The sequence below is a fragment of the Planococcus sp. 11815 genome (assembly GCF_051096385.1).
GTDB classification, from domain to species: Bacteria; Bacillota; Bacilli; order Bacillales_A; family Planococcaceae; genus Planococcus; species Planococcus citreus.
Window position 1 is genome coordinate 542,878 of sequence record NZ_CP096991.1, and the last position, 114,901, is coordinate 657,778.

At 48.9% G+C, this 114,901-nt stretch carries 106 protein-coding genes, 9 tRNA genes, 3 rRNA genes, 1 pseudogene and 4 riboswitches (2 of these 123 running past the window's edge); of the genes and pseudogenes, 95 read left to right on the forward strand and 24 right to left on the reverse strand.

The window, feature by feature from the left end:
• The 5 genes from M1Q06_RS02850 to M1Q06_RS02870 all read left to right on the forward strand — a co-directional run.
• Positions 1-872, forward strand: partial view of a UDP-N-acetylmuramoyl-tripeptide--D-alanyl-D-alanine ligase gene (locus tag M1Q06_RS02850; RefSeq protein ID WP_404336371.1) — the 3' portion only. It extends 487 nt beyond the left edge of the window; 872 of the gene's 1,359 nt are visible here — the last part of the coding sequence; its start codon lies beyond the left edge, outside the window; the stop codon is at positions 870-872.
• Complete coding sequence (locus tag M1Q06_RS02855; protein ID WP_434401460.1) at positions 869-1,564, forward strand: alpha/beta hydrolase; 696 nt, start codon at positions 869-871, stop codon at positions 1,562-1,564. Before M1Q06_RS02850 ends, M1Q06_RS02855 begins: the two co-directional genes overlap by 4 nt.
• 336 nt (positions 1,565-1,900) lie before the next feature.
• Positions 1,901-3,403, forward strand: a complete 1,503-nt coding sequence (locus M1Q06_RS02860; RefSeq protein WP_121300968.1) for a DEAD/DEAH box helicase — start codon at positions 1,901-1,903, stop codon at positions 3,401-3,403.
• 152 nt (positions 3,404-3,555) lie between these two features.
• Entirely contained in the window at positions 3,556-4,035 is a 480-nt protein-coding gene (locus M1Q06_RS02865) for a PH domain-containing protein (RefSeq protein WP_121300969.1), read from the forward strand.
• Positions 4,028-5,590: a PH domain-containing protein gene (locus M1Q06_RS02870; RefSeq protein WP_434402799.1), complete on the forward strand. Its 1,563-nt coding sequence runs from the start codon at positions 4,028-4,030 to the stop codon at positions 5,588-5,590. The genes M1Q06_RS02865 and M1Q06_RS02870 overlap by 8 nt, the downstream gene beginning before the upstream one ends.
• 17 nt (positions 5,591-5,607) lie before the next feature.
• On the opposite strand, the gene M1Q06_RS02875 is transcribed toward M1Q06_RS02870, so the two are convergent.
• A complete protein-coding gene (locus M1Q06_RS02875) occupies positions 5,608-6,222 on the reverse strand; it encodes a rhomboid family intramembrane serine protease (RefSeq protein WP_216969114.1) in 615 nt (204 codons plus the stop codon).
• A gap of 68 nt (positions 6,223-6,290) precedes the next feature.
• On the opposite strand from M1Q06_RS02875, the gene acpS reads away from it, so the two are divergent.
• The 30 genes from acpS (at position 6,291) to tsaD (ending at position 25,302) form a co-directional block, all read left to right on the forward strand.
• Complete coding sequence (gene acpS / locus M1Q06_RS02880) at positions 6,291-6,644, forward strand: holo-ACP synthase (protein WP_434401463.1); 354 nt, start codon at positions 6,291-6,293, stop codon at positions 6,642-6,644.
• A 16-nt stretch (positions 6,645-6,660) separates the two neighbouring features.
• Complete coding sequence (gene alr / locus M1Q06_RS02885; RefSeq protein ID WP_434401465.1) at positions 6,661-7,809, forward strand: alanine racemase; 1,149 nt, start codon at positions 6,661-6,663, stop codon at positions 7,807-7,809.
• A gap of 44 nt (positions 7,810-7,853) precedes the next feature.
• Entirely contained in the window at positions 7,854-8,138 is a 285-nt protein-coding gene (locus tag M1Q06_RS02890; RefSeq protein WP_058381777.1) for a hypothetical protein, read from the forward strand.
• 4 nt (positions 8,139-8,142) lie between these two features.
• The gene (locus M1Q06_RS02895; RefSeq protein ID WP_058381776.1) at positions 8,143-8,493 is read left to right on the forward strand and encodes a type II toxin-antitoxin system PemK/MazF family toxin; all 351 of its coding nucleotides are present in this window, start codon (positions 8,143-8,145) and stop codon (positions 8,491-8,493) included.
• Positions 8,494-8,671: 178 nt separating this feature from the next.
• Complete coding sequence (locus tag M1Q06_RS02900; RefSeq protein ID WP_434402801.1) at positions 8,672-9,502, forward strand: RsbT co-antagonist protein RsbRA; 831 nt, start codon at positions 8,672-8,674, stop codon at positions 9,500-9,502.
• Positions 9,499-9,861 (forward strand): STAS domain-containing protein, encoded by a 363-nt coding sequence (locus M1Q06_RS02905; RefSeq protein ID WP_058381774.1) that lies wholly within the window; start codon positions 9,499-9,501, stop codon positions 9,859-9,861. Before M1Q06_RS02900 ends, M1Q06_RS02905 begins: the two co-directional genes overlap by 4 nt.
• 2 nt (positions 9,862-9,863) lie before the next feature.
• A complete protein-coding gene (locus M1Q06_RS02910; protein WP_058381773.1) occupies positions 9,864-10,265 on the forward strand; it encodes an anti-sigma regulatory factor in 402 nt (133 codons plus the stop codon).
• Between the two features lie 12 nt (positions 10,266-10,277).
• Positions 10,278-11,279: a PP2C family protein-serine/threonine phosphatase gene (locus M1Q06_RS02915; protein WP_121300974.1), complete on the forward strand. Its 1,002-nt coding sequence runs from the start codon at positions 10,278-10,280 to the stop codon at positions 11,277-11,279.
• Positions 11,280-11,374: 95 nt separating this feature from the next.
• A complete protein-coding gene (locus M1Q06_RS02920) occupies positions 11,375-11,707 on the forward strand; it encodes an anti-sigma factor antagonist (protein WP_058381771.1) in 333 nt (110 codons plus the stop codon).
• Between the two features lie 2 nt (positions 11,708-11,709).
• Positions 11,710-12,180 carry an anti-sigma B factor RsbW gene (gene rsbW / locus M1Q06_RS02925; RefSeq protein ID WP_058381770.1) on the forward strand — a complete coding sequence of 157 codons (471 nt, stop codon included), beginning with the start codon at positions 11,710-11,712 and terminating at the stop codon, positions 12,178-12,180.
• A complete protein-coding gene (gene sigB / locus M1Q06_RS02930; protein WP_058381769.1) occupies positions 12,158-12,940 on the forward strand; it encodes an RNA polymerase sigma factor SigB in 783 nt (260 codons plus the stop codon). Before rsbW ends, sigB begins: the two co-directional genes overlap by 23 nt.
• Complete coding sequence (locus tag M1Q06_RS02935; protein ID WP_121300975.1) at positions 12,940-13,539, forward strand: PP2C family serine/threonine-protein phosphatase; 600 nt, start codon at positions 12,940-12,942, stop codon at positions 13,537-13,539. Before sigB ends, M1Q06_RS02935 begins: the two co-directional genes overlap by 1 nt.
• A gap of 100 nt (positions 13,540-13,639) precedes the next feature.
• A complete protein-coding gene (locus tag M1Q06_RS02940) occupies positions 13,640-15,820 on the forward strand; it encodes a Tex family protein (RefSeq protein WP_434401470.1) in 2,181 nt (726 codons plus the stop codon).
• A gap of 1 nt (position 15,821) precedes the next feature.
• Positions 15,822-16,286, forward strand: coding sequence for a SprT family protein (locus M1Q06_RS02945; RefSeq protein WP_121300977.1), 465 nt, complete (start codon positions 15,822-15,824; stop codon positions 16,284-16,286).
• 363 nt (positions 16,287-16,649) lie between these two features.
• Positions 16,650-16,724: transfer RNA gene (locus tag M1Q06_RS02950), tRNA-Asn, on the forward strand.
• A 7-nt stretch (positions 16,725-16,731) separates the two neighbouring features.
• Positions 16,732-16,806, forward strand: a tRNA-Glu gene (locus M1Q06_RS02955).
• A gap of 68 nt (positions 16,807-16,874) precedes the next feature.
• A tRNA-Met gene (locus M1Q06_RS02960) sits at positions 16,875-16,951 on the forward strand.
• A gap of 3 nt (positions 16,952-16,954) precedes the next feature.
• Positions 16,955-17,030 (forward strand) — tRNA-Asp (locus M1Q06_RS02965).
• 9 nt (positions 17,031-17,039) lie between these two features.
• Positions 17,040-17,114 (forward strand) — tRNA-Gln (locus M1Q06_RS02970).
• A 101-nt stretch (positions 17,115-17,215) separates the two neighbouring features.
• A tRNA-Leu gene (locus M1Q06_RS02975) sits at positions 17,216-17,301 on the forward strand.
• Between the two features lie 17 nt (positions 17,302-17,318).
• Positions 17,319-17,395 (forward strand) — tRNA-Arg (locus M1Q06_RS02980).
• 19 nt (positions 17,396-17,414) lie between these two features.
• Positions 17,415-17,488, forward strand: a tRNA-Gly gene (locus M1Q06_RS02985).
• Positions 17,489-17,644: 156 nt separating this feature from the next.
• Positions 17,645-19,195 (forward strand): 16S ribosomal RNA (locus M1Q06_RS02990).
• Between the two features lie 187 nt (positions 19,196-19,382).
• Positions 19,383-22,315 (forward strand): 23S ribosomal RNA (locus M1Q06_RS02995).
• 64 nt (positions 22,316-22,379) lie between these two features.
• A 5S ribosomal RNA gene (gene rrf, locus M1Q06_RS03000) occupies positions 22,380-22,495 on the forward strand.
• Together the 16S, 23S and 5S rRNA genes with 9 tRNA genes alongside form the textbook arrangement of a ribosomal RNA operon.
• Before the next feature lie 9 nt (positions 22,496-22,504).
• Positions 22,505-22,577 (forward strand) — tRNA-Asp (locus tag M1Q06_RS03005).
• A 119-nt stretch (positions 22,578-22,696) separates the two neighbouring features.
• On the forward strand, positions 22,697-23,149 hold the full coding sequence (tsaE, locus tag M1Q06_RS03010) for a tRNA (adenosine(37)-N6)-threonylcarbamoyltransferase complex ATPase subunit type 1 TsaE (RefSeq protein ID WP_121300298.1): 453 nt from the start codon (positions 22,697-22,699) through the stop codon (positions 23,147-23,149).
• Complete coding sequence (gene tsaB / locus M1Q06_RS03015; protein ID WP_434401473.1) at positions 23,146-23,838, forward strand: tRNA (adenosine(37)-N6)-threonylcarbamoyltransferase complex dimerization subunit type 1 TsaB; 693 nt, start codon at positions 23,146-23,148, stop codon at positions 23,836-23,838. Before tsaE ends, tsaB begins: the two co-directional genes overlap by 4 nt.
• Positions 23,835-24,290 (forward strand): ribosomal protein S18-alanine N-acetyltransferase, encoded by a 456-nt coding sequence (rimI, locus tag M1Q06_RS03020; RefSeq protein ID WP_121300300.1) that lies wholly within the window; start codon positions 23,835-23,837, stop codon positions 24,288-24,290. The genes tsaB and rimI overlap by 4 nt, the downstream gene beginning before the upstream one ends.
• Positions 24,283-25,302, forward strand: coding sequence for a tRNA (adenosine(37)-N6)-threonylcarbamoyltransferase complex transferase subunit TsaD (gene tsaD, locus M1Q06_RS03025; protein ID WP_434401475.1), 1,020 nt, complete (start codon positions 24,283-24,285; stop codon positions 25,300-25,302). Before rimI ends, tsaD begins: the two co-directional genes overlap by 8 nt.
• Positions 25,303-25,665: 363 nt before the next feature.
• Here the strand turns inward: tsaD and M1Q06_RS03030 are convergent, their stop codons facing one another.
• Positions 25,666-27,609, reverse strand: a complete 1,944-nt coding sequence (locus M1Q06_RS03030) for an ABC-F family ATP-binding cassette domain-containing protein (RefSeq protein WP_434401477.1) — start codon at positions 27,607-27,609, stop codon at positions 25,666-25,668.
• A 131-nt stretch (positions 27,610-27,740) separates the two neighbouring features.
• Between M1Q06_RS03030 and M1Q06_RS03035 the strand changes: the two genes are divergently transcribed.
• From M1Q06_RS03035 to tatC, 3 genes are all read left to right on the forward strand, one after another.
• Positions 27,741-28,373 (forward strand): redox-sensing transcriptional repressor Rex, encoded by a 633-nt coding sequence (locus tag M1Q06_RS03035; protein ID WP_121300303.1) that lies wholly within the window; start codon positions 27,741-27,743, stop codon positions 28,371-28,373.
• Positions 28,374-28,463: 90 nt separating this feature from the next.
• The gene (locus M1Q06_RS03040) at positions 28,464-28,676 is read left to right on the forward strand and encodes a twin-arginine translocase TatA/TatE family subunit (protein WP_121300304.1); all 213 of its coding nucleotides are present in this window, start codon (positions 28,464-28,466) and stop codon (positions 28,674-28,676) included.
• A 20-nt stretch (positions 28,677-28,696) separates the two neighbouring features.
• A complete protein-coding gene (gene tatC / locus M1Q06_RS03045) occupies positions 28,697-29,470 on the forward strand; it encodes a twin-arginine translocase subunit TatC (protein WP_121300305.1) in 774 nt (257 codons plus the stop codon).
• 431 nt (positions 29,471-29,901) lie between these two features.
• On the opposite strand, the gene M1Q06_RS03050 is transcribed toward tatC, so the two are convergent.
• Entirely contained in the window at positions 29,902-30,672 is a 771-nt protein-coding gene (locus tag M1Q06_RS03050; protein WP_434401480.1) for a lysostaphin resistance A-like protein, read from the reverse strand.
• A 196-nt stretch (positions 30,673-30,868) separates the two neighbouring features.
• On the opposite strand from M1Q06_RS03050, the gene groES reads away from it, so the two are divergent.
• From groES to M1Q06_RS03070, 4 genes are all read left to right on the forward strand, one after another.
• The gene (gene groES, locus M1Q06_RS03055) at positions 30,869-31,153 is read left to right on the forward strand and encodes a co-chaperone GroES (RefSeq protein ID WP_058381756.1); all 285 of its coding nucleotides are present in this window, start codon (positions 30,869-30,871) and stop codon (positions 31,151-31,153) included.
• 37 nt (positions 31,154-31,190) lie between these two features.
• Complete coding sequence (gene groL, locus M1Q06_RS03060) at positions 31,191-32,822, forward strand: chaperonin GroEL (protein WP_434401482.1); 1,632 nt, start codon at positions 31,191-31,193, stop codon at positions 32,820-32,822.
• Between the two features lie 604 nt (positions 32,823-33,426).
• On the forward strand, positions 33,427-35,730 hold the full coding sequence (locus M1Q06_RS03065) for a P-loop NTPase fold protein (RefSeq protein ID WP_434401484.1): 2,304 nt from the start codon (positions 33,427-33,429) through the stop codon (positions 35,728-35,730).
• Positions 35,731-36,503: 773 nt separating this feature from the next.
• The gene (locus M1Q06_RS03070) at positions 36,504-36,821 is read left to right on the forward strand and encodes an IS3 family transposase (protein ID WP_434401486.1); all 318 of its coding nucleotides are present in this window, start codon (positions 36,504-36,506) and stop codon (positions 36,819-36,821) included.
• Here the strand turns inward: M1Q06_RS03070 and M1Q06_RS03075 are convergent.
• Positions 36,788-37,912 (reverse strand): annotated as a pseudogene (locus M1Q06_RS03075) (IS3 family transposase). The gene M1Q06_RS03070 and the pseudogene M1Q06_RS03075 sit on opposite strands and share 34 nt — an antisense overlap.
• Positions 37,913-38,065: 153 nt before the next feature.
• On the opposite strand from M1Q06_RS03075, the gene M1Q06_RS03080 reads away from it, so the two are divergent.
• Both M1Q06_RS03080 and M1Q06_RS03085 read left to right on the forward strand, forming a co-directional pair.
• Positions 38,066-39,850, forward strand: a complete 1,785-nt coding sequence (locus tag M1Q06_RS03080; protein ID WP_434401488.1) for a hypothetical protein — start codon at positions 38,066-38,068, stop codon at positions 39,848-39,850.
• Positions 39,843-40,766 carry a hypothetical protein gene (locus M1Q06_RS03085; RefSeq protein WP_434401490.1) on the forward strand — a complete coding sequence of 308 codons (924 nt, stop codon included), beginning with the start codon at positions 39,843-39,845 and terminating at the stop codon, positions 40,764-40,766. The genes M1Q06_RS03080 and M1Q06_RS03085 overlap by 8 nt, the downstream gene beginning before the upstream one ends.
• Before the next feature lie 331 nt (positions 40,767-41,097).
• Here M1Q06_RS03085 and M1Q06_RS03090 read toward each other — a convergent pair whose 3' ends face one another.
• The gene (locus M1Q06_RS03090; RefSeq protein ID WP_434401492.1) at positions 41,098-41,853 is read right to left on the reverse strand and encodes an SDR family NAD(P)-dependent oxidoreductase; all 756 of its coding nucleotides are present in this window, start codon (positions 41,851-41,853) and stop codon (positions 41,098-41,100) included.
• A gap of 354 nt (positions 41,854-42,207) precedes the next feature.
• Positions 42,208-42,328, forward strand: a riboswitch (SAM riboswitch).
• 97 nt (positions 42,329-42,425) lie between these two features.
• Here M1Q06_RS03090 and M1Q06_RS03095 point away from each other — a divergent pair.
• The 6 genes from M1Q06_RS03095 to M1Q06_RS03120 all read left to right on the forward strand — a co-directional run bounded on the left by M1Q06_RS03095 (position 42,426) and on the right by M1Q06_RS03120 (position 49,031).
• Entirely contained in the window at positions 42,426-43,256 is an 831-nt protein-coding gene (locus M1Q06_RS03095; RefSeq protein WP_434401494.1) for a MetQ/NlpA family ABC transporter substrate-binding protein, read from the forward strand.
• A 21-nt stretch (positions 43,257-43,277) separates the two neighbouring features.
• On the forward strand, positions 43,278-44,450 hold the full coding sequence (locus M1Q06_RS03100; RefSeq protein ID WP_434402803.1) for an acyl-CoA dehydrogenase family protein: 1,173 nt from the start codon (positions 43,278-43,280) through the stop codon (positions 44,448-44,450).
• Positions 44,451-44,661: 211 nt separating this feature from the next.
• The gene (locus tag M1Q06_RS03105) at positions 44,662-45,507 is read left to right on the forward strand and encodes a DegV family protein (RefSeq protein ID WP_274842326.1); all 846 of its coding nucleotides are present in this window, start codon (positions 44,662-44,664) and stop codon (positions 45,505-45,507) included.
• A 217-nt stretch (positions 45,508-45,724) separates the two neighbouring features.
• Positions 45,725-46,666: a sensor domain-containing diguanylate cyclase gene (locus tag M1Q06_RS03110; RefSeq protein WP_434401496.1), complete on the forward strand. Its 942-nt coding sequence runs from the start codon at positions 45,725-45,727 to the stop codon at positions 46,664-46,666.
• A gap of 33 nt (positions 46,667-46,699) precedes the next feature.
• The gene (locus M1Q06_RS03115) at positions 46,700-47,800 is read left to right on the forward strand and encodes a threonine aldolase family protein (RefSeq protein ID WP_434401498.1); all 1,101 of its coding nucleotides are present in this window, start codon (positions 46,700-46,702) and stop codon (positions 47,798-47,800) included.
• 238 nt (positions 47,801-48,038) lie between these two features.
• Complete coding sequence (locus tag M1Q06_RS03120) at positions 48,039-49,031, forward strand: tRNA dihydrouridine synthase (protein WP_404336455.1); 993 nt, start codon at positions 48,039-48,041, stop codon at positions 49,029-49,031.
• Between the two features lie 41 nt (positions 49,032-49,072).
• On the opposite strand, the gene M1Q06_RS03125 is transcribed toward M1Q06_RS03120, so the two are convergent.
• A complete protein-coding gene (locus tag M1Q06_RS03125; protein WP_434401500.1) occupies positions 49,073-49,867 on the reverse strand; it encodes a hypothetical protein in 795 nt (264 codons plus the stop codon).
• Between the two features lie 250 nt (positions 49,868-50,117).
• Between M1Q06_RS03125 and M1Q06_RS03130 the strand changes: the two genes are divergently transcribed.
• From M1Q06_RS03130 to M1Q06_RS03185, 12 genes are all read left to right on the forward strand, one after another.
• Positions 50,118-50,339 (forward strand): hypothetical protein, encoded by a 222-nt coding sequence (locus tag M1Q06_RS03130; RefSeq protein ID WP_101189535.1) that lies wholly within the window; start codon positions 50,118-50,120, stop codon positions 50,337-50,339.
• A gap of 171 nt (positions 50,340-50,510) precedes the next feature.
• A riboswitch (SAM riboswitch) is annotated at positions 50,511-50,619 on the forward strand.
• Between the two features lie 113 nt (positions 50,620-50,732).
• The gene (locus M1Q06_RS03135; protein WP_434401502.1) at positions 50,733-52,124 is read left to right on the forward strand and encodes an LLM class flavin-dependent oxidoreductase; all 1,392 of its coding nucleotides are present in this window, start codon (positions 50,733-50,735) and stop codon (positions 52,122-52,124) included.
• 116 nt (positions 52,125-52,240) lie between these two features.
• Positions 52,241-53,755, forward strand: a complete 1,515-nt coding sequence (locus M1Q06_RS03140; protein ID WP_434401504.1) for a sodium:solute symporter family transporter — start codon at positions 52,241-52,243, stop codon at positions 53,753-53,755.
• A gap of 439 nt (positions 53,756-54,194) precedes the next feature.
• On the forward strand, positions 54,195-54,767 hold the full coding sequence (locus M1Q06_RS03145) for a copper resistance CopC family protein (RefSeq protein WP_101189538.1): 573 nt from the start codon (positions 54,195-54,197) through the stop codon (positions 54,765-54,767).
• Positions 54,764-55,825: a copper resistance D family protein gene (locus M1Q06_RS03150; RefSeq protein ID WP_434401507.1), complete on the forward strand. Its 1,062-nt coding sequence runs from the start codon at positions 54,764-54,766 to the stop codon at positions 55,823-55,825. The genes M1Q06_RS03145 and M1Q06_RS03150 overlap by 4 nt, the downstream gene beginning before the upstream one ends.
• 254 nt (positions 55,826-56,079) lie before the next feature.
• Positions 56,080-56,913, forward strand: coding sequence for a DUF6920 family protein (locus M1Q06_RS03155; RefSeq protein WP_434401509.1), 834 nt, complete (start codon positions 56,080-56,082; stop codon positions 56,911-56,913).
• Positions 56,914-57,016: 103 nt separating this feature from the next.
• Positions 57,017-57,119: riboswitch (SAM riboswitch) on the forward strand.
• A 104-nt stretch (positions 57,120-57,223) separates the two neighbouring features.
• A complete protein-coding gene (locus M1Q06_RS03160) occupies positions 57,224-59,071 on the forward strand; it encodes a bifunctional homocysteine S-methyltransferase/methylenetetrahydrofolate reductase (protein ID WP_434402805.1) in 1,848 nt (615 codons plus the stop codon).
• Entirely contained in the window at positions 59,064-62,501 is a 3,438-nt protein-coding gene (gene metH / locus M1Q06_RS03165) for a methionine synthase (protein WP_434401511.1), read from the forward strand. Before M1Q06_RS03160 ends, metH begins: the two co-directional genes overlap by 8 nt.
• Positions 62,502-62,857: 356 nt before the next feature.
• A complete protein-coding gene (locus M1Q06_RS03170; RefSeq protein ID WP_434401513.1) occupies positions 62,858-63,859 on the forward strand; it encodes an LLM class flavin-dependent oxidoreductase in 1,002 nt (333 codons plus the stop codon).
• 174 nt (positions 63,860-64,033) lie between these two features.
• Complete coding sequence (locus tag M1Q06_RS03175) at positions 64,034-65,014, forward strand: TAXI family TRAP transporter solute-binding subunit (protein WP_434401515.1); 981 nt, start codon at positions 64,034-64,036, stop codon at positions 65,012-65,014.
• 31 nt (positions 65,015-65,045) lie between these two features.
• On the forward strand, positions 65,046-65,471 hold the full coding sequence (locus M1Q06_RS03180; protein ID WP_241663155.1) for a DUF1850 domain-containing protein: 426 nt from the start codon (positions 65,046-65,048) through the stop codon (positions 65,469-65,471).
• Positions 65,468-67,495, forward strand: coding sequence for a TRAP transporter permease (locus tag M1Q06_RS03185; protein WP_434401517.1), 2,028 nt, complete (start codon positions 65,468-65,470; stop codon positions 67,493-67,495). The genes M1Q06_RS03180 and M1Q06_RS03185 overlap by 4 nt, the downstream gene beginning before the upstream one ends.
• A gap of 538 nt (positions 67,496-68,033) precedes the next feature.
• Here M1Q06_RS03185 and M1Q06_RS03190 read toward each other — a convergent pair.
• Positions 68,034-69,005, reverse strand: coding sequence for a cation diffusion facilitator family transporter (locus tag M1Q06_RS03190; protein WP_434401519.1), 972 nt, complete (start codon positions 69,003-69,005; stop codon positions 68,034-68,036).
• 243 nt (positions 69,006-69,248) lie between these two features.
• On the reverse strand, positions 69,249-69,875 hold the full coding sequence (locus M1Q06_RS03195) for a YdhK family protein (protein ID WP_434401521.1): 627 nt from the start codon (positions 69,873-69,875) through the stop codon (positions 69,249-69,251).
• A 163-nt stretch (positions 69,876-70,038) separates the two neighbouring features.
• Here M1Q06_RS03195 and M1Q06_RS03200 point away from each other — a divergent pair, with 163 nt between their 5' ends.
• Entirely contained in the window at positions 70,039-71,022 is a 984-nt protein-coding gene (locus M1Q06_RS03200; protein WP_434401523.1) for a F510_1955 family glycosylhydrolase, read from the forward strand.
• 86 nt (positions 71,023-71,108) lie between these two features.
• Here the strand turns inward: M1Q06_RS03200 and M1Q06_RS03205 are convergent, their stop codons facing one another.
• The 3 genes from M1Q06_RS03205 to M1Q06_RS03215 form a co-directional block, all read right to left on the reverse strand.
• The gene (locus M1Q06_RS03205) at positions 71,109-72,590 is read right to left on the reverse strand and encodes a phytoene desaturase family protein (protein ID WP_434401525.1); all 1,482 of its coding nucleotides are present in this window, start codon (positions 72,588-72,590) and stop codon (positions 71,109-71,111) included.
• A gap of 59 nt (positions 72,591-72,649) precedes the next feature.
• Positions 72,650-72,979: a four-helix bundle copper-binding protein gene (locus tag M1Q06_RS03210; protein WP_101189549.1), complete on the reverse strand. Its 330-nt coding sequence runs from the start codon at positions 72,977-72,979 to the stop codon at positions 72,650-72,652.
• Between the two features lie 88 nt (positions 72,980-73,067).
• Positions 73,068-73,289, reverse strand: coding sequence for a hypothetical protein (locus M1Q06_RS03215; RefSeq protein WP_068872156.1), 222 nt, complete (start codon positions 73,287-73,289; stop codon positions 73,068-73,070).
• 144 nt (positions 73,290-73,433) lie between these two features.
• On the opposite strand from M1Q06_RS03215, the gene M1Q06_RS03220 reads away from it, so the two are divergent.
• The 5 genes from M1Q06_RS03220 to M1Q06_RS03240 all read left to right on the forward strand — a co-directional run bounded on the left by M1Q06_RS03220 (position 73,434) and on the right by M1Q06_RS03240 (position 77,684).
• Positions 73,434-73,988, forward strand: coding sequence for a GNAT family N-acetyltransferase (locus M1Q06_RS03220; RefSeq protein WP_404336481.1), 555 nt, complete (start codon positions 73,434-73,436; stop codon positions 73,986-73,988).
• A gap of 360 nt (positions 73,989-74,348) precedes the next feature.
• Complete coding sequence (locus tag M1Q06_RS03225; RefSeq protein ID WP_211653266.1) at positions 74,349-74,639, forward strand: DUF5316 family protein; 291 nt, start codon at positions 74,349-74,351, stop codon at positions 74,637-74,639.
• 18 nt (positions 74,640-74,657) lie between these two features.
• Positions 74,658-75,416 carry a class I SAM-dependent methyltransferase gene (locus M1Q06_RS03230; protein ID WP_058381724.1) on the forward strand — a complete coding sequence of 253 codons (759 nt, stop codon included), beginning with the start codon at positions 74,658-74,660 and terminating at the stop codon, positions 75,414-75,416.
• Positions 75,417-75,667: 251 nt separating this feature from the next.
• The gene (locus tag M1Q06_RS03235) at positions 75,668-76,606 is read left to right on the forward strand and encodes a magnesium transporter CorA family protein (RefSeq protein ID WP_434401528.1); all 939 of its coding nucleotides are present in this window, start codon (positions 75,668-75,670) and stop codon (positions 76,604-76,606) included.
• A 580-nt stretch (positions 76,607-77,186) separates the two neighbouring features.
• A complete protein-coding gene (locus tag M1Q06_RS03240) occupies positions 77,187-77,684 on the forward strand; it encodes a GerW family sporulation protein (protein ID WP_101189554.1) in 498 nt (165 codons plus the stop codon).
• Positions 77,685-77,763: 79 nt separating this feature from the next.
• Here M1Q06_RS03240 and M1Q06_RS03245 read toward each other — a convergent pair whose 3' ends face one another.
• Both M1Q06_RS03245 and M1Q06_RS03250 read right to left on the reverse strand, forming a co-directional pair.
• The gene (locus M1Q06_RS03245) at positions 77,764-78,183 is read right to left on the reverse strand and encodes a hypothetical protein (protein WP_101189555.1); all 420 of its coding nucleotides are present in this window, start codon (positions 78,181-78,183) and stop codon (positions 77,764-77,766) included.
• A 13-nt stretch (positions 78,184-78,196) separates the two neighbouring features.
• Positions 78,197-78,568 (reverse strand): hypothetical protein, encoded by a 372-nt coding sequence (locus M1Q06_RS03250; protein WP_101189556.1) that lies wholly within the window; start codon positions 78,566-78,568, stop codon positions 78,197-78,199.
• Positions 78,569-78,942: 374 nt separating this feature from the next.
• On the opposite strand from M1Q06_RS03250, the gene M1Q06_RS03255 reads away from it, so the two are divergent.
• From M1Q06_RS03255 to M1Q06_RS03280, 6 genes are all read left to right on the forward strand, one after another.
• The gene (locus M1Q06_RS03255) at positions 78,943-79,980 is read left to right on the forward strand and encodes a hypothetical protein (protein WP_434401531.1); all 1,038 of its coding nucleotides are present in this window, start codon (positions 78,943-78,945) and stop codon (positions 79,978-79,980) included.
• Between the two features lie 177 nt (positions 79,981-80,157).
• The gene (locus M1Q06_RS03260) at positions 80,158-80,880 is read left to right on the forward strand and encodes a hypothetical protein (protein ID WP_101189558.1); all 723 of its coding nucleotides are present in this window, start codon (positions 80,158-80,160) and stop codon (positions 80,878-80,880) included.
• A 15-nt stretch (positions 80,881-80,895) separates the two neighbouring features.
• Entirely contained in the window at positions 80,896-81,285 is a 390-nt protein-coding gene (locus M1Q06_RS03265) for a GntR family transcriptional regulator (RefSeq protein ID WP_434401533.1), read from the forward strand.
• A gap of 3 nt (positions 81,286-81,288) precedes the next feature.
• Complete coding sequence (locus M1Q06_RS03270; protein WP_434401535.1) at positions 81,289-82,134, forward strand: ATP-binding cassette domain-containing protein; 846 nt, start codon at positions 81,289-81,291, stop codon at positions 82,132-82,134.
• A 23-nt stretch (positions 82,135-82,157) separates the two neighbouring features.
• Positions 82,158-83,090 carry an ABC transporter ATP-binding protein gene (locus tag M1Q06_RS03275; protein ID WP_101189561.1) on the forward strand — a complete coding sequence of 311 codons (933 nt, stop codon included), beginning with the start codon at positions 82,158-82,160 and terminating at the stop codon, positions 83,088-83,090.
• Complete coding sequence (locus tag M1Q06_RS03280) at positions 83,083-84,291, forward strand: ABC transporter permease (RefSeq protein WP_434401537.1); 1,209 nt, start codon at positions 83,083-83,085, stop codon at positions 84,289-84,291. The genes M1Q06_RS03275 and M1Q06_RS03280 overlap by 8 nt, the downstream gene beginning before the upstream one ends.
• Before the next feature lie 60 nt (positions 84,292-84,351).
• Here the strand turns inward: M1Q06_RS03280 and M1Q06_RS03285 are convergent, their stop codons facing one another.
• Positions 84,352-85,203, reverse strand: coding sequence for an SDR family oxidoreductase (locus tag M1Q06_RS03285; RefSeq protein ID WP_404336502.1), 852 nt, complete (start codon positions 85,201-85,203; stop codon positions 84,352-84,354).
• Positions 85,204-85,353: 150 nt separating this feature from the next.
• Positions 85,354-85,932 (reverse strand): biotin transporter BioY, encoded by a 579-nt coding sequence (locus M1Q06_RS03290; RefSeq protein WP_101189562.1) that lies wholly within the window; start codon positions 85,930-85,932, stop codon positions 85,354-85,356.
• Between the two features lie 219 nt (positions 85,933-86,151).
• On the opposite strand from M1Q06_RS03290, the gene M1Q06_RS03295 reads away from it, so the two are divergent.
• Genes M1Q06_RS03295 through M1Q06_RS03305 form a run of 3 tightly spaced genes read left to right on the forward strand, consistent with a single transcriptional unit; the run spans position 86,152 to position 88,116 of the window.
• Positions 86,152-86,727 carry a bifunctional transcriptional activator/DNA repair enzyme AdaA gene (locus M1Q06_RS03295; protein WP_434401540.1) on the forward strand — a complete coding sequence of 192 codons (576 nt, stop codon included), beginning with the start codon at positions 86,152-86,154 and terminating at the stop codon, positions 86,725-86,727.
• On the forward strand, positions 86,720-87,622 hold the full coding sequence (locus M1Q06_RS03300; protein ID WP_434401542.1) for a DNA-3-methyladenine glycosylase family protein: 903 nt from the start codon (positions 86,720-86,722) through the stop codon (positions 87,620-87,622). Before M1Q06_RS03295 ends, M1Q06_RS03300 begins: the two co-directional genes overlap by 8 nt.
• Positions 87,619-88,116: a methylated-DNA--[protein]-cysteine S-methyltransferase gene (locus M1Q06_RS03305; protein ID WP_101189564.1), complete on the forward strand. Its 498-nt coding sequence runs from the start codon at positions 87,619-87,621 to the stop codon at positions 88,114-88,116. Before M1Q06_RS03300 ends, M1Q06_RS03305 begins: the two co-directional genes overlap by 4 nt.
• Positions 88,117-88,167: 51 nt before the next feature.
• On the opposite strand, the gene M1Q06_RS03310 is transcribed toward M1Q06_RS03305, so the two are convergent.
• Both M1Q06_RS03310 and M1Q06_RS03315 read right to left on the reverse strand, forming a co-directional pair.
• Positions 88,168-88,728 (reverse strand): maltose acetyltransferase domain-containing protein, encoded by a 561-nt coding sequence (locus M1Q06_RS03310; RefSeq protein ID WP_101189565.1) that lies wholly within the window; start codon positions 88,726-88,728, stop codon positions 88,168-88,170.
• Between the two features lie 24 nt (positions 88,729-88,752).
• Positions 88,753-89,007 (reverse strand): hypothetical protein, encoded by a 255-nt coding sequence (locus M1Q06_RS03315; protein ID WP_434401545.1) that lies wholly within the window; start codon positions 89,005-89,007, stop codon positions 88,753-88,755.
• Positions 89,008-89,146: 139 nt separating this feature from the next.
• On the opposite strand from M1Q06_RS03315, the gene M1Q06_RS03320 reads away from it, so the two are divergent.
• The 8 genes from M1Q06_RS03320 to M1Q06_RS03355 all read left to right on the forward strand — a co-directional run bounded on the left by M1Q06_RS03320 (position 89,147) and on the right by M1Q06_RS03355 (position 96,684).
• Positions 89,147-89,812 (forward strand): alpha/beta family hydrolase, encoded by a 666-nt coding sequence (locus M1Q06_RS03320; RefSeq protein ID WP_434401547.1) that lies wholly within the window; start codon positions 89,147-89,149, stop codon positions 89,810-89,812.
• An 86-nt stretch (positions 89,813-89,898) separates the two neighbouring features.
• Entirely contained in the window at positions 89,899-90,345 is a 447-nt protein-coding gene (locus M1Q06_RS03325) for a DUF4385 domain-containing protein (protein ID WP_101189568.1), read from the forward strand.
• Positions 90,346-90,415: 70 nt separating this feature from the next.
• Positions 90,416-90,775 (forward strand): hypothetical protein, encoded by a 360-nt coding sequence (locus tag M1Q06_RS03330; RefSeq protein WP_434401549.1) that lies wholly within the window; start codon positions 90,416-90,418, stop codon positions 90,773-90,775.
• Between the two features lie 378 nt (positions 90,776-91,153).
• Entirely contained in the window at positions 91,154-92,140 is a 987-nt protein-coding gene (locus M1Q06_RS03335) for a LacI family DNA-binding transcriptional regulator (RefSeq protein ID WP_434401551.1), read from the forward strand.
• Positions 92,141-92,269: 129 nt separating this feature from the next.
• A complete protein-coding gene (gene hisD, locus M1Q06_RS03340; RefSeq protein WP_434401553.1) occupies positions 92,270-93,550 on the forward strand; it encodes a histidinol dehydrogenase in 1,281 nt (426 codons plus the stop codon).
• 31 nt (positions 93,551-93,581) lie between these two features.
• Positions 93,582-94,898 (forward strand): GntP family permease, encoded by a 1,317-nt coding sequence (locus tag M1Q06_RS03345; protein WP_434401555.1) that lies wholly within the window; start codon positions 93,582-93,584, stop codon positions 94,896-94,898.
• A gap of 81 nt (positions 94,899-94,979) precedes the next feature.
• Positions 94,980-95,918 carry a 3-hydroxyacyl-CoA dehydrogenase family protein gene (locus tag M1Q06_RS03350; protein WP_434401557.1) on the forward strand — a complete coding sequence of 313 codons (939 nt, stop codon included), beginning with the start codon at positions 94,980-94,982 and terminating at the stop codon, positions 95,916-95,918.
• A 1-nt stretch (position 95,919) separates the two neighbouring features.
• Complete coding sequence (locus M1Q06_RS03355; RefSeq protein ID WP_434401559.1) at positions 95,920-96,684, forward strand: SDR family NAD(P)-dependent oxidoreductase; 765 nt, start codon at positions 95,920-95,922, stop codon at positions 96,682-96,684.
• A gap of 676 nt (positions 96,685-97,360) precedes the next feature.
• On the opposite strand, the gene M1Q06_RS03360 is transcribed toward M1Q06_RS03355, so the two are convergent.
• The gene (locus M1Q06_RS03360; protein WP_434401561.1) at positions 97,361-98,629 is read right to left on the reverse strand and encodes a dicarboxylate/amino acid:cation symporter; all 1,269 of its coding nucleotides are present in this window, start codon (positions 98,627-98,629) and stop codon (positions 97,361-97,363) included.
• A gap of 170 nt (positions 98,630-98,799) precedes the next feature.
• Between M1Q06_RS03360 and M1Q06_RS03365 the strand changes: the two genes are divergently transcribed.
• Together M1Q06_RS03365 and M1Q06_RS03370 are read left to right on the forward strand one after the other, a co-directional pair.
• Positions 98,800-99,684 (forward strand): TIGR01777 family oxidoreductase, encoded by an 885-nt coding sequence (locus M1Q06_RS03365; protein ID WP_434401563.1) that lies wholly within the window; start codon positions 98,800-98,802, stop codon positions 99,682-99,684.
• Positions 99,685-99,790: 106 nt separating this feature from the next.
• Complete coding sequence (locus tag M1Q06_RS03370) at positions 99,791-100,531, forward strand: nucleotidyltransferase domain-containing protein (protein ID WP_434401565.1); 741 nt, start codon at positions 99,791-99,793, stop codon at positions 100,529-100,531.
• Between the two features lie 33 nt (positions 100,532-100,564).
• Here M1Q06_RS03370 and M1Q06_RS03375 read toward each other — a convergent pair whose 3' ends face one another.
• The 4 genes from M1Q06_RS03375 to M1Q06_RS03390 all read right to left on the reverse strand — a co-directional run bounded on the left by M1Q06_RS03375 (position 100,565) and on the right by M1Q06_RS03390 (position 103,335).
• Entirely contained in the window at positions 100,565-101,119 is a 555-nt protein-coding gene (locus tag M1Q06_RS03375) for a DUF6609 family protein (RefSeq protein WP_101805318.1), read from the reverse strand.
• Positions 101,120-101,263: 144 nt separating this feature from the next.
• Positions 101,264-101,824 carry a hypothetical protein gene (locus M1Q06_RS03380; protein WP_434401567.1) on the reverse strand — a complete coding sequence of 187 codons (561 nt, stop codon included), beginning with the start codon at positions 101,822-101,824 and terminating at the stop codon, positions 101,264-101,266.
• Between the two features lie 98 nt (positions 101,825-101,922).
• On the reverse strand, positions 101,923-102,345 hold the full coding sequence (locus M1Q06_RS03385) for a hypothetical protein (RefSeq protein ID WP_121300359.1): 423 nt from the start codon (positions 102,343-102,345) through the stop codon (positions 101,923-101,925).
• Positions 102,346-102,480: 135 nt separating this feature from the next.
• Positions 102,481-103,335 (reverse strand): lysostaphin resistance A-like protein, encoded by an 855-nt coding sequence (locus tag M1Q06_RS03390; RefSeq protein ID WP_434401569.1) that lies wholly within the window; start codon positions 103,333-103,335, stop codon positions 102,481-102,483.
• Between the two features lie 446 nt (positions 103,336-103,781).
• Between M1Q06_RS03390 and M1Q06_RS03395 the strand changes: the two genes are divergently transcribed.
• The 3 genes from M1Q06_RS03395 to M1Q06_RS03405 are packed head-to-tail and all read left to right on the forward strand — an operon-like array spanning position 103,782 to position 107,755.
• Positions 103,782-105,770 carry a penicillin-binding transpeptidase domain-containing protein gene (locus tag M1Q06_RS03395; RefSeq protein WP_434401571.1) on the forward strand — a complete coding sequence of 663 codons (1,989 nt, stop codon included), beginning with the start codon at positions 103,782-103,784 and terminating at the stop codon, positions 105,768-105,770.
• Between the two features lie 16 nt (positions 105,771-105,786).
• Complete coding sequence (locus M1Q06_RS03400; RefSeq protein ID WP_434401573.1) at positions 105,787-106,731, forward strand: Abi family protein; 945 nt, start codon at positions 105,787-105,789, stop codon at positions 106,729-106,731.
• A gap of 52 nt (positions 106,732-106,783) precedes the next feature.
• Positions 106,784-107,755 carry an alpha/beta hydrolase gene (locus M1Q06_RS03405; protein ID WP_434402807.1) on the forward strand — a complete coding sequence of 324 codons (972 nt, stop codon included), beginning with the start codon at positions 106,784-106,786 and terminating at the stop codon, positions 107,753-107,755.
• A gap of 68 nt (positions 107,756-107,823) precedes the next feature.
• On the opposite strand, the gene M1Q06_RS03410 is transcribed toward M1Q06_RS03405, so the two are convergent.
• Entirely contained in the window at positions 107,824-109,026 is a 1,203-nt protein-coding gene (locus M1Q06_RS03410) for an MFS transporter (protein ID WP_434401574.1), read from the reverse strand.
• Between the two features lie 82 nt (positions 109,027-109,108).
• Positions 109,109-109,208: riboswitch (purine riboswitch) on the reverse strand.
• Between the two features lie 148 nt (positions 109,209-109,356).
• On the opposite strand from M1Q06_RS03410, the gene M1Q06_RS03415 reads away from it, so the two are divergent.
• The 3 genes from M1Q06_RS03415 to M1Q06_RS03425 all read left to right on the forward strand — a co-directional run bounded on the left by M1Q06_RS03415 (position 109,357) and on the right by M1Q06_RS03425 (position 111,331).
• Positions 109,357-109,524, forward strand: coding sequence for a hypothetical protein (locus M1Q06_RS03415; protein ID WP_404467093.1), 168 nt, complete (start codon positions 109,357-109,359; stop codon positions 109,522-109,524).
• A gap of 117 nt (positions 109,525-109,641) precedes the next feature.
• Positions 109,642-110,325 (forward strand): response regulator transcription factor, encoded by a 684-nt coding sequence (locus tag M1Q06_RS03420; protein WP_434401577.1) that lies wholly within the window; start codon positions 109,642-109,644, stop codon positions 110,323-110,325.
• 1 nt (position 110,326) lies between these two features.
• Entirely contained in the window at positions 110,327-111,331 is a 1,005-nt protein-coding gene (locus M1Q06_RS03425; RefSeq protein ID WP_434401579.1) for a sensor histidine kinase, read from the forward strand.
• Positions 111,332-111,417: 86 nt separating this feature from the next.
• On the opposite strand, the gene M1Q06_RS03430 is transcribed toward M1Q06_RS03425, so the two are convergent.
• On the reverse strand, positions 111,418-111,648 hold the full coding sequence (locus M1Q06_RS03430; RefSeq protein ID WP_434401581.1) for a hypothetical protein: 231 nt from the start codon (positions 111,646-111,648) through the stop codon (positions 111,418-111,420).
• A 556-nt stretch (positions 111,649-112,204) separates the two neighbouring features.
• On the opposite strand from M1Q06_RS03430, the gene M1Q06_RS03435 reads away from it, so the two are divergent.
• Complete coding sequence (locus tag M1Q06_RS03435; protein ID WP_434401583.1) at positions 112,205-112,888, forward strand: ABC transporter ATP-binding protein; 684 nt, start codon at positions 112,205-112,207, stop codon at positions 112,886-112,888.
• Positions 112,885-114,901, forward strand: the 5' portion of a protein-coding gene (locus M1Q06_RS03440) for an ABC transporter permease (protein ID WP_434401585.1). The gene runs 569 nt beyond the window's last position; the window shows 2,017 of its 2,586 coding nt (coding positions 1-2,017); the start codon lies at positions 112,885-112,887; its stop codon lies beyond the right edge, outside the window. The genes M1Q06_RS03435 and M1Q06_RS03440 overlap by 4 nt, the downstream gene beginning before the upstream one ends.

Consider the following 114,901-nt stretch of genomic DNA (forward strand, 5'->3'; position numbering starts at 1 on the left):
TGAGCGGCTTCGGGCAGATTCAGTTCTTGTCGGAGCTTGCACGCCCGGACTATGCGGTCATTACCAATATCGGCGAAGCGCATATGCAGGACCTCGGATCGAGAGAAGGCATCGCCGAAGCGAAGTTCGAAATCGTCGCCGGGCTCGAACAGCATGGCAAGCTTTTCTACGACGGCGATGAGCCGCTATTACTGCCGTTTGTCGAAGATTTCACACAAGCGGTATCGTTCGGCTTCGGGCCGGACAATGAATTGAGCGTGACTGATATTAAAGCGACCGAAGACGGCAGCAGTTTCTTGGTCAATGGCATCATCGACGCGAAGTTCGCCATCCCTGTGCTTGGCGAACATCAGGTAAAAAACACCTTGCCTGCGATCTTAATTGCCCTAGAAGCTGGATTGACGGAAGAAGAAATCCGCCGCTCGTTGAAAAATGCTGCGCTGACCGATATGCGCATGCAGCTGGTCCCAGCTGATAACGGTGCGGTCTTCATCAATGATGCGTACAACGCGGCGCCGACTTCCGTAAAAGCGGCACTGAACTTCATCCGTGAGACGACAATGAAAGAAACGAAATGGGCAGTGCTCGGCGATATGCTAGAACTTGGCGAACACGAACAGCGCTTCCACGAGGAGCTGGCAAATTCGATCGGCCCGGAACTCGAAGGCGTCTGCTTGTATGGCCCGCGCATGAAATGGCTGTATGACAAACTGGCCACTTCTTATGAAGGGAAATTATTGTGGAGCGAAGACGATTACGGCCCGATCATCGACCTTTTGAAGAAAAACGTCAAGAAAGATACAGCTGTTCTCGTCAAAGGTTCGCGTGGCATGGCGCTTGAAAAAGTCATCGAACCGTTCACCAGCCAATGAAAACCGGCGTCTTGTGCATCCATGGGTTTACCGGCGGGCCGTTTGAAGTCGAGCCGTTTGCCGATTACTTGAACGAGCAGACGGATTGGGTCATTGAAATTCCAACATTGCCTGGGCATGGCGAAAAGCTTGAACTCGGTGAACAAAGCGCGGAAGTTTGGATGATGGAAGCGGAGCTTGCGCTGAAACGTTTGAAAGCGAAAGCCGACCGCGTCATCATCGTCGGCTTCTCGATGGGCGGACTGATTGCACTTTATCTGTCGATGCGCTACAAGATCGACCGGCTCGTGTTATTGAGTGCCGCGGTAAAATATATCAGCCCGGTGCAGATGCGGGCAGAAGTGCGTGGAGCGCTGCGCGATTTGATCAGCAAACGGATCACCCAAAATGCGCTGTACCATTTATATGAATACAAATTCCGCAATACCCCGCTCCGTTCGACTGTCGAATTTTTGCGTGTTGTCAAAACAGTGGAACCGTATTACCACCTGATCGATGTGCCGGCCTTCATCGTCCAAGGGGAAAAAGACGGCATCGTCCCGCCGTCCGCAGCCCAGCACATTTATGACCATCTGGGTTCCGGGGAAAAGCACCTTTATCACTCGGCAACCGGCAAGCATCTGATCTGCTATAGCGACGACGCCGATGAATGGTTTCCGAAAGTCTTGGAGTTCATGCGCAAGGAACAGTAAACTGATAATTGGAACCTTTGCATATCAATTGCATGTCAAGGTGAAGCGTGTTATTCTGTTTAGAGCAATGGATACATTTTTGAGACACTCTTCCTCCGTGAAGAGGTTTTTTTTGAGCATAAACGGTTTGTTCTACTTACTGGGGAAGACAACCCCGCTGTGCAGACCGCTCGGCAACGACCGAGCTTTTCCTGTTCACACATCCCCTCTGACTTAAAACTCCAGAGCATGATTTTCGACGTGAAAGTTCTTAATAAAGGCTCGACCTTGTCATAAATTCATCTAAAATGTGTACCATTTGTAAATAAGATGAAGACAAAAGGAGATTGAAAAAATTTGGTTAAATTTACAGAATTAAACATCAGCGAAACAACATTGAAATCCGTAAGACGTATGGGCTTTGAGGAAGCGACACCTATCCAGGAAGGCACAATCCGCCTGGGCATGGAAGGCAAAGACATTATCGGGCAAGCACAAACAGGTACTGGTAAAACAACCGCTTTCGGTATTCCGTTGATCGAGAAAATCGACACACGCGACGGAAATGTGCAAGGTTTGGTCATTGCACCGACACGCGAATTGGCGATCCAAGTTTCTGAAGAACTTTACAACCTAGGTAAAGACAAAAACGTGCGCATCTTGTCCGTATTCGGAGGCCAGGAAATCGGCCGCCAGATCCGCGCTTTGAAAAACCGCCCTCAAATCATCGTCGGCACGCCTGGTCGTTTGCTTGACCACATCAACCGCCGCACGCTGAAACTTGAAAACGTCAATACACTCGTGTTGGATGAAGCTGATGAAATGCTGAACATGGGCTTCATCGAAGACATTCAGTCAATCATGTCGAATGTCCCTGAAACCCGTCAGACGCTTCTGTTCTCTGCAACAATGCCGGATCCGATTCGCCGCATCGCAGAAAAATTCATGAAGACACCTGAAATCGTTAAAATCAAGTCGAAAGAAATGACTGTCGAGAACATCGAGCAGTTCTATGTGAAATCCGTAGAACGCGAGAAGTTCGACATCCTTTCCCGCTTGTTGAACGTTCAACAGCCGGAACTTGCAATCGTCTTCGGACGTACGAAACGCCGCGTCGACGAATTGGCGAAAGCTTTGAATCTCCGCGGTTACCTTGCAGAAGGAATCCACGGCGACCTTAGCCAAGCGAAACGCATGTCTGTTTTGAAGCAATTCAAAGCAAACAAAATCGACATCCTTGTTGCAACTGATGTAGCAGCACGCGGTCTTGATATCTCAGGCGTATCACACGTATACAACTTCGATATCCCGCAAGACCCTGAAAGCTATGTTCACCGTATCGGCCGTACTGGCCGTGCAGGCAAAAAAGGCGTAGCCGTAACGTTCGTTACACCACGCGAAATGGGCTACTTGTCAATCGTTGAAAGAACGACGAAGAAGAAAATGGAAGCTCTAGTTCCTCCGACTGCTGACGAAGCGGTTATCGGACTTCAGCGTGTTGCGATGGAACAATTGGAAACAATGACTGAGAAAAACAATCTTGGCAGCTATCGTGAACTTGCAACAGAAATGTTGGACAAGCACGATGCAGTTGATTTGATTGCAGCAGCACTTAAAACGCTAACGAAAGATCCGGAAGATGCTCCTGTCCAAATTACTGAAGAGCGCCCATTGCCATCACGTGGCGGTGGCGGCTACAAAGGTAAAGGTGGCGGACGTTCATCCGGCGGCGGATATAAAGGCAAAGGCGGCGGCGGACGCTCGTCTGGCGGTGGCTACAAAGGCCGTCGCGAGTCATCAAGCTCAAGCCGTCCTTCAGGCGGAGGGCGTCCAGGACGCACTCGCCGTCACGAATCCTAAAATCCAATCAATAAGATAACAAGACGGAGAACCGGCAGCAACTGTCGATTCTCCGTCTTTTTTGTCGTTTCGGAATAAGGTACAATGAAATGAAACGTTCCGGTTCATGAAACGTATAGATGAAGAGAGTACTCTTGATTGGAGATGACATAATGAACCATCAACCGAAAAACCGGATCTCTCGAAAAGGGCTGACTGTCTGGCGCCTCTATGGAATGATCGAGACAGTGGTCGTCGCAGTGCTGTTGGCCGGTGTAGGCACTCTTACATATTTTTTCGACTGGCCAAATTGGATCTATGCCGCAGCGGGCGGATTATTAGTGCTGTTTGCTTTTCTATTCGTTTATTTATTCCCGAAAATCCGTTGGGAAAGGTGGCGCTACGAAGTGCGCGACCAGGAAATCGAATTGCAGCACGGCTTGTTCATCGTCAAACGGACGCTTGTGCCAATGGTCCGCGTCCAGCATGTCGACACCGAACAAGGACCGATTCTCCGCAAATACGACCTGTCGGAGATCTCCATTTCGACTGCGGCGACAACCCATACCATTCCAGCATTGATTACAGAAGAAGCGGATGAACTGCGCTCCCGTATTTCCGTGCTCGCAAGGGTGGCGGAAGATGATGTCTGAGACGCGCTATAAACTGCATCCGATTTCAGCACTCATTAATTTCTTGAAAGGCTTAAAAGAATTGATCTTGCCTTTTGTTATCATCTTCGGCGCAAACTTATTCCGCGAGGACGGGATCTCGGGCATGTTCAACCAAGGCTGGCAAGGTTTATTGCCGCTGCTCATCGGTGGCGTGGTGTTGTTGTTCATGCTGATTGCCGGCATCATCAAATGGAAACGCTTTGTCTATTGGTTTGAAGATGGGGAGCTGCGGATCGAATACGGGTTGTTCGTCAAAAAGAAACGCTACATCCCGTTTGAGCGCATTCAAAGCCTGAATTATACGGAAGGGATTTTCCACCGGCCGCTTGGGCTTGTTAAAGTCAAAGTCGAAACGGCAGGATCCGGAAAAGCGGGGCAGTCGGAGGCGGAACTGACCGCCATTTACCGTGCAGAAGCCGACCGTATCGAACAGGAAATGCATATGGCGAAGCGGGGCTACGCGGCGCAGAGGGTTGAAAAACTCTACGGGCCGGCCGAAGCAGAGCCGCTGCAAGAAGAAGTCGCTGAAGAACCGGCACGCGTATTGTACCGGATGAGCATGAAGGAATTATTGGTGCTCGCCACGACTTCCGGGGGAATCGGCGTCGTCATTTCCGGTGTCGCTTTATTCCTGTCGCAGTTTGCTGAATTGATTCCTTACGACGCAATCTACGAGGAAGTCATGCTGTTTATGCGTTTCGGCTATCTAGTCGTTGCATTGACCGTATTTGCCGGGCTATTGCTTGCATGGGTCATTTCGGTGGCCATGACACTCATTGCCAATTATCAATTCACCATCCATGCTGATGATGAACGGATCTACATTACACGCGGCTTATTGGAGAAGAAAAAAGTCTCTGTGCCGTTCAACCGCGTACAAGGCATTAAAATGACGCAAAACCCGCTGCGCCAATTATTCGGCTATGTCAACGTCACGGTCGAAAGCGCTGGTGGGACCTTGGCTGATAAAGATGAAAAGATCCGTTTGTTCCCGCTCGTGAAGCAGGACAAGATGAAGCCAGTCCTGGATGAGCTGTTCCCGGATTTCGACTGGTCTCCGGAATTGACGCGCCTGCCGAAAAGAAGCCGCCCATTCTTTTACCGCCTGTCGATCGGCTGGTTCGTTCCGGCATTCGCGGCGCTCGGCTATTTCTTCTATCCTTATGGCCTATGGGCGATTGCGGTCGTTCCAGTCATCGTTGCCATCGGCCTCTGGCAGCACCGTTCGGCGGGATACGCCATCTCGGGGCGCCAGTTGACGGCGCAATTCCGCGGCATCAGCCTGCACCGCTTTTACATGTTGAAAAAACGCATCCAAGTAGTTGCGGTAACACGGACGATTTTCCAGCGCCGCCGCGATGTCGCGTCTGTCCATGCGACGATCAAATCAGGCATGCTCGGAGCCACCGCGCTAGTGCCGAATCTGGCTCGGGAAGATGCCGAACGCATCCTGGCCTGGTATGAGCCGTCAAGGCAGCGCCAGTCAATCGATCAGGAACCAACGAAAAACCCTCAACCGAATGAACTCGGCTGAGGGTTTTTTCATGAAGGTCAGCGGCGGTTTTTGGCGCGCCAGCTGACGATGCGTTTCGGGTGGAAATAGCTAAGGCCGATCAGGAAACCGGTAATCATGCCGGCGATATGGGCCGTGACGTTGATGTTCGGTGTCACAAATGTCATGACTATACTAATGACGATAATCGGGAGTATAATTTGTTTGAGCTGCGGCAACGCACGGCCACCGTAATAGACGAGCGCACCGAACGCACCGAAGATCCCGAAGATCGCGCCACTTGCCCCGACATGTACATAATCGAGCGGCTGCAGGAAATATGTGGCTGCCGATGCGAAAAGGCCAGCCAGCATATAAATCGTGATAAAACGCACCTTGCCGGTCAAACGCTCAAGCTCTGGCCCGAACAGGAACAGCGAGAACATATTGAACAGCAAGTGCATAAATCCGCCGTGGAGGAAAATCGGTGTTACAAAACGCCACCACTCGCCGTTCGCGATGTGGAAGTTCGAACCGACGCCGTAATAATAAATGTATTCGCCGAGCATCGGCAAAAATGTCAGCAAATGAATGAGGACATTCAATGCGATCAAGGTCGAGACGACGGGATACATTCTTAAGTACTGTGAAAAACTTTCTCTTCTGATAAACAATAAGGTCACCTCAATTTCATAGCTTTATTATACCCGTTACCCATTTGCGAATGAAAGGAGAAACCTTTATGATAACAGGAATCGGTCTTGATATTGTCGAGCTGGAGAGAATCCGCAAGCTCGATGAAAGATCTTCGAAATTCCGCGAGCGTGTCCTGACCGAATCGGAGCTTGCCGAATATCTTCTATTGAAGAATAAACGCAGAACCGAATTTTTGGCGGGGCGTTTTGCGGCGAAAGAAGCATTCGCCAAAGCCCGTGGCACCGGAATCGGCGCAGCATGCCCTTTTTCGGATATGGAAATCAGAAAAGATGAAAATGGCAAACCCGGCATGTTTTTCCGCGGTGCGGAATGCGGGTTTGTTTCAATCACCCATTCAAAAGAATTTGCCGCCGCGCAAGTTGTTTTGCAAACCGAATGAACAGGATGTGTAGACTATGGAAATGTATCGACCGACAAAAGCAGTTATCAACTTAGAAGCAATCCGCAATAATCTGGCGGCATTCCAAAAACGTGCTGGCGACGCCAAAGTGATCGCAGTCGTCAAAGCGGACGGCTATGGCCACGGGGCAGAAGAAATTGCCCGCACCGCCATTGAACACGGCGTCCGCATGCTCGCGGTCGCGACGCCAGATGAAGCATTGTTATTGCGCCGTGCAGGAATCGAGCAGGAACTCCTCGTAATGGGGGCAGTGCCTGCTGCATTCGTGCCTGTCGCGCAGCGCGAAAATATCATCGTTACCGCTCTGTCGCTCGAGTGGATCGAGACGGCTGAAAAATCCGCTGTATCAGGGCAGCCGCTGCGCGTTCATTTGAAAGTCGATACCGGAATGGGGCGTCTTGGCATACAGCCTGAGGAAGCGCAGGCGGCATTTGCCAAATTGGCTTCGGAAAAGTTTTCATTCGAGGGCATCTTCACTCATTTCGCTGCAGCAGACGATGAGGACCCGACACTTTTTGAGCAGCAGGTTAAACGTATGAATGGCGTCTTGGAGCAATTGCCGGAAGGAGTCATGGTTCATGTGTCGAACAGCGCGGCCGCACTCATGCATCCATCTGTCGCTTGCGATGCTGTACGGATCGGCATTTCGCTCTACGGCATTGCGCCCTCGCCTTATGTCGGCGAACATTCGCCGATCGCGCTTGAGCCGGCACTGGGTCTGGAAACGGAAATCGTCCACATAAAAAGAGTACAGCCGGGTGCGACGATCAGCTACGGCGCCACGTACCGGAGTGAAGAGGAAGAATGGATCGCCACGCTTCCTGTTGGCTATGCGGACGGCATGCTGCGCGGCTTGCAAGGGCAAGAAGTGCTGGTGCGCGGCGAACGGGTACCGATTGTCGGGCGCATCTGCATGGATCAATGCATGATCCGCTTGAAAGAACAGCTTCCGGTCGGAGAACCGGTCCAGTTGATCGGCCGCCAAGGGGAAGAGGAAGTCTTGATCGACGAATGGGCCGAAAAGCTGGACACAATCCCCTATGAGATCCCTTGTATTTTGACAAAGCGGGTTCCGCGCGTCTATGTGAATGGCACCAAAAATGCCGGATCGCCTTTTCAGTCGAACGATTCAATGGTAAGATGAGAAGGTAAACTAGACAGAGATCGGGATTTTCGGAGGTGTCGGCTGTGTACGAGAAGTCAAAGACGAAAGAAGTGGTGGTCAAGTTGCCGAAGCAATTCATGTCGGAGCTTACTGCCCATTCAGATGAACGCATTGAGGAGAACGGTGAATTCATCTACGTATCCACTCAACGGGTAACAAAAAATGTCTACGATTCATATCATATTCGGGAAGCGATGATCAAGGGCTACGTGGAAATGTCGCAGATCAACCTGTCGATTGCCTGCGAATGTTCGCACGCTGAGTACGAAGCGGAGCACACGACAGTGCAACTCGTAAGCGGAGGGTGACAACTTGATTGTAAAACGCGGGGATGTTTTTTTCGCAGAATTATCACCGGTCGTCGGGTCCGAGCAAGGCGGGACCCGTCCGGTCTTGGTGATACAAAACGATATCGGGAACCGGTTTAGTCCAACAGTGATCATTGCGGCGATCACCGCCCAGATCCAGAAAGCCAAGTTGCCGACGCACGTGGAAATCAACGCCAAAAAATACGGCTTTGAGCGTGATTCTGTTATTTTGCTTGAACAATTGCGGACAATTGATAAATCGCGTCTGACCGATAAGATTACACAGCTGGACGATGCGTTGATGGAAAAGGTGGATGAAGCCTTGGAAATCAGTGTCGGACTTGTAAAATTTTAGCATACATACTCCATGGAAATACCCCGAGATGGCTTTTCTCGGGGTGTTTTCGTATAGAAAATCATCATAATCGGGACGGTTCATCAAAAAAGATGTGAAATGCTTCGTTTTCCGATACAATGGATAGACAAGTATGAAATTGTGGCTGCAAGGGTCACCGGGAGGGTTTTACGACAAGATGAACAAACAAATGGCTACATATATACAAGAAAACATGACCGACATCATTGCCGAATGGCAGCAAATGATGAGAGATGAGAAGGACGAACCTTCTTTCCAGGTGATGTCGGAAGAGATGGTGAACCAGACGAGCCGTGAATTCGCTGGGCTGATGACTTCAAGTCTTCTTGAAACCCATCAGGTCTATGAAAACCGCTTGCAGGATTTTGCCGAGAAAGTGGTTCGCCTTGGCTGGTCCATCACGTTCATGACGAAAGCAATCGATCATTTTGCTGAAATCGTCTACGAAGGAATGCGTGATGCCGGTACCATCCATTCAAACAACATGGATGGATTTATCCATGAATTTGCGAATTGGGCCACGCCGATCCGCAACAGTATGATCGACACGTACTCTAAAACCTGGGAGCGGACGGTCAGCCTGCAGAAGATTGCATTGCAGGAACTGTCTGCTTCCTTGATCCCGGTTTTCGACAAAGTTTCTGTCATGCCGCTCGTCGGAACGATTGATACGGAACGGGCGAAATTGATTATGGAAAACCTGCTCGACGGTGTCGTCAAGCATCGTGCAGAAGTGGTGTTATTGGATATTACCGGCGTGCCGGTCGTCGATACAATGGTGGCCCACCACATCATCCAAGCCGCAGATGCCGTGCGTTTGGTCGGGGCGAAATGCATGCTCGTCGGGATCCGCCCGGAAATTGCCCAGACAATTGTAACGCTCGGCATCAACTTGAATGACTTTACGACAACAAGCACATTGCAGCGCGGCGTAGAACAAGCGTTGGCTTGGACAAACCGAAAAATTGTGGAGGTTGAGGAAGTATGAATGTGAGAATCCCAATTCTAAAACTGAAAGATACATTAATTGTTTCGATCCAATGGGAACTGGATGACCAGACAGCTTTGCAGTTCCAGGAAGATCTTTTGACTAAATTGCACGAAACCAGCGCCCGCGGGGTGGTCATTGATTTGACCTCCATTGACTTTATTGATTCATTCATTGCCAAAGTGCTGGGAGATGTCATCAGCATGTCCAGCCTGATGGGGGCAAGAGTGGTTATTACCGGTATCCAGCCGGCAGTTGCCATCACTTTGATCGAGCTCGGAATTCGACTTGAAGATGTTATGACGGCACTTGACCTAGAGAACGGCTTGGAGAAACTTCAACTGGAATTGGAGGCTTGAAGATGAGCGACCAATCCTCAGTGGAAATCTTAACGGAATGGGATATTGTAGCGGCACGGCAGCTCGGGCGCAATGTCGCCAAAGAGCTCGGCTTCGGCACAGTGGACCAAGCGCGGATCACGACAGCCATCAGCGAGCTTGCCCGCAATATTTATTTATACGCCGGCCAGGGCAGGATTGAAATCCAGCAACTGACCGAAAATGGCATGAAGGGAATCTTGATCATCGCGGCCGATAGCGGTCCGGGAATTCCTGATGTCAGAAAAGTAATGGAAGACGGTTTTACGACATCAGGAGGATTGGGTGCAGGCCTGCCGGGTGTCAAGCGCTTGATGGACGATTTCAAAATCGAAACGATCCAAGGCGAAGGGACAGATATACGGGCTACGAAGTGGCTCCGCTAGGGGGAACGCTAAATGCCTCAACATATTGAAGCACAGTATCAGGAAATTCTGAACGAATACGTAAAAAAGCAGACGGAGCAAAATTTGTACGTCGGCCAAAATTTCAGCAGGCAACTAATTCTGGAGAACATTTCTCCGGAAGAAGTGATCAGTATGCACAAAGCAGCCATCCGGGAGCTCTATAGCGATCTTCCGGATGTTGTTTGGCATTCATTCGATTTCCTGATCGAAATGATGATCAATTACGGATTGGCCCTGCAAGAACGCCAAAGTTTGCTGAAGCGCCAGGAAGAGCTGAAAGTGGAAATGGACTTGGCAGCCAATGTCCAGGAAACTTTGCTCAAGACAAAATTGCCGTCGCTTGACGGGCTGGATATCGGCTTACTGTCGATCCCGGCCAAAAAGATGAACGGGGATTATATTTATTTTGTCAGTGATTACGATGGATACGCCGGCGTAGCCGTTGCCGATGTCATCGGTAAAGGCCTGCCGGCAGCTCTTTGCATGTCGATGATTAAATTCGGAATGGACAGCTTGAACAGCTCACACGCCCTGCCAAAAGACGTGCTCGGCGTCATCAACCGGATCGTCGAAAAAAGTGTCGACGACTCGATGTTCGTGTCGATGTTCTATGCAAATTACGATGCAGGAGCAGCCAGCCTCACTTACGGGTCGGCCGGGCATGAACCTGCCATTCTTTATCGTGCAAATACAGGGGAATTTGATGAACTCGAAGCAAAAGGCTTACTGCTCGGCGTTTCGCCGGCCGCGGTTTATGAAGAGCATTCCGTCACCTTGGAAAAAGGCGATATGGTCATCATGATGACGGACGGCGTGACAGAAGGCCGTACGGAAGAAGGTTTTATCGAGCGCGAAGTCATTTATAAATTGATTGAGCAAAAGAAAGAGCAACCGGCTCAGGCGATTGTCCAACATGTCTACGATGAACTTGAACGAATGCAAAATGCAGAACTACAGGATGATTTCACTTTAGTGGTTTATAAGAAGGTTTAATTCGATGTTTAAAGTCATTGGGTAGCGGGTAAGAAAGCTTAGAATGGCTTTTTTTCAGCCGAATTGAATCATACAAAACGGGGTGTCATATAGAGATGAATATTCAAGTTAATTTGACAGAAAATGACAATAAATTAAAAGGCGATATTCACGGGGAAATCGATGCGCATACAGCACCGGTACTCCGCGAAAAATTAGAAGCGTACCAGGCACAAGAGGGCTTGAATGCCGAATTGGACTTATCCGGTGTCGACTACATGGATAGTACAGGCTTGGGCGTTTTTGTCGCATTCTATAAATCCATCAATGCAAAAGGCGGCCATTTGAAACTGACTGGCCTCTCAAGCCGCTTGAAGCGCCTCTTCGATATTACAGGCCTAGGCGACATTATGGATATTGAAGCAGCAGTCGGGAAGGGTGGGAATTAATCATGCGTCCTTTCGATTATGTAGAGATGCGCGTCCCGGCCAAATCCCAGTACGTAGGCGTTGCCCGTCTGACGATTTCAGGCCTTGCAAGCCGCATTGGATTTTCATTTGATGATATTGAAGATTTGAAGATCGCTTCAAGTGAAGCAGTGACAAACGCCGTCCAACACGCTTATTCAGAAGGCGAAGAAGGCGAAGTTGTCATCGGGTGTGCATTATATGAAGATAAAATCGAAATCATGGTAGCCGACCACGGCCAAAGCTTCAACTTTGAAGAAACCAAAGCAAAAGTGGGCCCTTATCACGATCAGGAAGAAGGAGCGTTCCTGCGCGAAGGAGGTCTCGGCCTGTATTTGATCGAAACGCTTATGGATGAAGTGAAAGTACATCATCAGGAAGGCGTTACTGTCTTTATGACCAAGCATGTTGAAGGAGAGCGGGTGGAAGAGGATGTCGAAACAATCTCATCCTAATCAGCCAACGAAAGAACAGGTACTGGAATGGATTGAAGCTTATCAAAAAACAGAGGACGAGGAAGCACAGACAAACCTTGTCCTTAATTACCGCCGTCTCGTGGAATCGATTGCCCGCAAGTATTCAAACGGCAAATCATACCACGAAGACATCGCACAAGTGGGCATGCTTGGCTTGCTCGGTGCGATCCGGCGCTACGATCCATCCTATGGCCGCAGCTTCGAAGCTTTCGCGGTGCCGACCATCATCGGCGAAATCAAGCGCTTTTTGCGTGACAAAACATGGGCTATCCATGTACCGCGCCGCATAAAAGAACTGGGGCCGCGCATCAAAGCGACGGTTGAAGTGTTGACAACAGAACTTCAGCGTTCCCCACAAGTGTGGGAAATCGCTGAATATCTGGATGTGGATGAAGACGACGTTTTGGAAGCGATGGAGATGGGCAAAAGCTATCAAGCGCTTTCCATGGACCATTCTCTCGAGGCGGATTCGGACGGCAGTACGGTTACATTGTTTGACGTAGTCGGCCAAGAAGATGATGGATACGAAAAAGCGGATCAGCGCATGCTCGTGGCGGAAGCGATGAATGTCCTTTCCGATCGGGAAAAGCAGATCATCCAATACACCTACATAGAGCAGCTGAGCCAGAAGGAAGCGGGCGACCGCCTGGGTATTTCCCAGATGCACGTTTCGCGCCTTCAACGAAAAGCCATCAAAAAGCTTCAGGAAGCCATTTTGGCCGCCGGCGGGGTTTCCTAGTGGAAGAAATTCGCCATGAAAATGTGGAAGCCTATGCCTACAACGCAGCAAAAAAAGGGAATTACGAATCTGGCGACAGTTATTTCACTGTATTGACGGATGAATACTTTATTTGCTCCGTAGCCGATGGTTTGGGAAGTGGGCCTGTAGCACGCGAATCGTCACAGGTCATCCCGCAAATCCTGAAAGAATATCATCATGAGACAATCGATCAATTGATGAATCGCTTTAATGGTTTAATGATGCAAAAACGTGGCGCAGCGGTCGCTATTTTTAAAGTAGACTTTAAGAAACGCACCTTGGAGTACAGTTGTGTCGGCAATATCCGTTTCTATCTTTATAGAAGAGAAACGGACGAAGTGATTTATCCGCTACCTGTAATGGGCTATCTCTCGGGAAGGCCCCAAAAGCTGAAAACCCAGCTTTACACGTATTTGGAAAATGACTTGTTCCTGATTCACTCAGATGGCGTGGATTTACGTAATCCAAAAGCGATGATGAGAAGAGCGGGAGCACCGAAACGGCTGTACGAAGATATTCTTGCGTCCATTCAAACAGGCGACGATGCTACATTAATTTCAGGAAGCCTTCTCCATTAGGGAGAGGCTTCTTTTTTTATGGAAAAAGCAATGTAGTGGCTTGTTTCTCTCATTATCAACAGGCATGTTAAAATAGAGAAGCAGAAAGGAAGTGCATACAATGGATACTCAGCAATTGCACGCATTGATCGCCAAGGATGCCGGCGTTAAACCAGATCAGGCAAAACAAGTCATTGAACTTCTTGAAGGTGGCAACACGGTGCCTTTTATCGCTCGTTACCGAAAAGAAGCGACTGGTTCATTGGATGAAGTCCAGATAAAGGCAGTAGAAGATCGTTATACATATATCCAGAATTTGGAACAAAGAAAAACAGATGTGATCCGTTCAATTGAAGAACAGGAACAACTGACTCCCGAGCTTGAAAAAGCCATCAAAGGAGCCACTGTGCTTCAAAGAGTAGAAGATTTATACCGCCCATATAAACAAAAACGCCGCACGAAAGCGATCATCGCAAAAGAAAAAGGGCTGCAGGGACTGGCAGATTGGCTTTTGAAACCAGGAAAAGAGCAGATCAAAACGGTAACGGAACAGTATATCAGTGTTGAAAAGGGTGTTGAAACAGCGGAAGAAGCGCTTGCAGGAGCACAGGATATTTTAGCTGAGCTTTTTGCGGATGATCCGGATATCCGTGAAAAAGCTCGTCGCATGACTCGCGATAATGGTTTGCTGGAGACGGCCGCCAAAAAAGGCCACGAAGACGAGAAACAAGTCTTTCAAATGTATTATGAATACAGCGAAGCGATCAAAAAGATTGTCCCGCACCGTATACTCGCCATCAACCGCGGCGAAAAAGAGGGTGTGTTGAGAGTAACAGTCACACCTCCAGTCGACCGAATCATTCGTTTAATGAAAGATAAATGGATGAAAATGGGTAGTCCTGCCGCGAAAGAAGTCGAAGCAGCCATAGAAGACAGCTACAAACGCCTGATCCAGCCATCTATTGAACGCGAAATCCGTACGGAACTAAGTGAAAAAGGTGAAACGCAGGCCATACACATTTTTTCGGAAAACCTTCGCAATCTGTTATTGCAGCCTCCGATGAAAGATAAAATGGTGCTCGGTATTGACCCGGCGTACCGCACAGGCTGCAAATTGGCTGTGATAGATGAGACCGGGAAACTACTAGAAGTGGCGGTCATTTATCCGCATCCCCCAAAATCCGATCAAAAAGGCGCGAAGAAAATCTTACAGCGTCTAACGGACAACTACCCAATTGAAATCATGGCAATCGGAAATGGCACCGCGTCACGTGAAACCGAACAATTCATTGCCGATTTTCTTGGGGAAACTGCGAACAAAGCATCATATGTCATCGTCAACGAAGCAGGTGCCAGTGTGTACTCGGCATCCGAGGTAGCCCGCGCAGAGTTTCCGGACTTACAAGTCGAAGAACGCAGTGCAGCTTCTATCGCCCGCCGTCTCCAAGACCCGCTTTCGGAACTCGTGAAGATAGACCCGAAAGCTGTAGGCGTTGGGCAATACCAACACGACGTCTCGCAAAAAAAGTTGGCAGACCAATTGACCTTCGTTGTTGAGACCGCAGTCAACCAAGTCGGCGTAAATGTGAACTCTGCTTCAGCTTCTCTCCTTCAATACGTCGCCGGGCTCAGCAAGACCGTTGCTGAGAACATCATTAAAATGCGTGATGAGAATGGTCGTTTTACTTCCCGTGTCCAATTAAAGAAAATCCCTCGCCTCGGCGCCAAGACTTATGAACAAGCTGTCGGCTTCTTGCGCATAACAGAAGGGAAGAATCCGCTCGACGCTACCGGCATTCACCCAGAAAGTTATGAAGCTGCTGAGAGGATCCTCAAGTTGATCGATGCGGACAAAAAAATGATTGGCCGCCCAGAAATTCTCGCGAAGCTGGAAGACTTGGACCTCGAGGCATTGAGCCAGGAGTGGGAAGTCGGCAAAGTGACACTCAAAGACATTGTGGATGCGTTGAAGAAACCCTTCCGCGACCCGCGAGATGAGTTCCCTCAACCATTGCTGAAGAGTGACGTCTTAAAGATGGAAGACTTAACTCCCGGCATGGAAGTGCAAGGAACGGTGCGCAACGTCGTCGATTTCGGAGCTTTCGTCGACATTGGCGTGAAACAGGATGGGTTGGTCCATATCTCTAAATTGAAAAAGGGGTTTGTTAAACATCCGCTTGATGTCGTGGCAGTCGGAGATATCGTTACCGTATGGGTCGATCAGGTCGAAAAACAAAAAGGCCGGATCGCTTTGACGATGCTGCCGCCAAAAGAACAACAACCGGATTTTCAGGAGAGATAAGATGACGAACGAAGAATTGACGAAGTTGATTGCAGAGATTTCCCGCGACACCTTCGGAAAATCATTCCGCCATCAAGGCGTGTTCAACAAACGCCTCCGGACAACAGGGGGCCGTTACTTACTGGGTTCACATAACATTGAAATCAACCCGGCTTCATATGAGAAGTTCGGCGGTGATGAACTGACGGGCATCATTAAGCATGAGCTGTGCCATTATCACCTCCATCTTGAAGGAAAAGGATACAAGCATCGGGACAAGGATTTCCGAGAGTTACTACAAGAGACAGGGGCTCCGCGCTTTTGTTCTCTTCTTGTAGAGAAGCGGCGGAAGACAACTGGCTTTCATCTGTATGAATGCATCTCTTGCAAAACGGAATTTCCAAGAAAGATCCGTATGAACACTGCCAAGTACAGATGCGGACGCTGCAGCGGCAAGCTGCGGGTGAAAAGAGAAAAGAGTTTATAGAAGAAAGAGCCGCTGATGAAGCGGCTCTTCTTTTATGTCTAGCAGCTTGCGGTAAAGTTACACTAGACGGAAATGAGCAAAAGAAAATACTGTGATTCGTATTCATATAGAAGAAGAGTAAACGGGGGCAAGGGTCACCCGCCGTTCATTCTAATCAAACCTTCATAGGTTCTCGGCCGTTCAGAGTCTTTCGGCAAACTAGTAAAGTGGGCCAACTAATTGTTCTCTGAGCTTAATCGTTTGAAGTATATTGCTAAACGAAACACTGACCTCAAATTAAAATATAAAATGATGAATAAAAGTATTGACGATTCTTGTAAGGCTCTTTATAATAGAAAAAGTCGACAAGTACTTAAACATTATTCCGAAGTAGCTCAGTGGTAGAGCACCGCACTGTTAATGCGATGGTCGTAGGTTCGAGTCCTACCTTCGGAGCCATTTAATTGGCCCCTTGGTCAAGCGGTTAAGACACCGCCCTTTCACGGCGGTAACACGGGTTCGAATCCCGTAGGGGTCACCATACATATATTGAATTACTTTTTCTAATATAATACTTGTGTGCGGTACAATTGAAAATATTATTATTGTCGCGGGGTGGAGCAGTTCGGTAGCTCGTTGGGCTCATAACCCAAAGGTCGCAGGTTCAAATCCTGCCCCCGCAACCAAATGGTCCCGTGGTGTAGCGGTTAACATGCCTGCCTGTCACGCAGGAGATCGCCGGTTCGATCCCGGTCGGGACCGCCATTTTTTCAATGGGGTATAGCCAAGCGGTAAGGCAACGGGTTTTGATCCCGTCATGCCCTGGTTCGAATCCAGGTACCCCAGCCAATTTTAGGGTTACTGAGACGAACTTCAACTTGAATGATTAGTTCTTGACAAAGAAGAACTGAAGTTATATAATAGAATTTGTCTCAAAAAATATATTATTTGCGGTCGTGGCGGAATGGCAGACGCGCTAGGTTGAGGGCCTAGTGGGAGAAATCCCGTGGAAGTTCGACTCTTCTCGGCCGCACCATACATATTCAATTACTTGCGCCCGTAGCTCAATTGGATAGAGTACTTGACTACGAATCAAGCGGTTAGAGGTTCGAGTCCTCTCGGGCGCGCCATTTATCTTCTATATAATATGCGGGTGTAGTTTAGTGGTAAAACCTCAGCCTTCCAAGCTGATGATGAGGGTTCGATTCCCTTCACCCGCTCCAACATTATTTTTGAACCTTGAAAACTGAACAGCAAAACGTCAACAATACAGCCGTGAGTGATCGCGGCAAACGTACTGATCAGCTTCGGCAGATCAAGCGAATCGCGCGTCTTTCGAGACGGCGATGCGCCAGCAGTATTGAGCAATCAACTACTCTATAATGGAGAGTTTGATCCTGGCTCAGGACGAACGCTGGCGGCGTGCCTAATACATGCAAGTCGAGCGGAACCATTGGAGCTTGCTCCTTTGGTTTAGCGGCGGACGGGTGAGTAACACGTGGGCAACCTGCCCTGCAGATCGGGATAACTCCGGGAAACCGGTGCTAATACCGAATAGTTTGCGGCCTCTCATGAGGCTGCACGGAAAGACGGTTTCGGCTGTCACTGCAGGATGGGCCCGCGGCGCATTAGCTAGTTGGTGAGGTAACGGCTCACCAAGGCCACGATGCGTAGCCGACCTGAGAGGGTGATCGGCCACACTGGGACTGAGACACGGCCCAGACTCCTACGGGAGGCAGCAGTAGGGAATCTTCCGCAATGGACGAAAGTCTGACGGAGCAACGCCGCGTGAGTGAAGAAGGTTTTCGGATCGTAAAACTCTGTTGTGAGGGAAGAACAAGTACCAACTAACTACTGGTACCTTGACGGTACCTCACCAGAAAGCCACGGCTAACTACGTGCCAGCAGCCGCGGTAATACGTAGGTGGCAAGCGTTGTCCGGAATTATTGGGCGTAAAGCGCGCGCAGGCGGTCCTTTAAGTCTGATGTGAAAGCCCACGGCTCAACCGTGGAGGGTCATTGGAAACTGGGGGACTTGAGTGCAGAAGAGGAAAGTGGAATTCCACGTGTAGCGGTGAAATGCGTAGAGATGTGGAGGAACACCAGTGGCGAAGGCGACTTTCTGGTCTGTAACTGACGCTGAGGCGCGAAAGCGTGGGGAGCAAACAGGATTAGATACCCTGGTAGTCCACGCCGTAAACGATGAGTGCTAAGTGTTAGGGGGTTTCCGCCCCTTAGTGCTGCAGCTAACGCATTAAGCACTCCGCCTGGGGAGTACGGCCGCAAGGCTGAAACTCAAAGGAATTGACGGGGGCCCGCACAAGCGGTGGAGCATGTGGTTTAATTCGAAGCAACGCGAAGAACCTTACCAGGTCTTGACATCCCGCTGACCGCCTAGGAGACTAGGCTTTCCCTTCGGGGACAGCGGTGACAGGTGGTGCATGGTTGTCGTCAGCTCGTGTCGTGAGATGTTGGGTTAAGTCCCGCAACGAGCGCAACCCTTGATCTTAGTTGCCAGCATTCAGTTGGGCACTCTAAGGTGACTGCCGGTGACAAACCGGAGGAAGGTGGGGATGACGTCAAATCATCATGCCCCTTATGACCTGGGCTACACACGTGCTACAATGGACGGTACAAAGGGCTGCAAACCCGCGAGGGGGAGCCAATCCCAGAAAACCGTTCTCAGTTCGGATTGCAGGCTGCAACTCGCCTGCATGAAGCCGGAATCGCTAGTAATCGCGGATCAGCATGCCGCGGTGAATACGTTCCCGGGCCTTGTACACACCGCCCGTCACACCACGAGAGTTTGTAACACCCGAAGTCGGTGGGGTAACCCTTACGGGAGCCAGCCGCCGAAGGTGGGACAGATGATTGGGGTGAAGTCGTAACAAGGTAGCCGTATCGGAAGGTGCGGCTGGATCACCTCCTTTCTAAGGATTATATCGGAACCGATCTTCGGATCGGGTTGACGTTTTGCGTTCAGTTTTGAAGGTTCACTCCGCAAGGATTGACTTTCAAACTTGTTCTTTGAAAACTGGATAGATCGACATTGATTAAGAAACAAGCATCAAGTAGCGTGATCGCTTTGCGATCAACTTATTTTTTTTGACCCTCAGTGGTTAAGTTAATAAGGGCGCACGGTGGATGCCTTGGCACTAGGAGCCGAAGAAGGACGGCACTAACACCGATATGCCTCGGGGAGCTGTAAGTGAGCTGTGATCCGGGGATTTCCGAATGGGGAAACCCACTGTTCGTAATGGAGCAGTATCCATGTGTGAATACATAGCACATGAGAAGGCAGACTCAGGGAACTGAAACATCTAAGTACCTGAAGGAAGAGAAAGCAAATGCGATTCCCCAAGTAGCGGCGAGCGAAACGGGATCAGCCCAAACCAGAAGGCTTGCCTTCTGGGGTTGTAGGACACTCTATACGGAGTTACAAAGGAACGGATTAAGCGAAGCGACCTGGAACGGTCCGCAAGACAGGGTAATAGCCCCGTAGCTGAAAGTTCGTTCCCTCCAGAGTGGATCCTGAGTACGGCGGAACACGAGAAATTCCGTCGGAATCCGGGAGGACCATCTCCCAAGGCTAAATACTCCCTAGTGACCGATAGTGAACCAGTACCGTGAGGGAAAGGTGAAAAGCACCCCGGAAGGGGAGTGAAATAGATCCTGAAACCGTGTGCCTACAAGTAGTTAGAGCCCGTTAATGGGTGATAGCGTGCCTTTTGTAGAATGAACCGGCGAGTTACGATTGCATGCAAGGTTAAGGTGAGAAGCCGGAGCCGCAGCGAAAGCGAGTCTGAATAGGGCGAGTGAGTATGCAGTTGTAGACCCGAAACCAGGTGATCTACCCATGTCCAGGGTGAAGGTAAGGTAACACTTACTGGAGGCCCGAACCCACGCACGTTGAAAAGTGCGGGGATGAGGTGTGGGTAGCGGAGAAATTCCAATCGAACCTGGAGATAGCTGGTTCTCTCCGAAATAGCTTTAGGGCTAGCCTCAAGAAGAGAATCCTGGAGGTAGAGCACTGTTTGGACTAGGGGCCCATCCCGGGTTACCGAATTCAGACAAACTCCGAATGCCAGTGATTTATGCTTGGGAGTCAGACTGCGAGTGATAAGATCCGTAGTCAAGAGGGAAACAGCCCAGACCACCAGCTAAGGTCCCCAAATATCCGTTAAGTGGAAAAGGATGTGGCGTTGCTTAGACAACCAGGATGTTGGCTTAGAAGCAGCCATCATTTAAAGAGTGCGTAATAGCTCACTGGTCGAGTGACACTGCGCCGAAAATGTACCGGGGCTAAACGGATTACCGAAGCTGTGGATGGACATCGTAGATGTCCGTGGTAGGAGAGCGTTCTAAGGGCGTTGAAGTCAGACCGGAAGGACTGGTGGAGCGCTTAGAAGTGAGAATGCCGGTATGAGTAACGAAAGACGGGTGAGAATCCCGTCCACCGAATGCCTAAGGTTTCCTGAGGAAGGCTCGTCCGCTCAGGGTTAGTCGGGACCTAAGTCGAGGCCGATAGGCGTAGACGATGGACAACAGGTTGATATTCCTGTACCACCTCCCCGCCGTTTGAGTAATGGGGGGACGCAGAAGGATAGGGTGAGCGTGCCGTTGGTTGTGCACGTCCAAGTTGTGAGATGAGAAACGAGGCAAATCCCGTTTCTATGTACATCAAGCAGTGATGGCAAGAGGTTTAACCTCAGAGTCCCTGATTTCACACTGCCAAGAAAAGCCTCTAGCGAGGCGGGAGGTGCCCGTACCGCAAACCGACACAGGTAGGCGAGAAGAGAATTCTAAGGTGAGCGAGTGAACTCTCGTTAAGGAACTCGGCAAAATGACCCCGTAACTTCGGGAGAAGGGGTGCTCTGGTAGGGTGTTAAAGCCCGAGAGAGCCGCAGTGAATAGGCCCAGGCGACTGTTTAGCAAAAACACAGGTCTCTGCAAAACCGTAAGGTGACGTATAGGGGCTGACGCCTGCCCGGTGCTGGAAGGTTAAGGGGAGTGCTTAGCGCAAGCGAAGGTGCGAACCGAAGCCCCAGTAAACGGCGGCCGTAACTATAACGGTCCTAAGGTAGCGAAATTCCTTGTCGGGTAAGTTCCGACCCGCACGAAAGGCGTAACGATCTGGGCACTGTCTCAACGAGAGACTCGGTGAAATTATAGTACCTGTGAAGATGCAGGTTACCCGCGACAGGACGGAAAGACCCCGTGGAGCTTTACTGTAGCCTGATATTGAATTTTGGTGCAACTTGTACAGGATAGGTAGGAGCCAGAGAACCCGGAGCGCCAGCTTCGGGGGAGGCGTCGGTGGGATACTACCCTGGTTGTATTGAACTTCTAACCCACAAGCCTTAGCGGCTTGGGCGACAGTGTCAGGCGGGCAGTTTGACTGGGGCGGTCGCCTCCTAAAGAGTAACGGAGGCGCTCAAAGGTTCCCTCAGAATGGTTGGAAATCATTCGCAGAGTGTAAAGGCACAAGGGAGCTTGACTGCGAGACGGACAGGTCGAGCAGGGTCGAAAGACGGACTTAGTGATCCGGTGGTTCCGCATGGAAGGGCCATCGCTCAACGGATAAAAGCTACCCCGGGGATAACAGGCTTATCTCCCCCAAGAGTCCACATCGACGGGGAGGTTTGGCACCTCGATGTCGGCTCATCGCATCCTGGGGCTGTAGTCGGTCCCAAGGGTTGGGCTGTTCGCCCATTAAAGCGGTACGCGAGCTGGGTTCAGAACGTCGTGAGACAGTTCGGTCCCTATCCGTCGCGGGCGCAGGAAATTTGAGAGGAGCTGTCCTTAGTACGAGAGGACCGGGATGGACACACCGCTGGTGTACCAGTTGTTCTGCCAAGAGCATCGCTGGGTAGCTATGTGTGGCCGGGATAAGTGCTGAAAGCATCTAAGCACGAAGCCCCCCTCAAGATGAGATTTCCCATTGCGCAAGCAAGTAAGATCCCTCAAAGACGATGAGGTAGATAGGTTCGGGGTGGAAGCGTGGCGACACGTGCAGCTGACGAATACTAATCGATCGAGGACTTAACCAACAAACTGAAACGCAAGTTTCCCACAATGTCGATTTATCCAGTTTTGAGCGAACAAGCTCAAGAGTCCAGTGATGATGGCAAAGAGGCCACACCCGTTCCCATCCCGAACACGGAAGTTAAGCTCTTTTGCGCCGATGGTAGTTGGGGGTTTCCCCCTGTGAGAGTAGGACGTCGCTGGTCTATAATTTTGGTCCCGTGGTGTAGCGGTTAACATGCCTGCCTGTCACGCAGGAGATCGCCGGTTCGATCCCGGTCGGGACCGTCATTCCAAAAAGTGAGCACAGCGAACCCGCTGTGCTCTTTTTCTATGGAAACAATATATTTTGATTTGGACGGCTATCTCCGCTAAACTATGAAAAGACTCAAACGAGGTGAAGAGACATGAGCTTTACGATTACAGTGCAATCGCCGGAACAGACAGAGAAACTTGCCATTCGATTGGCTTTGCTTTTGCAGCCTCAAGATCTCCTAACACTGGAAGGTGACTTAGGGGCAGGCAAGACGACTTTTACTAAGGGATTGGCCAAAGGGCTCGGCATCGAACGAACGGTCAATAGCCCGACTTTCACTATCCTCAAGCAATATGAAGGCCGATTAAATCTGAATCATTTTGATGTATACCGCTTGGAAAATAGTGATGAAGACATCGGTTTTGATGAATTGTTTGCAGAAGAAGCTGTGTCGGTGATTGAATGGGCTCAGTTCATCGAGGATTATTTGCCGGAGGAACGCTTGGATATTGTCATTCGCCGCTTGTCTGAAGAGGGGCGTGAAGTGGAGTTTCAGCCGCATGGTGTCCGTTACGAAAACTTATGCAGGGAGCTAATGCAATGATTTTAGGAATCGATACGTCGAATTCGCCGCTAGCTATCGCTTTGGTGAAAGACGATACAGTATTAATAGAAGAAACTCAAAATTTAAAGATCAATCATTCCTTAACTGCTATGCCTGCAGTAGAGGATTTGATGAAAAAAGCGAAAATTGCTCCGGGTGATTTAACGCAAATTGTTGTTGCAGAAGGACCTGGATCCTATACAGGAGTTCGAATTGGCCTGACGATCGCGAAAACTCTCGCGTGGTCGTTGAAAATTCCGTTGACTACTGTATCAAGTTTGAAGGTTCTCGCAGCGAACGGGCAGGGATTTAATGGTCTGATTTGCCCTGTGATGGATGCAAGACGCGGTACCGCTTTTACTGCACTTTATGATGGGCGTCAGCTGTCAACGGTCCTTTCAGATCGCCATAGTGACTTCAAGACGTTTTTGGAACAAGTCCGTGCACATGGACAACCTGTTTTGTTTACAGGGACTGACCTTGAAATTCATCGTTCAATAATTGAGGAAATGCTTGGGGACTTGGCCTATTTTGCACCGTACCAAAATAGACTGCCAAGAGCATCGAATTTGATTGCATTGGCAGCGGCTGAAGAAGCGAAAGAAGTACACCACACGGTTCCTGAATATCGCCGGATTACAGAAGCAGAAGCGAATCTTGCAAAAACGGATGAAGGAAAAGGCCAATGAGCGAATCAGTGAAATTTCGGAAAATGACTATTCATGATGTAAATGAAGTGTACGAGATTGAAAAGCAATCGTTTACGCTAGCCTGGACGAAAGAGGCATTTGAGCAAGAGATGCTGAAAAACGAATTTGCTTATTATGTGTTGGCTGAAACGCAAGAAGGAGTCGTTGGTTACTGTGGCATGTGGCTTGTCATGGACGAAGCACATATTACGAATATCGCCATCTCCCCCAAAGAACGGGGCAAGAAGTTTGGGGAAGCATTAATGAAAGAGGCAATAGAAACTGCAAAAGCGCAAGGGGCGAAATTGATGACATTGGAAGCACGTGTCAGCAATATAGCTGCGCTTAATTTATATAAGAAACTAGGATTCAAAAATGGTGGCATCCGAAAAGGTTATTATACGGATAATCAGGAAGATGCCATAGTTATGTGGGTGAATTTCGATGAATAAAGACATTTATGTATTGGGAATAGAAACGAGTTGCGACGAAACAGCGGCTTCAGTCGTAAAAAACGGGACAGAAATCATCTCCAATGTGGTGGCATCGCAAATTGAGAGTCATAAGCGCTTCGGGGGTGTGGTACCGGAAATTGCATCGAGACATCATGTCGAGCAGATCACTATTGTGATTGAAGAAGCTCTTCAGCAGGCGAATTTGGTGCCAACTGAGTTATCCGCGGTGGCTGTAACAGAAGGGCCGGGTCTAGTCGGCGCCTTGCTAGTTGGTGTTAATGCAGCAAAAGCGTTTGCGTTTGCGCATAGCTTGCCGCTAGTTGGTGTTCATCATATCGCAGGCCATATATATGCGAATCGATTAGAGCAGGAAATGGAATTCCCGCTTTTGTCGTTGGTCATTTCAGGAGGGCATACTGAGTTGATCCTCATGAAAGAACATGGTGATTTTACAGTCATCGGAGAAACTAGGGATGATGCTGCCGGAGAAGCCTACGACAAAGTGGCGCGGACATTGAACTTGCCATATCCTGGCGGGCCGCATATCGACCGGTTGGCGCATCAAAGCGTGGAAGCAGTCGACTTTCCGCGGGTTTGGCTGGAAGAAGGATCCTATGACTTCAGTTTCAGCGGATTGAAATCATCTGTGCTGAATTATATGCACAATATGAAGCAGCGCGGGGAAACACCTGTACCGGAAGCTGTTGCCGCAGGATTCCAAAACAGCGTCGTGGAAGTCGTAACGGCAAAGACTTTGCGCGCAGCCAGGGAATTCGGTGTACGACAAGTAATTGCAGCGGGCGGTGTAGCAGCCAATAAAGGGCTTCGCAGATCGCTGACTGAGACTTTTGTAAAAGAGGGTATCCCTTTCTTTATTCCGCCGCTGCCGCTTTGTACAGATAATGCAGCTATGATTGCAGCTGCTGGAACGGTTATGTACGAAAAAGGATTGACAGGAGATATGGCCATGAATGGGCGCTCGGGCATGCCCTTGAGTTCATGGATTTAACTGAAAGCATTACCGCAATTTATTGAGAATTGCGGTAATGCTTCTTTTTTATGAATAATATCCAAATGTTACAAGGACATAGAAATGTATTTTCTGTCAATAGAGAACATTTGTACTTATGCACAATTTGTGAATAAGCTGTTAACAACCTATCGATAAATAGTGGATTTCCTATATATTGTGGAGTTAAAGGTGGAAAACTATGTGGATAAAAGAAAAGGGTCCTGTGGATAATGTTCGTAACTCTGTTGATAGTTGATTTTACAACTCTTCTATTGTGTACAAATCTGTGGAAATATTTATTTTGGTAAATGGTATTGACCTATATGTAGGGAAAAGAAAAACCGCATACCCAGTATGCGGTCAGGAATTCATTTCTTCAAGTTGTTCTTGCAGTTCGAGCCATTCGGCCATGGTTTCTTCATGTGAGTGCTTCAGCTCTTCGAGACGTGATTGCAACGGCATGACGCGTTCATGGTCCTGGAAAATATCCGGTTCGCATAATTGCTCTTCAATCGCTGCGATTTCTTCATCCAGAGATTCCATGGCTTGTTCGATTTCGGTGTTTTTCCTTACTAACTGGCGTTCGAGTTTTTTGGCTTCCTTGTCGATTTGAGAAGTGGATGCAGACGTTTGGATCTCCGGCTGTTTCGCTTTAGCTTCGAGTGCATCAAGCGCTGCGAGTTCTTCAGTTTCGAGTTTTTTCTCAACGTAATAATCGTAATCGCCCAAGTACTCGGTGGTGCCGTCTCGGGACAGTTCTACCACTTTTGTGGCGATTCGATTCATGAAATAACGGTCATGGGAAACGAATAACAGTGTGCCTGGATAGTCGATCAAGGCGTTTTCCAACACTTCTTTGCTGTCGAGATCCAAATGGTTGGTCGGTTCATCGAGCAGCAGGACATTGGCTTTTTGCATCATGAGCTTGGCGAGTGCCACACGGGCTTTTTCACCGCCGGATAAAGTCGACACTGGCTTCAAGACATCGTCTCCAGTGAATAAGAAGCGTCCGAGGATGCCCCGGATGTCTTTTTCATTTACATGCGGGTAGTCGTCCCATAATTCGTTGAGGACGAGCTTATTGCCTTTTAAGTTTGCCTGTTCCTGGTCGTAATAGCCGAATTGGATGCCGGTGCCGTAATGGATGTCACCTGCAAGTGCCGGCAATTCTTTCATGATGGTCTTGAGCAGCGTCGATTTACCGACACCGTTCGGCCCGACAAGCGCGAGGCTGTCGGTGCGGTAGAGTTTCAACGTGATGTTGTTCGACACCGGCTGGTCGCCATAGCCGACAGACAAGGCTTGGACGTTCAACACGTCATTGCCGCTTTGCTTTTGGATGTCGAAACCGAAGCGCGCTGATTTTTCGTCGCCTTCTGGAGCTTCCATCCAGTCGGTCTTCTCGAGCACACGGCGCCTGCTTTGCGCCATTTTCGTCGTCGAAGCACGGACCAGGTTGCGGGCGACATAGTCTTCGAGTTTGGCTTTTTCGCTTTGTTCTTTCTCGTAATGTTTGCGGTCGAGTTCGTATTGTTTCGCTTTTTCGCTTAAATAACGGCTGTAGTTGCCGGTGTATTTACGGACCTTCTTGCGTGATACTTCGTAAACGAGCGTGACGACTTGGTCGAGGAAATAGCGGTCATGCGAGACGATTAGCAAAGCGCCCGGGTAATTCTTCAAATAATTTTCGAGCCAGCTCAAGGTTTCGATGTCCAAATGGTTGGTCGGCTCATCGAGAATCAACAGCTGAGGTTTGGCAAGAAGAAGCTTCGCAAGCATGAGGCGGGTTTTCTGGCCGCCTGACAGGGAAGTGATTTTCTTTTCATAGTCTTCAGCGTAGAACTTCATACCGTGCAAGACCGCGCGCGTATCGGCTTCGAACTGATACCCGCCGGCATCTTTGAAATGGGTCTGGAGGAGGTCATATTCTTGCATGACCTTGGCGTTGCGTTCTGCATCGTTGTAGACATCAGGATCGGCCATCGCCGCTTCGAGTTGACGCAGCTTCGCTTCCTGGTCCCGGAAATGGGCGAAGATCTTCATCATTTCCTGCCATACCGTGGCGTCTGAATTCAAGTCGGTTTGCTGTTCCAAATAGCCGATCGTTAAATCTTTCGGCATGATCAAATCGCCGCTGTCGTAAGACATTTCACCGGCGATGATTTTTAATAATGTGGATTTTCCGGCACCGTTTCGGCCGACGAGTGCGACCCGGTCACGGTGCTGGACTTCAAGTTTGGCGCCTGAGATGATTTCCTCGGCACCGAATGATTTATGGATTTGATTGACTTGCAATACGATCATTTAGGGTCACCTCTATTCTTCTTAAGTGTAGCTGATGGACGGGCGCTTCGCAATTACGCAAGCCTTTACATATCAAGGCCTGTCATGTAAGATTGATACGATTTGACAACAGTTCAGAAGGAAGCGATCCCATGCTTGACGAATCCCATAAAATCCCGCAAGCGACAACGAAGCGGCTGCCCTTGTATTACCGGTTTCTCCAGAATTTTGCCAATGCTGGACAAAAGCGCATTTCTTCGCAGGAGTTGAGCGAAGCGATGAAAATTGATTCGGCGACCATCCGCCGCGATTTTTCCCATCTTGGCGCACTTGGCAAAAAAGGCTATGGCTATGATGTGCAGGAGCTTTTGGCTTTTTTCCGCAAGACGCTAGACCAGGACGAAGCGACGAATGTCGCCTTGATCGGTGTCGGCAGCCTCGGCAGCGCATTTTTAAAATACAATTTCCACCGCAATCACAACACGAAAATCATCCTCGCCTTTGATACGAACAGCCCCCATGAAGGGAAGCAGATCAGCGGCATCGATACGTACCATCCAGATTTGATTGAAGAGAAGATTAAGCAGTACGGCGTCGAAGTAGTCATTTTGACAGTGCCATCGCGGTCGGCCCAGGAAGTGACGGACCGGCTCGCGCAGACAGACATTAAAGGCATACTCAATTTCACGCCGGTACGCATTTCCGTGCCTGAACATATCCGTGTCCAGACGATTGATTTATCGGTCGAACTGCAGACTTTGATCTATCAGATCAAGCATGATTAACATAAAACCTTCACATTTGAACGGCCATTGCAAATAGCCAAAAGGCCGTGTTTCATGTACACTAGAAGCATACTACAGGAGGTGTCTGATATGGCTCCAGGTCCACTAAGTTTAATCATCATCGGGATTGTCGCCTTGCTGATTTTCGGCCCGAAAAAATTGCCGGAACTAGGTAAAGCATTCGGTTCTTCCTTGCGCGAATTCAAAAACGCGACAAAAGGATTGGCTGATGACGATGAAGATGACAAGAAAGTCGAAACAGCGAAGAAAAACGATCTAGACAAGAAAGACGAGCACAAGTAACACGATAGGATGTTTGTCCGATGAACCAACAAAATGAAATGACGGTAGTTGAACATATAGGTGAACTCAGAAAACGGCTGACCTTGATAGTCGTTTTCTTTCTGTTCGCGCTCATTGCGGGATTCTTCCTCGCCGAGCCGCTGATCCGCTATTTGCAGTTCAGTGAAGAGGCGCGGAATCTGACGCTGAACGCGTTCAAGATTACCGATCCGATTAAGATATATATGCAAGTCATGATGATTTTGGCATTGATCATCACGTCGCCATTGATCATGTACCAATTTTGGGCATTCATCAGTCCCGGACTCTCTGACAGGGAGCGAAAAGTGACGCTTGGGTATATCCCATTTTCCTTGTCCTTGTTTATCGGCGGGATTGCGTTTTCCTATTTGGTGCTGTTCCCGTACGTCATCGGGTTCATGCTCAATATTTCGGAGAACCTGGATATCCAGGAGACGATTGGGATCAATGAGTATTTCCAGTTTTTGTTCCAAATTACTTTGCCGTTCGGCTTTATCTTCCAGCTGCCGGTGTTGATGCTGTTTTTGACGCGTCTCGGCATTTTGACGCCGATGATGATGACGAAGTACCGGAAGTATGCGTACTTGGCGCTGGTGACAATCGCCGCGTTCATTACGCCGCCGGATATTGTCTCGCATATGCTAGTCACTTTGCCGCTGATTTTGCTCTATGAATTCAGTGTGATCATTGCGCGCATCGGATATCGTAAGTTCCTGCGGGCAGAACAGCAGCAGGCAATTGAAGAACAGACAGGAGACCTTCCGCCGAAATGATGGCGGGAGGTTTTTTATTTGGAAAGAAAATGGGGTGGAGACAGGAGATTGCGCTCCTGGCGGATGCTTGGGGCCCGCAGGATGCGGGTCATGCAGTTGAAGCGACAGGACGTCGCGTTTTCAACTGCCCGGGGATAGGGCGGGTGTTGAGCCGATGTGACAAAGAAGCCCCTGCGACATACCTACAAGCAGATATGTCGCAAATGAATAAGCTCAGCTTCTCTTCACTTATTCATTCGCTATGTCCCACAGGGGTCAGCCCCTTTCGCTCCGTCGCTAATTTTAGAGTGGAACGGACATTTCATCACGCACTCAACACTTTAGTTACCTCCTAGCTAACTGATGCCAACTTCAATACTATCGTATCTTCTTATTTTTCTCTTATAGAGATTAAAAACCGCCGCTCCAACAAAGGAGTGGCGGTTTTTGGGTTATTGCAGATTTTCCATTTGTTTGATGAAGGTTTCGATTTTGTCCATATTGAGCTGGATGAGCATGACGTAGCCGTTCAGCAGGATGTGCGCGATAATCGGGGTGAGGATGCGCTTGGTCCGCTGATAGAGGGCTGCCAGGATCAGTCCGGTCGTGAAATAGAGCAAGAGATGCGTGAACTCGAGATGGACGAGTGCGAAGACGAGCGCCGAGATGGCTGTGGCGATCCAGAAGTTCATCGTTTGGTTCAAGGAGCCGAAGACGACTCTGCGGAAGACGAGTTCTTCGAGGATCGGGCCGAACAGAACGACTGCGATGATCGCGTACGGCACGACTTCAGCGATTCGGACGAGCGTCTGGGTATTGGCGGATCCCGGGTCGATGCCGATCGCCATTTCGATCATGGCGGCGATCGATTGCCCGATGATCAACAGCAGAAAGCCGAGGACGCCCCAGCCGATAGCAGCGGGAAGGCTCGATTTTTTGCCTTTCCAAATATTGAAGAAGTTGCGGTCGCGCAAGATGAGGATCATCGTGACCAAAAAGCCGATGCCCATCGTCAGGAAGATCAGCCATCCGGATGTGGAAGCGCGGGCCGTGGCATCGTCAAGCCCTTGGTCGCGGAAATAGCCGAGCGTCGGGCCGATAAAGAGTATTGGCATGAGCTGAACGGCTACGAAGACGAGCAGGACCAGGAGCGGCGTACGCATATTTTTGCGCTTATACCCTTTCGCTTTCGAGGGAGAGGCGGTTTTATCGGTTGAGGTCATGTAGTCAAATTCCTTTCTTTTCACGTGCTCCTTTTATTGTAGGGCTTAACGGAAAAAGGCGCAAAGAATTCAAAACGCTCTAGGGTTTCTGCTTGCAATTAACTGAAGATTTTATTAAACTTATCTATGGGTTAGCACTCAAGACTAGAGAGTGCTAAACGATTAGAAGCTATTTAATTTGAGGAGGGTGTTTCAATTGTTAAGACCATTAGGAGATCGTGTCATCATTGAGCTCGTCGAAGTGGAAGAAAAGACATCTAGCGGAATCGTCTTGCCAGGAACGGCGCAGGAAAAGCCGCAGGAAGGCAAAGTGATTGCGGTAGGGAATGGACTTATCCGTGAAAACGGACAGCGCACAGAGCTGGACGTAACTGAAGGAGACCGCGTCGTCTTTTCGAAATATGCGGGCACAGAATTGAAATACGAAGGCAAAGAATACTTGATCTTACGTGAAAACGACATCCTTGCGATTGTCGGCTAAATAAGCATAAATTCTATTTAATAGGAGGAACCGAATCATGGCAAAAGATATTAAGTTCAGTGAAGATGCACGCAGCTTGATGCTGCAAGGTGTAGATAAATTAGCGGACGCAGTCAAAGTAACGCTTGGGCCAAAAGGGCGCAATGTCGTGCTTGAGAAGAAATTCGGCACGCCGCTTATTACAAACGATGGCGTAACGATCGCCAAAGAAATCGAGCTTGAAAACGCGTTTGAAAACATGGGCGCGAAACTTGTGGCGGAAGTTGCTTCCAAAACGAACGATATCGCAGGTGACGGTACAACGACTGCGACGGTTCTTGCACAAGCGATGATCCGTGAAGGCTTGAAGAACGTCACAGCTGGCGCCAACCCTGTCGGCATCCGCCGCGGCATCGAACTTGCTGTGGAAAGCGCGGTTACTGGATTGCAATCCATTTCCCAACAAATCGAAGGCAAAGAATCGATCGCTCAAGTAGCGGCGATTTCTTCAGGCGACGAGGAAGTCGGCAAATTGATCGCAGAAGCAATGGAGCGCGTCGGCAACGATGGCGTCATTACTTTGGAAGAATCACGCGGCTTCACGACGGAACTTGACGTTGTGGAAGGGATGCAATTCGACCGCGGCTACCAGTCTCCTTACATGGTGACGGATTCCGATAAAATGGAAGCGGTTCTTGAAAACCCGTTCATCCTTGTCACTGACAAGAAAATCGGCAATATCCAAGAAATCCTTCCAGTGCTTGAGCAAGTCGTTCAGCAAAGCAAACCGCTACTCATCATCTCTGAAGATGTTGAAGGCGAAGCGTTGGCAACACTTGTCGTGAACAAATTGCGCGGCACATTCAACGCAGTAGCTGTGAAAGCTCCTGGATTCGGCGATCGCAGAAAAGCGATGCTTGAAGACATTGCCGCTCTCACTGGCGCTGAAGTGATCACGGAAGACCTCGGTCTTGACCTGAAATCCACAAACATTGCACAACTTGGACGCGCAGCGAAAGTCGTCGTTTCTAAAGATAATACGACAATCGTTGAAGGCAATGGCGATTCCGAGAAAATCATCGCTCGCGTGGCGCAAATCCGCAGCCAATTGGAAGAAACGACTTCTGAATTCGACCGCGAAAAACTGCAGGAGCGCCTCGCGAAACTTGCTGGCGGTGTCGCAGTCATCAAAGTCGGCGCAGCAACTGAAACAGAATTGAAAGAGCGTAAACTGCGCATTGAAGACGCATTGAACGCAACACGCGCAGCGGTTGAAGAAGGCATCGTGGCAGGCGGCGGTACAGCGCTTATCAATGTCTACAACCAAGTGGCGCAAATTGCGACAGAGCAAGAAGGCGACGTCGCGACTGGCATCAACATCGTGCTCCGTGCACTTGAAGAGCCGGTTCGCCAAATCGCAACGAACGCTGGCCTTGAAGGCTCGATCATCGTTCACCGCTTGAAAACGGAAGAAGTCGGCATCGGCTACAACGCGGCAACAGGCGAATGGGTTAACATGCTTGACCAAGGCATCGTAGACCCGACGAAAGTGACGCGTTCTGCATTGCAAAACGCAGCTTCTGTTGCGGCTATGTTCCTGACAACTGAAGCAGTCGTAGCAGACCTGCCAGAACCAGCAGGACAAGGCGGCGGAATGCCTGATATGGGCGGCATGGGCGGCATGATGTAAATTCTTTAAAAAATAGAGCTAGAGCCTAGGTATATCTGGGTTTTAGCTCTTTTTGTTTTATCTTAAAAATTAAGAAGGTTCATGGTAGCTACTTAAGTAATTATAAATATTGCCTCTTAAATACATTATAGCTTTCATCTTTTTCATCTTTATTTACTCTGACAACATAGAATTTATAACATTATTACATCTGACTAACTGTCGGTTCTCTCTAAGAGTAATTTTTCCCGGCTTCTTGTAATTTCATAGATTCCTAGGTACCCTCAAGTTGACTTTCTCTCTTCTTCAAACACTATGTATAAAACTCCTAAAAGAACTTATTCGTGAAGATTTACATTATTATCTATAGAATGAATAGTTTTGGGAAATAGAAAAACTTGAAGGAAGAGAAAGAAGTCATAGTGACGTTTAATGATATGAAGTAAAGCAGGCGCAGTGGAATAGAAATGAGGTGTAGCTACGCTGTTTAATACAATTTCGAGAGAATTTCGAATCGAGACGATTTTTATCATATGAAAGATCTTTTCATCGAATGGAAACCTTTAATTAATTGTACTAATTTGGTAATTGGAAATGGTATATTGATATCAAGGCGGTGGTAGAATTGAAAATAGAAGTTGATATCAAGCAAATTAAAGACGCACCAATTAACAATGGAACTTCTCTTGATAAAAGAAAAATAAAAATCCTTAAACAAGAGTTGCTAATGGGCAATCCTACTACTTACTTAGTATCTGGGTATCGAGGTGTAGGTAAAACATCATTTATAAAAACATTAGTAAACGAAATCAAATCAGAGTCAGAATTAAATAAAGTGAGTAGTAATAAAGCAACACTTGTTAGTGAAGGTAGTTTTATAAAAAGAATTGTAAGTAAAATTAAATTTATATTTTTGAAAACTAAAAAAGTGACTGATAAAGGATTAAATGATGATAAACATAAAACTAGGATTTTTATTCATTTAAATGTTGGGAAATATAGTGGCTTTTCTAATGTTCTAAGAAGTTTAATACGAGAAATTTACTGGGGTTTAAGTAATAGTAGGGAAGATGTTAAGAATACACTTAAAGAAAATCCAGAATTATTTTATGAAATTGAATTGATTTATGCGAGGACATTTCATGAAATCGAAGCAAAAGAAAGTTACTTAGAAAATGAGGAAACAATAAAGTCTTTTCTATTTAGTGCTAATTTACGGAATATTATAACGAGGATTTCTACTTTTTTATTAGGAAGTCTAAGTTTCATTAACTATATTAAAGATGGCAATTGGTATTCTTATGTTATACCTGTAATTCTATTAATAGGACTTTTAATAAGCTTTGAATACTCAAAGAAAAAATCTAAAACAAATACTAAGGAATTAAATCGTAAAACTTTTTTTGATGATGAAGTAGCAGAGTTTCAGTTGACAAGAATAGTTTCTAAATTAAGTGATATAGGCATTGAGATTGTATTTATAATAGATGAGCTAGATAAAATAGAAAAAGAAGAGGATATTAATAGTCTAATCAGTGATTTAAAACCACTGATGTTACTAGGAAAATCTAATTATATACTAATTTTTGGACAAAAAATGTTATACAGATACTTAATGGCAGACGTATTAGATAATAATATGCTTTCTAGTATATTTACTAGGAATGTACATATACCGTTATTAAATAAATCTGGATTTGAAAAATATTTTATCTCTCTAATTGGTGAAGAAAATTATAGTGATGATTTAGTGAAGAAATATTTAGATTCTAAAATTTTGTTATCAAATCGTATATTTAGGAAATTTATTAGTATTATAAGAAACGATATTAAATTCGATGAATATAATAAGACATACATTGAAATCGATGGAAAAGACGAAATAATGCTAACTAATGCAACTATTTCATTAGTGGTGTATCAAGTGGAAGAGGAAATAATAGAAGTTACCAAAGATAATATAGAAGAGGGGGTCATAGATTTCCTTATTTCGAATCTTTACATAGCTATTAAAAATATGAAGAGACTACGACCGATTAGTTTTGAAATAGATGATATTTTGAAAAATAAAAATTTCATTGATGACGAATTTGCTTCGGCATATTTAAACTATATCAGAGAAAATATTCAATCACTTATTGATAAGATGTTAGAACAACAATTATTGGAAGTTGATGAAGTTGGAGTTTTAAAAAGTAATGAGACTGAAGAGGAAATCAAGACAAGATACAAGTGGTCGGAAAATGCCGTATTAGGAAAAATTAATAATAATAACGCTTATGATTATCTTGATGAGTTTATTAGATTTGAAAAATGGTTAAGAGATTTATTTTATCAATCACAAAAATATATACTAAATAAACCATATGGGAAAGTTAACTCAGCTCTACAAATTTTTAATGCTTTGAAAAAAGAAAGGATAATTTCAAAAGGTGTAGGGGAAGAATTTTATAGTTTAAGTAAAGTTAGAAATCAAATTGTACATGGTGAAGAATTATCGGATTTTGAGAAAGAATCTTTAATTTCATTCAGCGAGGATTTAAGTAGAGTTAAAGCAATAATTTTTGAAGAAGTAATGATTTCAACAGTAAAAGCATTTAATACTAATAGCTATAGACAAATAGATACCTCCGATTTGATTTATGATGTAGATATGATAGTTAATAATGTAGCTTTTGAATTTAAAACTTTCAAATATGAAACAAGCATTAAGAAGTACTTAAAAGGTCTAAATATGAAAACTAAAGAGTATACTAATGATTTTGAAGAGTTAAGGGTTATAATTCTGCTTGATGGTGAGATAGAAAAAGACAATATACTAAGTGAGATTAATAGTTTAGAAAATTCCTTAATTGTAAAAGTCAAGTTAATTGAAGAGATAGAAATTTTTAAACTACAAGATTTTTTGAGAGTAAAGATAATTAATTAATAGTTATACACGATTATTCCATCCAATCCATTATCCGAATTAAGTAATGTTGTAAATCCACCTTCACCCGAATTCAAGAAACAGCTTGTGGCGCTGGATGCCGGCGGAAAAAGTTGACTAGGTCTTGTCCTGGAATACGATCTGATGGCTTCTGGCCTTTGTCGGTGGCTTACCCAATTCAATCAAACCGGCTCATTTGAGGAGAAAGATAACTGAAGCCCTTTGGAAACAGAATTGTTTGCCTATAAGAAACGAAATAAGCAGTTGAAAATAGAAGTGGATATCTTAAAACAAGCAGCGCTGATCATGTTAAATAGAGATTATCCAACAAAATCAACAGCCCTATTCAGTATCAGCAATATGCACAGTTCACCAAATTGCCCGTAACACTTTTTATTATGGGACATCTGTTTCGGTAGAAAAAGAACGACGAAGTATAAGCAAAACAGGAACTGAAAGAGGAGTTCTGGATGATCTTTCACCAGTGTCGAGCGCATGTAAATTGAAAAAAGAACTGCAGAACCAAAAGAACTGAGTGATTTCAAGACGTCGTATAGGATGCCTCCTAGTGCCACTTGGTATCCAATCGAAATATGCTGTGTTGGTCAGTGATCTGACGGATGTGAAGGTGGATGGTCGCTGAAGCTATATTTGTTTTCTCCTCGATCTATACAACTGTGAAATTGTAGGATATAGCTTTGGTAAGCGTAAAGATTAGTCCAGTGCGACTTCACATCGGTCAAAGACGACTTGGGAGCCGTGAACTGTTACATATGGATCGTACTGAATTCAAGAACGCCCGTATTGGTACGCTTTTGAAAAAGCATCACATTGAAAGGTTGTTGAGCCAAAAAGGAAATACTTACGATAATGCGTTTGCAGAAGTCACATTTAAGATGCTGAAGATGAAACTCCCTAACGATATGTGCTTTAATATGCTTAATCAGCTAGCGTTTGAATTGTTTGATTACGTGAATTGGTACAACCATGTTGGTCTACCCAGCAGCCTTGGCCATACCATCCTGTCACTTATCGAAACTGGTAATTCAACACATATTCAAACAGCTTTTTTAAGGGAAGACAGCCAATAAGCAACCGGACTAAGATAACCTAACGAGCCATGGATTCGCAGGTTGTTACACCAATGAATGTAATCGAACAGTTCGAGGGACAATTGCTTGAGCGACTCAAAACGCCGGTCGTTAATCCACTCGGTTTTAAGTGTTTTAAACGTAGTTTCGGCGACCACATTATCATACGGATTTGCTTTTTCGCTTAGCAATCGCTCGATTTCATGCGTCTCAAAATCTCATCGATTCCTTCATTCTCAAATTCAGATCCACGGTCGGTATGGAAAAAGGCGACCGTATTCAGGTCCTGTTTGACCGTTTCGAACGCACCCTGAATCAAGGCGGCATCTTTTCGAGCGCCTGCGCTGGATCCCACGATTTCGCGGTTGTATAAGTCGATGAGCAGGCAGATGTAATGCCAGTTACTTCCCACTTTCACGTATGTCAACTCACCCACCAAGAGGGTGAGTTGTTGGCCTGCTTGGAATTGACGGTTCAGCACGTTCTGGTACGTCGCCTCGTTTGTCGGTGTTTTCATCGGTTTATAGCTCGGTTGCGCATACTTTGAGACGAGATCCATCTTTTGTATGAGTCGGCGAATACGCCGTTTCGATACGGTTTCTCCAAGACGTTCTAGCTCCACTTTGATTTTGCTTGCGCCATATACGTTACGGTGCTGGTGGAAGACCGTGGAGATTTTCTTTTTAACACCTATTCCTCGTCTTCTTTCTTTTGTTGGTTCACCATCGCAGTCGTCGTTCCGTAATAGAAATTACTGCGACTCATTTCGAGGACTTTACACATTGCTGATACCGAATAGCGATCCTGATTTTGTTGGATACATGATCAGCGTGGCTTGCTTTAAAATGTCGACTTCCATTTCTAGTTGTTTACCCGTTTTTTGTAGTCCGTCAACTCTTGTTGTTTAGGTGTCCGATTCTCTTTTCTAATGAATGAACCGGAACGGTTAGTCTGAAGAATCTAGCGATCGAGTTAGGATGAGCCAAGGTTGTGTTCTCGAATAATTTCTTTTTTAATTTTATCGTTTTCGACTAACCCACCATCTGTTGCTTGAATTCACGCGAAAAAGCGCGACGGTCTTGGGACATGATAAGGACTCCTTTTCGGGGGGAGATGTGTTTATAGCCTAAGTGCCCTTAATTTTTCTGTTCAAAAAAGTGTGGACTATCTAAACGCAACCCTAAAAAAGTCGTTTGATTTAGTGTTGATGTACCAGTATATCTATAGCAGGAGGTAAATGGACTATGATAAATCCTTTCGACCCTACTTTGTTTAACTCTACTTATAATCTAGATGAAAGGAAATTTATCAACAAAGAGTTAATTTTAACTCTAATTCTTCATCGTAGATCGATAATAATTCAATATCTTATCTTTAAATTAAATGATTCTAGTAACTTTTTGATAATAGGATTCGATTTTGAAAAAGAAGAAGTGATACCTGTAGAAAAAGAAAGTATAAATGTTGTTTTAAATAAGCTTTCTGATTTAATAAGAAGTGAATATAACACAATAGACATATCTGTAGATAATATACCGGAAACAATAAATTATTTCAGAAAGTCTAATATAAAAAAAACAGACTTTTATTCGTATAAAAATATAACTGTATTGGCCTCCAGGAGTCGGAGTGTAATTTCATGTGAATGTGAGACATACAATAATCAGATTATGCATAAACCCACAAGTTCTATTCTTTTTTTTAATAGAAGTGGTTTACTATATGGAAAGATTGAAATTGAAACTAATCAAAAAAACACTGAAGATGTTAAAAAAATACATCTGGTAGATGACATGATTATTAGGTATTCTCTTACCGGAGAGAAGATAGAAACCGCTGGCAGAATTTATGAAGCAGCAACTACGAGTTCCAATACATATGAGTTAACTATAAGTTCTTTTATGCATGAATTAGTTTATATTAAGGGGGGATATTATTCTTCTCGTGGGCTTAATCTACAGTCACATGTAAATGCTATTTTAAGAACGGCAGGAATTAAAAAAGAACAGATTAATATCGAAAGTGTCGAAGAGATTAAAGCTCCTTATCTTGTGATAATTCCAATTGTAGATTTGTCTATAACAAGCGGATCCTTCGGGTTAGGTGATGTTAATTTTTACAACAAAGAACAAGCAATATTTAAATTTAGAAATATAAGTGAATTTTACAATCATGACTTACACGACGAATTTCATACTTTCGCTCAAACGATCGTTGAATCAGATAATACATATGATGCTTACCAGTTAGGGTTGTTAAAGATACAGAGCGCTATTGATGTCATAATGCTGTTAGCAAAAAATGATAGAGCTTTTAATTTATACAATTTGGGTGAGGAGTTTAATAGATGGAATAGACTAGGACTTTATCAAAATCCCACGTGTTCAACATTTTATTATGTAGAAAATATGATAGGAAGTGAAAAGATTTTCAGTGATTCGAAAAATATAAGAGAAAATAATTCTCTAATGATTGATTCATCTCTTGATAAACAAATAAAGGAGTTGGATTGGTACGAAGAAAAGTTGTATGAAAAGCTGACAAATCAGCAGTCACCTATCTTGAAACAAATATTCAATGCTATAAAATGGTTAAATCGAAGTTGGAAAGCTACAGACATAGAGGATAAGATTATTTATACTAATATCTCTATGGAATTTTTAGTTGATAAAGTTAAGACGGAACCTTTTTTACCAAAGGAGATAGTAACAGAATTTAAACAGGATATAAAATTACTATTAAAAGATAAAGATATCTATAGTGAAGAGTACAAAGCTAAAATTAAAGAAAAAAGTTTAGGAAACTTATCTAATCCACCTCTTAAAGTAAAAATACAGTCATTAATTAGTCAATTAAGAATACCTATTACTACAGCGGAGTTTGATAAATTATGGGAAGTCAGGTCTTACAGAAATGATCTTGTCCATGGAAGAAGTGATTTAGAAATAAACGCTGAAAATGTCCTGCTAGCTAATATTGTGCTGGGTGAGCTTATTTCATATAGATTAAGATGTGAGGATGGTGTTTAAGGTTAATACATTAATTGCTGCATATCAGTTTGGTAAAGAAATGAAGGAAACCTCACAGGGGAAGGATATATACGAAGGGTTTTATGGGTTGAAAGATTTTTTGTCAAAGACAGCATGGTCGATTTATAGGGAAGTAGTTTACAATTGCCAATTCGATCATTATTTTAGTTTTGAAATAGCGTACAAAAAAATAGAACTCTCGCAAGAAGAAAATAACGCTTCTTTTAAAAATACTTTTATTGAAATGAGAGATTGTTCTGAACTACATTCATTTATTAAATTAAGTAACGACTTTGCTAGAAATCTTGAAGATTCTTATATAGAACTTACAAAAAAACTCCCTATGAAAAGTAACGGTGGCATTATAGATTATTTTCCATTATATCGATCATGGTTAGATTTATTCTATAACTTCCATAATACGAAGTTCTACTATAACTTACATTCAAAAATTGGTAGTAAAAGATTAAAAGACAAAACAATTCAGGAGTATTTTGAACAAAGAGAAATGTATCCTTTTTCATCAATAAATAGAAGATTAATAAGAAGTTTGGCAAAGAGTGAACGTGACTTGCAAGATTTGTGGACTTTAGAGTATTTTGAAAGTATAAGAAAGAATGTATTTCAACTAATTTTTGAAACTCATCTCGATATACAATTAGAGATAAACAAAGTAAATGAGATGCACTTCCGAGAAAGTGAAATTGGTAAAATAAGAGCTTGCAAAATAAAAATCCATGGCCTGTCAGGGTTATCGAGAGGGAACTTCATGATATTGTATTTAGATGGTAAGCTCGAAGATATTGGGCTTATACAAAGTAAAACAGTCTTTAATTTAGAAAAAGGAGAAGAGGCAATAAGTATAATAACGGCATTATTATATCCTAAAATAGATAAAGAACTGTTAGTGAATTAATTGAGATATAGGTTTTGTAAAAAAAAAACAGTAACAATATCCTTATCAAGAATAATTAGGAGTGGTGTCACCATCATGGTGACAACGTTAAATGTCAAGAATATTACTGACCACACAATGACCACCAACTCATTGCACTGAGACATTCTTATATAGACATAATGTGCTGTTCGTACAAATTATTTGGACTAAAAAGTATACTTAGGAAAGAGAAAACTAGTAAAACTTGATTGATATCAGGGGCGGCATCATGTAAGTCATCAGCCCACTAGAAAAATGCCCTCTCACATCATGTGAGAGGGCATTTTTTGATATCGGAACGATAGGGATCCTACTTCCTCGAAGTATACTGAAAAACCGGATCCATCAACTCAAACTCATAGCTCTCACTATTGACCTTCCCGAGAACTTTTTCACTATCGTAAAGCTCCAGCATAAACTGTGCCATCTCTTTTGCGGTATGGAACTTCTGCACATTGTCGCCATAGCTGAATTCATCAAGTTCCCGCGCCGTTTTTACGAATTCGGTTTCTGTCATGGATGGTGCGAGTATTTTAACTTTTAACCGAGCTCCGTTATCCTGCAGTTCCTGGGCAAGGCCTTCTGTAAATGCGCTCACGTAAAATTTGGTCGCAGCGTATGTCACGGCATTTGGCACGAGTCTGTAGCCTAAGTCAGATGATACGTTGATGAGCTGTGCGCCTTCTTGGTCCGCATAGTCGCGTGCATAAAGAGTGGAAAGCGTGGTGAGTGCTTCAACATTTACGCGCAGCATCTTTTCGGTTTTAGTTACATCCTGCTCAGCGACGGTAGCACTGTTTCCAAAGCCGGCATTGTTGACGAAGGTTTCAATGTCGTATTCTTTAAGGCTTTCGTATAGTGCATGGACCTGCCCGCTGTCGGATAGGTCTGTGGGTTTGATGACGACGTCCAGATCAGAGTTCATGCTTTGAATCTTCTCTTTAAGATTATTGAGCTCGGCATCCCGTCTTGCTACAAGAATAAGGTTTTTGCCGCGTGTCGCAAAAGCCAGTGCAGCTTCATATCCTATTCCTGAGCTGGCGCCTGTGATTACCGTGTACTTCATGTGAATCCCTCCATTGAAATGAATAGATAGCAAGTGTACAGAAACAATGAAACTCTCATGAGATTATGCTGGTTTTGAAGTGAAAGAAACAGCATTTATAAACTGGAAATTGCAATATTAGAGTGTTTGGAATTATGAGAGTTCTTAAATGAAGATTATACACTATTTTCCTGCTGGCAAAGAAACATACTAAATATCTTAGCAAGGAGCAGTACATTGAAACACTCCTTTCAAATTTAGTAGGGAGAAGTGTTTTTATAGTATGATTTCGAAATCCTCTATTGCCATGAAATCCAAGCTCTGCTATTGTATTAATCATATCAAATTACTCGGTATTAACACTGAGTACATAATTTCTTATCCAGAGAAGTGGAGGGACTGGCCCTTTGAAGCTTCGGCAGCGGAACAGATTGGAATTCCAATTTGAAACTGTGCCAAATCCAGCAGGTGCTGTTATGCATTTGAGAGATGAGAAGAGCCGGACGGTGAGCTTCTCTTCTTTTTTATGAAGAGGGGTTTTTCTATTTGGCCATATTTCATTCAAAATAAAAAAGACCAAGGAGAGATGGCAGATGAACAAGCGTTGGATTGGAGTGCTCGGGATTTCGGGCACGCTATTATTAGCGGGATGCGGCGATGGCGGGGAAGCTTCGGGGGAAGATAAGAAAGAAGTGCGCGTCGGCTTTGGCGTCGGGACGTATGAGCAGCAATTCAAGGAAGGGATCTTGCCTATTTTGGAGGAGAAAGGGTATAAAGTGGATACAACAACTTTTTCCCAAAACATGCAGTTGAACCCGGCGATGCAGGAAGGCTCGATCGATGCGAGCATTTTCCAGAGCACAGCGTATATGGAAGGGATCAACGAGGAATTGGGCATGGACATGACGGGGATCGCTTTTGTGCCGAGCGCCCCTCAAGGTTTGTATTCGGTGCATCACCAATCCTTGGATGAGGTAAAGGACGGCTCGACTGTCGGCTTGCCGAATGATCCGGTCAACCAGGAACGCGCAGTGCGCATCTTGGAGGAACTCGGGTGGGTAACGGTGTCAGACGGGGCAGGCGTGACGGATTTTAATTTGAACGCAGTAGAAAATGCCGATTATGATCTCGACTTGAAAGTCTTAGACCCAGCGCAGATCCTGGTGTCGCTACAGGATATCGATTTTGGCGTCGTTAACGGCAATTATATTGCCAATGCGCCGGACCGCAAGATAACGGATGCGTTGAAAATCGAGAATACGCCCGAACAGCATCGGATTGTGGTGACGATCGAAGAAGAAAACGCGGATACTCAGTGGGCGAAAGATTTGAAAGACGCTTACGAATCCGAGGAATTCCAGGAATATATCGAGTCGAATGAGCAGTACGACGGCTTCATTTTGACGGAGGAATGGACGCAATAGATAGGAGAAAGGTGAAGAATGATGGATATCACAAAAGCAAAGACATTCGAAGAGCGCATGGACATATTGAATGAGACGGTGGCGCCGTTCACGGAACGGGCCGCGCACAACGATTTGGAGAGAAAATTTCCATTCGACAATTTCAACGAGCTGAAAGCGATCAATTACCCGGCTCTGACGATTCCGAAAGAATACGGCGGGGCGGGCATTTCCTTGTCCGAGATGCTGCGCTATCAGGAAGCGATCAGCCGTGCGGACGGGTCGACGGGATTATCGATCGGCTGGCATATGGGCATCGTCAAAGATTTGGGCGAGACGAGCAAGTGGGACGAATCGGTGCTTGTGGACTTGTTCGACGACATCAAAGCGCGAGGTGCGTTGATCAATAATTGCGCAACCGAAAAGCAGACCGGAAGCCCGACAAGAGGCGGGAAACCGTCGACCACAGCGAGAAAAGTTGGCGGCTCATGGGTGATTGACGGGCGCAAGTCGTTCACATCGATGGCGCCGGTATTGGATTACTTCAACGTGACTGCTGTGATTGAGGAAACCGGTGAAGTCGGCTATTTCCTCATCCCGCGGTCGGCTGAAGGTATAGCGATCGACGAAACCTGGGATAGCGTGGCGATGACCGGCACCGGAAGCCATGATTTGGTATTGACGAATGTCCAAGTGGAGGAAAAGGCCTTGGTCGAGATCAGTGTGCCGGGTAAAAAGCAACCGGCGGGATGGCTTTTGCACATTCCGGCGTGCTACCTCGGAATCGCACAGGCCGCGCAGGATTACGCAATCCGCTTTGCACAGGAGTATTCGCCGAATAGCTTGAACGGGCCGATCATCGAGCTGCCGAACGTGAAACAAAAGATCGGCCAAATCGAATTGGAATTGCAGCGGGCGCGGCACTTTCTTTATTCCGTCGCGAAACAATGGGATGAATCGGACGACGAACAGCGCTCGCAGATGGCTGCGGAACTCGGGGCCGTGAAAGTCGCGGTGACGAATTCAGCGGTCGACATCGTGGATTTGGCGATGCGGGTGGCGGGTGCACACAGCCTGTCGGAAAAATCGCCTTTGCAGCGCTATTACCGCGATGTGCGGGCGGGGCTTCACAACCCGCCGATGGAAGACATGCTCATTCCGTCGCTGGCTGATTTTGCGATCGGCAAGCAGAAAACGAAACAACCGGTTAAATAGGATGGAGCCGCTGATCTCAAGGGATCAGCGGCTTTTTCCTTTTCATAATTGGAAAGAAATAACGAATATAAGTGCAAATTATGTCGGCGCTTACATTAAATCCTCCTTATGTGACATCTATCACTAGCGGCTATGGCTTCGCCTCCTGTAAGTTAGCAGAAGCAGACAACTGCTTCCGATATGGAATTTGCATCTAGAGGGGATTTTTTCGATGAAGAAAATAGCATGGATCACGGATACAGCAGCGCAATTGGATGATGCATTCATCCAAAGGCATAATGTCTATGTATTGCCCCTTAGTGTCGTGTTTGACGACGGGTCGTACCGAGAGTCGATCGACCTGACGCAGGGAGAATTTTATAATAAATTACGTGCGGCGAAAGTGTCGCCGAAAACTTCACAGCCGGCCATCGGCGAAATGATGGCTTTATATGAAAAACTGCAAGCGGAAGGCTATGATTTTGCTGTGGCGCTTCATTTGTCGAGCGGCCTGTCCGGCACATTCGACAGCGCGCAATCAGCTGCCGAGATGGCGGATTTCAAAGTGTATCCAGTCGACTCGAAAATCGGTTCGTTCCCGATGGGGAAAATGATCGAAATCGGCAACGAATTGTTCGCAGCCGGCAAAGAACCCGAAGAAGTCGTAGAGACCATCAATCAATTAACCACCAAATCGCATCTATCGTTCATTCCATCGAGTTTGAACCAATTGCATAAAAGCGGACGGGTGTCAGGGACGCAGGCGTTTCTCAGCAATATCCTCAATATCAAAGTGGTCATCACCTTTGTGGATGGTGTCACGACGATGAAAGAAAAAGTCCGTTCAAACAAACGCGCTAAGGAAAGCGTCAATTCGGCCTTGCGCGCGGATATGGAAACTGGCATGGTGCCGGAAGTGGCGGTCATTCATTGCAATAATGAAGCCGGTGCGGAAGCGTGGAAAAATGAATTGATGAAGGAATTTTCGGGACTTAAAGTGGACGTCATCCCATTGAGCGTCTGTGTGGGCGTCCATGCCGGAGAAGGCACGACCGGCTTGAGCTGGGTCAGTTATTAAATCAGGAAAAATCACCATGAACCTTGGATGGACTGCGTATTCATGCGCTGCCATCCGGGGTTTTTGTTATTTCACTGTCTTTGAAGAAAGCTTCACGGGCTGCCGTTCTATGTTAAACTTTAATAAATATAGTTAAATATTGGCTATTTACAAGTGCTGTTAGATTAATTTACCAAAAGAAGATGAACAAGAAATCTGACACTAATTGAGGTGCTTAATGATGGTGACATTTCGGGAATTGGAAATGTATAAGAATTTTGATGAGCTGGCGGAAGATGTAATCGGCCTGGCCAAAGAGATTTTGCCGGATCAATTGTTTTACTTGAGCTCCATGAGCGAAGCCCAGCAAATAATTTTGAAGCATTCACCAAACGATACGGCGATCCCCATAGCGGAGGGCTTGATGTTGAATTTGGAGGATTCACTGTGCAGCCGCATCGATTTCAAGAACAAGCAGCCATTGGTCTATGAAGATGTCAAAGACGGGCATGCATTGGGAGCATTTGAGGAAAAGCTCGAAGCGGCCAATGTGCGCTCGTATTTGGGGCTGCCGATTTCCTTCATTAATGGGGAGCGGTTCGGCACTTTATGTGCGGTGAACGATGAAAAAAGCCAGTTCGATACAAAAAGCATCACTTTATTGCAGCGGATTGTGCGGATGTTCACTTATTACTTGGATCTCGAGCGCTTTGCATACCGGGATTCGCTGACGGATCTGTACAATCGCCATTTTCTCACGCGATTCTTTGAAGGAAATTCAAAAGCGGGAGGCGTGGTCTTCTTCCTCGATTTAGACGGCTTTAAAAAGGTCAATGATCTGTACGGCCATGATACGGGAGATGTGGTATTAAAAGAAGTGGCCTCAAAGCTGCAGCGGTTTACTGCCGTCCATCCGGATGCTTTGGCGATCCGCCTTGGCGGAGATGAATTTCTGGTCTGTTTTACCGAACCAGCCAGTGCAGCGGAATTAAGTGGATGGGCAAACCGTCTGCTTGACAGCTTGAGTGATTGGGAAGCCTATTACCCGCTGTCGGCGAGCATCGGCATTGCCCAATATGCGGCCGGTGGGGATTGTGATTTGAAAGAACTTCTTCAACAAGCAGACCAAGCATTGTATCAGTCGAAAAAAGCAGGGAAGAACCGCTATACGTTCTATTAAGTTCAAAATTAAGCGTTTTGAGGAGTGGGGACATTGGCTGAACTCAATCGACTGCAAGCGGCCTTTAAGCAATCGACGTATCAATTGGCGAATCACGGCACGCGCAACGCCGGCGTGTTGAAACAGGCTTTTGAAGACGTCGCGGATGATGTCGAAAGTGATTTGTATGGAAGTGGGCAGGTTATTGAAGAATTTCAGGAGAAGATGGCGGCGTTTTTAGGAAAAGAGACGGCAGTCTTTTTCCCGAGCGGCACGATGGCCCAGCAGATTGCGCTGCGGATTTGGTGCGACGATAAAGGGCTGAAACGAGTGGCCTACCATCCGCTCAGCCATTTGGAAATCCATGAAGAAGATGGATTGAAAGAATTGCATGGCATTGAATCGGTGTATTTGACCGACCCTGACCGTGTCGTGGAATTGAAAGATGTGGCGGAGCTGGACGAGGAAGTGGCAGCGGTGCTGTTGGAATTACCGCAGCGTGAAATCGGCGGGCAATTGCCAAGCTTCGAGACGCTGGAACAAATCTCGCACTATTGCCGCGACAACCAGATCAAACTTCATCTCGACGGCGCACGCTTGCTGGAAGTCACTCCTTATTACGAAAAGTCTGCAGCGGAAATTTGTGCTTTATTCGATAGCGTCTATTTATCCTTATACAAAGGAATCGGCGGAATTGCCGGCGCCATCCTGGCTGGGGACGAAGCGTTCATGAAGCAATCGAAAGTGTGGAAGAGGCGGCATGGGGGCGATTTAATTAGCCTCTATCCGTATATCATCTCAGCCGATTATTCTTTCGACGAGCGATCCGGGAAGATGGGGCAGTATTTCGAAGCTGCGAAGCGAGTGGCGTCGCTCTTTAATTCCTGCCAGGACATCGTGACTTTGCCGGAAGTGCCGGTTTCGAATATGTTCCATGTCCATTTCTCGCATCCTAAAGAAGAAATAGAACCGGTCATCGTGGAGCTTGAGCAAGAAACGGGGATCGGCCTCACCAGCTATTTGAAAGAAATCGATAGCGGGTCGTGTTATTTTGAAATGTCGATGGGAGACCGGTACGCAGAAATACCAGCAGATTTGGTTCAACAGGCGTTCAAGCAATTGGATCAAAAGATGAAAGAACGCTTTAGTGAATAGAAGATGGTCTATTCAGCCCTTCCAGGCAATCTTCGGATTGCGGGAAGGGCTTTTGCGTTCAAGCGGAAGCAGGAGCGACTCTCTTTCCACAGCGCGTAGAATCGTGTAAACTGTATAAGGTTAAGAAAAGCTAGGACGTATTGAACCGTTTGATCGTTTCGGATTTCCATTATAGATGATAGTGAATTTTTGGATGAAGGACTGCTTCATCCCGCAAGGAAAGGATTGGAATTGAGTTATGAAAGAGAATTTTTGGCGTGAATTGCCGAAGCCATTTTTTGTATTGGCGCCGATGGAAGATGTGACGAATGTGGTATTTCGCCATGTCGTAGCGGCAGCGGCGAGCCCTGATGTGTATTTCACGGAGTTTACGAATACGGAAAGTTATTGCCATCCGGAAGGCATCCACAGCGTGCGCGGGCGTTTGACGTTCACGGAAGATGAGCATCCGATCGTCGCCCATATCTGGGGCAACAAGCCGGAGCATTTCCGCGAGATGAGCATTGGCATGGCGGCGCAAGGCTTTAAAGGCGTCGACATCAATATGGGCTGCCCCGTACCGAACGTTGCCGCCAAAGGAAAAGGCAGCGGCTTGATCAATTATCCCGATAATGCAGCGGAGATCATCCAGGCCGCGAAAATGGGCGGATTGCCTGTCAGCGTCAAGACGCGCCTCGGTTACACAAGTGTCGACGAATGGAAAGGCTGGCTGACGCATGTCTTGGAGCAGGACATCGCCAACCTATCGATCCATTTGCGCACGAAAAAGGAAATGAGCGCCGTGCCTGCGCATTGGGAACTCATTCCTGAGATCAAAGCGCTGCGCGACGAGATCGCACCGGATACTTTGATCACCATTAACGGCGACATCCCGGACCGCAAGACCGGCCAGGAGCTGGCAGATAAATACGGCATCGACGGCGTCATGATCGGGCGCGGAATTTTCCATAACCCGTTCGCTTTCGAGGAAGTGCCTCGTGAGCACAGCACGCAGGAATTGTTCGACCTGTTGCGCTTGCATTTGGACCTCCACGATAAATACTCGACAGAGACCGAGCCGATCGCCTTCAAGCCATTGCGCCGTTTCTTCAAGATTTATGTGCGCGGCGTACGCGGTGCAGGTGAACTCCGTAATGATTTGATGCACACCGAGACAACTGATGAAGTGCGTGCTTTGCTGGATGCATTCCAGCTGGTCGCTGCAGGAAGCAGCACGCACACTGAATCGTAAAAGCAAAATCCCTTCCCGCAACTAGGCGGAAAGGGATTTTTTTAATTGGCGTCGCGGTAACGATAGATGGATTGGTAAGAAGCCGTCCGGACTTCGGTTTCAAATGAAGAGCGGCTCCAAATGCTTTCCTGGTCCGATGTTTCTTCCGTCTCAACTAGTTTCAATTCGCCTGCTTGAAGCGTCATGATTTTGGACTCCACAGATTTCAATTCGTTTTGTTCGTAGTCGAGCGCACGTATTTGCACTTGCACTTGCTTCGTGTCGTCTAAATTATTTTTGACGAAAAAAGCATTTTGGTAATCGCTCGAGTTGCAGTTCTCGGTTCTGCGGCGGACGCATTGTTTTTCGGAGCTCATGAACACGACAGTGATTTCCTCTTTGTCTTGCTGTTCATTTGCAGCGGCAATCGCTGACTCGAGCTGTGTGATATACGATGCTTTTTCCGCCAAAGGATAAACCCAGACGATGAAAAACAGGATCGTGGCACACAGGAACATTGAAACTGTCCAAGCAACTTTCGGGTTGTGGAACGATTTGGGGGCGTTTTTATAAACGATGCCGACGATAATATTGATGATCGACAGAATCACCAGGAAGGCACCGGCGACAATGAGGCCGACCATCAATTCAAAACCGTTCTGGAAAAATGCCAGCTGGTAGGCGTTGGAATAAAAATAATTCAGCGCTGCGCTGAGGATGACCAGTAACAGGAGCGCGGCCAGTGGTTTTTTCCAGCGGTACTTCTCCATCATGCCGGTTTTGTTGCTGATGCCAGTCCAGAGAAACCAGACGTAAGGAAGTAAGAAAATCAAAATGACTAATGTGACAATGCCCATGAGATCATGCCTTTCATTCGTGAAATGGATGTATGTTGCTATCAGTTAAATTATACGCAGCAAATCTACAAAAAGATTCAAATTTTTTACAGATCGTATTTGGCAGAAGGTGTTTTGCCAGTCAGGTATGAACAATGCTACAGAATGGCTCGAGGCGTGCTATAATAGATGACTTAAGGCAACTATGCGTTGTCCCAAGGCAATGGATGCCCAAAAGCCTCCAGCCAATCCTAAATTGAGGTGTAACAGAATGAATAAACGATGGACGATCGATAAAATCCGGACATTCGTCAACAACAATTCCGACAGCAAGTTATTGTCGACGGAATACCACGGATTCTCCCAAAAGCTCTTGTTCAAATGCGCATGCGGCAATAACTTCGAGAAGACTTTCACGAAGTTCAATAAGAACAACCAGCGCAAATGCGATACGTGCCAACCGCCAAAAGCACCACGCGGGCAGGAAGAATAACAGGAAACGCCAATTCCCATTGCAGGGGATTGGCGTTTTTCTGTGCAAAAGACAGAAGAATCCCCGGAGATTATGGAGACTGGCCCATCCGCTTTCTAAAGAAATAAATTATTTTTGAAAATTCGGTTGACTTCTCTATTTCCTAGTATTAAGATAGGGATTAATTTAATAATCTTATCCAGAGAAGCCGAGGGACTGGCCCGTTGACGCTTCAGCAACCCCTGATATCCATCAGGAAGGTGCTACTTCCAGCAAGGAGAGATTCCTTGGGAGATAAGAGAGCGGACCCGATTATTCATATAGCCCTCTTTTCTCATTTCAGAGAAAAGAGGGCTATTTTTATTTTCCACTGAGGGCTGCGGAAATTACGATTTCAAAAGGAGGAATTTGACGATGACGAAGAAACGGATTTATTTGAACGCTTTTGAGATGGTGTGCGCAGGCGGGCACCAGTCGCCGGGGTTGTGGCTTCATGAGGACGACCGATCGCATACGTACAAGGACAGCGAATATTGGATCGAGCTGGCGAAGCTATTGGAAAAAGGGAAGTTCGACGCGGTGTTCCTGGCCGATGTGCTCGGGACCTACGACGTCTACGGCGGGACGCGCGATGCGGCACTTCGCAATGCGGTGCAGACGCCGGTCAACGATCCGCTATTGGTCGTGCCGCTCATGTCATCGGTGACAAAGCATTTGAGTTTCGGGGTCACGGCATCTGTCAGCCACGAACATCCGTACACCTTCGCACGGCGCATGTCGACACTCGACCATCTGACAAAAGGGCGCATCGGCTGGAACGTCGTCACTTCCTATTTGAAAAGCGCCGCAGTCAATATCGGGCTCGATGACCAGATGAGCCACGACGAACGCTACGAATTCGCGGCCGAATATTTGGACGTTTGCTATAAATTATGGGAAGGCAGCTGGGAAGACGGCGCGGTCGTCCGCGACAAACAGTCGAAAGTCTATACCGACCCGTCAAAAGTCCATGACATTCGCCACGAAGGCAACTACTTTAAAGTGCCAGGCGCTCATCTATCCGAACCGTCGCCACAGCGCACGCCAGTATTGTTCCAGGCAGGCGCTTCGCCGCGCGGCAGGGAATTCGCCTCGAAGCACGCCGAATCGGTGTTTACGGCAGGGCCGACGATTCCCGTTGTGAAAAAAGGCGTCGACGCATTAAGAGAACGCATCACGGCGAACGGCCGAAACCCGGAAGATGTGCTCGTCTATACAACTTTCACCGCGATTGTCGGGAAGACCGAACAGGAAGCGCAAGAGAAATACGAAACTTTGAAAAGCCATGTCAGCTACGAAGGCGCACTCGCCTTGCTGAGCGGCTGGACCGGCATCGACTTTTCCGGATACGAGCCGGACGATACGCTTGAATACATCCAAAGCAACGCCATGCAATCGGCGGTCGAAGTGTTCACGCGTGCCGATCCGGACAGAAAATGGACGATCGGGGAACTGGCGACATTCGTCGGCATCGGCGGAAGAGGGCCGGTCGCGGTCGGAACGCCGGAGCAAGTCGCAGACGAAGTCGAGCGCTGGAGAGATGAAACCGGTGTCGACGGCTTTAATTTAGCGTACACGCTCGCACCCGGAAGCTTCGAGGACTTTGTTGAACTGGTCGTTCCGGTCTTGCAGGAACGTGGGCTTGTGCAGAAAGAATACACAGACGGCACATACCGCGAGAAAATCTACGGCAAAGGCCAAGCGCAATTGAAAGACAATCATCCGGGCAGAACGTTCAAGCACTTGCACGAACCGGCCAGAAATTAAAGGAGGAATGGGCATGCTGACAGCTTACTGGATCGCCGTCGCCGTCTTTTGGATCGTCGGGCTGACCTTATGGAATAAACTATACCCAAAACCGAAACCGAAAGGAGGCGAACGCAATGGGTGATGAAACAACTTGGCTATTGCCGCTGATTGGTGCGATGCTCGTCGGCTATTTCGCCTTGACGACATGGCTCGGGAAAAAAGGCAAAGCCCATAGCGGATCGATGAAAGGCTTTGCCATCGCGAAAGGCAAAGTCAATCCAGCGGTCGTCGGCATGAGTTTTGGCGCCTCATACGCCAGTGCGAACTTGTTTCTTGGGGTGCCAGGCTGGGCGTATACATACGGCTTATCGACTTTATGGTACACGATCGGCTGCTTCGGGGTTACGTGGCTCGGCCTGTTGCTGTTCACGAAAACCTTCTGGCGCTATGGGCAGAAAAATGGCGGCAGCTTGACGATTCCCCAGTGGCTTGGCAACCGTTATAACAGCAAAGCCTTACGCGTGCTCGTCGCATTACTAGTGCTGTTCAATATCTATTACATCGTCGGGCAGAACGTCGGCTTAGCTACGATGTTCGAAACGGTCATCGGCATTCCATATTTATGGGGCATTGCGATCGGCGTCATCATCACGGTCGTTTACGTCAGCCTCGGCGGCGCATTCGCACAGATTGTCAGCGACGGCATCCAAGGAGCGACGATGGCGGTTGTGTCGCTATTGTTATTCGTTTCGTTATTGTGGACAATCGGCGGCGGATGGAATGTGTTCGGCACGCTGCAAGCGGAACTTCGCGCGATCGACCCGGCACTCGTTTCGCCGCTGTCGACAGGCGGGCCGTTCTATAGCGGCTTCGCTATCTTGAGCATCCAGTGGCTGCTGTTTTCATTCGTGCTGCTGCCGCATTTGATGAATAAAGTGCTGACGGTCGAAAAAGAGGAAGACTTGCGGACCTTCACTTTATCCGCAGGCGTCTCTTTGTTCACCTTGTCGATCTTCTCGGTATTCGCTGGGCTCGCGGCGCGCATCATCTTGCCGGGGCTCGCATCGGCTGATAGCGCCATTCCGGCGTATATCATGGAAGCTTTCCCGGTTGTCATCGTCGCGCTGCTTGTCATGGGCTTGATCTCTGCGATCCTGTCGACGACCGACAGCTTGTATCTCGGCATCACCAACAGCATCGGCAACGATTTGTTCAAAGTGCTGGCCGTGCCGGTCCTTTACAAAAACAAGAATTTGACGGAACAGGAACTCGACGCCAAGGTGCTGAGGGCATCGAAAGTGTCGCTGGTCTTCATCGGACTCGTGTCGCTCTATATGTCGATCAACCGGCCGGAATCTTTAGCTTTATTGACCAACTTCGGGACCTCCGCCATCATCAGCGGCATCGCAGCCCCGATCAGCCTCGGCTATTTCTGGAAGCACGCCAATAAATCCGGCGCCATCGCCTCTGTCGTCAGCGGAGCGGGCTGCTATATGATCTTGACCGGCACCGGTGTCATCGAACACGTTTTCCAAGCGATGTTCTTCAGTTCGATCCTCGGCTTCACGTCGATGATCACGGTGAGCCTGATTGCCGAAACTGTGAAGAAGCGCGAAAAGACTTCGCAGGAAGCGGTTCGTGGATTGTAAAGAAACTGCCCAAAAGTCCCGAAATCATTCGGGGCTTTTGGGCTGTCGACAAGTTTAAGAAATCGTATTTTCCGAAGCTTATCGCTCGCTTTCCGTGGGCTCGCGCCCAAGCCTCCTCAGCCGCTGCGCGACTTGCGGGGTCTCGGTCGTCTCGCTTTACCACTGGAGTCGAGCGAACGCTTCTCCAAATACTCAGACAGGCCATTGATTATTAAATGTTGAAAAGCTAAGTTCATTTTAGACTTATAGCGGATTATGAACTTATTTAACACTTTGAAAAGCCCCGAAATCATTCGGGGCTTTTTCCTATCCCATCAATCTTCAGGAAAATTTCATAAATCCAAGTGCGCCGCTCTTGTTTCTTCCGTTCAAATGAAATAGGCTGAAAAGAGTTGATGAAAAATTGATTTGACCTAATAAGAAAGAAGGAATTATTCCGATGAAGAAAACGATGATTTTATTGAGCGCATTGCTGTTGTTTCCGATTTCAGCACAAGCGCATTCTGTGCTCGAAGCCTCGACTCCGGCTGAAGGGGAGCTCGTAACTGAACCGGTAGTAGCCGTTGCGCTCGATTTCAGTGCCGGCATTGAAGAAGGCAGTGGAATGACGATGACAATGGACGGGACCGCTGTCGATTTCAGTGAAGTGGCCGTCATGGACGACCAATTGATCGGTACGCCGGCCGAGGAGCTCGCAGACGGATCTTATGTCGTGGAATATGATGTATTGAGCGAAGACGGCCATCCGATACAAGGTTCTCTTGCTTTTGAGTTGCAGGCAGGTGAGGAAGAAGAAGTGACAGAAGAAGCGGCAGAAACAGCTGAACCGGAGGCCGATGAGGCCGAAGCCGAGGAAGCTGAACAAACTGAAGCTTCCGATATGGAACAAGCAGCAGCGAACGATCCGGAAGCCCCAGCAGAAAACAGCGGCTCCAGCATGACTTTGATCATTGCGGGAATCGCCATTATCCTGTTGATCGCTGCCGTTGTCTTGATGCGTAGAAAACGATGAGCTGGTTGATCGCGCTGTCGGATTTTTTTCTTTATGTAGTGCTGGCGTTCCTTGCAGGGGATGTCGTCTTGCGCTGCGTCAAATCGGAGAAAAAGCCGCTTGTTGAGGTTCCGAAAAAACTGCTCTTGCTTGCGCTTGCGCTTATTCCGCTGTTGCTTGTGCCACCTGTCATCCAGCTGGTTTTGCTGCTGTCGGAAAGCTTCGGAATGATGCAAGCGGTAGTGGATGTCACAACCGAGTTTCGCGCTGGCCAAAGCTATGTATTCGGCGTCTTGATAGCCGTGGCATGGTTGATCGTGGTGTGGCGCGACGGATCGTGGGTATTCCGCGCGTTTTGGCTCGTGCTCAGCGTGCTCAATGTGGCATATGCGAGCCACGCTGCGTCCATTGCGGATTGGCAAGGGTTTGCCGGGCATGCGCTTCATTTTCTGGCGCTCGTATTATGGGCAGGCGTATTGATCCACATCGCCTGGTTTTTGCGCGACGGGCGCAATTGGCGTGCATTTCTTAAATGGTTTACGCCGTTTTCTGTTGTCCTGATGATCATTTTAATCGGCAGCGGCATCTGGCTCATGCTGTTTTTCGTGGCGCCGGAAGATTACGCGAGCTCGTGGATTTTACCTTATGGACAGCTCTTGCTGCTGAAGCATTTGAGCATTGTGCCGCTCTTGCTTGCAGCGTTCATCAATGCCGTCTTGTCCCGAAGCGATGAGCCGAACCGCTCTTGGCTCAAAGTGGAGAGCTGGCTTCTGCTGTTGGTGTTATTGATCACCGCATTCATGAGCAAGCTCGCTCCGCCGCATAATATCAACGAAACGTTCCGCATGGAAGGCGGTGCGCCATTTGTCGAATGGGTCGCAGGACCGCAGTATCTTCCGGTCCATGCGGTATGGACGCCGAATATCGACGGTTTCTTGATGATGGCGATCGGCCTGATCTTCCTGGGCTTGCAATGGCTGAGATATCGCAAACAGCTGCCCGAATGGTTATCGTTCATCTTCGGTCTCGGGTTTGTCGCAGCGACTTACATTGGATTAATGTTCAGTTTCCTATTTTAATGAAAAGCCATCCTTGGAATGGCGAGTCCCAGAGACCAGTTGACGATGCTGTACTCGAAGACTATGGGACCGGCGTTGAAAAATATCTTGAACCGGCTCTTGAAAATCTAAACTGATGAATACCGAACGCCTCCGGAAGGACACTCTTCCGGAGGCGTTTTCTATTGCCGCGCCCAGCAGGGAAAATAAATGCCGTGTCGAAAGAGAATAGCAAGGAACAAAGTGCGCAGCAAAATCGGAGAGGGGTATGTGGCATGAAACGCAGATGGCCGGTTTTAGCATTGACATCACTTGGGGTATTCGGAGCTTACCGAAAGTACAAAGACATGACGCGGCTCGTCAAGCCGACGTGGCCGGAAGTCCGTCACGCCGGGGAGGTGGAAGAGGCAAGAACGGGCAATCTCCCGAAACCGATTGCCAAATGGCTGGAAGCAAGCGGCGCAATCGGCCGCGAACAAGTGATGGGCGTCTATGTAAAGCAAGTGGGCTGGATGAAAACCAAGCCTGACCAGGAAGAATGGACCGAATCGACCGCTGAGCAATACAGTTTTGTTGAACCGCCGTCGTTTTATTGGAAAGCGCGCATGAAAGTGGATGGTTTGTTCGTCACAGGATCCGACAGTTTTCGGGACGGCCGCGCAGGCATGCGCATCCGCTTCGCGGGGCTCGTGCCGATCAACCGGGCGATGCCCGACGGCAAGCTCGATGAATCGGCTTTGCAGCGCTTTTTAATGGAGATGGCCTGGCTGCCTGGGCTAGTATTCAGCCCATACGTGCGTTTTTTGAACAGCAACGAACGTTCCGTGGAAGCGGAAATGACCTATAACGGGTCGACCGCCAATGTGACTTTCGAGTTTGATGAAACAGGGCGCATGAAGCGGGCGCGCGCGATGCGCTATAAAGAGGTCGGGGAAGATGCCAAGCGCTTGCCGTGCATCGCAGAAGTGCATGAATGGCAAACAGTCGACGGCATCGAAATCCCGCGGCGCATCGACATCACCTGGATCATCGACGGCCAAGCGTTCACTTGGTATAAATTCACCGTCGAAGCCGCCAAATTCAACCCGCGCGTCCCGGATGCCTGGTAGAGATCAGAAATGTAACAGAAAGTTCTTTGTTTTTTGATAAATCACCTTGACCCAAATCACCGGAGGGGGTATCATGTGGGAATACTGAAAACTGCATAGTGAATTCTTATCTAGAGAAGTCGAGGGACTGGCCCGATGACGCTTCAGCAACCAGCCGCTTGCGGTCAGGTGCTAATTCCAGCAGGCACACGCCTGGCAGATGAAAAGGAACGAGTCCGATATCGTAAAGCCTTCTTTTTCATGGAAGGCTTTTTTTGTTTCATATCGATGCGTCCGCAGCTGCACGGCAAAATCAGACAGAGGAGGACGAATCATGTTATTAGATGAACTGAAAAAACGGATGCTGACGGCGGACGGCGCCATGGGAACGCTGTTGTACTCCTACGGCATCGAATACTGCAACGAGGAATTGAACATCCAGCGCCCGGAAGTGATCGAGAAGATCCACCGCGACTATATCGCAGCCGGTGCGGATATCATCCAAACGAACACATACGGGGCGAATGCCCATAAACTGGCGCGCTACGGGCTCGAAGAACAGACAGAAGTGATCAATAAAGCGGCAATTGCCATCGCCAATAAAGCCGCAAAAGACGGGGGGCAGTTTGTCGTCGGCACGATCGGAGGCATCCGTGGCATCCGCAAAAGCGATGCGACGCTTGATGAAATCGTCGCCATGGTCGACCAGCAAGCCCAGCATTTGTTGTCGGGCGACCCTGACGGCTTATTGCTCGAGACTTATTACGATTTCGAGGAACTCGCGGCGACCGTCAGCCACCTGAAAAAACTGACCGATGCGCCGCTCATTGCGCAATTATCCATGCATGAGCCCGGTATCCTCCAAAACGGCATGAGCTTGAACGAAGGATTGAAACGGCTCGATGCGCTCGGTGCGGAAATCGTCGGCGTCAATTGCCGTCTCGGCCCGCACCATACGATTCAGGCGTTCGAAGGCGTCGAACTGCCTGAAAAAGCGTTTTTATCCGCTTACCCGAATGCTTCGCTATTGGATATCGAAGACGGGCGCATCGTCTATGAATCAGAAGCTGATTATTTCGGTCGTGCGGCACTGCTTTTGCGTGAAGAAGGCGTGCGCCTCATCGGCGGTTGTTGCGGCACGACGCCGAAACATATTGAAGCGGTGAAAAAACGCATCGGCCATTTGCAGCCGATCACCGAAAAGAAAGTCGAAGAGAAAAAACCGATCGTTATCCGTGAAGCGGAAGCCTTGAAAGATAAGCCGCTGCACGAAAAAGCGAAAACCGAACGGACGATCATCGTCGAACTCGATACGCCGCGCCATTTGGATATCGAGAAATTCCTCGAAGGTTCAAAAGCATTGGACGCAGAAGGCGTTGATGCCGTCACGATGGCTGACAATTCACTCGCTTCGCCGCGCATCAGCAATATGGCGATGGGCTCAATCCTTAAGCATAAGCAGGATGTCAGACCTCTCGCGCACATCACGTGCCGTGACCGCAACTTGATCGGCCTGCAATCACATATTATGGGGCTGGACGCACTCGGCATACACGACATACTTGCCGTTACGGGCGATCCGACAAAAGTCGGCGATTTCCCGGGCGCCACAAGCGTCTATGATGTATCAAGCATGGAATTGATCCAGCTCATCAAAAAGCTCAACGAAGGCATTTCATTCTCCGGAAAACCGCTCCGGAAAAAAGCGAATTTCTCTGTCGCCGCCGCGTTCAACCCGAACGTCCGCGTCGTGGAGCGGGCTGTTCAAAGACTCGAGAAGAAAATCGAAGCCGGGGCGGATTATTTCATTTCGCAGCCGGTCTATACAAAAGAGAAAATCATCGAAATCCACGAGGCGACGAAGCATCTGGACACGCCGATTTTCCTTGGGGTCATGCCGCTGACGAGCATACGAAGCGCCGACTTCCTGCATAACGAAGTGCCGGGCATCAAATTGTCCGAAGAAGCGCTCGACCGCATGCGGGCTTGCGGCGAAGACAAGGACAAAGCGACCGCGGAAGGCATCCAGATCGCGAAAGAACTGATCGATACCGCAGCGGAATTGTTCAACGGCATTTATTTGATCACGCCATTTGTGCGCTACGACATGACGGTGGAATTGATCCGCCACATCCGACAACTAGATTTAAAGAAAGCGAGCGATCGTGCCTATGCCTAAACATCTAATTGAACAGCAACTCGAAAAACGCATCCTCATCATCGACGGCGCAATGGGGACGATGATCCAAAACGCGAACCTGTCTGCCGAGGATTTCGGCGGCGAAGAATACGACGGCTGCAATGAATACTTGAATATTGTGCGCCCCGATGTGCTTGAAGGAGTGCATGACGCTTATTTGGAAGCGGGCGCTGACATCATCTGCACGAACACATTCGGCGGCACGCCGGTCGTTTTGGATGAATACGGGCTCGGCCATCGTGCAGCGGAAATCAATAAAAAAGCGGTCGAAATCGCCAAAATCAGCCAAGCGAAATATTCGACGCCGGAATGGCCGCGCTTTGTTGCGGGTGCACTCGGCCCGACGACGAAAACTTTGTCGGTAACAGGCGGCATTACATTCGACGAATTAAAAGCCGATTTCCAGGTACAGGCGAAAGCCTTGATCGAAGGGGGCGCGGATCTGCTGCTTTTGGAGACGAGCCAGGATATGCTCAATGTCAAAGCGGCGACGATCGCGATACGCGATGCCTTTGAAGAAACCGGTGTGGAATTGCCGGTGATGATTTCAGGGACGATCGAGCCGATGGGGACAACGCTTGCCGGACAGACGATTGAAGCATTTTACGTGTCGATCGAACACATCAAGCCGCTTTCTGTCGGTTTGAACTGCGCGACGGGGCCGGAATTCATGACCGATCATTTGCGTTCGCTTTCGGAACTATCATCTGGCTATGTCAGCTGCTATCCGAACGCTGGACTGCCCGACGAGGAAGGGCATTACCACGAGACGCCGGAATCTTTGTCAAAAAAACTGCGCGGCTTTGCTGAAAAAGGCTGGCTCAATGTCGTCGGCGGCTGTTGCGGTACGACGCCAGCACATATCGCGGCGGTGCGTGAAGCGGTCGATGGGCTGGCTCCGCGCGAGCGCAATGAAACAAGCCATGGCCATGCGGTGTCGGGCATCGAAGTGCTCGAATACGACGAGTCGATGCGCCCGCTGTTTGTCGGCGAACGCACAAACGTCATCGGCTCGCGCAAATTCAAGCGGCTCATTATCGAAGGGAAGTTCGAGGAAGCGGCGGAAATCGCACGCGCCCAAGTGAAGAACGGGGCGCACGTCATTGATATTTGCCTGGCGAACCCGGACCGCGATGAACTTGAAGACATGGCGGCATTCATGCAGGAAGTCGTCAAAAAAGTGAAAGTGCCGCTCGTCATCGATTCTACGGACGAAGACGTCATCGAAGCGTCGCTGAAATTCTCGCAAGGCAAAGCGATCATCAACTCGATCAACCTGGAAGACGGGGAAGAACGCTTCGATGCAGTCATGCCGCTCGTGAAAAAATACGGCGCTTCGGTCGTCGTCGGCACCATCGACGAAATCGGCATGGCGGTCACGCGTGAACGGAAACTTGAAATTGCGGAACGTTCGTACGAATTGCTGACGGAAAAATGGGGGCTCGCACCGGAAGACATCATTTTCGATCCTCTCGTGTTCCCAGTCGGAACAGGCGACGAGCAATACATCGGCTCGGCGGTGGAAACGGTCGAAGGCATCCGCCTCATCAAGGAAAAGCTGCCGCGCGCTTTGACGATTCTTGGCGTGTCGAATGTGTCGTTCGGCTTGCCGCCAGTCGGCCGCGAAGTATTGAACGCCGTTTATCTCTACCATTGCACGCAAGCCGGGCTTGATTACGCGATCGTCAACACCGAGAAGCTCGAGCGCTTTGCGTCGATTCCGAAAGAAGAAGTGAAGATGGCGGAAGAGTTATTGTTCGAGACAACCGATAAGAACTTGGCGGACTTCACGGATTTCTACCGCGACAAGAAAAAAGAAAAAACGGAAGACGATATTCCGGATACCGTGCCGGAGCGTCTCGCTTACTATATTCTAGAAGGCACGAAAGAAGGGCTCATCCCCGATCTTGAAAAAGCGCGCGAGATGTACGAAGACCCGCTCGAGATCATCAACGGCCCGCTCATGGAAGGCATGGCGGAAGTCGGGCGCTTGTTCAACGACAACCAGCTGATTGTCGCAGAAGTGCTGCAATCAGCCGGCGTCATGAAAGCGGCCGTGTCGTATCTCGAAGGCTTTATGGAAAAGAAAGCGGACGATAGCGGCAAAGGCAAGGTCATTCTCGCGACCGTCAAAGGCGACGTCCACGATATCGGCAAAAACCTGGTCGACATCATCTTGTCGAACAACGGCTTTAAAGTAATCGACATCGGCATCAAAGTGACACCGGCGGCACTCATCGAAGTGATCCGTAAAGAACAGCCCGATATCGTCGGCTTGTCGGGGCTGCTCGTGAAATCCGCCAAGCAGATGGTGCTGACGGCACAGGATTTCCGTGAAGCGGATATCGACGTGCCGATTTTAGTCGGCGGTGCGGCCTTGTCCCGACGCTTCACCGAAACGAAAATCGCCGCCGAATACAACGGACCGGTCATTTACGCCAAAGACGCGATGCAAGGGCTGGACCTCGCGAACCGACTGCAAAGCGGCGCGGGAAAAGCAGTCTTGCTTGAAGAACTCGGCGCCCAACAGGAAAAGCGCCAAGCACAAGATGCAGCGCGCGCCGAAAAAGGCGCTGTCGCCATTTTGGAAAAACCGGTCAAGACCGTGCGCGAAGATGCGCCTGTTTACGTGCCGAACGATTTGCGCAGGCATGTATCGAAAGAGTATTCAGTCGCGCATCTATACCCGTACGTCAATATGCGCACATTGATCGGCCATCACTTGGGGCTGCGCGGCTATAGCGACAAACTGTTGCAGCAAGGCGATGCGCGGGCGGTGGAACTGCACGAACTTGCGACGAAGTTTCTCCAGTCGGGAATGTTGAAGCCGGCAGGGATGTATCAATTCTTCCCGGCGCAATCGGACGGAGACGATGTCATCATCTACGACCCGAAAGACGCCAAGACGGAAATCGAACGCTTCACGTTCCCGCGCCAAGCTAAAGCGCCATTCCTCTGTCTGGCTGATTATTTGAAATCAACCGCAAGCGGCGAGATGGATTACGTCGCATTCATGCAAGTGACGGCAGGGCACGGGGTACGTGCGGAAGCGACACGCTTGAAAGAGGCAGGGCGTTTCCTCGAGAGCCATGCACTGCAAGCGACCGCTTTGGAACTTGCGGAAGGATTCGCAGAACGCATTCATCAGGAAATCCGCGACCAATGGGGCTTCCCGGACGCGACGGACTTCTCGATGCGCGACCGGTTCGCGGCGAAATACCAAGGGCAGCGCTTCTCGTTCGGCTACCCGGCCTGCCCGAATCTGGAGGACCAGGCGAAACTATTTGGCCTCATCAAACCGGAAGACATCGGTGTCCACTTGACCGAAGAATTCATGATGGACCCGGAAGCATCGGTTTCGGCGATCGTCTTTGCCCACCCGGATGCGCGTTATTTCAATGTAGAATAATGGAAACGGACCAGGGAAGCCTGGTCCGTTTTTTAAAATTGGACAATTAAAGTCAATGTGGCTTTCCGAAGTTTACTGCCCGCTTTCCGTGGGCTCGCGCCCAAGCCTCCTCATCCGCTTCGCTCCTTGCGGGGTCTCGGTCGTCTCGCTGATCCACTGGAGTCGGGCAGACACTTCTCCAAGCCACTTTGCCTTTGCATTAATTTTTGAGTCTGTAAGGATACCTGCTATTTGATGAGTTTAAGTAGTCATTCCTTCTTCAATAATCTGAAAATCAACGTGAAATCAATGATCCGTTTTTTCAATGGGCTCGAGTGGTATGATGAAGAATAGAGAGTTAAAGGAGGTGCGGACGTATGACCGTCTTGAATATTTTGGATTACTCGCCGATTGATGAAGGCGAAACGGCAGCTTCCGCGCTTCGCTCAACTGCGGAATTGGCAAAACTGGCAGATCGATTGGGATACAAACGCTATTGGGTCGCGGAACACCATCAAGTGTTTTCAGTTGCCGGCAGTACGCCGGAAATGCTCATGATGCATTTGGCAACGCTCACCGAACGCATACGCATCGGCTCGGGCGGCGTCATGCTGCCGCATTACAGCGCCTATAAAGTGGCGGAGAATTTCCGCCTGCTTGAAGCGCTGCACCCGAACCGGATCGATCTCGGCGTCGGGCGTTCCCCGAGCTTCCGGCTCGTCAACCAGGCACTCAATGAATCGAAAGGCAAGCGCGTTCCGTATGCCCAGCAGCTCATCGACCTGGAAAAATATTTCACCGACGATGTGGATAGCGACCACCGATTCCAGAAACTGAAAGCGACACCGATCACGGAGACAGCGCCTGAATTGTGGCTGCTCGGGACTGGCGAAGGCTCGGCGAAACTCGCGGCGGAACGGGGCATGGCTTATGCCTATGCTCATTTCGCCCGTCCTGAAAAAGCGGGAATCGATGCGATCAACCGCTACCGCGAGACGTTCATCCCGTCCGGATTGCGTGAGCAGCCGTATGTCGTCATCGCTGTTTTCGCCATTGTCGGCGAGACGGAAGAACAAGCCGAACAGCTCGCCAAAGCATTCGATTTGTGGCTGTTGTTCGTCGAATCGGATTTCCAGCCGCCGTATTATCCATCGGTCGAAACGGCTCAAAAGCGGCGGCTCAGTGCAGTCGAGCAAGAACGCGTCGAGCGCAACCGGAGCCGCATGCTCGTCGGAACGGCTGAACAAGTCAAGCAGCAAATTGAAACGGTTGCCGGCCAGTTCGGAGCTGATGAAATCACCATCATCCCGAATATTGCCGGCCATCAAGCGCGTATGGATACTGTGCGTTTGCTGGCTGAAGCATTTGATATGCAGTGAAACTATTAAGAAATCCAATATAAGCCAGGATTTCTTAGTATTTTCCTGATAATGGGATAGTTTAGGTGAATAAGTATTCGGAAAACTCTATAAAAACTGAGAATATGCAATATTGCCTTTTATTTAAGGAAATTGTCCTTTATAATAGTGAAAAAGCTATTAGGAGGAGAACATATGAACAAATATAAATTAAGCGCTTTCACGGCTGTAGTCGCTGGCGCTATGACGCTTGCAGCTTGCGGCGGCGGTGAAGAAGCAGGATCCGGTGGCGAGGGCGGAGGAGAAGGCCTCGAATCGAACATCGTGACAATCGCAACGGGCGGTGCATCCGGCCCTTATAATATCATCGGCTCTACGCTTGCAGATGTTTACAGCAATGAGTACGGCGTCAACTCCCGTACACAGACAACGGGCGCATCAGTTGAAAACGTTAACTTAATGAAGGAAGACAAAATCGAAATGGCATTCACGATGAGCGATGTTGTCAGCCAGGCAGTTGAAGGAGAGGAAAGCTTCACCGAGCCGACAGACAAAATCCGCCAAATCGCTGCGCTTTACCCGAACTATGTGCAGATCGTCACGACAGAGGATTCCGGTATTGAAACTTTCGATGACCTTGTCGGCAAACGCATCGCCGTCGGTGACCAGAACTCCGGCGTTGAGGTCAATGCCCGCACGCTTCTTGAAGGACACGGCATTACATATGACGATATCGAAGTTGATTACCTAGGCTATGCAGAAGCGGCAGATGGCTTGCGTGCCGGCCAATTGGACGCGGCGTTCTTGACGAGCGGCTTGCCGAACGCATCGCTTTTGGAGCTTTCTGAAACACTCGATATCCGCATGGTGTCGATTGACCCTGCCGATGTAGAGGAAATTGCACAGGACAAGAGCTATTTCGTTGCACTTGAAATCCCTGCAGACACGTACGGAAACGAAGAAGCGGTTCCGACTGCAGCGATCATGAATGCTTTGATCGTCGATTCAGAGATGAGCGAAGACGATGTCTACAAATTGACGCAGACTTTCTTCGACAACCTGGAAACACTCGGAAATTCCCATCAGGCAGCAACCGACATCACGCTTGAAAAAGCGCAAGAAGGCCTAGTGGCGCCATTGCACCCAGGCGCTGAACGCTACTATAGTGAACAATAAAAAGCTTTTGGGGGGAGGAGCATTCATTGCGGTGCTCCTTTTTTTCCTGCTGATAAAACTGCCGGTCATTGCCTTTGAAACGGGTGGCGAGCGGTTTTATTTGAAGGAAGAGGCGTTCGAATTATCGTGGATCCATTCGGTCGAAAAAGAGGAATGGCGCGAATACTACGAACGCAACGGACAGACGCTGCTGTTAACGGAAACCCATTTCAAGACATTCGGGGCAGGGGTGCCGTCAGATGGCACGATTTTGCCGTCAGATGACGGATTCGTCCATATGCAGATCGACCGGGAATTCGAAGAACTGAATTTGACTGTTTCGGAAAATGCCCAGACCGTCATACGTACAGGCGGCCGGGAAATCCCGCTGCACGCCTTAGCCGATGATTATGAAACATTCCAGATTTCGGTCGACTATATTCATTTATGGAATTATGTAGGAGGGAAGACATTATGACCAAAGACAACCGGGATTTAGATGTTGAGAGCGTCTCGGCGCACGAAGAAGACAAAAACCTTAACCAGGAAGTGCTGGAGAAATACGATGTGGACGCCAAAGTCCGCAAATTGCGCAGCCGCAATATCGTCTTTGCCATTGCAGCGATCGCCATCGCATATTCCCTTTATCACCTATGGGTGACATTCAATCCGCTGCCTGCACTTCAGGCGCGCTCGATTCACGTAGCAGTCGGGATGGGGCTTGTGTTCCTGGTCTATCCTGCATTCAAAAAGCAGGACAAGACGCGCATCCCATTCTATGACTGGATTTTGTTCTTATTCAGCTTGGCGACCGCTGGGTATTTGATCTATGAATACGAAGCGATCATGACGACGCGCGGCGGGATTCCGAATACGCTCGATATCATTATGGCCATCGCGACCGTTGTCTTGGTTCTCGAAGCGGCGCGCCGTGTAACCGGCATCATCCTGCCGATTCTCGCGCTCGTGTTCCTGGTCTATCCGTTCATCAGCCATTTCTTGTGGATGCCGGATATGCTCATGACACGCCCATTTGACCTCGGCGATATTTTCGGACAGCTTTATTTGAAAACGGAAGGTTTGTATTCGACAGCGATTTCCGCTTCCTTGCAATTCATCTTCCTGTTCATCCTGTTTGGCGCATTCCTTGCGAAATCGGGGATGGGCCAATTGTTCAACGACTTGGCGATGGCGCTAGCCGGATCCAAGCAAGGTGGGCCAGCGAAAGTAGCGGTCATCTCGTCCGGATTCATGGGAAGCATCAACGGTTCCGCAATCGCCAACGTCGTTGGAACCGGTGCATTCACCATCCCCTTAATGAAAAAAATCGGCTACAATAAAAACTTCGCAGGCGCCGTCGAAGCGAGTGCTTCGGTCGGCGGGCAAATATTGCCGCCGATCATGGGGGCCAGTGCCTTCATCATGGCCGAGACGACAGGCATCGCCTACGGCACGATTGCGCTTGCTGCACTCTTGCCAGCGGTCCTGTATTTCCTCGGGGTCATCATGCAAGTCCATTTCCGCGCCGGCAAAGACAGCTTACGCGGCATTCCGAAAGCTGACTTGCCGCGCACGAAAGAAGTATTGAAAGAAAAAGGGCATTTGCTATTGCCGATCGTAGGGCTTGTGTTCATGCTCTACACCGGCATGCCGATCGCTTATGCCGCTTTCTACACAATCGTCCTGACAGTAGTCGTTGCGGCATTCCGCAAATCGACGCGCATGGGCGTACGCGATATCCTCGAAGCGCTTGAAAACGGCGCGCGCCAATCGCTTTCCGTCATGATCGCCTGTGCGGTCGTCGGAATCATCATCGGCGTCGTCAGCCTGACAAGCTTCGGGACGGTCATGACTTCTGCCATCACGGCGTTCGGTGCAGGATCCCTGTTCTGGACTTTGTTCCTGACGATGCTCGCATCGATCGTGCTTGGCATGGGCTTGCCGTCCATCCCGGCGTACATCATCACAGCGACCATGACAGCACCGGCGCTTGCTGAATTCGGCATCCCGGTTCTCGTTGCGCATTTGTTCGTGTTCTACTTCGGGATTTTCGCGAACATCACGCCTCCTGTCGCACTGGCCGCCTTTGCGGGTGCCGGGGTGTCCGGCGGGGATCCGATGCGAACCGGCTTCAATGCCTTGAAGCTTGCGATTGCCGGGTTCATCATTCCGTATCTGTTTGTCTACAATCCAGCGATGCTGATGATCGATACGACAGATGTAGCTGTCAACGCGACAGAATTCGCCTTGCCGCCGATACTCGAAATCATTATGATCACCATCACGGCGATTATCGGCATCATCGCACTGAGTGCTGCGGCAGAAGGCTATTTCCAGACACGCATGAATGTCGTGACGCGAATCCTGCTCGGCATCGGGGCATTGATGACGATCTTCCCCGAAACCTTGACGGATACGATCGGCCTAATCATCGTCCTCGGGATCTTCGCCTTGAATTACATGAATGCACGCAAGAAAAATCAGGCCGCAAACACGGCCTGATGAAGAAAATGAAACCGCCAGGAATTTTCCTGGCGGTTTTTTTGCTTCGATTGTATGCTCTGCGATATGGTGTCAAATCTTTTAAGAGAAGTAAGTAGAATAGCTTGTGCTATTAGACTGCGTTGCGGGGGGCTGCTTGAGGCTCGCAGGGTGTGAGTCATGCAGCTGATGCGACAGGACGTCGCGCTTTCAGCTGCCCGAAGATGGGGCGGGTGCCCGGCCAACGTGCCAAAGAAAAAAAGCCTGCGACATATCTGCAAGCAGATATGTCGCAAATGAATAAGCTCAGCTCCCCTTCACTTATTCATTCGCGCGGTCCCACAGGCGTCAGCCCCCTCCACTTCGTCTTTAGTTTTAGAGCGTAAGATTGTTTCTTCAGTTTTAAAGTGAATTGTGGAAGTGCATCATATTCTATAGTTTTCTTCAAACAGCTCGAAGAATGAAGTATCAGATATCTCGATCCGTTAAACAAACCAACAAACTTAACCCATTCAACGGTCGGCTTTTCAGACGTGCCATCTCAGGAAGCGATTATTCCTTACTCCTGCGGTTTGGTCCAAGTGACTTTCCCGTCATCCTTGTCAAATTCAATGATGACGTCTGTGACATTCTTTATCTTTTCTTTGAGCCTTTGCTCAATATAATCCCGGATATCGTCTGCTTCTTCGATCGTCATTGACGGATCTACTTCCACCTTGATTTCGATATGAAGGCTATCTCCTTCTTTAATGGCATATAAATCTTGAATATCGCTTATTTGCGGGTGCTCCATGATTTTGCTGCCGATGCGAGCCTGCAGCCCGAGATCCGCAACTCCGAGAACGCCGGCTGCATTGTCGAGGAAAATTCGGCCGACGACTACAATAAGCGAAATCCCGATGATGATGGAGGCATAGCCAGTTGCGCTATGAAATGGTGTATAGGTGGAAATAACAATAGCCAATAACGCCAATAAGGCTCCGCCGACTGCCACATTGTCTTCTAGAAAGACCAGTTTGGTGGCCGGTTTTGCTTCTTTGGCATGCTTATAACTCATTGGAATGATCTTAAATCCACTAACTTGATCTTTCGGTAAATGCTCCGTGATTTCTTTCATTGCTTTATAAAGAACGGCGGCTTCAAGCATAGCAGCTGTTCCTAAGACACCGATATTAAGCCAAAACCAATCCTCGGAATGTGTGGCATCTGAAATGTGATGGATTCCCTCAACAATCGTTTCATAGGCAAGCACCCCGACTACCAGGACCGCACCTAATAAAACAAGGTTCACTAGCCGGCCAAATCCGCCCGGAAACCGTTCTGTAGGCTCTTTTTTGCTGAGTGCAGAACCTATAAAAACAAAAAATTGGTTAGCAGCATCGCCGTAACTATGCATCATTTCTGCAAACATCGCGACGTTGCCGGTAATGAGGTAAGCGGCGGTTTTTATGATGGCGACCACTGTGTTTACAATAGCTGCCCACAAAGCCGATTTCGTGCCGAACTTCAGTAATCCGATAAATTCCTTCATAATTTGTGCCTTCCTTCTGGAAAAAATTAAGAGTTTACGTAGTTTTATTCCCTGAATGGCTGCCTTGAAACTTAATGATTGCGCTGAAGAAAAAGCGAACCTAGAACCAGCGTGATGGGGGCGGACATGCTTAACCCACGGTTTCGCAGAGAATTTATTAAGGAAGTGACTGTATGCCGTAGAGATATCGCTTTTTCATCCAATAAAAAAACGCCTGGATGAAAATCCCAGGCGTTCTTTTCATTACTCAGCGGCTAATTCGCTTTCTGTAACCCATTTATGGTTGGTGACTGATTCTCCGGTTTCGGTATTTTCGAAATCGACCATGTACACGGTCGTTTCTTCAGCGCTGTCGACCGCTGCGCTTGCGCCTTTCATGCCTTCCATATGCTCGGCGTCGAGTGTGACGGCATCGCCTTCAGCGTAAGGGGTATCTGGTGCGTCTTCGAGTTCTTCGTGAATGACCCATTTATGGTTTTCGACCGGTGCGCCTCCGTCAGTTGGCGTGTAGCTGACGCTGTAGGCAGTCGTGTCATACGCACCGGCGATGGTTGCTGTGGCGCCATCCATGCCAGGCATATGATTTGCTTGGATGGTCGCCGTATCCCCAACGGCATAGGTTGGATTATCGGCTTCCATCAACTTGTCTGGCACTTCGCCATCGCTCGAGTGGTCCATGCCTTCATGGCCATCGCTTTCTTCGCGCTCTTCTGGGTCATCGATCTCTTCGAGCACTTCACCTGCTTCGTTGGTCGTTTCGGCTTGTTCTTCGGGAGCGGATGAATTATCAGCTTCCTCGCCTCCGCACGCGGCAAGTGTCAGGGCTGCTGCGAGTGATGCGCTGCCCATCATGAGTTTTTTCCTAATCATGCAATTCCCTCATTTCCTGAAAATCTTGTTCTACTTGCCACATACCCGATACGTGGCGGAGTATGTGTTTTGTGACAAAGATGCATCATTTTGCGCAATTAGTTGACCTTTTATGCGGACCATGAAACTATAGAAATAGCACAACAGAGAGGAAGATCGAGCGATGAAAAAGAACTGGTTATGGCCGGTCATGGCAGCCGGGCTGTTCATTTCAGCTTGTAGCGCAGAAACGGCTCAAGAGGAAACAGAAGATTCAACCGACGCGGCACCTGAATCAGCTGAGGAAACCGAAACAGCTTCAGCAGTGGATAGTGCGGCAATGGAGCTTGAAGTCCCGTTTGACGGCATGATGGACCATGTCCATGGCATGGGTTATATCGAAGAAAACGGCGGATTGTATTTCGCCTCGCATCACGGCTTGAAAGTGAATCGCGATGGAAACTGGACAGAAATAGAAGATCAATACCATGATTTCATGGGCTTTAACGCCACGGCGACTGGTTTTGTATCGTCAGGGCATCCAGATATGCAATCCGGCATGCAAAATCCGCTCGGCATCAAACGCAGCGATGATGGGGGAGAAACCTTCGATGACCTCGGATTTGAAGGAGAAACGGATTTTCATGAAATGGCAGTCGGCTACAATACGAATAATTTATTCGTCTTCAATCCGCAAGCCAACTCCGAAATGGAAACTGGCTTCCACCGCAGCGACGATGCCGGAGAGTCTTGGCAGCAGACAGCAGCAGAAGGGCTTGAGGGAAAAGTGACCTATCTTGCGATGCATCCCGATGATTCGATGATGATCGCAGCAGCGTCGAACCAGGGGATTTTCTTGTCTGAAGACGGCGGCGAGAGCTTCACGCGCATCACGGAAGGCGAACTCGGAACCGCTGCATTCTTCAGTGAAGACGCGCTTTATTACGGCACGTACAGCGAAGAAGCAAAACTTGTAAAACGCGATCTGTCAGGCGACGAGCAAGAGATTTCCTTGCCGGATATGACAGAAGACGGTGTTGTCTACCTCGCGCAGCATCCGGAGAACCCAGAGCAGCTGGCAATTTATACAGCCAAAGGCCATGCATGGGAGACGCAGGATGCCGGTGAAAACTGGACACAAATCTTGAATGCGGGGCAAGTGCAGTAAGCGGTAATGAGTGAATACCTTATCTAATGGAAGCCTAGCATGACAAACGATCAACACCCGCCCTCAAATCTGAGGGCGGGTGTTTTTTACGTCAGCAAAGCTTTTCCGGAAATTGAGCGTGCGCAGTGGATGCCACTTGCGGCGACGCCGATCGTGCCGCCGCCCGGGAAGATGTGGTCGCCTGTCAAATACAGCCCAGGCAATCCGCTGTGATGCGAAATGGAATTGAACAATGCCGCATCCAAAGTCTGCGCGAAGCCGCCGACATAGCCGTTCGGCCGTCCGGTATAATGTTGCCAAGCAAGCGGCGCGCCGCTTTCAAAATGGACGATTGCCGAGCGGAATCCCGGGATATGCTGCTCGATCAAGTCGAGCATGCGCTCCGAAAGCCCGGTGCGCATCGCTTCATAATCCTCCTGCGAGTGCCACTGCTGCGGCTTCGAATGCGTTGAGATGGTCACAGTCTGGAAGCCTTCGGGCGCACGCAGCCGGTCATCCATGCGTGATGCCGACATGAAAAAATGATGCCCTTCGTCCATGGCAGCGCCGCTTGAAAGCTGGCGGAATTCAGGGAGCGGCTCTGGGAGTTTCTCTGCATCGATCGCTAAGTACAAAGTTAAAGTCGTCCAAGTTTCGCCTTCGATGCCTTCTTGCAGCGGGCGCTTTAAGCGGTGATGATGCTCAGCGGGCACTAGCTCGGTTAACAACTGGATCGGCGCATTGAAGACGACGGCATCCGCTTCATAGTGATTGCCGCGCTGGTCGCTGGCATGCCAAACACCGTCTTTATATTCGAGCGTCTGTACGGTGCGCGGCTTTTTCACCTTGCCGCCATTTTCTTGAATGCTTTCCGCCATTAATTCCGCAAAGCGGTACAAGCCGCCCGGAACGTAATATGCCCCTTCATGGTAAATATCGAGCGCCACTGCCGCAAGCAGATACGAGACGTCTTCCGTTGTCGTCTGCATGCTGTCGATCAATAGCCCGTCGAGCACATGGCGGAACGCTTCGAGTTCGTGGAGGCCGTGCTTTTTCAACACTTTGCCAAGTGTCAGCTGAAATTTCGGCAACAAGCGCAAATGAACTGGTCGCAAGACTTTCGTGAGCGCCGCCCATTCCCGCGCATTGGCAGGCGGCAGCGCAGGCAGCGGCCCCATCAAAGTGCGGGTGATGCGCGCCGTCCGGTATAATTCTGCATAGAACGACAGAATGGCAGTTTTGTGCTCTGGAAAATGGTCGGCAAGTTCCCGTACATGCTTTCTGCGGTCTTTATGGAAAACGAAAGTGCCAGTCGGATGGACCATCTCCATCACTCGCTCGAGCGGTTTGAGTTCCATCGGTTTTTCGAGGTGGCGGAAGACGCGTTCATGAATGCCGCCGGGCTCGAGTCCCATGCCGAGCGTCGCACCGACTGGAAATAAATACGGATGGCGCTTGTATTTTCCGGCGCAGCCGCCGAGTTCTGCAGCAGCTTCGAGCACGGTCACTTCATAACCTTCTTTTGCCAGCAAGGATCCGGCCGTCAATCCGCCGATGCCGGCGCCGACGACCAATATGCGTTTTGTCATCATGTCCCCTCATTTCTCCCATGAAAAAACGCCCGGCAGATCAGCCGGACGCATGTCTCTTATGCCACTTGTCTGCAAGCTTCTGCGCATTTCAGGCAAGCTTCCGCGCATTTTTGGCAATGCTCATGGTCATGTTGTTTGCATTCGTTTCCGCATGCTTCACAAATCTCCGCGCATACTTTCGCGAGTTGTGAGACAAACGGCGAGTTGCGTTCAATGGCTTGTGCCAAATAAGCACACATGTCGGCGCATTCGCGGTCGAGCCGGATGCACTCGGCCATCATTTTCACATCGTCTTCTTTCAGGCAAGCATCGAAACAATGGTTGCACGCCACCATGCAGTCATGGAGCGTCTTGGACAATTCTGCGTGTTTTGCATGTTCTACCATTCCGTAAAACCTCCTATAAGAATTATGTTCATTCGCTTATTCCTTGGATTTCCCGACTGGCAGAAAATTAAACAAAGGCTAGTAAATTCTATCCGTTTTTGCGCAGCCCCGGCTTCTGCTCAAGTTCTTTCATGCGCTTGCGGAACTCGTCTTCCGACAACTCGCCGCGCGAAAAGCGCTCTTTCAATAACTGAGCTTCGTGGTGGGGAGGTGGCAGTTTATGAGGTTTATGGCGAATGAAAAACAGCACAAGGCAAAGGATGATGAGCACGACCATCAAAGCGACGAGGACAATAAAGAGCCTGAACATAAGCGTTCACTCCGTTCGCTTTCTTTTCTTCCAGTTTACGCTATAAGACTGAAAATTGCGTCTTTTTAAGTTACAAAAATATATTCTTGTAAGATGCTAGATATGCTACGCTTATGGATAATTCAAAAAAAGGGGGGGAGCGGGATGTTTACACATAAGATTGATGAAGAGTTGGCGTTGAAATTGGTCGAGACGCAAGATGCGGAACGGATTTTTGAATTGACCGACCGTTCGCGTGCTGCACTGAAAGAATGGCTGCCGTGGCTCGATCACACGAAAACCGTAGAGGATACGAAAAATTTCATCCAGTCGGGGGCTGAAAGTTTCGCCCTCGGCAAAAGCTTGAATTGCGCGATTGTCTACCGCGGCGAACTGGCAGGAATCGCCGGCTTCAACGAAATCAATGAAGCGAAACAGACGGCCTATATCGGCTATTGGCTCGACACGGAATACCAGGGAAAAGGCATCATGACGCGAGTCGCAAAGGCGCTGACGGATTATGCGCTAACGGAGCGCGGGCTCAATAAAGTCGAGATCCGCGCAGCGGTCGGCAACCAGAAAAGCCGCAACATCCCGATCCGTCTCGGCTTCACGGAAGAAGGTACCATTCGCCAGGGAGAATGGCTTTACGATCACTTTGTCGACAGTGTCGTCTACGGCATGCTGAAATCGGAATGGCCATCTGAAAAAGGCGAATGAAACTCACCTATACTTTTCAGAGTGTTGGAGAAGATCATGATTCGTTATGAATAAAATTGAGAGCACCCTTCTACATTCAAAAATCAATATTGTATCTCAGTATTTGGAGAAGTGTTCGCTCGACTCCTGTGGACTAGCGAGACGACCGAGACCCCGCAAGGCGCAAGGCGACTGAGGAGGCTTGCGCGCGAGCCCACGGAAAGCGAGCGATAAGCTTCGGAAAATACGGGTTTCTAATTTTCTCGACCAAACAGAAAAAGACTCATGAAGTTCACACATCTTTTTTTGCGCAATGTTTCCCACAGCCTTCCTCATTTAGTAAAATAAGAAGGAAACTAGAAATACAGGAGGAATACTATTATGAAGCACTTTCTACTCGGCCTTCTCGTGTCAGGCCTTATCGCACTTATCGCTTTCCTAGCAGATGACTGGGCGCTCTTGTTCCCGATCGCGGGTGCAGTTGCAGTTATCGCGCTTGTCTGGGCGGTCATCTCGTCCATCACAGCAGGCAAGCAAGTGAAATCTTCATTCAACACGAGTTCGGAACGCCGCCGGGCACAGCAGGCGCGCAACGCCAAAGTGAAAAATCTCGTGCTGTTCGCTTTGCCGAACCTGGTCTTGGCGCTCGTCGGATTGTTCATACTTTCTTAAACGAAAGAGGGGGATGTCATGCTCAGCTATTATAGTTCGTTATCTGCGGAAGTATATGACCTCGATAAGCCGATCGGCAAATCGTTCGGCGACGTCGAGTTCTACAGGGAGCGCCTAGCCGGGAATGAAGGGCGTATTTTAGAACCTGCTACAGGGACCGGCCGATTGCTCGTGCCGCTTCTAGAAGACGGCCTTCACATCGACGGCTTCGACAGTTCGTCCGAAATGCTCGATATTTGCCGCGCGCATTGCAAAGAACGCGGCTTGCATCCAAAATTATTCGAAGCGGATATGGAAACTTTCCGCATTGACGTCGAATATGACGCCATCATTTTACCAGCGGGAACGTTCCAGTTGCTTGCGGGGCGCGAACAGGCAATCAAAGCCTTGAAGAATTTCCGCAAGCACCTGGCACCGGGCGGCCGTCTGCTCGTCGATTTGTATGTTCCGCAAGGCTTCGAGATCGACCGGCCGAGAACACGGACCTGGCAGACGAAAGCCGGCGAAGTGATCACGCTCGAGAGCAAGACCGTCGAAGTCGATTGGATCAAGCAATGTTCCGTGTCGCATAACCGCTACGAGAAATGGCAAGGCGGCAAGCTGATCCAAACCGAACTCGAACGCTTCCCGATGCGCTGGTACGGCGTCGAGGAATTCAAGCTTCTGCTTGGCAGCCAAGGCTTCGAAGACATCATCGTGTCGTCCAATTACGAATACGGCCAATACCCAAAGAACGCTCAGCATGCCGTCACCTTTGAAGCAATCGCACATATTTGAAGATCAAAAGCTGTTTGGAGAAAAAATCCAAACAGCTTTTGATTTGTCTGAAATTGTATGTATGGCTGGCTGATGGTGTTTCATTCTACTCAAGAGAATCTAAAATGAAACGGCAGCTTTTCAAAAAAGTTAGATTTGTAGCTAATTCGGGTAAACTCGTAAAGGTCTGGAAGTAAAATCGCTGTAACTGCAATCATAGGAAGTTTCTAGATAAGCGAGGCTTTCAGATAGAAAGAAAAGGGGGATCGAGCATGATTACAATACATAAAACCTCTGCTGGCGGAGATTTACAAACAATTGATACCTTCGAGAAGAATAGTTGGATCAATATGGTGGCGCCTTCACAAGAGGAAATCAAGGGAATAGTAGAACGCTTCAATATTCCCATCGAATTTTTAGAAGACCCATTGGATTTAGAAGAAAGCGCACGGATTGAATATGACGAAGAGACAAATTGTACATTGATCATTAACGATCTTCCGATTGTCGATGACAACAGCCCGCAGCTCGACTCTTATATTACAATCCCCATCGGCATCATTTTAGGGGGAGATTTCATCGTCACCATTTGCAGCCAAGCGACGAACTCAGTAGAAAACGTCCTCAAGAAAAACGTGAATACGTCGATGAAAAATCGCTTTGCACTTGAAGTGTTGTTGTCGATTTCTACCCAGTACATAATGAAGTTGAAGAAGCTGAACAAACAGCGCCTCAAAATCGAAAGCAATTTGAAGGAGTCTTTAACGAACAAGCAACTCTATAAGATCATGGAGATCGAGAAAAGCTTGGTGTACTTCCTGACATCATTAAAAGCGAATGGAGATGTCATCACGAAGCTGTTCCGGACGCATTCCATCAAATTGTACGAAGACGATGAAGACTTGTTGGAAGATGTGAAAATCGAAAACAACCAAGGAATTGAAACGACCGAGCTGTATACCAGAATCTTGGACAGCATTACGGGATCGTATTCTTCGCTCATATCGAATGAATTGAACAACACGATGAAAACCTTGACCCTTTTCACGGTATTTTTAACCCTTCCGACCTTGATCTTCAGCTTTTTCGGCATGAACGTGGCGTTGCCTATTTCTGGGCAGGAGCCCGGTTCATGGATTACGACACTGGTCCTGTCCGCCATTTTGATGCTTGTGATCGCCGTCTCTCTATGGAAAAGAAGAATATTTTAGCCAAAAACGCCTGGAGATAAATCCAGGCGTTTTTTTTTGATAGTAGTGGTTGGAAGTCGTGTTTTCCGCAGCTTACCGCTCGCTTTCCGTGGGCTCACGCCCAAGCCTCCTCGGTTTGCTCTACTTTCGCTATGCTCAAGCACCGCAAATGAATGCGCTCAGCGTTGCTTCGCGCATTCATTCCCTGCGGGGTCTCGGTCGTCTCGCTGATCCACAGGAAAGATAAGGTCGACCTACGGGAGACATTATCTTTGCGAAAGTAATGCGCAGCATTATTGAGCAGAAGGGGTTACGAGCGGACGCTTCTCCAAACACTTAGACAGCTCGGGGAAATATATTTTATTAGGCTTTATGGCTATTAAAAAGTCAAGCTTATGAATGTGTTTAGCACTTTGAAAATCAATTGTAGAATTTTGAGAGTACTCTAATCTACCAAATATATTACTCCCCGAAATAATTAGAGGGTTAGTGGCGGGCGGGGCGAATGTATATACTAACAATCGACAGTGCGGATCTATGCCGCTTGCTATTACTGCTGCCTTGGCCATGAGAATTCATCGTCAAAAAAGGAGTGTAGAACATGGATGAAAAAGAAATGATTCCGTTCCAATCGTCTCCGGTACGTCCGATTTTCGAAAAGTTTTCAAGTGCGCGTGATGTGTCGCTCGTATACGGCGACCCGATCGAGATGCAGGGCAGGACCATCATTCCAGTAGCGAGAATCAGGTATAGCGTCGGTGCGGGTGCTGGCGGCGGCTACGAACGAGAAGACAAAGATGCAGAATCGCCAGGCTTCGAGGAATTCGAAGGCGGCCACGGGGAAGGGGCAGGCGGATCGTTCTCAGTCAAACCCATCGGCATCTACGACGTGACGGCGGAAAAAACCGTCTACCGGCCCATTGTCCCGATTGAGCTCATCGTGATGCTACCGCTTATGATGACCGGCCTTGGGTTTTTGATGGCATCGAGCCAGAACAAAAGCAAAGGCGGCAAGCACAAGAAGCGCATGCAAGCCGGGAAACGCTGCGAGAAAAAAGGGAAAGGCAAGAAAATGAAAGGCATGGGGCATAGCGGCTGAAGTGAAACGAGATGTTGAGTATTGCGAAAACCACCTAGGGATTGATCTCCAGGTGGTTTTTTTGAGCTAATGCAGTCTTCTAATTCGTGCCAAGTAATTGAATAATCGGCGATTCGGAAGAAATTATATCCAATTGATGTTCCATACAGGCGAAAGAGAAATGCTGGTAGCTGATTTCTTCTTGTCTTTCCCGTTGCTTCAAATTCGTCCGATTCTCCAAATAAGTGAGAAGATCAGACTGTTGATGAATGCGATAAGCATGTGCTGTGTCAGAGTCAGACATTCTTGTGAAATCTTCGGAAGTTACGGAATACGTGGCATATGAACGGAAATCAATATGCCATCTATCCACTGTGCCGGGAAGGTTCAAGAGCAAGTCTGTTTCATTCTCGCTGCCGCGTATAGAAATACGCAATGCTGTTCCTGGCAGTCTCGTTTCTGCAAATCCTTCAAAGGCTATAAAGTAATCTTCTTGTGATAGCAATCCCAAATCTGTCATCAAATCGATCCTTTCATTGGGTGTTAATAGCAGGGGAAGTAGCAAAGAGTCGGTTCGAGGCGAAAAACAACAGGACCGGAGGCAGCAAGGTGAATAAGGACAGCACACCTGCTAGCGAGAACAGTACAGCGGGCACAAAGCGGTTCAAATTGATCGTCAATAACCCGCCAACACTCAATAAGGCGGATGCGACGAGCAAATAAAAAGGATAAAAGAGCAATTGTTTTGCACCCTCCACCACATCGGCGGCGAATATTTCCGAATTCATCTGAGCTTCTGTACGTGTCATTTCCCGCTGGACTTTCGGGTCATTCTGGAATAGCTCTGTTAATTGGTTTTGGGCAATTTGATTGTCATCAAACGAGAAGATTAAGAAGCCTGACAATCCTGCGCATATCAGCAATAGCGCCAGAGAAGTGATTGCTAGTTTAATGGGAGTGAATAAATTTTTAATTGAGATGATTAGCCCTCCTTTAAAGTAATCGATTGTATATCATTTCGATTTAGATTTGGAAATTCCTGCTATTTATATAATGGTTGAATAGACAAACAAAAAATTCTTTATTGGCAGGTCTTAAAAGAAATGTTAATCACTGATTGGGTAATCAGAATGGTCTTTTACAAAAGCTTAGTACCGGCATACTTAAATTTTTGAAATCCCATATATATGAATTTTTATATGATCTATGGAAAAATATCCGCTCAAAGCGCTTTTAGTACTCAGAGGACGGGTACGTGAATAACAAGGAGGCGTTATGAGTGAGGAATATAAACAAAATGGCCGGAATGGCTTTTGCCGCACTTCTACTCGCAAGCTGTCAAGAAACTGAAAATCCACCGCCTAGCACAGAGGACACAGATTCTCCAAGTGAACCGACACCTAATGAGGAAGAAGCGGTAGAAGAAAAGGAAAGTAACGAAGATAGCCAGAACAATGAGGATGAGGAAGCCTCGGATGAACCGATCGATCAGCCAAATGACGATGCTTCAGATGGCTTTGAAGAAACTCAGGTGAGTCCATCCTATTTTATCGAGACCCATGCCTATGTCACAGAAACCGGCTATCTCACCGCATTCAACATTGAACGCGATGAAAATGAAGAAGTCACATTTGAAGAAAGCTTAACGCAATCTCTGATTGAAAACGACCCTACCACACTAGAAATTCTAGGATCTTATGCTGAGCTGACTGTTGATATGCCGACGCTTAACGTGAAATTTAATGAAGAGGATGGAGGTGCATTATCCACAACTTCTGCGCAAACGACCTTTTTCTATAGTTCATTGTTTGGAATCAGCGATCTATATGGCATTGAAGAAATTGTGTTTACCAATCCCGAGGGCGAAGAAAATGTCATTGTAGCTCAGCGCTTAGTGGACAAGCCTTTGATTGTTGAAGAAGAAAGAGGAATTTCGCGCGGTTACTATACAATCTACGATAAAGAGTTGCAGCAGACGAACTTCTTAGCTGGCGTAGAAGTGGGAGAGCAAGTGGCGGATGAGAACGGAGAGCCGTTGTCCTTCCCTGAGACAGTGGAAGCGATGAAAGCAGTGGATCAGGAAGGAGCAACTTACTCATCAGCCATGGTGGAAGGATTGGAAGTGGTTGACGCTTCACTTGAAAACGATACGGCGACAGTTCGCTTCACATCAGATGAAGAGACAATCACAGACCCCGACTTGATCGTCTTTGAAAACGCAATGCAACTGGCAGCCCTTGACTTCCGCGTAGAGGAACTCCGTTTAATAAACGAAACTTTAGAAGAAAGCACCACGTACCCGTTTGCAGTGAAGTAATGATTAATAGAGATAAAAAAGGTTTGGAGAAATCCAAGCCTTTTTTTATTCGCTATTATCCGGAAAATTAGCGGAACTCCTATACATATTCAGTTAAAAGAGTTGACGAAACTAATAAACAGTTATACTGTGTATATGAGTATAAACAGTATAACAGTTGAGAAGGAGTGTATATAAATGAATGACTGGAATCAAGCGTACCGTTTGGCAGCTTTCGAAATAAAAGCATCGCTGCGCAACTTATTGTTGATCCTGGCTTTTTATATCGCCATGAGCCTCATCTTCATGATGTCGTTCGATGTGTATCTGGAAGGCGACTTCAAAGGGTTCGATATCATGTTCTTGCTGGTGTTCTTCATGTTTCCTGCCTGGATGAAAGGAAAAGAATTTCAAATGCAGAAAATGGATGGCAATCTATGGTCGTCCCCGCCGATCATCATGCTCCAGCAATTGCCGATAAGCAAAAACACAATTGTCAAAAGCCGTTTCATCATCCATGCGTTCTGTTCATTTCCCTTCCAATTGATCCTGCTGATTGCCATGCCGCTCATGTCGGACAATTTTCGTGAAGGAATGACGCCGGTTGCTTATCCGGTGTTCGTGCTGTTGTGGATTGCCATATCGATTGCGGTCGGCTTTATGATGGCTGCCAGTGAAGCGGGAGGAAATTTCAGGATGAAAGAGATTGTACTGTCGTTCATTTATATCTTAATCGCGGCAGCCGCCATCTACTTGCTGTTCCCTATGCTGTCGGGAAGCGGTTTTATTGAGTGGACAATGGCCATTGCTGTGGAATGGCCGCTACTGACGGGCATCACAGCTGTAGCCCTCATGATTGCCGGTTGGAAATACTGGCAGGCGGATATGAAAAAGACGATAAAGAAAACGGATTATCTGTGAGAGGAGGGCTTGCTTGTGCTGCCGATACGTTTATCCAAAGATTCTCGTGAACCGATTTATCACCAAATAGAAAAGCAGCTAAAAGCCTTGATTGCAGGAGGACATTTGCTTGCGGGTTCGCCGCTTCCATCAATCCGTACATTATCGAAAGACTTGGAAATCAGCGTCATCACGATACGCCGCGCTTATCAGGATCTGGAAGCGCAAGGCTTTATCCAGACACTTCACGGAAAAGGGACCTTTGTCGCAGAAATACAACATACGACCAAGCAGCAAGTGATGACGGCTTCGGTTGAAAAGGAATTTGAACAGGCCATCCGCAACGCGATGGATTATGACTATACAGTTGATGACATCAAGCGCGTTTTTGAAGAGACATTGAGCAAGCTGAAGGAGGGGAAATAACGGATGATTCCATGGATTGAATTAACGCAAGTCAACAAGCAAATCGAGGACTTCCGGCTCGGCCCGGTCAGTCTGGCTATTGAACCTGGCACGATCACCGCACTTGTAGGGAATAACGGTTCGGGCAAAAGCTCCTTGTTGAAGCTGATCATGAACTTGGCCAATATGGACGAAGGCGACATCCAAGTTTTCGGTAAACCGGTGGGTGGGGAAGACGAAAGTTGGAAAAGGCATGTCACTTTCCTGCCGCAAGCTTCCGTTGGCTGGAATGCTTATACAGGCAATGACTTGAAAAAATTGATTGCACCGCTCTATGCGAAATGGGATGACGTTCTTTTTGAACATATGATACATCTCTTGGACATCCCGCTGGACAAGCGCTTCGGCAAACTATCACCGGGCATGCAGCAAAAGTTAAGTTTGTCGCTGGCCTTGCCGCGCCATACGGATATTCTGATTTTGGACGAACCGACCGCTTCTCTGGATATTCCTTCTAAGAACTTGGTGATGGATTTATTGGTCGATTGGATGGAGCGGGAAGACCGAGCTATCATTTTAACGACCCATCAGCCCGAAAGCCTCCGCAAACTGGCGGACTACCTGTTCTTGATAAAAGATGGCCAGGCAATCGGCCATTACGAAAAAGACCAGCTCGTCAGTGGATTTCGCCGCTACTGGCTGACGGAAATGCCTGCTGACGTGGTGCCTGGAGAACGGTCGCGCTCGGGCCGGCAACTTGTATCTGATAATTTAGATGGCACAGAAAAATACTGTGCGGAACACGGGATCGGGATTGTAGACGACAAAGCGTTGGAACTGGAAGAAATTATTAGCCTGTTATTAGCATGAACCAAAAAGAGAGGATGAGGGGAATGGAAACGATGCTCACCGTAGAAAGATTGGGGAAATCCTTCAAAGACAAGCAAATCATCTCAAATATCTCGTTTGAAGTGAAACAAGGGGAAATCATGGCGCTGCTCGGGCCGAACGGGGCAGGGAAATCGACGACAATCCGCAATATCATGGGCATCATGTATCCGGATGAAGGGGCCATCACGTTCCGCAATAGTACAAATAACGAGATCCCCCGCAATAAAATCGGCTATTTGCCGGAAGAGCGGGGCTTGTACAAAAACGTCAAAGTGATGGATATCCTGCTGTACCTGGCAGAGTTGAAGGATTATCCGTTGAACCGCGCCAAAGAACGTGCGCTGGAATATTTGAAAAAATTCGGCTTGGAGGGCAAGGACAATGTGTCGGTCGAGGAATTGTCGAAAGGGATGGGGCAGAAAGTGCAATTTATCGCCTCCATTCTCCACGAGCCGGAACTGCTCATTTTGGATGAACCGTTTTCAGGGCTCGACCCGGTCAGCCAGGAGTTATTCAAAGATGAAATTCGCTCGTTGGCCAAAAACGGCACGGCGATCTTATTGTCTTCGCACCAGATGAATCTCGTCGAGGAAATGGCGGACCGCTTATTCTTGATCCATCGCGGAACTAAAGTCATCTCGGGAAGCTTAAGCGAAGTGAAAAAGGAATACGCCAATTTTAAATGCACCATCCATGGAAGCAATAGCCATCAAGTGTTGGAAAGCTTACCGGAAGTGGAACGGATCGAACATAGCGAGGAAGCGGCGGTGCTGTACTTGTCGAAACGTGTGCAACCCGCGATTTGGTTGAGAAATCTGCCGGAACAACTCGATGTCCAGGAACTGTCCATCGATCGGATTTCGCTCCATGAAATCTTCATCGACATCGCCACGGACAAAAACCTATTGAAGGAAGCGGGTGAGTTGCATGCATAACACGAAGAAAGTAGCGAAATGGGAAATCAAACGCAACCTGAAAAGCAAATCGTTTATCATCGGCCTGTTTCTGACTCCGCTCATTTTCCTGGCATTCTTATTACTGCCTGAATTGTTCAGTTCAGACGATGAACCGGCAACGACGACGGTTTATGTCAACGACCAACTCGGTGTCTACGAACAATTGGAAGCAGCTGCAGCGAACACCGAATGGAACATGGAACTGACTAACAGTACCCCACAGGAAGCCGAGGAGGCACTTGAAGAAGGCACGGACGCTGCCTATATTTTCATCGGCGAACAATCAGTCGAAAGCGGCACGGTGCCTGTCTATACGAACGACGAAACGAGCGATGCCTTCATGGATGAAGTCCAGCAGCTCGGCGGGCCATTGCAAATGGTGCAAATCGAGCAGCTCGGCCTGACGGCGCAAGAAGCCGGGATGGTCGCACAAGGCATCGTCTTCGAAGATGCTTCGAATGAATCGGAACAAAGTGGCTTGTTCAGTGAAACGATGCTCGAGCGTGTCGTGCCAGGCGCCTTTGCGGCGGTTGTCATGTTGTCAATCGTCTTCACGGGCATGGCGATTTTCCAGAGCGCATCCCAAGAGAAGAAAGACAAAATAGCCGAAATCATCCTGTCGTCACTAACGCCGGCAGAATTGATGCAAGGCAAAATCATCGGCTATTTCGTGCTCGGCCTCATCCAGGTGGTCGTCTATGTGTTGATTGCGCTGCCGGTGCTCATCTGGCGCATCGATGTGCCAATCATCGAGTATTTGTTTGTTCCTGAATTGCTAGTGCTCTTGCTCATCGCCATTCTTGGCTACTTATTGTACGCAGCGATATTTGTCGGAATCGGCGCAACGATGGCCGACATCTCGACTGCAGGGAATTTCCAGGGCATGGTCATGATGCTTCCGTTCAGCCCATTTCTGTTCATCGGTCCGGTTTTCAGCGATCCAAGCGGCATTTGGGCACAAATCGGAAGCTATATTCCGTTCACAGCACCCGGTGTCCTTATTATGCGCTTGTCGCTATTGGAAGAGTGGCCGTGGGTGGAAATCGTGGTTGCCACAGTCATTCTCGCTGTCAGCGTTGTGGTGTTCATGAAACTCGCCGGCAAGATTTTCAAGATCGGTATCTTGATGTACGGGAAAAATGCGACTCCAGGAGAAATCTGGAAGTGGGTCAGAACTTAATCCGTGAAAGCGCGTAGACCAGAAAAAAGCCCAGAGACATGATCTCTGGGCTTTTTCGTATTATTCAGCTGGAGTACCAGGTTCAATCTCGTATGATTTCTGTACGGTTTCGTTGCGCTCGCCCAAGCCTTCAGTGGTTGTTTTGCTCCACATGGCTTCCATGCGTTCTTTTACTTGTGGAATCATTTTTTCCGGGATGACGTTGCGGTATTGATTCGTCTCGCCAAGAATCACTTTTACCGACGGTTCAGTGACTTCTTTCGGATCGAATTGCTCGTATGGGAAGGCGGCTTTCTCGTAGTCGAAGACTGTGTTCTCCGAATCAGACTGCCAGTTTTTCCACGTTTCGAACTCGCGGTCATTAAAGCCAGTTAAATATGGTCCTGGGTTAATCGTTGCTACTTCCACATTGAATTCCTGCAGCTCTTTGCTCAAGGAATCTGCGAAAGCTTCAGTCGCGTGTTTCGTGCTGCAATAAGGCCCCATTAATGGATCTGCCATCAAGCCGGATACAGAAGAGACGAACACGATGCGGCCGGATTTTCTTTCCACCATTTGACGTGCAAAGCCTTTCGTCAATAGTACCGGGCCGAATACATTGACCTCGAATTGGTGGCGCAAGTTTTCTTCCGGGATGTCGACGAGGGATCCGCCTTCAGATACTGCCGCATTGTTTACCAAGACATCAATGTCCCAGCCCCATGCTTTTTCGCGGTCTTTCGGGTTCGTGACGTCCAATTTTTCGATTTGCATCGATACGCCGCGCTCTTTCGCTTCCTGTTCCAAAGCAGAAACCTGTGAAATGATTTCAACACCCGCGATGACGGATTTGCCTTTTTCCGCCAAGCTGAACGCAATATTTTTGCCGAATCCGGTGCCAGCACCTGTGATTAGTATTTTTTCGTTTGCCATTCTAAATTCCTCCTCGGGTTGTTTGTTGCTGTCGTTTTTACTTAATACTTCCAATGCATACCCAGGATGTACCCCAACTTAAACGGAAATTGGCTAATTCAAAAAGAGATGGACCGTTGCCGGTTCATCTCTTTGAAAGTTGTAATTTAATTATAGTGAAGAATGATTCCGTGCTTCCAAACCGTGCAATAGCTTCGCCGATGCCAATCGGCTTCGCACCGATATGCCGATCCATGCAGCGAGCACGGCCTTGATGACGCCGACGAGAATGAACGGCGCGAACCCGCCCATAAAGGCGCCGGTCCAGGAAAGTTCCGCGAAGACCTTCAGCCAAACCGTTCCGAAGCCGAGTGCCACGAACATGCCGAGGATGTTGGCGATGATAGCGTTCATGAGCGTAAAGCCCATCTTCTCGAGATAATAGCCGATGACGAAAGCGGTCGGGATGAACCCGAATAAATAGCCGCCCGTCGGCCCGAACAAACTGCCCAAGCCTCCTGACATTTGGGCGAATACCGGGATTCCGGCAGCGCCGATTGCGAGATACACCAAGATGGACAATGTGCCATAGCGTGCGCCCAAAATCGTGGCGGCAAGACCGATTGCCAAGGTCTGCCCGGTAATCGGCACGAGCGGTAAAGGAATGGTGACTTGAGCGAGTATGCCGATAATGGCGGCGAACAAAGCCGTCACGATCATCATCCGCAATTTTTTGTTTGAGTGTGCCATGTGAAAACGTCCCTTCGTAATTGTGTTAACTAATTTATAAAATAAGTTAACTTAATGATATCCGAACGTGTCAGAAGGTGTCAATATGCTTTTCGACAATTAACATCAGATCGAATCTCCCGGCTTCGGACCATAAGTGCAAAAACGAGGACGAATGCTGGAAACTGTAATGATAAAATGAGAAGAGATAAGATAGAGAAAAGAGGAGAGGCGGCGGCTATGGAAATGGAAGCGAAGTTCACGTTCGATGAGATGTGGGAGAAGATCCTGGATTGCGACCGGAAATACGACGGCTTATTTTTCACGTGCGTGAAAACGACGAAGATCTATTGCCGGCCGTCCTGCCGATCGCGCAAGCCGAAAAAGCGCAACGTGGAATTCTGTTTCTCCATTGAAGAAGCGGAGAATCGTGGATTTCGGGCATGCAAAAGATGCCAGCCTGAAATCGAACAATCGCCTTATGTGGAATTCACACAACTAGTCATCGCTTTTTTAATGGACCACTACCAGCAAAAAATCGGCTTGGAAGAAATCGCCGCCCATGTCGGCATGAGCCCTTCGTATGTGGACCGGCTGTTCAAGCAGGAGACAGACGAAACGCCGCGTTCCTATTTGGAGAAAATCCGCATCGACAAAGCGGCGCATTTACTTGCGAACACCGATAAAACGAATTTGGAGATATGCCTTGAGACTGGCTTTCAAAGCACGTCTCATTTCTATAAAGTGTTCCGGCAGCTGAAACAACAATCGCCGGGCCAATACCGGAAAGAGAAAGGGGCGAGACGGGATGGATAGCAGAACAGCAACAGAACGCCTGGAAATTCCCACGCCAGCAGATTTTAATTTCACGGAATGCCTAGCCATTCTCGGACGTTCTGATCAAGAGCTGCTTCACACAATTCAGGATGAGCGCATCACCAAGCTCTTAGCGACTGAAGATGAAATGGTCTTATTCGATTTGAGTCATTCCGGCAGTGCCTTGCATATCGAATTTCTTCATCATCCGCCGACTGAACAAGGGAAACAGGCAGTCGTCCGGTATGTGAAGGATTGGTTCGACCTGGAAACAGATTTGCAGCCGTTTTACGCGATGGCGGCAAGCGATCCTGTCCTTCAGGAAGTCGTGGAGCGGCACGCGGGACTGCGGATAATGGGCATGCCCGATTTATTTGAAGCGTTCGTTTGGGCCATCACCGGCCAGCAGATCAATTTAACTTTCGCCTATAGGTTAAAACGGCGCTTGATCGAACACTTCGGCACTTCGCATACAGTAGGCGGAGTCGAATATTGGGCCTTTCCATCAGCCGAAACCATCGCGTCGCTGGAAGTGGAACAATTAAGAACGCTGCAGTTTTCGGGGAGAAAAGCGGAATACATCATCCACATCGCCGAGCAAATCACTGACGGGCGTCTCGCAAAAGACGAACTGCTCGAAAAAACAGAGCAGCAAGTAGAAAAACAATTGGTGGCGATCAGAGGGGTGGGGCCGTGGTCCGCGCACTACGTCATGATGAAATGCCTGCGCTTCACTTCTGCATTTCCGATATCGGATGTCGGATTGCACAATGCCTTGAAGCATCAATTGGGGCTGGAGCAAAAGCCGAGCATTGCCGAGATTGAGAATTTGGCGGAAAACTGGGCAGGCTGGCAAGCGTACGCGACATTTTACTTATGGAGGGTATTATTATGAATGAACTGCATCAAGTGGATTATCCATCGCCGATTGGCGTCGTCGAAATCACCGGTACCGAACAAGCCATCGTGTCGCTTTATTTCAGCGAACGCGAGCAGCCGCTGCATGCGGTGCAACCGGACACACCGCAAGTGCTGAAAGACGCTTTACAGGAACTGGACGAATATTTCAAAGGGCAACGAACGGAATTCACCGTTCCCTGCATTTCTTCCGGAACCGAATTCCAGCAAAAAGTATGGGCGGCGCTGCCGGACATCCCTTACGGAGAAACGGCTTCCTACCGCGATATCGCGACAGCTGTCGGCAACGAGAAATCCGTCCGGGCAGTGGGAAATGCCAATAGCAAAAACAAGATCAGCATCATCATCCCGTGCCACCGCATCATCGGGTCGAACGGCAAATTGACGGGATACGCCGGCAGCCTGACGCGCAAAGAATGGCTATTAAAGCATGAGCAATCGGTACGGAACGGCCAAACAATGGAGTCATGAAAAAAGGGAAGCAAATCGATTGGATTTGCTTCCCTTTCCTATTTTTTCAGATTAGCTTTCGATGATCTTGATGACGACTGCCGGATTGCCGCCGACGACGGTGTTCGCCGGCACGTCTTTGACGACGACCGCGCCGGATGCGATGACGGCATTGTCGCCGATCGTGACGCCCGGATTGATGACAGCGCGCCCGCCGATCCACACATTATTGCCGATGCGTACCGCTTTGCCGAATTCGACACCGCTCAGCCGCTGTTCGATATCGAGCGGATGGGTCGCCGTATAAATGTGGACGCCAGGCCCGACCAGGCAATTATCGCCGATGCGGATGTCGCAAACATCGAGGAAGACACAGTCGAAATTGGCAAAGAAGTTATGCCCGACATGGATATTATAGCCGTAATCACAGCGGAAGTTCGGCTCGATATACAAATGGTCGCCGCTCGAGCCGAGCAATTGGCTCATGAAACGCTTGCGCTCCTGGCTGTCGGTTTCCATCGATTTATTAAATAAGCGCAATAGCCGTTTCGCATTGACGCGCTCGCGCACGAGTACCGGATCGTCCGCCCGGTAAAGCGCACCAGCGAGCATTTTGTCTTTTTCTGTATGCATCAAAATCCCTCTTTCCCGCTCAAATTAAAATCCGAATAACCGCTTCGCGATAAAAGCGAATCCCGCGACTGCGGTGATGAACGCCGCTACGAAAAACGCCACGGCATAGGACACGAGATTGCCCGGCAGCACCGATTCAGCGATTTCAAAAAAATAAAAATGGATCGCGACCGGTTCTGTGGCATGGCGCATCAGCCAAACTTGGACGCCTTTGACGGTAAATAGGATGCTGATGGCCAATAGGACCGAAAACGCAGTCCATCGAATGCCTTTCCACATGAGACCCGCCTCCAACTTTCATGATATGGATATTATAACAGAGTAGAAAAAAGAGCCATCATGAAGTTTTCGAATTCTTTGAAAAATTTACATGCAATTAACATGAAAAACTTTATAATATAGGAAAGGAGTGGAAACAATGAAAACGATCAACCGAACCATCACAACGGATAAAGGCCAAGCAATCAACTACAGCCTCGTCCTGAACCAAGACCAAACGAGAAAACTCGCGATTTTCCTGCCGGGCATCGGCTATACAGCGAAAAGCCCGCTATTTCATTACACGGAGCGGCTGCTGGCGGAACAGGAATACGACATCCTGCGCATCAATTACGATTACACGAATCCCTTATACGACGAGTACACGATGGCGGAAATCGACGAAGCGGTGAAACACGACGTCAAGCAAGTGATTGACCAAGTATTGAAAGGCAGCCTCTATGAAAAATTCTTCCTCGTCGCCAAATCGCTCGGAACGATCGCGCTTGCCAACGAACTCGAGCGCAAGAAATTCAAAGGCGCGAAAACCGTCTGGCTGACGCCGCTCATCAAGCACGAGGACGTCTTCCGGGCGATGAAGCAATACCCGAATCCGGCGCTGAGCTTTATCGGCGACAAAGACCATTATTACGACCGCGGCCGGATGGAAGAACTCCAAGCCAATAAGGAGTTGGATTCGCACGTCCTAAAAGACGTCAACCATGGCATGGATTTCATCGGCGACCCGTTGAAATCGATTGATGTCTTAAAAGACGTCATCACCGATATCCACGCTTTCTCGAAAAAGAGCATTGAACACGCTTAATGAACTGCCGCCCACTGAGGCGGTTTTTTTATGCCGTTTTTCAAGCAGCGCGACAGGGTATAGTTTCTCCAAAAGGAGGGTGCAGCATGGCATTCGATTACGATCTGGACTATAAGAATTTGGACTTGCGGAAAAACCCCGAGCTGTACCGCGTCGGCAAAGGCGAACAGGGCGTGTTGATGGTGGAACCGTACAAAAGTGAAATCCTGCCCCATTGGCGATTCAAGACGCCGGATATCGCCCAGGAATCGTGCGACAAAATTTCCGAGCTGTTCGAAGAATACCGCAAACAGGATGATTTTGTCGGCATGGACATGGCCCGCAAATTCATCCAAATGGGCTACACCCGCGCCAGGCGCTACACGAATTACAAAGGCGGCCGCAAATACAACGAAGACGGCTCAATCAAGGACCGCGAGATCGACGAAGAAAAAGCCGAGTCCGCTGCGATCTTCAAAAAACGATGGGACGAGATCCGCGAAGACGAAGATTATTTGCGCCGCAAAAAAGAACACCAGAAAAAATATGGCTGATAGGGTTGTGGTGTGAAACAGAGGCGCTCATCAAACGTCGAATAAACGAGACGAAAGGAGGGGCATGTGAATGAATCGGTTTTGGAAAGCGATGGCCTTGATCGCCGCTCTGCTGTTGATCGGGGCGTGCAGCGAACAGACTTTCAGCAACGGCGAAGAGACCGGGTCCTATGCCGGCATTTTAATCGTTGAAGGCGAAGAGTATTTGTGGGAAGGCGAACTGGAAGGCAGCGAATACAGCGAGTCGACACGGCTTGGCGCCGTCACCCAGTCGACAGCACCAGAAGTCATGCCGAGCGCTGATTTATCTTCCAACTTTCTCGCTGAAGGCGCTGAAATCTACAGAAGCAACGAAGACCCCGACGTGCTCCTCGCCAAACGGCAAGACGGCAGCTGGGATGTGTTCAGGAAAAGTTTGAAGCAAGAATAGCGAAGCTGCATCCACAATCGGGTGCGGTTTTTTTGTGGAATGGAGCGATTTGTTTGTGGAATAAAGAGGTTTTTTTGTGAAATGAAGCGATTATTTGTGGAATGGAGAGGTTTGTTTGTGGAACTAAGCGGTTTGTTTGTGGAATGAAGCGATTTGTTTGTGAAATGAAGATGATGTGATATTTTATCGATTGGGGAAATCGCTTCCCGAGACGAGCTCTCCGGAAGCCGTGCCCGTGAAACGCAGTCGAAAAGCGGAAGCTTCTCCTCTCACTTCTTTTCATTCCCCGCATATTCATTTCCCAGCAAACAGATGCAAAATCGCTAGGGATGGTGTAATCTGAAAGCCAAGCAGATCAACGGAAAAGGATGAACGTATATGAAATCGACTGTCAATGCCAAGGATGTCGCAAAGCTCGCAGGAGTATCGCAGTCTTCTGTGTCCAGAGTGTTTTTCGATGGAGCGAAAGTTACTGAAAAAACCCGCCAAAAAGTGCTGGCCGCAGCTGAAGAGCTCGGTTACCGGCCGAATGAATACGCCAGAAGCCTGATCACCAATAGTTCGAAAATCATCGGGCTGGTCATGAAAGGCGTCCAGAACCCCTTCTATCCGCAAGTCCTCAAGCAATTCACCACGTCATTCAAAAAGCACGGCTATAGCGTGTTGTTCGTCCATACCAATAATGACGAAATCCAAAGCGAAGACATCGAGACTTTGCTCAATTACAACGTGGCAGGCGTCATCATTACCGATGCGTCCATGTCGATGAACGTTGCAGAAGCATTCCAGGTGAACCACATCCCGCTGGTCTTCTTCAACCGCAAATTGACGAGCAGCCACTTCCACTCAGTGTGCTGCAATAACTCGAACGCCAGCCGGGAAATCGCGGAATACTTAGCGGAAAGCGGGACGGGGCCGATGGTGTATATTTCCGGAAATGAAGACACCTCGACAAGCCGCGAACGTGAACAGGGATTTGCGGAAGTGTTGGCACAGCGAGGCATCGCATACAAAAAATACAGTTCGGATTTCAGCTATAACGGAGGCTACGAAACTGCTCAGAAAATCCTGTCGGACGGAGCGGTCCCGTCTGCCGTTTTTGCGGCGAACGACATCATGGCACTAGGTGTTATGGACGCTTTCCGTAAGCAGGGCATAAAAATTCCGGAACAGGTAAAAGTGATCGGGTTCGATAATATCGAAATGGCGTCTTGGCCTGCATATGAACTGACGACGTGGGAGCAGCCGATCGAAAAGATGGTCGATGAAACGGTCAATTATTTGTTGGGGGAAATCAGTGAATACACAGGCCAGGCGCAGGCTGTCGAGGTCGAAGGAAGCTTTGTGGAAAGGAAGACCACGTAAACAGTGGTTGACTTTCTGCAATAATTAAAATATTCTTGTTCTTAACAACATATTTGCATACGTATTCAAGTAAGTGTTTTATTGTATTTTGAATACGTATGCAAGAAAAAGAAGATGGAGGTTTTCATAATGGTCAAAGTATTGAAAGCAGGTAAATCAGCAGAAGAAGTGAGCGCAAACGATTCGAAAGTTTCACAGATCGTTGCAGAGGCTTTAAAAGATGTGGAAACGCGCGGGGATGCGGCGGTTCGTGAACTGTCCGAGAAATTTGATAAATGGGCGCCTGAATCGTTCCGTTTGTCTGATGCGGAAATAAATGAAATCGTTTCCAAAGTTCCGGGCAGCGTCATCGAAGACATTAAATTCGCACAGAAGAACATCAAAGCGTTCGCCGAAGCGCAGCTCGATTCCTTGAATGATGTGGAAGTGGAACAAATTCCAGGCGTGATCTTGGGACATAAAAACATCCCGGTCAACAGCGTCGGCTGCTACATTCCAGGAGGACGCTATCCAATGGTCGCTTCCGCTCATATGAGCGTCTTGACCGCGAAAGTGGCAGGCGTCAAACGCGTCATCGCGTGTACACCACCAATTAACGGCGAGATTCCGCATGCGACTATCGCAGCGATGTCCCTTGCCGGAGCGGATGAAATTTACCTGCTTGGCGGCATTCAGGCAATGGGCGCGATGGCGATCGGCACGGAAACGATCGAAGCGGTCGATATGATCGTCGGGCCAGGCAACGCGTTTGTTGCGGAAGCGAAGCGCCAGCTTTACGGCCGCGTCGGCATCGACTTGTTCGCAGGGCCGACGGAAACTTTAGTCGTTGCCGATCACACGGCAGATGCTGAAATGGTCGCAACGGACATTCTCGGACAAGGCGAGCACGGACCGACTTCACCAGGCGCATTGATCACGACTTCCGAAGAACTAGCGAATGAAACCGTCAAAGAAATTGAACGCCAATTGGAAACCTTGCCGACAGCAGACGTCGCGCGCGTGTCTTGGGATGATTACGGACAAATCTTGCTTGTCGATTCGATCGAAGAAGCACGCATCGAAGCGGACCGTTTGGCATTTGAGCACGTCGAGATCCTGACGGAAGACCCGGACTATTTCCTCGAGCACATGACCAATTACGGCTGCTTGTTCCTCGGGCCAGAAACGAACGTGGCATACGGCGACAAAGTCATCGGCACGAACCATACCTTGCCGACAAAAGGCGCAGCACGCTACACCGGCGGGCTATGGGTCGGGAAGTTCATCAAGACCGTCACCTACCAGAAAGTGACGACACCGGAAGCGAGCGCCTATATTGGGGAATATGCCGCGCGCTTATGCCAACTTGAGAATTTCGCAGGGCATGCCGAGCAGGCACTCCTCCGCGTCAGAAGATACGGCAAAAATTAATTTCATTTAGGTGGTAGGGGAGGAAATGTAAATGCTCGGTTTAATAGGCATGTTTGGTGGATTAATTTTACTCATTGTCCTGACGATGCGCGGCATGAACTTGCTGATTGCAGCGCCACTGACGGCATTGTTCGTGGCAGTATTGAACGGATTGCCTTTATTCCCGCAGCTCGCGGGAGAAGGGGCGGCCAATTATTTGACGAATTACATGGATGGCTTCACCGGCTTTATCGCGTCTTGGTATTTGATGTTTCTGACCGGGGCCATCTTCGGGAAAGTGATGGAAGACACGGGCGCTGCCGACAGCGTATCGCGTTGGATCGTCGGCAAAATGGGCATGAAACGCGCAGCGCTTGCGGTCGTTCTCGCCTGTGCCGTCCTTACTTACGGCGGCGTCAGCTTGTTCGTCGTTGCCTTCTCGGTATATCCGATGGCACTCAGTCTCTTTAAACAAGCGAATTTGCCACGACGCTTTATTCCAGCGGCACTCGCTTTTGGCTCGACGACATTCACGATGACGTCTGCCGGATCTCCAGAAATCCAAAACTGGATCCCGATTGAATTCCTCGGCACTTCTCCATACGCCGGCTGGGAAGTCAGTGCAATCGTCGCGGTCTTCATGATGGTCTTCGGTTATTGGTGGCTGACGAAAATGATCAATAAAGCGAAATCAAAAGGTGAAGAGTTCGAGTCGCGCCCGACCGACCCGAACAACGAAACGCGCAAGGAGTTGCCGAATCCGCTCCTTAGCATGCTTCCGCTCCTGATTGTCCTTGGCTTCTCGTATATTTTCCATGATTCGCTCGGCACTTCTGCGTTGATCATCGCCTTGACGGGCGGGATCATCTCGACTTGCCTGATCAACATCAAATTCATCCGCAACTTGAGCAAAGCGCTCGGCGACGGCGCGATGGGGGCAGTCATTGCGATCGCCAACACCGCAGCAGTCGTCGGTTTCGGGGGAGTCGTCAAAGCGACGCCATCTTTTGAAGCAGCTGTTGATGTCATGACCGGCATCCCGGGCAGCCCATTGATCGGCGGGGCGCTAGCCGTTGCGGTCATCGCGGGTCTCACCGGATCGTCTTCCGGCGGCCAGGCGATTGCGCTTCCTTTGCTCGCGCCTCATTATTTGGACATGGGCGTCGATCCGGAAGCTTTGCACCGGACCGTTTCGATTTCATCCGGTTCGCTGGATTCCTTGCCACAAGGCGGCTATGTTGTCACGACGATCCGCTCGATCGCAGGGGAAACCCACCGCGACGCCTATCCGGCATTCGGCGCATTGTCTGTTGTCGTGCCGCTGCTCGGTGCAGTACTCGCTGTGATTTTGTTCTCGATCGGTCTATAAGATTTACGTGCCCAACAGCTGTCCCAACCGGAAGCTGTTGGGTTTCCTTGTATCATCCATTCTAAAAAGAGGTGCATTCATATGGAGAAATTGACAATACTCGGTGCCGGAACGATGGGGCATTCGATCGCTCTGTCCGCCGCCTGGTCCGGTCAGACGCCGACTGTCTACGGCATCAACGAACAAGACGTGGCGAATGCGGACAAAGGCTTGGCGCAGAAACTGGCCGTCATGGCAGACAATGGCTTGTTTGATGAAAATGAAGCGCAGGAAATCCGCGAGAGAATCCGTTTTACGACATCTCTCAAAGAAGCTGTACAGAATGCAACATTCATTCTGGAAGTCGTCCCTGAAAATCTGCAATTGAAACGGGACTTGTACAAGCAATTAGAAAGCTTAGTCGACCAATCAGTCATCATCGCAAGCAATACGTCCGGCTTCAAGCCTTCACTGCTGGCTGAAGAGATGGCGCATCCCGAACGCTTTATCGTCGCCCATTTCTGGAATCCAGGACATTTGATCCCACTTGTCGAAGTCGTCAACGGGGAACGGACCCAAGCGGAGACGACAGAACGCACGATGGCTTTATTGAAGTCGATGAATAAAAAGCCGATCTTGTTGAACAAGGAACTGCCGGGATTCATCGGCAACCGCCTGCAATACGCGCTGTTTCGTGAAGCGCAAGCGCTGCTCGATGCGGGTGCTGCCAGCAAGGAAGATATTGATGCAGCGGTTACATACAGCATCGGGCGGCGGCTTCCGGTGACGGGTCCGTTGATGACAGCGGACATGGGCGGTCTCGACGTATTCTCGGCCATTTCGAATTATTTATTCGAAGAATTATCGGACGATCAGCGCTCCGGAAAGGTTTTGTCGGAGTTGGTCGAACAGCAAAAGCTCGGGGATAAAACAGGCGAAGGCTTCTACAACTGGGAGCCGGAAGTGTCTGAGGGGATCAACCGCAAACGCGAACAGACCTTGATCCAGTTTTTGAAAAACGATTTGGAACAGGAGGGCTAAGATGAATAGCTATTTCTCGGAACTGAAAGGACAGACGGTCGTCGTCACCGGCGGCAGCAAAGGCCTCGGAAAAGACATTGCGCTGACGTTCGCCGAACTCGGCGCAAACGTTGCGATTTCCGGTAGAAATCAAGAAACGCTCGATGCCACGCTCGAAGAACTGCGCGCCCATAACCCAAACTGCATCGCGGTTGCCGGAGATTTGAGCGATATTAGTGAAGTGAGAAAGTTGATCGACACTGCCGCCACTCAGTTCGGCACAATTGATGTCCTCGTCAACAACGCCGGCGTCAATATCGCGAAACCGGCGATGGACGTAACGGAAGCAGATTGGGATACGGTGCTCGACTTGAACTTGAAATCCGCCTTTTTCGCGAGCCAGGCGGCAGCGAAATACATGCTTGCACAAAACAGCGGCCGCATCATCAACATTGCGTCGCAAATGGCCTTCGTCGGTTATATCAAGCGCGCCGCGTATTGCTCAAGCAAAGGCGGCATGGTGCAGATGACCAAAGCGCTTGCGGTTGAATGGGCACAGCACGGAATCCGCGTAAATGCTGTTGCCCCAACATTCGTCGAAACGGAATTTACCGAGAAGCAATTTGAGGACGCAGCGTTTAAAGAAGATGTCAATCGCCGAATCCTGCTCGACGGCCTGTCGCAACCGAAAGACACATCCGGCGCGGTGTTGTATTTGGCATCGACCCTGTCGAATTTCGTAACCGGCGAGACGATCAAAGTCGACGGTGGCTGGACAGCGATTTAAGAAGAGTGGTTTTATGCTTCTTGGGTGGTGTGTAGATGAAGGTAGCTAGGGTTTGGGTGTGAAGAAATTACGATGTGCTAATTGTGCATGCTATTGGTAGTCGCTGCCTTGCTTTGGGTTGAGCTCCCGCAGTAAGCCAAGAAGGACACTTGTCTTACTGCTTCGCTTCACCCTTGACGCTCGGCAGCTGAGAGATTTCATTGAATGTAGGCTGTTTAAATTGTTGTGCTTCTGTAATCAGTTGCCGGCTAGTGGGGGAATCGCTTCCCGGGATTTAGCGACCGGTACGTTGGTGCTTGAGATAAGAATTTTGGTGACGGACCATAACTAAGTATCCTCTATATACCAAAGATGACTTGAACTACAGAATGTAAGGCGATTTCACACTTTCTATCGAGTGGACAGAAGAAATTTTCTTCATCTCTAAAGCTAGAGACGGAGTGGAAGGGGGCAGACGCCTGTGGGACCGCGCGGGCTGGCGAGACAAACGTGCCGCGCTCTTTGGCACGTTGGCTCAACACCCGCCCCACGGCAAGCAGCCCCCTGCAACGCAGTCGAAAAGCGGAAGCTTTTCCTATCACTTCATTTCACATGCCTGCATAGTGTTGCAGAGTCTAATAATCTATCTTAACTCCAAAGAAAAAGCCTCCCGACATCGCCGGGAGGCTTACTTTTATTATGCTTCTTGTGGGTTCAAGGCTTCTTCTGTTTCCAAGCCGTGCTTTTTCTCGGATTCTGCGACCATCAATGCGCAAGCCGCGTCACCGGAGATATTGATTGCTGTGCGGGACATATCGAGCAAGCGGTCGATTCCGAGTACGAGGCCGATGCCTTCTACCGGAAGCCCGACGCTGGATAAGACCATCGCGAGCATGATCAAGCCGACGCCTGGAACTCCGGCGGTCCCGATACTTGCAAGCACTGCCGTCAAGACGACCGTCAATAATTGGCCGAGCGTCAAGTCGACCATGAAGGCTTGCGCGATGAACATCGTCGCTGCCCCTTGCATGATCGCCGTACCGTCCATATTGATTGTCGCGCCGAGCGGCTGGACAAATGAACTGATCGACTTCGGAATCTTCAAGTCACGCTGCGCCACTTCCATCGAAACCGGAAGCGTGCCTGTGCTGCTCGAAGTACTGAAAGCGACCGTCATAGCTGGCATAAAGGTTTTGAAGAACCAGATCGGGCTTTTCTTCGCCAGGAAATAGACTGTGCCTCCGTAGGTAAAGGCTGCGTGAATCAATAGCGCGCCGATGACGACGAGCATATACGAGCCCATGGCCTGAATGGCGGCGAGGCCTTGCGAACCGATCGCTGTGGCGATCAGTCCGAATGTGCCGTACGGAGCAAAACGCATGACGATTCCGACGAGGTACATCATCACGTCATTGCCTTGCTCGACGAGACTCAAAATGCCTTTTGTCTTATCGCCAAGTGCGGTAAGGGCAAGTCCGACAAAGACGGCGAAGACGATGATCTGCAGCATATTGCCTTCGGTCATGGCTTCAAGCGGATTTTTCGGAATGATGTTGAGGAGTGTGTCAGCGATCGATGGAGCATCTTCCGGGCTGTATGTCGCCGCGTCGATATCGAAATCACCTGATGCACCCGGCTGGACGATCGTTGCCAAGCCGAGACCAATCACTATCGCGATGGTCGTCGTCACCAGGAAATACGAAATCGTCTTGATGCCGATGCGTCCGAGCTTCGCCGGATCGCCGAGCCCTGCGGTGCCGAGGACGATTGATAAGAACACAAGCGGTACGACAAGCATGCTGATGAGGGCGAGGAAAATCTGCCCAACTGGCACGAAGACGTAAGGATTGAGTATTGCGAAAACTTCCGGCGCAAAAAGATTTAAAAGCAGTCCTGTGATCGCACCTAAGATCAAAGCACTAATGACTTTAAATGTTAAGCCTCTCTTTTTCTTCAATTCATCCACCAACTTTCTTCATTTAAGGAAACGCATAAAAACAAGTGTAACCGAAGCGGAACAAAAGCAACAGTTTCAACAGACCTTATAGCTTGGGAAGGGATTTCCTAAAAAACTGCAACTATTATTATAGGCCTGTCGTCAAACATGATAGAATTACGGCGAAAAGAGGTAAAAATATGGTCAAGAAAGTAGTCATCGCAGGCGGTACAGGATTTATCGGAACGTATTTAAAAGAAAAATACGAGCGGCTCGGCTATCGCGTTTATATCATTTCACGTCAACCGGAGCATATTCAATGGGACGACACAAATAGCATGAAAGATGCGCTGGACGAGGCAAAGTTGGTGATCAACCTGGCAGGAAAGTCCGTCAATTGCCGCTATACGGAAGCGAATAAACGTGAGATTTTCAACTCCCGCACCGAGACAACCGAAGCGCTTGGACGGGCGATCGAAGCGTGCGGCACCGCCCCTGAACTATGGGTCAACGCCAGTACGGCGACGATTTACCGCCATGCACAAGACCGCCCGATGACTGAAGACAGAGGAGAGATCGGGCGCGGGTTTTCCGTAAAGGTCGCAAAATCTTGGGAAGATAGCTTCTTTTCATTCCAATTGCCAAATACACGGCAAGTGGCATTGCGCATCGCGATTGTCCTCGGAGACGGCGGCGTCATGGAGCCGTACCGCAAACTTGTGAAATATGGGCTCGGCGGCAAGCAAGGCAATGGCCGGCAGATGTTCAGCTGGATCCATATTGAAGACCTGTACCGCACCGTTCGCTTCATGCAGCACCGCGACGAACTGTCAGGCGTCTTTAACGCTTCTGCACCGAAACCCGTGACGAATAAACAATGGATGAGCGAACTGCGGCTATCGATGAACCGCCGGGCCGGTCTTCCGGCATCGAAATGGATGCTGGAAACAGGGGCAGCCGCACTTCGGACCGAAACCGAATTGCTCTTAAAAAGCCGTTGGGTCGTACCGGAGCGGCTCGTGCGCGAAGGCTTCCGCTTCCGCTATCCGGCGCTCAAAAACGCACTGGCTGACTTGAATAATTAACCCACTTGCAGGCATTCAATAGAATGTCTGTATTTTTATGCGCACTGGTGCACCAGGTAGGGTATGCTAGGGAAAGATTGACAGAAAGAGAGTGTGGGGGAAAGTAATGAGACAGCGTTGGGAACCGATTCACACAGCCAAAGTATTTGTCGAAACGAATTTCCGCCATTGCCGCGGTGCGCTGCTGGCAGGGAGTGTTGTGCGCGGGCAAGAGACGCCGACGTCGGATCTGGACATTGTCGTATTCGATGAAACGCTAATGAGTTCATATCGAGAATCCATGATTTTTTATGGCTGGCCGATCGAAGTATTTGTTTATAATTTAAGTTCATATAAGGACTTTTTTGAAAAAGACCGGAAAGCCGCGAAGCCGAGCATGCCGCGCATGGTCAGTGAAGGCATCATCTTGAAAGATTCAGGCATCATGGAAAGCATCCAGCAAGAAGCGAAAGCCTTGCTCGAAGCAGGGCCGGAAGCGTGGAGCTCGGATACGATCCGCACAAAACGCTATTTCATCACCGATGTGCTGGACGATTTGCGGGGCAGTGACGACCGGAAAGAACGGCTGTTTTGCGTCAATACGCTTTCAGATTTGGTGAGTGAATTCATTTTGCGCACAGAGCAAAAATGGATCGGCTCGTCCAAATGGGTCATCCGTTCACTTGAAGCGCATGATCATGAATTGGCCGTCCGGTTTGTCGAGGCATTCGAACATTTTTACCGGACCGATGAAACGGCGCATATTATTGAATTCGTCGAAAGCGTGCTGGAGCCTTATGGTGGCCGCTTATTTGACGGGTTTTCGATCGGGAAAGCGGAAGCTGAGAGGACAAAAGAAAAACACTAAGCATAAATTTCAGCTTCCCGAGAATCTTGAATATTAGGCGGAAATCTGTTTAGTGGCTTTAAATGAAGGATGCTTTTGCAAAAGCAGCTTTATTCCGATGGCCATTTTCAAGCCGCCATCGATTATCGCGAACACAAGAAAAGGGACATCCACAAGCAGCAAGCCAAGAACGCCATTGCCGATTGTTAAAATGGCGAGCACTACCATCCAACTGCCTTGAGAGAAATAAAAGAGGACGAAATGGATTCCGACGGCGATAAACAGGCTCAGCCAAAATACCCTCAGGTCCGAAAAGCCGACGATAAGTCCGCATGCTGTGCATAAGGCGATATTTAGAAAAATCGCGATGTTTTCAAAGCGATCTTGGAACTTGGAGTTTTTGCCGTATGCCAGTTTGCGGTTCACAAATGGCAATGCCAAGATCAACACGAAGCCGATCGCGTAACCGGCCCCAAGCAACACAGGCTGGACGAGCAATGGCCCGCCGGCAAGTGCCGCAGCGATAATAATCATTCCGATATAGAGAAGCCAAACTCCACTTGTGCGTTGAGTGGGGTATTTAATTGGGTCATCTGATTTAATTGTCAAAAGCTGTTCCTCCCGCTGCAAAATAGTAGCTGATGCTCAATGGAAATACGAATCAAGTCTGTAAAAGTTTCCTTGAAATTATGCAACACACAAAAATAGCCTTCGCCGTGCATGAGAGAGCTGCACGGTGGAGGCTATTTTAAATTAATACATTTCCAACCGCTGCAATTCCTGCCCGTCTGCATCGAGCAATTGGAGCGGGATCGGGCGTTCTTCTGGCGCATTTTCGATAAACCAGACGGCTTTTCCGGCAAGGCCGGTTTCTTCTATTAATTCGGCCGGGAAGCGCTCGCCCAGCAGCAAGTGATCGGACGGCATTTCGCCAATCTGGACGTGGCGTCCGTCAGCAGGATCAAATAATCCGTAGACAAAGCCATCTTCGTGACTTACGTAATTATTGATCCGGTTAGGGTCATCCATTAAAGGGATGGTGCCCTCGGTTTTCTGTTCGAGACGCCAGCCGAACCAGGATTCTGTGGCAGTCGCCGCCCCGAAATTATCATCGCCGCGGATGTAGAAAAACAAGGCGCGGCCGTTTAATTCGTAGACCGGCGTCAAGACGAGGTCATCGTCGCCATCGCGCACTGCCTGTTGTGCCGTATCGACTGTATCCGAACTCCACACGAGCGCGATGATCAACGCTGCGGCGAGCACCAGGCCAATCAATACGAGCATGCGTTTTTGGATTAAGTTTTGCAGGGTCATCCGTAATTTCCCCTTCCGTCTCACGATGCTTCCATTATACGGTATTTCATGGAATAGGGGGAAATGAAAAACCGCCCGGATGAACCCGGGCGGTTTTATCAGTCTTTTTCCGTCAAGAACGTGATGACCGCAAACAATAAGAACGCGAGCAGCAAAATTGTGCCGCCTGCGATGAAGAAAATCAAGACGAAAGTATCGTTCATATTGAACGGATTCAAGTTATAGAACCACATGCCGGCGGTTAGCCCGACTGCACCGATCATCGCGAAAAAGCCGTGGATGGTGACGAGCTTTTTGTACTTGACCGTATACAAGCGGTAGAACACGCCCCAGGCAAAAACCGATAGCCAGCCGACGAGCAAAATATGTGCGTGAATCGGGCGCAGCGCATAATCCATCTGTCCCGCCATATGCGATCCGAGATACGTCCCGATAAATCCGAAGATGGCCGAAAACTGGATCAAGCGTAGACTCCATTTTTTCTCTAAAGAATTGTTGCGCGGTGTAGCTGTGTTGTTCATGAAAATCCTCCTATAGCTTTAGGGCGCCGCGGCAAACTGGGCCGCTGGAACATCCCTGAGTTCGTATGACTGTATCATACCGCACGAATATAAACGCTATATGAACTGGGCGTGACAGATCATCGACAATTTTCTTTACTGCACGTCGCTTTCTGGCAAAGGTTCAGCGAGATTGTGATTATGCGCTTTGTCCTTCAAGCCTTTGGCGAGCCGGTAGATGATCCAAGCGGTGAGCAGCGTACTGATAGCCATGATGATAATATTGGCGACCGCTTTCGCTTCAATGTCGGCAGCCGTCGTTACGATAAACCAATCGATTGCGAAAAACTCGTCGATCGGCACATAAATCGATAACGCCGCCAGCGCATTATTAAGCATATGGAACAGGATCGGCAGCAATAAATTGCCGGTGCGCAAATACAATAGGGACGCGATGATGCCGAACAAGAACGCGCCGACAAAATCGAGATGCAATACGCCGAACAATAAACTCGAAATCAAGATGCCGCCCCACATTGAAGTTTTCGCCGCGAAGCGTGTCAAGAACACACCGCGGAAGACGAATTCCTCAACAATCGGCGCGAGAATCACCAGCGTCAGCAACATGAAATATTCATATCCGACACCACCCGGCGTTTCGATTGGCGCGAGCAATAATTCGGCAAGCCATGGAAACGCCGGATAAAGAATCGCGAGCTGCAGCCAGAACATCGCCAGCGAAAACGCAATAGACACGAGCACCATGCCGAGTATGCCAGGAAGCCATGGCTTGATGCCCTTGGTAGTCAAGACTTCACTGAACGACCAATCGGGGTTCTTGCTCCAATAATAATGAAAGAAAAAGTACGGGACAACAATATAAAAGGCAATCTGCACCGCGATTTCGGTCGTCACGGGATCCGCACCGATCAGCATAAAAATGATCAAGGTCGCGATGACGCCGAGGATAGTGAAGAGAATCAAATAACGCGATTTCATTTCAGCGAACATAAATGGCCTCCTTTTCTTCCTTAATTATACGGAAGATGAGGCGGTTTGTTTCATTATGAATGAGATTCTTCGTTTTAAATGTTAGTATTCCGCAAAAATACTACGAAAAGCTTTGCTCAACTCTCGTTACACTCGAGCATCGCAAACGAACAGACGAAGCAATACTTCGTCTATTCGTTTCCTGCGGGCGAGCGCCAAGCCTCCTCAGTCGCTTCGCGCCTTGCGGGTTCTCGGCTATCTCGCTTTCCCGCGGGAGTCTTCGCAATTTTGCTCCATACCTTGAATTGTCTTTGTAAGAGTGTATAAAGAATATTTATACCGGCTGTTGTTGAACAAAGAAGGCCTCGATTTCTAGTTTTCAAACCCCTTATCCAAAAATTACCGTATTGAAGCAAGCGGTTTCAGGGTAAGATGGTAAAAAGGGCTAAGGAGACGGAGGGGTAGCAATGGGGAAAAGGAAGCTGTGGATGATCGGGATCGGCACGGTGCTTACGCTTGCGGCGTGTTCAGACGAGGAAGCGGAAGTGCCAGTGCCGGAAGAGACGGAACCGGAGACAGTCGCATCACCGGAACCGCGCGCAGAAGAATTCATGGATCTGTGGCAAGCGGGCGAATATGAAACGCTGTACGAAGAATTTTTGACGGAGCGGGCCAAGGAAGCATTCGGCGAAGAGACGTTCATTGAGTGGCAATTGGAACTTGAAGAGCAATTGTCGCTGTCGGAGCGTGAGATTGACTGGCAATTGGGCGAAGAGCCGTGGCTGAAAAACGAGCCGGCGGACATTCCTTTGGCGATTTCAATGGACAGCGTCATCGGCGAGATCGAATTCGACAAGACGCTGAGCTTTGTTTACGAGGAGACGGAAGAAAACGAAGACGGTGAATGGTTTGCGGAATGGGATCCGTCTTTCATTTTGCCGAATCTATCTAAAGACGATAATGTATCCGTGCAAATCAGCGATACCGAGCGGGGCGAAATCGTCGACCGCAATGGCAGCGTCATCGCCGGCAATACGGATGCTTACGAAATCGGCGTCGTGCCGGGGAATTTCGACCGTGACGATTACACGGAGCGGCTCGCCGGGCTTTTGGATTTGTCCGTCGAAGACATTGACGCAGAACTCGAAAAGCCGTGGGTCGAGCCGCATCATTACGTGCCGCTCGGAACTGTCGGGCCGGACCGCGAGAAATTGAACCGTTTGTTTGCGATTCCTGGCACCAAGCGCACGAAAGTGACGATGCGCCATTACCCGTACGGCAAATCGATGGCGCACTTGACCGGCTACATCGCGCCGATTACCGCTGAACAGCTGGAAGAGCGCAGCGGGCAAGGCTATGGCCAAGGGGATATCGTCGGACGTGAAGGCTTGGAAGAGATTTTCGAAACGGAGCTGCGCGGGAAACGCGGCGGCAAGATCTTGATTGAAAAGACCAGCCAAAACGAAACGATCACCGCCGTCGATAACTCCTCGGCAGCCGGCAAAACGATTACACTCACGATTGACGCCGATTTGCAGCAGGAAGTCTATCAGGAAATGGGCGGGGAACCGGGCACTGCTGCTGCGGTCGATCCGTACACAGGTGAGACGCATGTCTTGGTCAGTTCGCCAGCTTACGACCCGAATGATTTCATTCCAGGAATTAAGGAAAGCCGTTTCCGTGAACTCACGGATGATGCCGGCCAGCCGTTCTTCAACCGGGCAGCTGCGACTTATCCACCGTCTTATGCGATGCAGCCAATCACGGCGGCCGTTGCCATGAAAGAAGGAACGCTGGATCCGGCGGAAGGCATCGAAATTGACGGAGAGACGTGGCAGAAATACCCGTCTTGGAACGATTTCCGCATCACCCGGCCGAACCCGGGTGTTAAAAATCCAATCGACTTGGAAAAAGCGCTCGTCCATTCCGATAGCATCTACTTTGCGATCCAAGCGACCAATATGCAAGACGATAGTTTCTTAACAGGCTTGAATGAATTCGGCTTCGGCCAGGCGTTCGATTATCCGGTGCCGCTCGCGGCTTCGCAAATTTCGGAAAGCGGCACGTTCGGATCGGAAGGACAACTCGCGAGTTCCGCCTCCGGACAGAGCCAAGTGCGCGTCAACATCCTCCATGCTGCAGCCATGTACGGCACCTTTTTAGCTGATGGCGAAATGAAAAAACCGATTCTTTTAGGAGACGCAGAGGAAGAGAACTTGAAGCAAGAGCTCCTCAGCCCAGAGCAAGCCGAATTAGTCCGCGCGGCATTTGTTAAAGCCGGTGAAGAAGACGGTTACGACCTTGCCGGCAAGACAGCTGTCATCAAGACCGATGACGGTGACATGGGCTGGTTCGCCGGATACGACCCGAAAGTCGGCAATTTATCCGCGGCGGTCATGATGGAAGATAAGGAAGATGCGGCGTCCATTGCCAGCGAATTGTTCAGCGATGACTAAACAGGGAGAGGTAGACATGAAAAGCTTTGCCACGCATGACGAACAGCTCGCGATCTTGAAAAGCCGTGGACTCATTGTAGAAGACGAAGCGGCCGCAAGACGCGTGCTGTCGCGCGACAATTACTACGCGCTCATCGACGGCTACAAGGAACCGTTCCTAGAGCGCGATGAAACAAAAAACCCGTACGGTGAAGAACTGTACGAAGCTGGGACGACGTTCGGTCATATCCTCGCGCTGTATCAATTCGACCGTAAGCTGCGTTTGCTGGTGCTCGGGGAATTACTGAAGTTTGAGCGCAGCATCAAATCCAAGCTCGCGTACCGGTTTTCCGAACGCTACCCGGAAGTCGACAGCTTTCTCGACAACCAGAACTACAGCCCGGACGACATCCATTTCCATGAGCGCGACCGTATCACGGCAACGCTCAATAATTTGATCGAAAGCCACAGAAAGCGCCACCGTGTGCGCTATCCGGAGCTCCGCGAGTTTTACGAAAAGCACAAGAACTTGCCGCTATGGGTGCTCGTTAATTTCCTGTCACTCGGCCAGATCACGAACTTTTATACGGTCATCGACCAGGACTTGCGCACGCGCATCGCGCAGGGTTTCACAGATGACGCAGGCGAACACGGCATCACTCTGAGTGCAGCGGAACTCGACGAGATCCTGTCGATCGCGTTCCCGTTTCGCAACAAGGCAGCGCATGAAGAAGTGCTGTATTCGTTCCGGTTAAGGTCACCACTTGAACTGGAGAAACTCGAAGCGCAACTGCATCAGGAAAAAGGCTATGTCACTCGTGGGACGACGGCGTCACTGATCAAATTGTTGAAAGTGGTCTCACCGCCTGATGAGTACGAGTCATTCAGCCGGGAGCTATTGGAATTGATACTCGAGTTGGAAGAAGCATTGCCGGAAAGGCCGTATGTGTGGATTATGAAAGATGCGGGATTGCGCGAATGAAAATCCTGGATATAAAAAGTAATTTTCATGAACAGGGGGAAGCCGTTTGAAAGTGACACGCGACATGGTCGATAAACAATTGCGTGTGCGGGGAAAGTTGCTGGACTGGCTCGTTACGAAATCCAGTGAAGACAAGTTTCTCAAAGCGATGCAGAAATCCAAAAAACAGATGGCCAAGACCTATGAAGGAAAAGATGTCGACGGGCTTGATTGCAGCGAAGTGAGGATTCCGCGACGCAACGGTTCGTCCATTCGCTTGCGCATTTATAAACCGATGCAGCACGACCGCCGGCTGCCCGGGGTATTATGGATTCACGGGGGCGGATACGCGCAAGGGACGCCGGAGATGAGCGGAGCCATGTACAAACAACTCATCGATACCAGCGGATGCGTCATCGTCGCACCGGATTACCGTTTATCGATCGATGCACCGTACCCCGCAGCGCTGGATGATTGCTACGATGCGCTGAAGTGGATGAAAGAGCATGCCAAAGAGCTGGGCATCCGGGACGACCAATTGATGGTCGGCGGGGAAAGCGCAGGTGGCGGCTTGACCGTCGCGCTCAGTTTATACGCGAGAGACCAAGGAGAAGTTCAGCTCGCTTTTCAAATGCCGCTGTACCCAATGATTGACGACCGGATGGAGACGGAATCGGCCCGCGACAATAACGCTTACGTGTGGAATTCCGACATGAACCGCTGGGCGTGGAAAGCCTATCTCGGCGAGTTGTATGGAAAAGAAGTGCCGGTGTATGCAGCGCCTGCCCGAGCCAAAGATTTCAGCAATTTGCCGCCGGCTGTCACATTCGTCGGGGACATCGAGCCCTTCCATGACGAAACCATCCAATTGGTTGATCGTTTAAGGGAAGCAGGGGTGCCATTCGACTTTAAGCTCTTCAAAGGCGCTTATCATGGCTTTGACATTATCCATCCGAAAGCGGACATCAGCCAGAGAGCGCGGAAGTTTTTGATGGAGTCTTTTAAATATGCGACGGAACATTATTTTGTTGAACAGAAGAACTGATGGAAATAAAAAGTCCGCCGGGAAATCGTTTGATTTCCCGGCGGGCTTTCATCTAGTGTTAATTCATTTTAATGTTGTTCGAGGTTTTGGCTATAGTTCGGGCTTTTCTGCGCTTGCGCATTGCGTTCAATTTTCGGGCGCGTAATGGAGAACACCGCACAGCCAAGCGCAACGAGTACGATAACCGCGCCGACCCAAGCAGTGCTGGTGACTGAGCCAGTCTGCGTCAAAGTGAGGCCGCCGACTGCGGAGCCGAGTGCGATGCCGACTTGCAGTGCCGAGTTATTGAAGCTCTGCTGGATGTCGGATGTAGCCGGGTCGGTTTCGATCAAATAGCTTTGCTGCGGCGGGGCAAGTGCCCAGCTGAGCGCCGCCCAAATGACCATTACCGGCAAGAAGATGACGAGCGAGAAAGTCGTGAATGGAAGAACGAACAAGCTGACAGCAAACGCCGAGATGACGATCAAAATGCTTTTCTTTGAACCGATCGAGTCGGACAAGGTGCCGCCGATTGCGCCGCCGCTCACTGCCGCGATGCCGAAGATCAAATAACAAGCGCTGACCCAGAACGGGCTGAGCTGCATCGTCGTTTCCAAAAATGGCGTGAAGTACGCATAAACGGTGTAATGCCCAGCGAGCATGAACAGCGTCGCGAGGTGGGCCGTGCCGATTTTCGCACTTGCGACCGCTTTTAATTGCTGCTTAAGCGGAATCGCCGTGCCTCCAGGAATCGGTTGAATGTAAAGCGCGATCAACGCCATCGAACCGAGCGAAAGGGCTGCGATCGCAAGGAAAATAACGCGCCAGCCGAATGCATCAGCGATCAAAATACCAAGCGGAACGCCGAGCACGAGCGATGAGCTGATCCCCATAAAGATCAAGCCGATCGCTTTCGCACGGTAAGGCGGCTCAACGATTTTCGCGGCAATCGTGAGAGACAAGACGACAATGAGCGCCGTACTCGCTGCGGTAATGACGCGCGCAACGACCATCCACGTAAAGTCTGGGCTGAAGAACGTCATGATATTTCCGAGGAAAAAGATGAACATGGAAATCAAATACACTTTCTTGCGCTCGAAACGGCTGGTCGCAATGAGCAACACCGGACCTGCGACCGCGTAAATCAAGGCGAATAAGGTAATCAATTGGCCAGCAGCGCTCAACGACACATCGAACTCTTCGGCGATGGTCGGCAAGATGCCGCCGACAATCAGTTCGACAAGGCCGACAGCCACTGTGGCCAAAGCTAAAATATAAACTTTCAAATTCATAACATACGCTTCCTTTCTCATTAAAAAATTCCATACAGTCAACTGATTCTTTTCAGAAAATAAAAAAATCCTGATTACAGAAAACGAAAAGATCGCTTTCTGTAATCAGGATTTTTCGGTTCCTGGTAGAGACCCTTAAGCCGTATTCTTAAGGTTATACAGATAGATTATGGGGGTTATTCACTTTGAACAGCTTACTACATTGCGGAATTTTATGCAAGAAGATATACAATAGACGTCCGACCTCTTGGGAAACCGAAACTTTTTCAAGGGCTAGCCGTATAATTCATTACAATGGAAAACACGGCAAACCAAGAAAGGGTGGAGACGATGAAATCGACAGGGCACGTCTTTCTCATGCTCGGGTTCATCTTTTTGATTTTAAGTTTCACGGGCGATATGTCGCCTGCGCTCGGTATCGCGTTCATGGCGCTCGGCATTATCTACAGCTCTGAAAACGCCGATAAAAAAGCGAAAAAGCCAAAAGGCAATTCTTAAGATTTTCCACTATTTCCAACCAATAGCTAGTCACTTGGAATGAAAGCCTGTATCGTAGATGATAACAAATCTACCGGTACCGGCTTTTTTTATTTCAAAATGGATAGGGGAATACAGATGAACATACTCGTAGTCGAAGACGACCGGACGATCGCTTCCGGCCTGACATATTCTCTCGAACAAGAAGGTTTCACCACGGTGTTGCGCCATAGCGCAAAAGACGCCACTGCAGCGATTGAAGAGCAGCTCTCCGCAATCGACTTATGCCTTTTCGACCTGTCCTTGCCCGACGGCAGCGGCTATGACTTATGCGCGCTCGTCAAAAAGAAACGCGACATCCCGGTCATTTTCCTGACGGCGTTTGACGATGAAGTGAATGTCGTCATGGGGCTCGATATGGGCGCGGACGATTACATCACCAAGCCGTTCCGCGTCCGTGAACTGTTGTCGCGCATCAATTCCGTGCTGCGCCGCTACCAGCGCAATGCGCAGCCGAAAACAGTCGTCGAACTGGGTGACGTGCACATCAACACATCGGACGGCAAAGTCCATAAAGCGGGCAATGAAGTTCTCCTCACCGCGCTTGAATACCGCTTGCTGCTCATTTTCGCGAACCATCTCGGCCAAGTGCTGACGCGTGCGCAATTGCTCGACCGCATCTGGGATGTCGGCGGCGATTTCGTCAACGACAATACGCTGACGGTTTACATTAAACGGCTGCGCGAAAAACTGGAAGACGACCCGGCGCACCCCGCACTCATCAAAACGGTCCGCGGCATGGGCTATAAGGCAGGTGAGTAGGATGCTGCGCAATAATGAAATCCGCTGGCTGCTGGTTGCACTCATCACAATCAGCGCACTTGGCACGATCCTCTCTGCCATTTTCGTTTCTTATTCAGCCGCGTGGTTCGTGCTCGGCGTCGCGTTATTGCTGAGTGCAACGGCCATCATTTTCACTTGGTGGCGCTATAGAGAAATCGAGCGCTTGTCCGGTTTCCTCCAGCAAATCAGCAGTGGCGATTTTCAGCTCGATGTGCGCGACAACCGCGAAGGCGAGCTGAGTCTATTAAAAACGCAAATTTACAAAGTGACGAAAATGCTGTCGGAACACGGCGCGCTGCTCAGTGAAGACAAAGGCAAGCTGACGAACGCCATTTCGGACATTTCCCACCAATTAAAAACGCCGCTCACGTCGATGATGGTCATGGCGGATTTACTTCGCGATAGCGAATTGGATGACGCAAAACGCAGCGAGTTCATCCGCAATCTCCACACGCAGCTTGAGCGTATGGACTGGCTCGTGGCGTCATTACTCAAATTGTCGAAGATCGACGCCGGCACGATTCATTTCAAACAAGACCGCATCCCGGTGTCCACACTGATTGAAAAAGCGGTCGAACCGCTGCTCATCCCGATGGACATCAAAATGCAGGATTTGCAGGTCGAAGGCGATCCGGACGCAACGTTTACCGGCGACCTCAACTGGACGACCGAAGCACTCATCAATATTTTGAAGAACTGCGTGGAACATACCGGGGAAGGCGGCAAGCTCACGATCCGCTACGGCGAAAACGCGCTCTACACCGATATCCGGATCGAAGACAATGGCAGCGGCATCTCGAAAAAAGATTTGCCCTATATCTTCAAGCGCTTCTATAAAGGTGAAAACGCCGGCGACGACTCGGTCGGCATCGGCCTCGCCATGGCCTATAGCATCATCACCAGCCAAAGCGGCGACATCGAAGTCGCAAGCACGCCGGGTGATGGCACCCGCTTCCATATCAAATTCTACAAGCAGGTGATCTAGCGCCTGCTTTTTTTCTTTGGAATTAAAAAAAACAGAAACTCCGCCCCGACGGAATTTCTGTTCAGCTTTTTAATTAACATCAACGGTTATCCCGAGGTACGGTTAAACCACCAGACGACCAGTGCGATGCTGACAACGCTCCAAGCCGTCACGCCCCATACCCACCAAATCATGTGCTTGGTATCTCTTAAAGCTGCCTCGCTGTCCGGGTTTGCTTTAACATGCGCGAGTTTCGTCTCCATTCGTTTTTTCAACGAAAGGAATACAAGCAATCCGATGAGGATGAAACCGATCATGATCCACAATAAGACATCCACGTTTTACCCTCCTCTAGTTTGGTGATTTGTTTCACTTCAAACGTATGCAAACAAATTGAGCCGAATAGGAGTATTGATAAGGAAAGTGTAACACGAAATCAAAATCTGGAAATTGCCTTCCACTTCAAGTGAGCTAGAAGAGACCTTTACCTAATTTTCCTTAAGTGACTGGATTGTCACCTAAAAGTCACCGGGCAGTCATTAACCCTCTCTATACTAAAGTTATGTAAGACGATAAAGGGTTGAAATCCTGATAGACTATCTCATTAAGTTTTGGTGAGTTGTAGTGTTTTTCTTTTTAAGTCGATAAAGAATGAAGCAAAACTGCGGAGACTCCCGCGGGATAGCGAGACAGCCGAGACCCTGCAAGCGAATGTGCGAAGCAACGCTGAACACATTCGTTTGCGAAGCTCGAACAAAGTGAGAGTTGAGCAGGTGGTTTTCAGCGCAGCGACGAAGCGGCTTGGCGCTCGCCCGCAGGAAAGCGGAGCGGTTTTGCGAATGTGGTGAAAATCCAACTTAATTAATAGACAGTAACCAAACGGAGGGTACACTCATGACAATCATGGAAGTGAAAAACTTATCAAAAGTATACGGCAAGGATGAAATGGCGGTCAAAGCACTCGACGATGTGTCGTTTAGCGTCAACAAAGGCGAGTTCATCTGCATCATCGGGCCATCTGGATCCGGCAAATCGACTTTGCTCCACCTGCTCGGCGGCGTCGACCGCCCGACCAGCGGCAACGTGTCGATCGACGGCACGGACATCTACAAGCTCGACGAAACGCAACTCGCCATTTTCCGCCGCCGGCAAATCGGCTTGATCTACCAGTTCTACAACTTGATCCCGATCTTGACGGTCGAGGAAAACATCACCTTGCCGATGCTGCTCGATGAACAACGCGTCGACAAACACCAATTCCGCAAAATCTCCGAGGCGCTCGGGCTCGACCAACGCCTCAACCATTTACCGAACCAATTATCCGGCGGCCAGCAGCAGCGCGTGTCGATCGGCCGTGCGCTCGTCAGCAATCCGGCAATCATGCTGGCAGACGAACCGACTGGAAACTTGGATAGCAAAAACAGCGAGGAGATCATGGAGCTTCTCAAGATGTTCAACAAAACCTTCAAGCAGACCTTGATCGTCATCACACACGATGAGCGCATCGCTTTGCAAGCCGACCGCGTCATTTCAATTGAAGACGGCAAAATTGCCAAAGACGAGGTCATCCGCTCATGAACATCGTCAATAAAGTCACCGTCCGCCACTTGAAGGAAAACAAACGGCGCTCGCTCGTCACCATTATCGGTGCCATCATCTCGGTTGCCATGATTACCGCGGTCGCAACGCTCGGCGTGTCGTTTCTCGATCTGTTGATTCGCGGAGACATCGAACAAAACGGCGAATGGCATGTGCAGTATCAAGAAGCAACTGTCGAGCAGCTTCAAGCCATCGAACAAGATGAAAACACTGAACAGCTCATCGTCACAAGCGACGGTTTTGCCGACTTTGATAGCACCAAGACCGACACGAAACATTACCTTTATTTTCGCAATTTCGAAGCACAAGGCATGGACCATTTCCCGCTTGCGCTCACAGAAGGGCGCTTGCCTGAAAATGCCACTGAAGTCGTCATCTCGGAAACTTTGAACAATAGCTCTGATGAGACCTACGAAGTCGGCGATACCTTGACTGCCGGCATCGGCGAACGCATGCATAGTTTGGAAAACCGCAAGCTCTCAGAGTTCGACGCCATTCAGTTCGGCTTGGGCGACACGATCAACGAAGAACTGGTCGACGTAACCGAGCAGACTTTCAACATCGTCGGCATCATCGAACGTCCGGGCTGGGAAGTGTCCTGGCTGCCAATGGTGAGCGTCGTCGGGTTTACCGATACGGCCACTGCCGCAGCGGATGAGACCTTTGACGGTTACGTTGTCGCCTCGAAAATCAACAATGATTTATTCGATGACGCCAAAGCGTTTGCCAAAGCACAAGGCATCCCGTCGGTCGATTTCAACTCGGACCTCCTGCGCTTATACGGCGCCACGCAAAACGATAATTTGCGGACGACGATGTTCTCGCTCGTCGGCATCATCATGGGCATTGTCGTCATCGGCTCGGTGGCGCTTATCTACAACGCCTTCGCCATCAGCGTCTCCGAACGTGCACGTCATCTCGGCATGCTCGCAAGCGTCGGCGCGACGAAACGCCAGAAACGCAACTCGGTATTTTTCGAAGGAGCCATCATCGGCGCCATCAGCATCCCGCTCGGCATAGTTGCAGGGCTCGGCGGCATTTGGCTGACCTTCCGATTCATCAACACCTTCTTGCAAGGTGCGCTCAATGTTGAGCAACAGTTGGAAGTCGTTGTCACCCCGATGATGCTCGTCGTGGCAGTCGGCGTCTCAGCACTGACGATCTTGATTTCGACGTATGTGCCGGCGCAAAAAGCGTCGAAGATTTCCGCAATCGATGCCATCCGCCAAACACAAGACATTAAACTGACCGGCAAGGCCGTGAAAACTTCGAAATGGGTGCGCAAGCTGTTCGGCCTGGAAGCGGAAATCGGCTTGAAGAACTTGAAACGCAACCGCAAGCGCTATTTGGCGACAGTGTTCTCACTGGTCATTTCAATTGTCTTGTTCCTGTCGGTGACCTATTTCACCAATAACTTGAAAACCTCGCTGGCCATGACGCAAAGCGATATTCAATACGATATCCAATTGCACGGCGGCGAAATGGATGCGGAGAGCCTCGAGCGATACGCGGGTCTCCCTGAAGTGACCGAAGCGAGCTTTATCCGCCAAGGAGGAGGCGAAGCACTCATCGCCCAAGACCAGTTGCCAGACGTATTGCTCGAGCAGATCGAACGCGGCGAAGCCATGCTTGAAGATGGCAAACTTCAGTATTTTGTCTCCGTGTATGCCATGGATAATGAAAACTTCGAACAATACGCGGAACAAGTCGGCGTGGATGCGTCGAGCTTTGGCCAGGAAACGCCGCGTGTCATCCTCATTGATGAAGTGGTCTACCAAGACGGCATGTCCGGCACTATCAACGAAACGAAAACCATCAAAGCAGAAGTCGGGGAGACGATAGAACTTCTCGGCAGCTCCATTAATGAAATGGGCGAGGAAATCGAACCGGAAGTGCTCGCCAATGTCGAAATCGCGGCATTGACGGATCAAGTACCTACTGGAGTCTCCACCTCATATCCGGGAAGTATCGACTTGATCGTCCCGATGGATG

What these genes read in the sequence shown, in the direction of transcription:
- hisD (WP_434401553.1), top strand. Translation starts at nt 92,270, where the DNA reads ATGGTCAAAGTATTGAAAGCAGGTAAATCAGCAGAAGAAGTGAGCGCA.
- M1Q06_RS03195 (WP_434401521.1), bottom strand. Translation starts at nt 69,875, where the DNA reads ATGATTAGGAAAAAACTCATGATGGGCAGCGCATCACTCGCAGCAGCC.
- M1Q06_RS03390 (WP_434401569.1), bottom strand. Translation starts at nt 103,335, where the DNA reads ATGTTCGCTGAAATGAAATCGCGTTATTTGATTCTCTTCACTATCCTC.
- M1Q06_RS03040 (WP_121300304.1), top strand. Translation starts at nt 28,464, where the DNA reads ATGGCTCCAGGTCCACTAAGTTTAATCATCATCGGGATTGTCGCCTTG.
- M1Q06_RS03050 (WP_434401480.1), bottom strand. Translation starts at nt 30,672, where the DNA reads ATGACCTCAACCGATAAAACCGCCTCTCCCTCGAAAGCGAAAGGGTAT.
- M1Q06_RS03145 (WP_101189538.1), top strand. Translation starts at nt 54,195, where the DNA reads ATGAAGAAAACGATGATTTTATTGAGCGCATTGCTGTTGTTTCCGATT.
- M1Q06_RS03125 (WP_434401500.1), bottom strand. Translation starts at nt 49,867, where the DNA reads ATGGGCATTGTCACATTAGTCATTTTGATTTTCTTACTTCCTTACGTC.
- tsaB (WP_434401473.1), top strand. Translation starts at nt 23,146, where the DNA reads ATGATTTTAGGAATCGATACGTCGAATTCGCCGCTAGCTATCGCTTTG.
- M1Q06_RS02855 (WP_434401460.1), top strand. Translation starts at nt 869, where the DNA reads ATGAAAACCGGCGTCTTGTGCATCCATGGGTTTACCGGCGGGCCGTTT.
- M1Q06_RS02940 (WP_434401470.1), top strand. Translation starts at nt 13,640, where the DNA reads ATGGATACTCAGCAATTGCACGCATTGATCGCCAAGGATGCCGGCGTT.
- M1Q06_RS03080 (WP_434401488.1), top strand. Translation starts at nt 38,066, where the DNA reads ATGATAAATCCTTTCGACCCTACTTTGTTTAACTCTACTTATAATCTA.
- M1Q06_RS03095 (WP_434401494.1), top strand. Translation starts at nt 42,426, where the DNA reads ATGAACAAGCGTTGGATTGGAGTGCTCGGGATTTCGGGCACGCTATTA.
- M1Q06_RS03090 (WP_434401492.1), bottom strand. Translation starts at nt 41,853, where the DNA reads ATGAAGTACACGGTAATCACAGGCGCCAGCTCAGGAATAGGATATGAA.
- tsaE (WP_121300298.1), top strand. Translation starts at nt 22,697, where the DNA reads ATGAGCTTTACGATTACAGTGCAATCGCCGGAACAGACAGAGAAACTT.
- M1Q06_RS03215 (WP_068872156.1), bottom strand. Translation starts at nt 73,289, where the DNA reads ATGTTCAGGCTCTTTATTGTCCTCGTCGCTTTGATGGTCGTGCTCATC.
- metH (WP_434401511.1), top strand. Translation starts at nt 59,064, where the DNA reads ATGCCTAAACATCTAATTGAACAGCAACTCGAAAAACGCATCCTCATC.
- M1Q06_RS03105 (WP_274842326.1), top strand. Translation starts at nt 44,662, where the DNA reads ATGAAGAAAATAGCATGGATCACGGATACAGCAGCGCAATTGGATGAT.
- M1Q06_RS03225 (WP_211653266.1), top strand. Translation starts at nt 74,349, where the DNA reads ATGAAGCACTTTCTACTCGGCCTTCTCGTGTCAGGCCTTATCGCACTT.
- M1Q06_RS02915 (WP_121300974.1), top strand. Translation starts at nt 10,278, where the DNA reads ATGCCTCAACATATTGAAGCACAGTATCAGGAAATTCTGAACGAATAC.
- M1Q06_RS03070 (WP_434401486.1), top strand. Translation starts at nt 36,504, where the DNA reads ATGGATCGTACTGAATTCAAGAACGCCCGTATTGGTACGCTTTTGAAA.
- M1Q06_RS02945 (WP_121300977.1), top strand. Translation starts at nt 15,822, where the DNA reads ATGACGAACGAAGAATTGACGAAGTTGATTGCAGAGATTTCCCGCGAC.
- M1Q06_RS03175 (WP_434401515.1), top strand. Translation starts at nt 64,034, where the DNA reads ATGAACAAATATAAATTAAGCGCTTTCACGGCTGTAGTCGCTGGCGCT.
- M1Q06_RS03395 (WP_434401571.1), top strand. Translation starts at nt 103,782, where the DNA reads ATGGGGAAAAGGAAGCTGTGGATGATCGGGATCGGCACGGTGCTTACG.
- M1Q06_RS03345 (WP_434401555.1), top strand. Translation starts at nt 93,582, where the DNA reads ATGCTCGGTTTAATAGGCATGTTTGGTGGATTAATTTTACTCATTGTC.
- M1Q06_RS03355 (WP_434401559.1), top strand. Translation starts at nt 95,920, where the DNA reads ATGAATAGCTATTTCTCGGAACTGAAAGGACAGACGGTCGTCGTCACC.
- M1Q06_RS03240 (WP_101189554.1), top strand. Translation starts at nt 77,187, where the DNA reads ATGGATGAAAAAGAAATGATTCCGTTCCAATCGTCTCCGGTACGTCCG.
- M1Q06_RS03150 (WP_434401507.1), top strand. Translation starts at nt 54,764, where the DNA reads ATGAGCTGGTTGATCGCGCTGTCGGATTTTTTTCTTTATGTAGTGCTG.
- M1Q06_RS03435 (WP_434401583.1), top strand. Translation starts at nt 112,205, where the DNA reads ATGACAATCATGGAAGTGAAAAACTTATCAAAAGTATACGGCAAGGAT.
- M1Q06_RS03300 (WP_434401542.1), top strand. Translation starts at nt 86,720, where the DNA reads ATGGATAGCAGAACAGCAACAGAACGCCTGGAAATTCCCACGCCAGCA.
- M1Q06_RS03230 (WP_058381724.1), top strand. Translation starts at nt 74,658, where the DNA reads ATGCTCAGCTATTATAGTTCGTTATCTGCGGAAGTATATGACCTCGAT.
- M1Q06_RS03190 (WP_434401519.1), bottom strand. Translation starts at nt 69,005, where the DNA reads ATGAAGGAATTTATCGGATTACTGAAGTTCGGCACGAAATCGGCTTTG.
- tatC (WP_121300305.1), top strand. Translation starts at nt 28,697, where the DNA reads ATGAACCAACAAAATGAAATGACGGTAGTTGAACATATAGGTGAACTC.
- M1Q06_RS03245 (WP_101189555.1), bottom strand. Translation starts at nt 78,183, where the DNA reads ATGACAGATTTGGGATTGCTATCACAAGAAGATTACTTTATAGCCTTT.
- tsaD (WP_434401475.1), top strand. Translation starts at nt 24,283, where the DNA reads ATGAATAAAGACATTTATGTATTGGGAATAGAAACGAGTTGCGACGAA.
- M1Q06_RS03185 (WP_434401517.1), top strand. Translation starts at nt 65,468, where the DNA reads ATGACCAAAGACAACCGGGATTTAGATGTTGAGAGCGTCTCGGCGCAC.
- M1Q06_RS02870 (WP_434402799.1), top strand. Translation starts at nt 4,028, where the DNA reads ATGTCTGAGACGCGCTATAAACTGCATCCGATTTCAGCACTCATTAAT.
- M1Q06_RS03285 (WP_404336502.1), bottom strand. Translation starts at nt 85,203, where the DNA reads ATGGCAAACGAAAAAATACTAATCACAGGTGCTGGCACCGGATTCGGC.
- M1Q06_RS03290 (WP_101189562.1), bottom strand. Translation starts at nt 85,932, where the DNA reads ATGGCACACTCAAACAAAAAATTGCGGATGATGATCGTGACGGCTTTG.
- rsbW (WP_058381770.1), top strand. Translation starts at nt 11,710, where the DNA reads ATGCGTCCTTTCGATTATGTAGAGATGCGCGTCCCGGCCAAATCCCAG.
- M1Q06_RS03270 (WP_434401535.1), top strand. Translation starts at nt 81,289, where the DNA reads ATGATTCCATGGATTGAATTAACGCAAGTCAACAAGCAAATCGAGGAC.
- M1Q06_RS03330 (WP_434401549.1), top strand. Translation starts at nt 90,416, where the DNA reads ATGAATCGGTTTTGGAAAGCGATGGCCTTGATCGCCGCTCTGCTGTTG.
- M1Q06_RS03140 (WP_434401504.1), top strand. Translation starts at nt 52,241, where the DNA reads ATGGGTGATGAAACAACTTGGCTATTGCCGCTGATTGGTGCGATGCTC.
- M1Q06_RS03155 (WP_434401509.1), top strand. Translation starts at nt 56,080, where the DNA reads ATGAAACGCAGATGGCCGGTTTTAGCATTGACATCACTTGGGGTATTC.
- M1Q06_RS03275 (WP_101189561.1), top strand. Translation starts at nt 82,158, where the DNA reads ATGGAAACGATGCTCACCGTAGAAAGATTGGGGAAATCCTTCAAAGAC.
- M1Q06_RS03205 (WP_434401525.1), bottom strand. Translation starts at nt 72,590, where the DNA reads ATGACAAAACGCATATTGGTCGTCGGCGCCGGCATCGGCGGATTGACG.
- M1Q06_RS03130 (WP_101189535.1), top strand. Translation starts at nt 50,118, where the DNA reads ATGAATAAACGATGGACGATCGATAAAATCCGGACATTCGTCAACAAC.
- M1Q06_RS02910 (WP_058381773.1), top strand. Translation starts at nt 9,864, where the DNA reads ATGAGCGACCAATCCTCAGTGGAAATCTTAACGGAATGGGATATTGTA.
- M1Q06_RS03370 (WP_434401565.1), top strand. Translation starts at nt 99,791, where the DNA reads ATGAGACAGCGTTGGGAACCGATTCACACAGCCAAAGTATTTGTCGAA.
- M1Q06_RS03425 (WP_434401579.1), top strand. Translation starts at nt 110,327, where the DNA reads ATGCTGCGCAATAATGAAATCCGCTGGCTGCTGGTTGCACTCATCACA.
- M1Q06_RS03420 (WP_434401577.1), top strand. Translation starts at nt 109,642, where the DNA reads ATGAACATACTCGTAGTCGAAGACGACCGGACGATCGCTTCCGGCCTG.
- acpS (WP_434401463.1), top strand. Translation starts at nt 6,291, where the DNA reads ATGATAACAGGAATCGGTCTTGATATTGTCGAGCTGGAGAGAATCCGC.
- M1Q06_RS03030 (WP_434401477.1), bottom strand. Translation starts at nt 27,609, where the DNA reads ATGATCGTATTGCAAGTCAATCAAATCCATAAATCATTCGGTGCCGAG.
- sigB (WP_058381769.1), top strand. Translation starts at nt 12,158, where the DNA reads ATGTCGAAACAATCTCATCCTAATCAGCCAACGAAAGAACAGGTACTG.
- M1Q06_RS03410 (WP_434401574.1), bottom strand. Translation starts at nt 109,026, where the DNA reads ATGAATTTGAAAGTTTATATTTTAGCTTTGGCCACAGTGGCTGTCGGC.
- M1Q06_RS03310 (WP_101189565.1), bottom strand. Translation starts at nt 88,728, where the DNA reads ATGCATACAGAAAAAGACAAAATGCTCGCTGGTGCGCTTTACCGGGCG.
- rimI (WP_121300300.1), top strand. Translation starts at nt 23,835, where the DNA reads ATGAGCGAATCAGTGAAATTTCGGAAAATGACTATTCATGATGTAAAT.
- M1Q06_RS03320 (WP_434401547.1), top strand. Translation starts at nt 89,147, where the DNA reads ATGAAAACGATCAACCGAACCATCACAACGGATAAAGGCCAAGCAATC.
- alr (WP_434401465.1), top strand. Translation starts at nt 6,661, where the DNA reads ATGGAAATGTATCGACCGACAAAAGCAGTTATCAACTTAGAAGCAATC.
- M1Q06_RS03315 (WP_434401545.1), bottom strand. Translation starts at nt 89,007, where the DNA reads ATGTGGAAAGGCATTCGATGGACTGCGTTTTCGGTCCTATTGGCCATC.
- M1Q06_RS03035 (WP_121300303.1), top strand. Translation starts at nt 27,741, where the DNA reads ATGCTTGACGAATCCCATAAAATCCCGCAAGCGACAACGAAGCGGCTG.
- M1Q06_RS03380 (WP_434401567.1), bottom strand. Translation starts at nt 101,824, where the DNA reads ATGACCCTGCAAAACTTAATCCAAAAACGCATGCTCGTATTGATTGGC.
- M1Q06_RS03295 (WP_434401540.1), top strand. Translation starts at nt 86,152, where the DNA reads ATGGAAATGGAAGCGAAGTTCACGTTCGATGAGATGTGGGAGAAGATC.
- M1Q06_RS02920 (WP_058381771.1), top strand. Translation starts at nt 11,375, where the DNA reads ATGAATATTCAAGTTAATTTGACAGAAAATGACAATAAATTAAAAGGC.
- groL (WP_434401482.1), top strand. Translation starts at nt 31,191, where the DNA reads ATGGCAAAAGATATTAAGTTCAGTGAAGATGCACGCAGCTTGATGCTG.
- M1Q06_RS03350 (WP_434401557.1), top strand. Translation starts at nt 94,980, where the DNA reads ATGGAGAAATTGACAATACTCGGTGCCGGAACGATGGGGCATTCGATC.
- M1Q06_RS03220 (WP_404336481.1), top strand. Translation starts at nt 73,434, where the DNA reads ATGTTTACACATAAGATTGATGAAGAGTTGGCGTTGAAATTGGTCGAG.
- M1Q06_RS03170 (WP_434401513.1), top strand. Translation starts at nt 62,858, where the DNA reads ATGACCGTCTTGAATATTTTGGATTACTCGCCGATTGATGAAGGCGAA.
- M1Q06_RS03385 (WP_121300359.1), bottom strand. Translation starts at nt 102,345, where the DNA reads ATGAACAACACAGCTACACCGCGCAACAATTCTTTAGAGAAAAAATGG.
- M1Q06_RS02865 (WP_121300969.1), top strand. Translation starts at nt 3,556, where the DNA reads ATGAACCATCAACCGAAAAACCGGATCTCTCGAAAAGGGCTGACTGTC.
- M1Q06_RS03135 (WP_434401502.1), top strand. Translation starts at nt 50,733, where the DNA reads ATGACGAAGAAACGGATTTATTTGAACGCTTTTGAGATGGTGTGCGCA.
- M1Q06_RS03120 (WP_404336455.1), top strand. Translation starts at nt 48,039, where the DNA reads ATGAAAGAGAATTTTTGGCGTGAATTGCCGAAGCCATTTTTTGTATTG.
- M1Q06_RS02905 (WP_058381774.1), top strand. Translation starts at nt 9,499, where the DNA reads ATGAATGTGAGAATCCCAATTCTAAAACTGAAAGATACATTAATTGTT.
- M1Q06_RS03335 (WP_434401551.1), top strand. Translation starts at nt 91,154, where the DNA reads ATGAAATCGACTGTCAATGCCAAGGATGTCGCAAAGCTCGCAGGAGTA.
- M1Q06_RS03325 (WP_101189568.1), top strand. Translation starts at nt 89,899, where the DNA reads ATGGCATTCGATTACGATCTGGACTATAAGAATTTGGACTTGCGGAAA.
- M1Q06_RS03365 (WP_434401563.1), top strand. Translation starts at nt 98,800, where the DNA reads ATGGTCAAGAAAGTAGTCATCGCAGGCGGTACAGGATTTATCGGAACG.
- M1Q06_RS02900 (WP_434402801.1), top strand. Translation starts at nt 8,672, where the DNA reads ATGAACAAACAAATGGCTACATATATACAAGAAAACATGACCGACATC.
- M1Q06_RS03100 (WP_434402803.1), top strand. Translation starts at nt 43,278, where the DNA reads ATGGATATCACAAAAGCAAAGACATTCGAAGAGCGCATGGACATATTG.
- M1Q06_RS03210 (WP_101189549.1), bottom strand. Translation starts at nt 72,979, where the DNA reads ATGGTAGAACATGCAAAACACGCAGAATTGTCCAAGACGCTCCATGAC.
- M1Q06_RS03200 (WP_434401523.1), top strand. Translation starts at nt 70,039, where the DNA reads ATGAAAAAGAACTGGTTATGGCCGGTCATGGCAGCCGGGCTGTTCATT.
- M1Q06_RS03415 (WP_404467093.1), top strand. Translation starts at nt 109,357, where the DNA reads ATGAAATCGACAGGGCACGTCTTTCTCATGCTCGGGTTCATCTTTTTG.
- M1Q06_RS03280 (WP_434401537.1), top strand. Translation starts at nt 83,083, where the DNA reads ATGCATAACACGAAGAAAGTAGCGAAATGGGAAATCAAACGCAACCTG.
- M1Q06_RS03305 (WP_101189564.1), top strand. Translation starts at nt 87,619, where the DNA reads ATGAATGAACTGCATCAAGTGGATTATCCATCGCCGATTGGCGTCGTC.
- M1Q06_RS03235 (WP_434401528.1), top strand. Translation starts at nt 75,668, where the DNA reads ATGATTACAATACATAAAACCTCTGCTGGCGGAGATTTACAAACAATT.
- M1Q06_RS03400 (WP_434401573.1), top strand. Translation starts at nt 105,787, where the DNA reads ATGAAAAGCTTTGCCACGCATGACGAACAGCTCGCGATCTTGAAAAGC.
- M1Q06_RS03110 (WP_434401496.1), top strand. Translation starts at nt 45,725, where the DNA reads ATGATGGTGACATTTCGGGAATTGGAAATGTATAAGAATTTTGATGAG.
- M1Q06_RS03260 (WP_101189558.1), top strand. Translation starts at nt 80,158, where the DNA reads ATGAATGACTGGAATCAAGCGTACCGTTTGGCAGCTTTCGAAATAAAA.